The 97,369-nt window shown below is 72.0% G+C and carries 78 protein-coding genes and 1 pseudogene; 40 read left to right on the top strand and 39 right to left on the bottom strand.

The annotated features are described in order from the left end of the window. Positions 1-80: 80 nt before the first annotated feature. Both ACFWA7_RS13830 and ACFWA7_RS13825 read right to left on the bottom strand, forming a co-directional pair. Positions 81-1,316, bottom strand: coding sequence for a zf-HC2 domain-containing protein (locus ACFWA7_RS13830; RefSeq protein WP_385542901.1), 1,236 nt, complete (start codon positions 1,314-1,316; stop codon positions 81-83). Beyond that, positions 1,313-1,891 (bottom strand): sigma-70 family RNA polymerase sigma factor, encoded by a 579-nt coding sequence (locus ACFWA7_RS13825; protein ID WP_385822963.1) that lies wholly within the window; start codon positions 1,889-1,891, stop codon positions 1,313-1,315. Before ACFWA7_RS13825 ends, ACFWA7_RS13830 begins: the two co-directional genes overlap by 4 nt. 239 nt (positions 1,892-2,130) lie before the next feature. Between ACFWA7_RS13825 and ACFWA7_RS13820 the strand changes: the two genes are divergently transcribed. After that, positions 2,131-2,505 (top strand): STAS domain-containing protein, encoded by a 375-nt coding sequence (locus ACFWA7_RS13820; RefSeq protein WP_385542907.1) that lies wholly within the window; start codon positions 2,131-2,133, stop codon positions 2,503-2,505. 191 nt (positions 2,506-2,696) lie between these two features. Here the strand turns inward: ACFWA7_RS13820 and ACFWA7_RS13815 are convergent, their stop codons facing one another. Next, positions 2,697-4,205 carry a class I adenylate-forming enzyme family protein gene (locus ACFWA7_RS13815; RefSeq protein WP_385543006.1) on the bottom strand — a complete coding sequence of 503 codons (1,509 nt, stop codon included), beginning with the start codon at positions 4,203-4,205 and terminating at the stop codon, positions 2,697-2,699. Positions 4,206-4,362: 157 nt separating this feature from the next. On the opposite strand from ACFWA7_RS13815, the gene ACFWA7_RS13810 reads away from it, so the two are divergent. The 4 genes from ACFWA7_RS13810 (at position 4,363) to ACFWA7_RS13795 (ending at position 8,499) form a co-directional block, all read left to right on the top strand. Continuing rightward, on the top strand, positions 4,363-5,556 hold the full coding sequence (locus ACFWA7_RS13810; protein ID WP_385822960.1) for an amidohydrolase family protein: 1,194 nt from the start codon (positions 4,363-4,365) through the stop codon (positions 5,554-5,556). Continuing rightward, the gene (locus ACFWA7_RS13805; protein ID WP_385542913.1) at positions 5,556-6,689 is read left to right on the top strand and encodes an acyl-CoA dehydrogenase family protein; all 1,134 of its coding nucleotides are present in this window, start codon (positions 5,556-5,558) and stop codon (positions 6,687-6,689) included. The genes ACFWA7_RS13810 and ACFWA7_RS13805 overlap by 1 nt, the downstream gene beginning before the upstream one ends. Then, positions 6,689-7,561, top strand: a complete 873-nt coding sequence (locus ACFWA7_RS13800; RefSeq protein WP_385822958.1) for an acyl-CoA dehydrogenase family protein — start codon at positions 6,689-6,691, stop codon at positions 7,559-7,561. The genes ACFWA7_RS13805 and ACFWA7_RS13800 overlap by 1 nt, the downstream gene beginning before the upstream one ends. A 446-nt stretch (positions 7,562-8,007) precedes the next feature. Further along, positions 8,008-8,499 carry an ATP-binding protein gene (locus tag ACFWA7_RS13795; protein ID WP_385822956.1) on the top strand — a complete coding sequence of 164 codons (492 nt, stop codon included), beginning with the start codon at positions 8,008-8,010 and terminating at the stop codon, positions 8,497-8,499. Between the two features lie 297 nt (positions 8,500-8,796). On the opposite strand, the gene ACFWA7_RS13790 is transcribed toward ACFWA7_RS13795, so the two are convergent. Continuing rightward, the gene (locus ACFWA7_RS13790; RefSeq protein WP_385542926.1) at positions 8,797-9,735 is read right to left on the bottom strand and encodes a cyclase family protein; all 939 of its coding nucleotides are present in this window, start codon (positions 9,733-9,735) and stop codon (positions 8,797-8,799) included. Between the two features lie 86 nt (positions 9,736-9,821). On the opposite strand from ACFWA7_RS13790, the gene ACFWA7_RS13785 reads away from it, so the two are divergent. From ACFWA7_RS13785 to ACFWA7_RS13770, 4 genes are all read left to right on the top strand, one after another. Beyond that, complete coding sequence (locus ACFWA7_RS13785; RefSeq protein ID WP_385542929.1) at positions 9,822-10,736, top strand: SDR family oxidoreductase; 915 nt, start codon at positions 9,822-9,824, stop codon at positions 10,734-10,736. A 670-nt stretch (positions 10,737-11,406) separates the two neighbouring features. Beyond that, positions 11,407-12,549 (top strand): acyl-CoA dehydrogenase family protein, encoded by a 1,143-nt coding sequence (locus tag ACFWA7_RS13780; protein ID WP_385822954.1) that lies wholly within the window; start codon positions 11,407-11,409, stop codon positions 12,547-12,549. Further along, positions 12,546-13,595 (top strand): Zn-dependent alcohol dehydrogenase, encoded by a 1,050-nt coding sequence (locus ACFWA7_RS13775; RefSeq protein WP_385542935.1) that lies wholly within the window; start codon positions 12,546-12,548, stop codon positions 13,593-13,595. Before ACFWA7_RS13780 ends, ACFWA7_RS13775 begins: the two co-directional genes overlap by 4 nt. A gap of 77 nt (positions 13,596-13,672) precedes the next feature. Further along, positions 13,673-14,920: an MFS transporter gene (locus ACFWA7_RS13770; RefSeq protein ID WP_385822952.1), complete on the top strand. Its 1,248-nt coding sequence runs from the start codon at positions 13,673-13,675 to the stop codon at positions 14,918-14,920. Here ACFWA7_RS13770 and ACFWA7_RS13765 read toward each other — a convergent pair. From ACFWA7_RS13765 to ACFWA7_RS13755, 3 genes are read right to left on the bottom strand one after another with little or no spacing between them, the layout of a single operon-like run. Then, entirely contained in the window at positions 14,840-15,856 is a 1,017-nt protein-coding gene (locus ACFWA7_RS13765) for a GlxA family transcriptional regulator (protein ID WP_385822950.1), read from the bottom strand. The two genes, ACFWA7_RS13770 and ACFWA7_RS13765, sit on opposite strands and share 81 nt — an antisense overlap. 53 nt (positions 15,857-15,909) lie before the next feature. Continuing rightward, positions 15,910-16,329, bottom strand: coding sequence for a hypothetical protein (locus ACFWA7_RS13760; RefSeq protein ID WP_385542944.1), 420 nt, complete (start codon positions 16,327-16,329; stop codon positions 15,910-15,912). A 26-nt stretch (positions 16,330-16,355) separates the two neighbouring features. After that, positions 16,356-20,282: a tetratricopeptide repeat protein gene (locus ACFWA7_RS13755; protein ID WP_385822948.1), complete on the bottom strand. Its 3,927-nt coding sequence runs from the start codon at positions 20,280-20,282 to the stop codon at positions 16,356-16,358. A gap of 284 nt (positions 20,283-20,566) precedes the next feature. Between ACFWA7_RS13755 and ACFWA7_RS13750 the strand changes: the two genes are divergently transcribed. Both ACFWA7_RS13750 and ACFWA7_RS13745 read left to right on the top strand, forming a co-directional pair. Next, positions 20,567-21,907, top strand: a complete 1,341-nt coding sequence (locus ACFWA7_RS13750; RefSeq protein WP_385542950.1) for an MFS transporter — start codon at positions 20,567-20,569, stop codon at positions 21,905-21,907. Positions 21,908-21,934: 27 nt separating this feature from the next. Beyond that, positions 21,935-22,618, top strand: coding sequence for a hypothetical protein (locus ACFWA7_RS13745; RefSeq protein WP_385822946.1), 684 nt, complete (start codon positions 21,935-21,937; stop codon positions 22,616-22,618). 21 nt (positions 22,619-22,639) lie between these two features. Here the strand turns inward: ACFWA7_RS13745 and ACFWA7_RS13740 are convergent, their stop codons facing one another. The 4 genes from ACFWA7_RS13740 to ACFWA7_RS13725 form a co-directional block, all read right to left on the bottom strand. Continuing rightward, complete coding sequence (locus ACFWA7_RS13740) at positions 22,640-23,236, bottom strand: flavin reductase family protein (protein WP_385543009.1); 597 nt, start codon at positions 23,234-23,236, stop codon at positions 22,640-22,642. 190 nt (positions 23,237-23,426) lie between these two features. After that, positions 23,427-24,248, bottom strand: coding sequence for an enoyl-CoA hydratase/isomerase family protein (locus tag ACFWA7_RS13735; protein ID WP_385542956.1), 822 nt, complete (start codon positions 24,246-24,248; stop codon positions 23,427-23,429). Next, positions 24,245-26,470: an acetate--CoA ligase family protein gene (locus tag ACFWA7_RS13730; protein ID WP_385542959.1), complete on the bottom strand. Its 2,226-nt coding sequence runs from the start codon at positions 26,468-26,470 to the stop codon at positions 24,245-24,247. The genes ACFWA7_RS13735 and ACFWA7_RS13730 overlap by 4 nt, the downstream gene beginning before the upstream one ends. A gap of 262 nt (positions 26,471-26,732) precedes the next feature. After that, positions 26,733-27,872 carry a flavin-containing monooxygenase gene (locus ACFWA7_RS13725; protein ID WP_385542962.1) on the bottom strand — a complete coding sequence of 380 codons (1,140 nt, stop codon included), beginning with the start codon at positions 27,870-27,872 and terminating at the stop codon, positions 26,733-26,735. Between the two features lie 224 nt (positions 27,873-28,096). On the opposite strand from ACFWA7_RS13725, the gene ACFWA7_RS13720 reads away from it, so the two are divergent. Together ACFWA7_RS13720 and ACFWA7_RS13715 are read left to right on the top strand one after the other, a co-directional pair. Continuing rightward, positions 28,097-28,546, top strand: coding sequence for a DoxX family protein (locus ACFWA7_RS13720; RefSeq protein WP_385542965.1), 450 nt, complete (start codon positions 28,097-28,099; stop codon positions 28,544-28,546). Continuing rightward, positions 28,546-29,001: a Zn-ribbon domain-containing OB-fold protein gene (locus tag ACFWA7_RS13715; RefSeq protein ID WP_385542968.1), complete on the top strand. Its 456-nt coding sequence runs from the start codon at positions 28,546-28,548 to the stop codon at positions 28,999-29,001. The genes ACFWA7_RS13720 and ACFWA7_RS13715 overlap by 1 nt, the downstream gene beginning before the upstream one ends. A gap of 259 nt (positions 29,002-29,260) precedes the next feature. On the opposite strand, the gene ACFWA7_RS13710 is transcribed toward ACFWA7_RS13715, so the two are convergent. Then, the gene (locus tag ACFWA7_RS13710; RefSeq protein WP_385822943.1) at positions 29,261-29,911 is read right to left on the bottom strand and encodes a pyridoxal 5'-phosphate synthase; all 651 of its coding nucleotides are present in this window, start codon (positions 29,909-29,911) and stop codon (positions 29,261-29,263) included. 44 nt (positions 29,912-29,955) lie between these two features. Further along, on the bottom strand, positions 29,956-30,519 hold the full coding sequence (locus ACFWA7_RS13705) for a GNAT family N-acetyltransferase (RefSeq protein WP_385822941.1): 564 nt from the start codon (positions 30,517-30,519) through the stop codon (positions 29,956-29,958). Positions 30,520-30,984: 465 nt separating this feature from the next. Here ACFWA7_RS13705 and ACFWA7_RS13700 point away from each other — a divergent pair, with 465 nt between their 5' ends. Beyond that, on the top strand, positions 30,985-31,323 hold the full coding sequence (locus ACFWA7_RS13700) for a ricin-type beta-trefoil lectin domain protein (RefSeq protein ID WP_385822939.1): 339 nt from the start codon (positions 30,985-30,987) through the stop codon (positions 31,321-31,323). A 42-nt stretch (positions 31,324-31,365) separates the two neighbouring features. Here ACFWA7_RS13700 and ACFWA7_RS13695 read toward each other — a convergent pair whose 3' ends face one another. The 5 genes from ACFWA7_RS13695 to ACFWA7_RS13675 form a co-directional block, all read right to left on the bottom strand. Further along, the gene (locus tag ACFWA7_RS13695) at positions 31,366-32,550 is read right to left on the bottom strand and encodes an acetyl-CoA acetyltransferase (protein WP_385542980.1); all 1,185 of its coding nucleotides are present in this window, start codon (positions 32,548-32,550) and stop codon (positions 31,366-31,368) included. Positions 32,551-32,686: 136 nt separating this feature from the next. Beyond that, positions 32,687-33,523, bottom strand: a complete 837-nt coding sequence (locus ACFWA7_RS13690; protein ID WP_385822937.1) for a protein kinase — start codon at positions 33,521-33,523, stop codon at positions 32,687-32,689. Positions 33,524-33,593: 70 nt separating this feature from the next. Beyond that, positions 33,594-33,725, bottom strand: a complete 132-nt coding sequence (locus ACFWA7_RS13685; protein ID WP_385822934.1) for a hypothetical protein — start codon at positions 33,723-33,725, stop codon at positions 33,594-33,596. Positions 33,726-34,173: 448 nt separating this feature from the next. Next, positions 34,174-34,644 (bottom strand): NUDIX domain-containing protein, encoded by a 471-nt coding sequence (locus ACFWA7_RS13680; protein WP_385822932.1) that lies wholly within the window; start codon positions 34,642-34,644, stop codon positions 34,174-34,176. Between the two features lie 4 nt (positions 34,645-34,648). After that, positions 34,649-35,389 (bottom strand): XRE family transcriptional regulator, encoded by a 741-nt coding sequence (locus ACFWA7_RS13675; protein WP_385822930.1) that lies wholly within the window; start codon positions 35,387-35,389, stop codon positions 34,649-34,651. A gap of 332 nt (positions 35,390-35,721) precedes the next feature. Between ACFWA7_RS13675 and ACFWA7_RS13670 the strand changes: the two genes are divergently transcribed. The 3 genes from ACFWA7_RS13670 (at position 35,722) to ACFWA7_RS13660 (ending at position 37,838) form a co-directional block, all read left to right on the top strand. Then, entirely contained in the window at positions 35,722-35,967 is a 246-nt protein-coding gene (locus tag ACFWA7_RS13670; protein ID WP_385822928.1) for a hypothetical protein, read from the top strand. A gap of 105 nt (positions 35,968-36,072) precedes the next feature. Next, the gene (locus tag ACFWA7_RS13665; RefSeq protein ID WP_385822926.1) at positions 36,073-37,275 is read left to right on the top strand and encodes an acyl-CoA dehydrogenase family protein; all 1,203 of its coding nucleotides are present in this window, start codon (positions 36,073-36,075) and stop codon (positions 37,273-37,275) included. An 83-nt stretch (positions 37,276-37,358) separates the two neighbouring features. After that, complete coding sequence (locus ACFWA7_RS13660) at positions 37,359-37,838, top strand: nitroreductase family deazaflavin-dependent oxidoreductase (RefSeq protein WP_385822967.1); 480 nt, start codon at positions 37,359-37,361, stop codon at positions 37,836-37,838. A gap of 162 nt (positions 37,839-38,000) precedes the next feature. Here the strand turns inward: ACFWA7_RS13660 and ACFWA7_RS13655 are convergent, their stop codons facing one another. Continuing rightward, a complete protein-coding gene (locus ACFWA7_RS13655) occupies positions 38,001-38,648 on the bottom strand; it encodes a TetR family transcriptional regulator (RefSeq protein WP_101388803.1) in 648 nt (215 codons plus the stop codon). Between the two features lie 429 nt (positions 38,649-39,077). Here ACFWA7_RS13655 and ACFWA7_RS13650 point away from each other — a divergent pair, with 429 nt between their 5' ends. The 3 genes from ACFWA7_RS13650 (at position 39,078) to ACFWA7_RS13640 (ending at position 44,058) form a co-directional block, all read left to right on the top strand. After that, positions 39,078-39,854, top strand: coding sequence for a VOC family protein (locus ACFWA7_RS13650; protein ID WP_385548757.1), 777 nt, complete (start codon positions 39,078-39,080; stop codon positions 39,852-39,854). 181 nt (positions 39,855-40,035) lie between these two features. Then, a complete protein-coding gene (locus ACFWA7_RS13645) occupies positions 40,036-42,375 on the top strand; it encodes a serine/threonine-protein kinase (protein ID WP_385548755.1) in 2,340 nt (779 codons plus the stop codon). A gap of 1,164 nt (positions 42,376-43,539) precedes the next feature. Further along, entirely contained in the window at positions 43,540-44,058 is a 519-nt protein-coding gene (locus tag ACFWA7_RS13640; protein WP_385822924.1) for a hypothetical protein, read from the top strand. Between the two features lie 12 nt (positions 44,059-44,070). Here ACFWA7_RS13640 and ACFWA7_RS13635 read toward each other — a convergent pair whose 3' ends face one another. Next, positions 44,071-44,643, bottom strand: a complete 573-nt coding sequence (locus ACFWA7_RS13635) for an NADPH-dependent FMN reductase (protein ID WP_385548749.1) — start codon at positions 44,641-44,643, stop codon at positions 44,071-44,073. A gap of 172 nt (positions 44,644-44,815) precedes the next feature. Between ACFWA7_RS13635 and ACFWA7_RS13630 the strand changes: the two genes are divergently transcribed. After that, the gene (locus ACFWA7_RS13630; RefSeq protein ID WP_385548746.1) at positions 44,816-45,481 is read left to right on the top strand and encodes a TetR/AcrR family transcriptional regulator; all 666 of its coding nucleotides are present in this window, start codon (positions 44,816-44,818) and stop codon (positions 45,479-45,481) included. A 252-nt stretch (positions 45,482-45,733) separates the two neighbouring features. Here ACFWA7_RS13630 and ACFWA7_RS13625 read toward each other — a convergent pair whose 3' ends face one another. Genes ACFWA7_RS13625 through ACFWA7_RS13615 form a run of 3 tightly spaced genes read right to left on the bottom strand, consistent with a single transcriptional unit; the run spans position 45,734 to position 48,088 of the window. Then, positions 45,734-46,504 carry an enoyl-CoA hydratase/isomerase family protein gene (locus ACFWA7_RS13625; protein WP_385822922.1) on the bottom strand — a complete coding sequence of 257 codons (771 nt, stop codon included), beginning with the start codon at positions 46,502-46,504 and terminating at the stop codon, positions 45,734-45,736. Next, positions 46,501-46,944, bottom strand: a complete 444-nt coding sequence (locus tag ACFWA7_RS13620) for a Zn-ribbon domain-containing OB-fold protein (protein WP_385548741.1) — start codon at positions 46,942-46,944, stop codon at positions 46,501-46,503. Before ACFWA7_RS13620 ends, ACFWA7_RS13625 begins: the two co-directional genes overlap by 4 nt. A 1-nt stretch (position 46,945) precedes the next feature. After that, positions 46,946-48,088 carry a lipid-transfer protein gene (locus ACFWA7_RS13615; protein WP_385548762.1) on the bottom strand — a complete coding sequence of 381 codons (1,143 nt, stop codon included), beginning with the start codon at positions 48,086-48,088 and terminating at the stop codon, positions 46,946-46,948. A gap of 132 nt (positions 48,089-48,220) precedes the next feature. On the opposite strand from ACFWA7_RS13615, the gene ACFWA7_RS13610 reads away from it, so the two are divergent. Then, complete coding sequence (locus ACFWA7_RS13610; protein WP_385822920.1) at positions 48,221-49,822, top strand: FadD3 family acyl-CoA ligase; 1,602 nt, start codon at positions 48,221-48,223, stop codon at positions 49,820-49,822. A gap of 249 nt (positions 49,823-50,071) precedes the next feature. Here the strand turns inward: ACFWA7_RS13610 and ACFWA7_RS13605 are convergent, their stop codons facing one another. Genes ACFWA7_RS13605 through ACFWA7_RS13595 form a run of 3 tightly spaced genes read right to left on the bottom strand, consistent with a single transcriptional unit; the run spans position 50,072 to position 52,531 of the window. Then, the gene (locus ACFWA7_RS13605; RefSeq protein ID WP_385548735.1) at positions 50,072-50,857 is read right to left on the bottom strand and encodes an ABC transporter permease; all 786 of its coding nucleotides are present in this window, start codon (positions 50,855-50,857) and stop codon (positions 50,072-50,074) included. After that, positions 50,854-51,816, bottom strand: coding sequence for an ATP-binding cassette domain-containing protein (locus ACFWA7_RS13600; RefSeq protein ID WP_385822918.1), 963 nt, complete (start codon positions 51,814-51,816; stop codon positions 50,854-50,856). Before ACFWA7_RS13600 ends, ACFWA7_RS13605 begins: the two co-directional genes overlap by 4 nt. A gap of 46 nt (positions 51,817-51,862) precedes the next feature. Further along, the gene (locus ACFWA7_RS13595; RefSeq protein WP_385822916.1) at positions 51,863-52,531 is read right to left on the bottom strand and encodes a DUF4097 family beta strand repeat-containing protein; all 669 of its coding nucleotides are present in this window, start codon (positions 52,529-52,531) and stop codon (positions 51,863-51,865) included. A 222-nt stretch (positions 52,532-52,753) separates the two neighbouring features. Here ACFWA7_RS13595 and ACFWA7_RS13590 point away from each other — a divergent pair, with 222 nt between their 5' ends. After that, a complete protein-coding gene (locus ACFWA7_RS13590; RefSeq protein ID WP_385548726.1) occupies positions 52,754-53,479 on the top strand; it encodes a helix-turn-helix domain-containing protein in 726 nt (241 codons plus the stop codon). Positions 53,480-53,861: 382 nt separating this feature from the next. Here ACFWA7_RS13590 and ACFWA7_RS13585 read toward each other — a convergent pair whose 3' ends face one another. Together ACFWA7_RS13585 and ACFWA7_RS13580 are read right to left on the bottom strand one after the other, a co-directional pair. Next, the gene (locus ACFWA7_RS13585) at positions 53,862-54,188 is read right to left on the bottom strand and encodes a hypothetical protein (RefSeq protein WP_385547052.1); all 327 of its coding nucleotides are present in this window, start codon (positions 54,186-54,188) and stop codon (positions 53,862-53,864) included. 305 nt (positions 54,189-54,493) lie between these two features. Beyond that, positions 54,494-57,460, bottom strand: a complete 2,967-nt coding sequence (locus ACFWA7_RS13580) for a BTAD domain-containing putative transcriptional regulator (protein WP_385547055.1) — start codon at positions 57,458-57,460, stop codon at positions 54,494-54,496. Between the two features lie 378 nt (positions 57,461-57,838). Between ACFWA7_RS13580 and ACFWA7_RS13575 the strand changes: the two genes are divergently transcribed. Next, entirely contained in the window at positions 57,839-59,056 is a 1,218-nt protein-coding gene (locus ACFWA7_RS13575; RefSeq protein ID WP_385822965.1) for an amidohydrolase family protein, read from the top strand. Positions 59,057-59,412: 356 nt separating this feature from the next. Here ACFWA7_RS13575 and ACFWA7_RS13570 read toward each other — a convergent pair. Further along, positions 59,413-60,755, bottom strand: a pseudogene (locus ACFWA7_RS13570) (tetratricopeptide repeat protein). Between the two features lie 141 nt (positions 60,756-60,896). On the opposite strand from ACFWA7_RS13570, the gene ACFWA7_RS13565 reads away from it, so the two are divergent. Further along, positions 60,897-61,448 carry a hypothetical protein gene (locus ACFWA7_RS13565; RefSeq protein ID WP_385822913.1) on the top strand — a complete coding sequence of 184 codons (552 nt, stop codon included), beginning with the start codon at positions 60,897-60,899 and terminating at the stop codon, positions 61,446-61,448. 91 nt (positions 61,449-61,539) lie between these two features. Next, positions 61,540-62,112 (top strand): hypothetical protein, encoded by a 573-nt coding sequence (locus ACFWA7_RS13560; RefSeq protein WP_385822911.1) that lies wholly within the window; start codon positions 61,540-61,542, stop codon positions 62,110-62,112. 3 nt (positions 62,113-62,115) lie between these two features. Here ACFWA7_RS13560 and ACFWA7_RS13555 read toward each other — a convergent pair whose 3' ends face one another. Next, entirely contained in the window at positions 62,116-62,520 is a 405-nt protein-coding gene (locus tag ACFWA7_RS13555) for a hypothetical protein (RefSeq protein ID WP_385822909.1), read from the bottom strand. A 307-nt stretch (positions 62,521-62,827) separates the two neighbouring features. On the opposite strand from ACFWA7_RS13555, the gene ACFWA7_RS13550 reads away from it, so the two are divergent. The 6 genes from ACFWA7_RS13550 to ACFWA7_RS13525 all read left to right on the top strand — a co-directional run bounded on the left by ACFWA7_RS13550 (position 62,828) and on the right by ACFWA7_RS13525 (position 70,279). Further along, the gene (locus tag ACFWA7_RS13550; RefSeq protein WP_385822907.1) at positions 62,828-63,418 is read left to right on the top strand and encodes a hypothetical protein; all 591 of its coding nucleotides are present in this window, start codon (positions 62,828-62,830) and stop codon (positions 63,416-63,418) included. Positions 63,419-63,694: 276 nt separating this feature from the next. Beyond that, positions 63,695-64,600 carry an LLM class F420-dependent oxidoreductase gene (locus ACFWA7_RS13545; protein WP_385547089.1) on the top strand — a complete coding sequence of 302 codons (906 nt, stop codon included), beginning with the start codon at positions 63,695-63,697 and terminating at the stop codon, positions 64,598-64,600. A gap of 11 nt (positions 64,601-64,611) precedes the next feature. Next, a complete protein-coding gene (locus ACFWA7_RS13540) occupies positions 64,612-65,397 on the top strand; it encodes an SDR family NAD(P)-dependent oxidoreductase (protein WP_385547062.1) in 786 nt (261 codons plus the stop codon). 125 nt (positions 65,398-65,522) lie between these two features. Beyond that, the gene (locus ACFWA7_RS13535) at positions 65,523-66,650 is read left to right on the top strand and encodes an LLM class flavin-dependent oxidoreductase (protein WP_385547065.1); all 1,128 of its coding nucleotides are present in this window, start codon (positions 65,523-65,525) and stop codon (positions 66,648-66,650) included. Between the two features lie 429 nt (positions 66,651-67,079). Then, positions 67,080-68,822, top strand: coding sequence for an amidohydrolase family protein (locus tag ACFWA7_RS13530; protein ID WP_385547068.1), 1,743 nt, complete (start codon positions 67,080-67,082; stop codon positions 68,820-68,822). A 2-nt stretch (positions 68,823-68,824) separates the two neighbouring features. Next, positions 68,825-70,279 (top strand): aldehyde dehydrogenase family protein, encoded by a 1,455-nt coding sequence (locus ACFWA7_RS13525; protein WP_385547092.1) that lies wholly within the window; start codon positions 68,825-68,827, stop codon positions 70,277-70,279. Between the two features lie 227 nt (positions 70,280-70,506). Here the strand turns inward: ACFWA7_RS13525 and ACFWA7_RS13520 are convergent, their stop codons facing one another. Then, positions 70,507-72,069 (bottom strand): CehA/McbA family metallohydrolase, encoded by a 1,563-nt coding sequence (locus tag ACFWA7_RS13520; RefSeq protein ID WP_385822905.1) that lies wholly within the window; start codon positions 72,067-72,069, stop codon positions 70,507-70,509. A 191-nt stretch (positions 72,070-72,260) separates the two neighbouring features. Between ACFWA7_RS13520 and ACFWA7_RS13515 the strand changes: the two genes are divergently transcribed. Next, complete coding sequence (locus ACFWA7_RS13515; protein ID WP_385822903.1) at positions 72,261-73,091, top strand: LLM class F420-dependent oxidoreductase; 831 nt, start codon at positions 72,261-72,263, stop codon at positions 73,089-73,091. Positions 73,092-73,152: 61 nt separating this feature from the next. On the opposite strand, the gene ACFWA7_RS13510 is transcribed toward ACFWA7_RS13515, so the two are convergent. Continuing rightward, complete coding sequence (locus ACFWA7_RS13510) at positions 73,153-73,584, bottom strand: CocE/NonD family hydrolase C-terminal non-catalytic domain-containing protein (RefSeq protein WP_385547077.1); 432 nt, start codon at positions 73,582-73,584, stop codon at positions 73,153-73,155. On the opposite strand from ACFWA7_RS13510, the gene ACFWA7_RS13505 reads away from it, so the two are divergent. The 3 genes from ACFWA7_RS13505 (at position 73,548) to ACFWA7_RS13495 (ending at position 80,925) form a co-directional block, all read left to right on the top strand. Continuing rightward, positions 73,548-76,157: a bifunctional FO biosynthesis protein CofGH gene (locus ACFWA7_RS13505; protein ID WP_385822901.1), complete on the top strand. Its 2,610-nt coding sequence runs from the start codon at positions 73,548-73,550 to the stop codon at positions 76,155-76,157. The genes ACFWA7_RS13510 and ACFWA7_RS13505 overlap by 37 nt on opposite strands. Before the next feature lie 37 nt (positions 76,158-76,194). Further along, the gene (locus ACFWA7_RS13500) at positions 76,195-79,611 is read left to right on the top strand and encodes a tetratricopeptide repeat protein (protein WP_385547083.1); all 3,417 of its coding nucleotides are present in this window, start codon (positions 76,195-76,197) and stop codon (positions 79,609-79,611) included. A 186-nt stretch (positions 79,612-79,797) separates the two neighbouring features. Further along, complete coding sequence (locus tag ACFWA7_RS13495) at positions 79,798-80,925, top strand: ADP-ribosylglycohydrolase family protein (protein WP_385549327.1); 1,128 nt, start codon at positions 79,798-79,800, stop codon at positions 80,923-80,925. Positions 80,926-80,940: 15 nt separating this feature from the next. On the opposite strand, the gene ACFWA7_RS13490 is transcribed toward ACFWA7_RS13495, so the two are convergent. Then, the gene (locus tag ACFWA7_RS13490; protein ID WP_385822899.1) at positions 80,941-82,521 is read right to left on the bottom strand and encodes a sodium:solute symporter family protein; all 1,581 of its coding nucleotides are present in this window, start codon (positions 82,519-82,521) and stop codon (positions 80,941-80,943) included. Between the two features lie 359 nt (positions 82,522-82,880). Continuing rightward, a complete protein-coding gene (locus tag ACFWA7_RS13485) occupies positions 82,881-83,663 on the bottom strand; it encodes an SDR family oxidoreductase (protein ID WP_385822897.1) in 783 nt (260 codons plus the stop codon). An 81-nt stretch (positions 83,664-83,744) separates the two neighbouring features. On the opposite strand from ACFWA7_RS13485, the gene ACFWA7_RS13480 reads away from it, so the two are divergent. After that, positions 83,745-84,593, top strand: coding sequence for a hypothetical protein (locus tag ACFWA7_RS13480; RefSeq protein ID WP_385822895.1), 849 nt, complete (start codon positions 83,745-83,747; stop codon positions 84,591-84,593). Between the two features lie 97 nt (positions 84,594-84,690). Here ACFWA7_RS13480 and ACFWA7_RS13475 read toward each other — a convergent pair whose 3' ends face one another. The 3 genes from ACFWA7_RS13475 to ACFWA7_RS13465 form a co-directional block, all read right to left on the bottom strand. Then, complete coding sequence (locus ACFWA7_RS13475; protein ID WP_385549338.1) at positions 84,691-84,900, bottom strand: DUF397 domain-containing protein; 210 nt, start codon at positions 84,898-84,900, stop codon at positions 84,691-84,693. A gap of 203 nt (positions 84,901-85,103) precedes the next feature. After that, positions 85,104-85,961: a helix-turn-helix domain-containing protein gene (locus ACFWA7_RS13470; RefSeq protein ID WP_371653266.1), complete on the bottom strand. Its 858-nt coding sequence runs from the start codon at positions 85,959-85,961 to the stop codon at positions 85,104-85,106. Positions 85,962-86,311: 350 nt separating this feature from the next. Next, positions 86,312-87,064 (bottom strand): GPP34 family phosphoprotein, encoded by a 753-nt coding sequence (locus tag ACFWA7_RS13465; protein WP_385549341.1) that lies wholly within the window; start codon positions 87,062-87,064, stop codon positions 86,312-86,314. A gap of 438 nt (positions 87,065-87,502) precedes the next feature. Here ACFWA7_RS13465 and ACFWA7_RS13460 point away from each other — a divergent pair, with 438 nt between their 5' ends. Next, entirely contained in the window at positions 87,503-89,965 is a 2,463-nt protein-coding gene (locus ACFWA7_RS13460) for a D-alanyl-D-alanine carboxypeptidase (protein ID WP_385822893.1), read from the top strand. A gap of 526 nt (positions 89,966-90,491) precedes the next feature. Continuing rightward, the gene (locus ACFWA7_RS13455; RefSeq protein WP_385549346.1) at positions 90,492-92,240 is read left to right on the top strand and encodes an MFS transporter; all 1,749 of its coding nucleotides are present in this window, start codon (positions 90,492-90,494) and stop codon (positions 92,238-92,240) included. 613 nt (positions 92,241-92,853) lie between these two features. Here the strand turns inward: ACFWA7_RS13455 and ACFWA7_RS13450 are convergent. Beyond that, positions 92,854-94,770 carry an amidohydrolase gene (locus tag ACFWA7_RS13450; RefSeq protein WP_385822891.1) on the bottom strand — a complete coding sequence of 639 codons (1,917 nt, stop codon included), beginning with the start codon at positions 94,768-94,770 and terminating at the stop codon, positions 92,854-92,856. 137 nt (positions 94,771-94,907) lie between these two features. Between ACFWA7_RS13450 and ACFWA7_RS13445 the strand changes: the two genes are divergently transcribed. Then, complete coding sequence (locus ACFWA7_RS13445) at positions 94,908-95,882, top strand: LacI family DNA-binding transcriptional regulator (protein ID WP_385540169.1); 975 nt, start codon at positions 94,908-94,910, stop codon at positions 95,880-95,882. Here ACFWA7_RS13445 and ACFWA7_RS13440 read toward each other — a convergent pair. Beyond that, a partial coding sequence (locus tag ACFWA7_RS13440; RefSeq protein WP_385822889.1) for a carboxylesterase/lipase family protein occupies positions 95,845-97,369 on the bottom strand: 1,525 nt, incomplete at its 5' end. The genes ACFWA7_RS13445 and ACFWA7_RS13440 overlap by 38 nt on opposite strands.

Here is a 97,369-nt window from a genome sequence, read left to right as displayed (position 1 = left end):
GTCCGGGGGCGTAGCCCCCGGGAGACCTCCTCCGCCCCCCACCCGCCCCCGGAGGGTTTAGGTGAAGGGGCGGGGTGGGGCTACAACCTGCTCAGCGACGCCGTCGCCAGCAGCACGTCCCGGATCGCCTCGCGGTCGCCCAGGTGGCCCGCCGCCGCGTCCTCGGGCGGGACGTGGCCTGCCGCCAGGCGGCAGAACTCGACGCCGTCCAGGGCGATGTGGGCCACCTCGTGGTCGGGGGAGCCGACCGCCGCCGGGGAGTCGAGCGCGATGTGCCAGTCACCGCCGCCCGAGCCCTCGATCTCCAGGCGCAGGGAGCGCCCGGGCGAGCCCGCCGTGACGAGCTGGCGCGGCGGCGGCGCCAGACCCGCGCGCCGGCGCGCGGCCAGCGTGTCCGGGAGGATCCGTGCCGCCAGGTCGATCATCCGGTGCAGATGCGCCCCGGACGGCGGGTCGTACGGGTAGTCCACCGCCTCCGCGATGTCCCCCGCGTGGATCCAGCACTCGAAGGCCCGGTCGAGGAGCGCGTCCTGGAGCGGGAGGGCGAAGCCGCCGTAGGGGACGGCCAGTTCGGCCGCGCCCCGGCCCGCGAACGACACCGTACGGATCAGCGTGTGCGTCTGCTCGCGCCACGGCTCCCGGACCGCCCGCGTCAGCGGAAAGCGCGTCGAGGTCCAGAAGGCCTCGGTGCGGGCCGTCGGACCCGAAGGGAGGCCCGCGCCCGACGGGTCGTCCAGGCCCAGCGCCGCCGCCACGAGGCCGTCCACGGCCATCAGATGGCCGATCACGCCCGCCACCGTCGTCTTGCGGTTCACCTGCCGCTCCCGCTCGAACCACTTCAGCCGCACCGGCGCGTGCCACTCCGCGTCGCCGAAGTCGTTGAGCAGTGCGTCGAGCCGGGCGGCCTCCGCGTCGTACGCGGACGCCCAGTCCGGTACCGGGATGCGTGCCGGGCGCAGGCCCAGACAGTTCTCCAGGACCCGGGACCGCAGCAGCGGGTCCAGATCGAGGCTGCGGTCGGTGTGCAGCAGCCCCACCGCGTCCCGCAGCCGCAGCGCCTCGTCCGCGCAGGGCGCGCATTCGGTGAGGTGTGCCTCCACGGCCTCGGTCTCCTCCGCCGAGCACGCGGTCAGCGCCCACGCCCCGAGCAGCGATTTCAATATGGCGTGCGAGCGGACGACCGGCTCCGGCGGCGGGGGCGGCGGGAGGGACGGCAGCCGTTCCATGTCGTCCGCGGCCCGGCGCGGTGGCGGTATGCGCGGCGTGCCGTTCTCGTCGTCGGGAAGCGGCGGACCTTGCTCGGCGGGCCCGGTCACAGCGCACGTCCGTAACCGGGCGGCGAGGACCCCTCAGGCGGGCGGGTGTTCGCCGTGGACAGCAGCTGGAGCCCGAGCCGCAGCCGGCGCCGGGCCTCGTCCTCGCTGATGGAGAGGTCGGCGGCGGCCTGCCGGTAGTCGCGGCGCTGGTGGTACGCCAGGTCCAGGGCCTGGCGCAGCGGCGCGGGCATCGACGTCACGATGTAGTCGGCGCGGGCGGCCGCGCTGGCCCGCCGCACCTTCGCCTCCAGCTCCTCGGTGGAGCCGCCGCGCTCCGCGTACTGCGCCGCCTCGGCCTGGCGCAGCCGCAGCACGGCCTGGCGCTGGGTGAGTTTGGCGACCCAGGAGCGCATGGAGCCCTGCTTGGGGTCGTACGCGTCCGGGTTCTCCCACACGTAGCCGAACACCTCGCGGGTGATCTGGTCGGCGGCGGAGTCCTCGCCGAGCACGCGGTGGGCCAGGCTGTGCACGAGCGAGGCGAACCGGTCGTACAGCTCGCCGAGCGCGGCCGCCTCGCCGCGCGCCAGGCGCTGCTGCATCTTGCGGTCCCAGCGAGGTGGTGCGTCCTTCGCCATGCGGCTCCCCAACCGTCTACGCGTGTACCGTTGTGCGTTCTTTGTATCTTTTGTCCGCGCCCCTGTGTACTCGTGTCTCCTCGAATGTAGTGCGCCCGACCGAGAACGAGCGCTCCTTTACGGCAAGTGCGCCCCCGAACCGGCAGGTCGTGATAGTGGCGAAGTGGTTTCGCGCGATCCGGTCCGGGAAGGCGCGCCGGTACGGGCGGGGGCCGACGGCACAGAGAGGTACCGGACGCGTGACGCTGATCGTGAACGAGGCCGAGCAGGGCGGATGGGCCGTGGTGTGCGTCCGCGGGGAACTGGACCTGGTGACGGCGCCGCAGGTCAGGCGCGTGGTCCACGAGGCGGTCGCGGCGGGCCGGCACGATCTGGTGCTCGATCTGTCCGGGGTGCTGTTCTGCGACTCCAGCGGTGTGGGCGTCCTGATCGCCACCCGCCGTCTGATCCGCTCCTGCCGGGGCAGGCTCCGGCTGATCCTCCCGGCCCGGGGCGCGGCCGAGGGCTCGCATGTGAACCGGGTGCTGGCGGCCCTGGGGGTACGCCGTCTCTTCGACGTGTACGGGGACGTGACGACAGCGGCCCGAGAGGAAGAGGAACCACTCTCTGCCTAGCCGGGACGTCCGGGGCCACTTGAGGGGCGCGGGGAACTGTGCGACCGGCCACCCATGGTCCGCAGACAAAGGCGGGTTTCAGGGGCGCGGGGAACTGCGCGACCAGCCCCCACCGACCCGCAGACAATCACGCACGCCTTTGGGGGTGCGGGGAACTGCGCGCTCAGCCACACACGGCCCGCACCCGAAACTCAGCCCCCACCACCCCCGAACATCTCCCGCAACCTGTACTTCAGTACCTTCCGCAGCGTCTCGTTGCGCGGCAGCGCCTCCACCACCTCCAGTTGCTCGGGCAGCTTGTGCACGGACAGTCCGGCGCCCCGCAAATACGCGACGACCGCGTCCAGGGTCAACACCTCGGCCCCCGGCGGCTGTTCGACCACAGCGCAGACCCGTTCCCCCCGTTCCACGTCCGGCAGCCCGATCACCGCCACGTCCCCGACGGCCGGATGCGCGGCGAGCAGATCCTCGACCTCCTTCGCCGAGATGTTCTCGCCCTTGCGGATGATCACGTCCTTGAGCCGCCCGGTGAGCACCAGATGCCCGCTCTCCTTCACGAACCCCAGATCGCCCGTGCGCAGGAACCCGTCCGCGTCGAAGGCCTCGGCGGTCTGCGCGGGGTCCACATACCCCTGGCACACGGCCTCCCCGCGCAGCCGCACCTCGCCGTCGACGATCCGTATCTCCATGCCCTCGGGCGGCCGCCCCTCCGTCGTGGCCAGGTTCTCCTCCGTGTCGTCCGGTGAGCCCATCGTGATCATCGGGACCTCGGTCATGCCGTAGCCGTGGGTGAGTTGCACCCCCATCTCCCGTACGACGGAGCGGTAGACCTCCGGCGGCTTGGGCGCCCCGCCGCCCGCGAGCAGCCGCAGCGAGGGGATGACCTCGGCGCCCGGCCGCTTGCGCTGCTCGGCCAGGAACATCGAGTAGAACGCGGTCGACCCGCCGGCCACCGTCACGCCGTGCTTGCGGTACGCCTCCAGCGCGTCCGGCAGCGCGAACTGCTCGAACATCACCGCGGGGAAGCCGTACAGGAGCAGCATCACGGTGTAGTCGGGCCCGGCGATGTGGGCGTACGGGAACGCCATCGAGCCCACGTCGTCCGCCGACAGGTGCAGCGCGTGCGCCAGGCACGAGCCGCCCGCGATCAGCGAGCGGTCGGTGTGCAGCACGCCCTTGGGGTCGGAGGTGGTGCCCGAGGTCCAGTAGATCCAGCGGACGGTGGTGCCGTCGGCGGGCGGGGGCGGCAGGACGGCCGGGTCGCCGTCCGGGAGCGTCCCGTACGCCTCGAAGACGCCCCGTGCGCCGAGCCGGGCCGCCATCGCGGTGTGGTCGAACCCGCGCCAGAGTCCGGGCACCGCGAAGAACTCCGCGCCCGACTCCCGTAGCGCGAAACCCACTTCGCGGTCGCGGTAGAAGGGGATGACGGGCGACTGGACGGCCCCGAGCCGGGCGAGGGCGAAGGAGAGGAGCGCGGTCTCGATCCGGGTGGGCAGCTGCCAGGCGACCACCGTGCCGGGCCGTACGCCCAGGTCGTAGAGGCCCGCTGCCACCCGCTCGGCGCGGTCGCGCAGCTCGCCGAAGCTCAGGGCGCGGTCGTCCTGGAGCAGGACGGGTCGGTGGGGGGTGAGGGCGGCGCGGCGGGCGACCAGTTCCCAGAGGGTGCGCGAGGCGCCCAGTGCGTGTGCGGTGTCGTTCACTCCGACGTCGTTCACTTCGACCCCCAGTGACCGCGTAACTGACGAGTAGTCAGATCGTGGCCAGAGCGTAGGGCGCACCGCCTTGTCGGTCCAGGGGTGCGGGGCTAGCCTGATTTCTGACGGGTCATCAGATGAGTAAGCCGGGTGGAGGCCACGCATGACCGAACTGCCGCGCATCGTCAGCGTCGACGACCATGTGATCGAACCGGCCCACCTCTTCGAGACCTGGCTCCCGGCCAGGTACCGCGAGCGCGGTCCGCGCCCGCTGACCGCCGGGATCGGTGAACTGGCCTACGTGGGCGGCAAGTACCGGATCACCATGGACCCGGAAGGACCGCCGACCGACTGGTGGATCTACGAGGACCTGAAGTTCCCGTACAAGCGCAACATCGCCGCCGTCGGCTTCGACCGCGACGACATGACGCTGGAGGGCATCACTCGCAAGGAGATGCGGCGGGGCTGCTGGGATCCGAAGGCGCGGCTCGCCGACATGGATCTCAATCACGTCGAGGCGTCGCTGTGCTTCCCGACCTTCCCCCGGTTCTGCGGGCAGACGTTCGCCGAGGCGCGGGACAAGCAGGTCGCGCTGGCCTGTGTGCGGGCGTACAACGACTGGATGGTGGAGGAGTGGTGCGGGGACAGTGGGGGGCGGCTGATCCCGCTCTGTCTGATCCCGCTGTGGGACATCGATCTGGCCGTGGCGGAGATCCGGCGCAACGCGGCACGCGGGGTGCGGGCGGTGACGTTCTCCGAGATCCCCACCCACCTGGGCCTGCCGTCGATCCACTCCGGCTACTGGGACCCGTTCTTCGCGGTCTGCGAGGAGACCGGGACGGTGGTGAACATGCACATCGGGAGCAGCAGCCAGATGCCCGCCGCATCCCCGGACGCCCCGCCCGCCGTCCAGGCCTCGCTCAGCTTCAACAACGCGATGGCGTCGATGATGGACTTCCTCTTCTCCGGCGTCCTGGTGAAGTTCCCCCGCCTCACACTGGCTTACTCCGAGGGCCAGATGGGCTGGATCCCGTACGCCCTGGAGCGCGCCGACGACGTGTGGGAGGAGCACCGTGCCTGGGGCGGGGTCCGCGACCTGATCCCCGAGCCGCCCTCCACGTACTACTACCGGCAGATCTTCTGCTGCTTCTTCCGCGACAAGCACGGCGTCGCCTCCCTGGACGTGGTGGGACGGGACAACGCGACCTTCGAGACGGACTACCCGCACGTCGACTCGACCTTCCCGCACACCAAGGAGGTCGCCCTCGACCACGTCAAGGGCCTCGACGACGAGACGGTGTACAAGCTGATGCGGGGCAATGCGATCCGCATGCTGGGATTGGACCTCGACCGCTGATGGACCTCTCGTACACGCCCGAGGAGGAGGAGTTCCGGGCACGGCTCAGGGAGTGGCTCGCGGCCGTGCTGCCGGGGCTGCCGCCGAAGCCGGACCCGCTGGACTGGCCGGGGCGGCGCGCGTACGACACCGGCTGGCAGCGGATGCTGTACGACGCCGGGTACGCGCGCGTGCACTGGGGGGCGTCCGCCACCCTGCGGCTGATCTTCCTGGAGGAGACCGAGCGCGCCGGGGCGCCCTATGTCGGCGCGAACTTCGTGGGGCTGCTGCACGCGGGCCCCACCATCGCGGCCGAGGGAACCGAGGAGCAGCGCGCGCGGTGGCTGGAGCCGGTGCTGCGCGGGGACGAGGTGTGGTGCCAGGGGTTCAGTGAGCCCGACGCGGGCTCGGACCTGGCGGCGCTGCGGACCCGGGCGGTGCGCGACGGGGACGCGTACGTGGTGAGCGGCTCCAAGATCTGGACCTCGCACGCGGAGGTCGCCGACTGGTGCGAACTGCTGGCGCGCACCGATCCCGACGCACCCAAGCACCGGGGCATCAGCTGGCTGGCGATGCCGATGGACGCGCCCGGCATCACGGTACGGCCGCTGCGGACCCTCGCCGGGTCGGACGAGTTCGCCCAGCTCTTCCTCGACGAGGTGCGGATCCCGGTCGACCACCGCGTCGGCGCCGAGAACGACGGCTGGCGCGTGACCATGGTGACGTTGTCGTACGAGCGGGGCACGGCCTTCGTCGGCGAGGTGGTCGCCTGCCGCCGCGTCCTGGTGGGGATCGCCCGCGCGGCCCACCGGAACGGCACCTGGGACGATGCGGTGATTCGCCGTCAACTGGGGTGTCTGCACGCCGAGTTCACCGCGCTCTGGCGACTGATCCAGTGGAACGTGAGCGAGTCCGGGCATACCGGCGGTGTCCCCGGGGTCGGCGGTTCGGTCTTCAAGCTCCGCTACTCGCACGCCCGCCAGGAGCTGTACGACGCCGCCGCCGCCGTCCTCGGCCCCGACGCACTCGACCTCGGCCGCGAGTGGACCCTGGGCCGGCTGTCCTCGCTCTCGTACACCATCGCCGCCGGCACCTCGCAGATCCAGCAGAACATCGTCGCCGAGCGGATCCTCGGCCTGCCGAAGGGCCGCTGATGGACCTGCAACTCACGGACGACCAACGGGCGTTGCGGGCGGGCGTACGGGACCTGCTCGCCCGGCGCTTCGACGCCACGGCGCTGCGGGCGGCCGTCGACGGGGGAGGGCTCGACCGGGGTCTGTGGCGGGCGCTCGGCGAGGCCGGGTTCTTCGCGCTGCGGCTGCCGGAGGAGGCGGGCGGGGTGGGGCTCGGGCTGCCCGAGGCGGCGCTGCTCTTCGAGGAGGCCGGGCGGGCGCTGCTCCCCGGCCCGCTGATCGCCACGCATCTGGCGGCGGGCCTGGTCCAGGGGGCGGCCGAGGGCCGGACGGTGGTGACCGCGCCCGACGGGGGCCTGGTGGAGTGGCTGGAGGAGGCCGACGTCGTACGGGGAGACGTCACCGGCGCCGAGCTGATCCGCTCGGCCGACCCGCTCACCCCCCTGCACCGTCTCCCGGACGGCGGGGACGAGGGGCCGCCGGAACGGGCGCTGCTGACCGCCGCCGAGCAGCTGGGCAGTGCGGGGCGCACCACCGCGCTGGCCGTCCAACACGCCCGCGAGCGCGAGCAGTTCGGGCAGCCCATCGGCGCGTTCCAGGCGGTCAAACACCTGTGCGCGCAGATGCTGGTCCGCACCGAGGTGGCCCGCGCCGCCGTGTACGCGGCGGCCGTGACCGGGGACCCGGTGGAGATCGCGGGCGCCAAGCTGCTGGCCGACGAGGCGGCGGTGCGGTGCGCCCGGGACTGCCTCCAGGTGTACGGCGGGATGGGCTTCACCTGGGAGGCGGAGGTCCATCTGCATCTGAAGCGGGCGTGGCTGCGGCGCGAGCGGTGGCTGCCGACGGTCCTGGCGCAGGAGCTCCAGGCGGCGGCGCTGGAGGAGGCGATGTGAGAGGGCTCCGCGGGGCGGGGGTCTGGCTGGGCGGTCTTGTGGAAGTCCCGTTCGGTGCCGCGTGCCCCAAAGGGGCGCGGGGAACCGCGCGACCAGCCTCAGACGGCCCGCAGTCGAATACCTGTCCTTCCAGCGGAGCGCTGAGGCGTCACCGAGCGTCGATACCGGGTTGTGTCCTTCGCCGGACTCGTCACGCGCCGGAGTCGGGGCCGCCCTCGGGTACGCTCCGTGGGGTGCGATCCCCCAGGTATCCGGCGCGCCCCTGTTCGACCCCCCGCAATGTGCGTCGCACAGTATGCACCACGCGTACTCCTTCGCGCTGGAATATGCCTGAAGCGCTTGTTGCGGTGACTGTACGTCAACCATGCTGTCTCGTAAGGAAATCACGTTCCGTGAGCTTGTCGAGGCGCGAGGCGATGTGTCCGCCGGTTCGGATGGTGTGAGCGGTGCAGGTGCTTCAGGTTCAGTTGGAGGTCGGAGCCGACCCCGCCGAGGTGGGGCGCGCTCGCAGATGGGCTCGCTCGCGGCTGGCCGGGTCCGGGATACGGCTGGACGAGCCGCTCGCCGAGACGTTGATCCTGATCATCTCGGAGCTCGTCACCAACGCGGTGGTGCACACCGGCTGCCCCGCCGTGCTGCGGATGCTGTTCGGCCCCGTCGGCGGACCGGCCGACGGCGGTACGGTCCGGGTCGAGGTGGCCGACACCAGTGCGTGCGCCCCGAAGCCGCGCCACGCGGACGGCGACGACACCAACGGCCGGGGCCTTGAGCTGGTCGACGGCCTCGCCGACCGCTGGGGCTGGCAGGCGGAGGGCGTGGGCAAGTCGATCTGGTGCGAGGTGGACCGGTGCTGCGACGGGGGCGCGCCGGAGCGTACGGGCGGGGCGTTCGAGCCGGGCGCGTATGAGCCGTCGTGCGCTGTCACAAATCGGGCGTAAGCGGCATAGCTTTCACTAGGTGTTGACGCGCCGTGTCGGCCTGATCACCCTTGGATGAGCGATTCGTCGCGAGGGGACGCCGAGGGCGCGGACTGGCTCTTGGTCCGTCCTGGGCCGGTCCTGGTTCTCCTCGGCGAGTGCGGGTCGCGGCTCGGCGTGGGCTCAGGGCAAGGCTCCTTCAGGGCATGGGGAGCAGGGCGAGCACGCCGCAGCCGGGTGGCGGCCGCCGTGCCGTGCTCGGGGTGCGCATGACGCGCCGCCACCCGTGAACGCGCGCCACCCCCGTATGCCCCGCCGCTACAGCACGGCGACCGGCGCGACCGGCGTCCCCGTGGCGCCCACGAACGGCTCGGGCATCGCCGACAGCCAGAACGCGTACCGCCGCTCTTGCGCACAGGCTGTGGACAACTCTTCGAGATTCCAGTTCTGGCCCTGCAGCATCCCCATCTCGACCAGGTCGAGCGCGTGCACCGGCAGCCACAGGTTCTCGACCTCCGGCGGGAAGATCTCGAAGGTGAGGGTGTCGTTGGCGACCGCCGCGACATCGCGCGCGTGGAACCACTCGGGCGTACGGAGGGAGAGGCCCGGCGAGGGGAACCCGTACCCGTGCTTGTCGCCGCCGAGGCAGAGCTGGATCTGCCCGGTGCGTACGAGCACGATGTCGCCCGCGCGTACGGTGACGCGGCCCAGCTCCTCCGCCGCCGCCAGGTCCTCGGGGGTGACCGCGTGCCCGCCGGGCAGCCGGTCCACGCCGTGGACGCGGGCCACATCGAGCAGGACGCCGCGCGAGACGAGGTGGCGGGGCTTGTCGATCCCGCTGAACTCCGCGCCGCCGTGGGCGGTGATGGTGGCGGCCGGGCGGCCGTTGTAGATGCGGCCGGAGTGCGAGACATGGGTGAGGGCGTCCCAGTGGGTGGCGGCCTGGAGCCCGAACGTCACGGCGTCGTCGCTGGTGGCGACGGTGCCGGGGCCGAAGATCTCCTGGTTGATCTGCACCATGGTGTGCAGCGGGTTGACCCGGCCGGGGATCAGCCCGGTCTGGACGCCGTTCTGCTCCAGGGGGAGCGCGAGAGGGATGCGACGGCCGGTGCGGACGGTGGCGGCGGCGGTGCGTACGACGTCGTCGGTGATGAGGTTGAGCGTGCCGATCTCGTCGTCCGGGCCCCAACGCCCCCAGTTGTTCACGCGTTTGGCGATGTCGTGGAACTCGGGAGGCAGTGCGGAGGCTGCTGGCATGTGGGCCCTCCCTGGGTCTTGTCTTCCGGTGGCTGCCGGGCTCTAGAATCTAACGGTCCGTCAGAAATCGCGGGAAGGGGCCGGGCGTGGGGAACTTCTTGGCAGGCAAAGTGGTCGCCGTGACCGGCGCGGGGCGCGGCATCGGCCGCGCGGTGGCGCTCGCGGCGGCGGCCCAGGGCGCGAAGGTCGTCGTCAACGACTACGGCGTCTCGATCGAGGGCGCCTCGCCCAGCAGCGAGATCGCGGACGCGGTGGTCAAGGAGATCGAGGCGGCGGGCGGCGAGGCGGTCGCCGTCGCCGACGACATCTCGACCATGGAGGGCGGCCAGCGCATCGTCGACACCGCGCTCACCCGGTGGGGCCGGGTGGACGGGGTGGTGTGCGTGGCGGGGATCCTGCGCGAGCGCATGCTCTTCAACATGACGGAGGAGGAGTGGGACCCGGTGGTGGCCACCCACCTCAAAGGCACGTTCACCGTGTTCCGGGCGGCGTCGGCGGTGATGCGGAAGCAGGGCACGGGCACCCTGATCGGCTTCACCAGCGGCAACCACCAGGGGAGCGTGGCGCAGGCGAACTACAGCGCCGCGAAGGGCGGGGTGATCTCGCTGGTCCGCAGCGCGGCGCTGGGCCTGCACAAGTACGGCGTCACGGCCAACGCCGTCGCCCCCGTCGCCCGCACCCGGATGTCCGCCAACGTCCCCCTGGAGCTCAAGGAGATCGGCGAGCCGGAGGATGTGGCGGCGTTCGTGGTCTATCTGCTCAGCGACGCGGCCCGGTCGGCCGGGATCACCGGTCAGGTGTACACGGTCGCCGGCCCCAAGATCGCGGTCTGGGCGCAGCCGCGGGAGCTTCGGGCCGGGTACGTCGCGGAGGGCGCGTGGACGCCGGAGCGGATCGCGGAGTTCCTGCCGGGGGGTGTGGGGGTGGATCCCATGCCGTTGCTGGAGCGGGTGGGGGAGATGGAGCGGGCGGCGAGCGCGGACGCACGCCCGAACGCGTGAGGATGCCCCACCTCGCCCCTTTCCCTGCCCCTCCGGGGCGGGTGGGGGCAGAGGCCCGCTTCCCGGGCCCTGCACCCCCGGACCCCGCTTCGGGGCCTGCGCCCCCGGACCCCGCTTCGGGGCCTGCGCCCCCGGACCCCGAGCGGGGCCTGCGCCCGGACCCCGCTTCGGGGCTGCGCCCCGGCCCCCTTCGTCCGCAGGCCGTCCGTGGCTGGTCGCGCCCACGCGGCGGAGCCGCGTCGCAGCCCCGCGCCCCTGAAGGGCGGGAGCTTCGCTCCCTGCCCCCCGCCTCTCAAACGCCGGAGGGGCTGAAGGTGCCCGCGCCCCCTTCTGCCTCAAGGGGCGCGGGGAACTGCGCGAGCAACCACAGCCGACCTGCAGACGAACCCCGGGCCATAAAGGGGCGCGGGGAACTGCGCGAGCAACCACAGCCGGCCCGCAGACGAACCCCGGGCCATAAAGGGGCGCGGGGAACTGCGCGAGCAACCACAGCCGGCCCGCAGACGAACCCCGGGCCATAAAGGGGCGCGGGGAACTGCGCGACCAGCCCCCACCGGCCCGCAGACGAACACCCGGCCAAGAAGGGGGCGGAGTCCCGGCCGCCCGCCGGAGGGCTTTCGGGAAGGGGCGGGGTGGGGGAAAACCCACCACGACACCAGGAGGCACCCACATGGACTTCCGTTTCTCCCCCCAAGACGACACCTTCCGGCGCGACGCCCGCGCCTGGCTCGACGCGAACCCGCCCGACAAAGCCCCCCGCCCATGGGAGCGAACCCTCGGCGACGCCGGATGGATCGGGCTCGGGTGGGGCGAGACACCGTACGGGAACCGCAACGGCACCCTCACCCAACAGGTCATCTGGGCCGAGGAATACGCCCGTACCAAGAACACCCCACCCCGCCTCGGCCACATAGGCGAAAACCTCCTCGCCCCCACCCTCCTCACCCACGGCACCCCCGCCCAGAAGGCCCGCTTCCTGCCCGGCATCGCCCGCGGCGAGGCGATCTGGTGCCAGGGCTACAGCGAACCCGGGGCCGGCTCCGACCTCGCCGCCGTCCGAACCACCGCCACCCGCGAACCCACCGGCGCGTACCGCCTCACCGGTCAGAAGGTCTGGACCTCGCACGCCCATGAAGCCGACTGGTGCTTCGTGCTCGCCCGTACCGAATCCGGCTCGCACCGCCACCACGGCCTCTCCCTCCTCCTCGTCCCGATGGACCAGCCGGGCGGCAGGGTCGAGGTCCGGCCGATCCGGCAGCTGACGGGGACGAGCGAGTTCAACGAGGTCTTCTTCGAGGGCGCCCGCGCCGACCCGGACCATCTCGTCGGCGGCGAGGGCAACGGCTGGCGCGTCGCCATGGACCTGCTCGCCGCCGAACGCGGAGTCTCCACTCTGGCCCAACAGATCGGGTTCGAGGAGGAGTTGGAGCGCGTCATCCGGCACGCGGGAGCAGGCACCCTCGACCCCCTCCTCCGCGACCGGATCGTCCGCCAGTGGGCCGAGCTCCGCACGATGCGCTGGAACGCGCTGCGTACCCTCGGCGGCGACGGCCCCGCCGCCCCCAGCGTCGCCAAACTCCTCTGGGGCGGCTGGCACCAGCGTCTCGGTGAGCTCGCCATGGCCGTACGGGGCGCGGCCGGCGCGGTCGGGCCGTACGACTGGAGCGAGGAGCGGCCGTACGAACTCGACGCGCTCCAGCGGCTGTTCCTCTTCTCGCGGGCCGACACCATCTACGGCGGCTCCGACGAGATCCAGCGCACCATCATCGCCGAGCGCGTGCTCGGCCTGCCGAGGGAGGCCAGGGGCCAGTGAGAGGTGTTCTGTTCGACGGTACGCACGCACAGGTGGTCGACGACCTGGAGGTACGCGATCCGGGGCCCGGCGAGGTCCGGGTGGCGATCGCCGCCGCCGGGCTCTGCCACTCCGACCTCTCCGTCATCGACGGGACGATCCCCTTCCCCGTACCCGTGGTGCTCGGCCACGAGGGCGCGGGTGTCGTCGAGGCGGTCGGGGCGGGCGTCACCCATGTCGCCCCCGGCGACCATGTGGCGCTCTCCACCCTCGCCAACTGCGGTGCCTGCGCGGACTGCGACCGGGGGCGGCCCACCATGTGCCGCAAGGCGATCGGACGGCCCGGGCGGCCGTTCTCGCGCGGCGGCGCGCCCGTCCACCAGTTCGCCTCCAACTCCGCCTTCGCCGAACGTACGGTGGTCAAGGCCGTCCAGGCCGTGCGGATTCCCCCCGACCTGCCACTCGCCTCCGCCGCTCTCATCGGGTGTGCCGTCCTCACCGGCGTGGGCGCCGTACTGAACCGGGCCCGCGTCGACCGCGGCGACACCGTCGTCGTCATCGGCACCGGCGGCATCGGTCTCAACGTCCTGCAGGGCGCCCGGATCGCGGGTGCGCGGACCGTCGTCGCCGTCGACACCAACCCGGCGAAGGAGGCCGCCGCCCGGCAGTTCGGCGCCACCCACTTCCTGACGTCGGTGGACGGCGTACGGGAGGTCCTGGCGACCGGCGCCGACCACGTCTTCGAGTGCGTGGGCCACGTCGGGCTCGTCCGGCAGGCCGTCGACCTGCTCGACCGGCACGGCCAGGCGATCCTGCTCGGCATGCCCGCGCCGACCGCGGAGGCGGCGTTCGCGCCCGCCGCGATGTTCCTGGACAAGTCCATCCTCGGCTGCCGGTACGGGAGTTCACGGCCCCAGCACGACATCCCCCGGTACGCCGAGCTGTACCGCACCGGCGTCCTGCTCCTCGACGAGCTGGTGACGGAGACGTACCCCATCGAGGACTTCGCCAAGGCCGTCGACGACGCACGGCAGGGGAGGGTGGCTCGCGGGGTGCTGACCTTCTGAGGGCGGGGCGGCGGCAAGTGCCCCCGCCCCGGTAAGCGGTTGAAGCCGGCCCCGGACCGCGGGCTATCTTCAGCCCCATGAGCTATCGCGACCTCGCCACGCGCCCCATCCTGACCTGGGCACTTGTCGCCGTCGGGGCGCGTGCTCCGGTCGCGATGGCGCCGCTGGCCGTCGTTTTCATGGTCCGCGACCGGCCCGGCGGGTACACCCTCGGCGCTGTCCTCGCCGCCGTCTACGTACTCGGCGAGATCGTCGGCGCGCCCCTGCTCGGCACGCGGCTGCGCGCCGAGCGGGCGCGGCCGCACCTGGCGGCGGGGCTCGCGGGCGGGGCGGTCGGGTTCGCCGTGCTCGGCCTCGCCCACGACGCCCACCCGGTGGTGCTCGGCGCCGCCGCGTTCGTCGCCGGGGCCGCGCCCGCCGCGACCTCCGGGGGACTGCGCGCGATGCTCGCCGCGATGGTGCCCGAGCGGGCCGTCGCGCAGGCGGTCAGCGGCGAGTCGATGCTGATATTCGGCATCTGGTCGGTGACCCCGGCCGTCACCACCTGGCTTGCGCTGAGCGTCCGCCCGTACCTTCCGATGCTGCTCGCGGCCGGGCTGATGGCCGCCGCCGTCGCCGGGCTGTGGGCGCTGCCGCCGGGCTGGCAGGCCGACACCGCCGACCGGGGCGGCGAGCCGATGCGCCGGGTGCTGTGGCGGGCCTGGCCGGTGTACGTGACCGGCGCGGCCGGCATCTCCCTGCTGGCCCTCGCCGAACTCGTCCTGCCCGCCCTCCTGGAGCAGCGCGGTATCGCGCTCGGCTGGGCGGGCCCGCTGCTCGCCGGGTTCTCGGCCGGGTCGGCGGCCGGCGCCTTCGTGTACGGGCTGCGCTCGTGGCCCGGCGCCCTGCGCGCGCAGAGCCTGGTGCTGCTGCTCGCGGTCTCGGGGTGCGTGGCGCTCGTCGCGCTGCTGCCGGGCGCGGTCTGGCTCGCCGTGCTCCTGGTGCTCGCGGGCGTCCTGCAGGCCGGGGCGATGCTCACCCGCAACCTGCTGCTGCGCGAGGTGCTGCCGCCGAGTGCGCTGACCGCCGGGTACTCGGTGATGTACGCGGCCGTGGGTGCCGGTTACGCGGTCACCGGCACCCTCTCCGGAGTCCTGCTGCGCTCGGTGGCCCCGTCGACGGCGATCCTGGCCGGGGTGGGCCTCACGCTGCTGCTGACGGTGATCGGGGTGCTGCGCGAGCCCGCCCGCGACCCGGCGGCGGGCTCAGCCGCTCGCGGCGTCGCTTCCGGCGGCGCGGAAAGTACGCCGGTAGACGGTGGGCGGGACCCCGAGCGCAGCCTGTAGGTGCTGGCGCAGCGAGGTCGCCGTACCGAATCCGGCGTCGCGGGCGATCCGGTCCACGGACAGGTCGGTCGTCTCCAGCAGGTGCCGGGCGCGCTCGACCCGCTGCTGGGTGAGCCACTGCCCGGGGCTCAGCCCCGTCTCCTCGCGGAACCGGCGCGTGAACGTCCGTACGGACATCGCCTCCTGCTCCGCCATGTCCCGCAACTGGATCGGCTCGTCGAGGCGCCCGAGCGCCCAGGCACGGGCGGCGGTGGTCGTCGCCACCTGCGGCTGCGGCAGCGGGCGTTCGATGTACTGGGCCTGCCCGCCGTCCCGGTGCGGCGGCACCACGGTCCGCCGCGCCACCTCGTTGGCGACCGCCGCCCCGTGGTCGCGCCGCACCAGGTGCAGGCAGAGATCGATCCCGGCGGCGACCCCGGCCGAGGTCAGCACGTCCCCGTCGTCGACGAACAGCACGTCCGGGTCGACGTCGACGGACGGGAAGAGCCGCTGGAAGTGCTCGGCGTGCCACCAGTGGGTGGTGGCGGGCCGCCCGTCGAGGTACCCGGCGGCGGCCAGGACGTAGCTGCCGGTGCAGATGGAGACCATGCGCGTACCTGGCCGTACGTACGCGAACGCCCGCGCCAGCTCGTCCGTGAGCACACCCTCCTCGTACACCGGCCCCAGCTCGTGCGAGGCGGGCACGACCACGGTGTCCGCGAGGGCCAGCGCCTCGGGCCCGTTCTCCACGAGCACGGCGAAGTCGGCGTCGGTCTGCACGGGTCCGGGCGCCCGGACCGAGCAGGTGACGACGGAATACAGCGCCTCCCGCCCCTCGCCCCGACTCCGCGCCCGCCCGAAGATCCGCTGCGGAATCCCGAGCTCGAAGGGGAGCAGGCCGTCGAGGGCCAGGACGACTATGCGGTGGGGTTGGGGTTGGGGTTGGGGCGGGGCCATGGGCCGAGTGTAGGTGGCCCGATCCATTCGAACCACACCATCGGGCCATCTCGCTACTGCGGCTGCTGTCCCGTCTCCTCCGTCTCCTCCTGCTCCTCCTGCCGGGCCGCCGCGTCGAGGATCTCGTCCACGGTGACGACGATGATCCGGTCCCGCTCGGCGGGCCCGAGCGCCGGCGGCAGCGCGTCCTCCCGGATCAGCCGGTCCTGCACGTGCCGCACGATCACCTCGCGCCGGGGCGCGGTCGCCCTGCTCCTCAGATCGTTGTAGACGGTCCAGGCCAGGGTCCCGATGCTCACGATGAGCGCGCCGAGCGAGTTGAGGTCGGTGTACTGGCCGGGCCGGGTCGCGGCCCCGCGTGCGTACAGCGCGGCCTCCACGTCGTCGGGGAGCCCCGGATAGGTCTGCGCGGCGAGCCGCCGGGCGGCGGCACGGGCGCCGAGTTCGACGGGGTCGGTGATCGGGTCGGCCATGTGCGGGAGCCCTCCTGGGGTGGGGGTCAGTCGGTGGTGGGTGTGGGTGGGGGCGTGAGGACGTACTGGCGTACGGCGGTGGGGAGGGGGTTGCCGGTGACGGACTGCCAGGTCTGCTCCAGGGCGGGCATGCCCAGCGCTTCGGTCATCAGCCGCAGGCGCCAAGGGCCCTGCCCGGTCTCGGGGTGCGGGACCTCCTCGAACTGCGACACACATCTGACGGTCCACTCCAGGGCCGCGTCCGGCCGGTTCAGCTCTGCGGCCAGGAGCCCGAGCTGCCCGTATGTCACGGCCATGCCCGGCCGGTCGTCGAGGTCTTCCTTGATGGCGAGGGACTTGCGGAACCACTCCTCGGCCTCGGCCAGCCGCTTCCGGTGCTGGGCGGTGATCCCCAGTGCGTGGTAGCTGCTGGCCATGCCGGGACGGTTGCCGAGGTCTTCCTTGATGGTGAGGGACTTGCGGTACCACTCCTCGGCCTCCTCCAGCCGGCCTCTCAAGTGATGGACAGCGCCGAGCTGCTGATATCCGACGGCGATGGCCGTCCGGTCGCCGAGGGCCTCTTCGATGGCGAGGGACTTGTGGTACCACTCCTCGGCTTCCGTGAGCCGTCCTTGCAGTTGGTTGACGACGCCGAGCTGGTGGTAACTGCCCGCCATACCGGGCTGGTTGACCAGGTCCTCTTCGATGGCGAGGGACTTGTGGTACCACTCCTCGGCTTCCGTGAGCCGTCCTTGCAGTTGGCTGACGACGCCGAGCTGGTGGTAACTGCTGGCCATTCCAGGCCGGTTGCCCAGGTTCTCCTCGATGGTGAGGGACTTGTGGTAGAGCTCCTCGGTCTCGGCCAGGTGCCCGCGGTGCTGGGCGACCATGCCCAGTGCGTGGTAGCTGCGGGCCATACCGGCCTGGTTGCCGAGCTCCTCCTTGATGGTGAGGGACTTGTGGTACCACTCCTCGGCCTGCGTCATCCGGCCCCGCAACTGACTGACGATGCCGAGCTGGTGGTAACTGCCGGCCATGCCGGTCCGGTTGCCGAGGCCCTCTTCGATGGCGAGCGACTTGTGGTACCACTCCTCGGCCTCCTCCAGTCGGCCGCGGTGCTGGGCGACCATGCCGATCTGGTGGTAGCCGGTGGCGATGTTCTTGCGCTGCGCGGGACTGTCGGGGCCGGCCAGCAGGGCCTGGAGATGTGAGCGGTAGGTGCTTTCGGCCAGGTCGAGCCGGCCGGCCACCAGTTCCCGGTTGGCCTGTGACCCGGTGGCGTACGCCCAGAGGGCTCCGGCCGGAGTGCCCAGGTCGGGCGCGGTGCCCCCCGGCCCCTCCGCGGCCAGCCTCATACGGGCGGTCCAGCCGCGGGCCTCCTCGCCCAGGCCCCGCATGTCCCAGTAGCTGTCCAGAAGTTGGGCGATGAGCTGTGCGTGCTCCCACATGCACTGGTCGAGGGCGGAGCCGAGCATGCTCCCCAGCATCCGGCGGTGGGCGGCGATCAGAACCATGGCGAGCTGGGCGTGTTCACCGGCCAGCTGCTCACTGAGCCAGAAGCTGAAGGCGACGTGCGCGTCCAAGAGGGCTCGGACGGAAGCAGTGCGCTGCTCGCCGTACGCGTCGGCCGCCTGGGACTTCCAATGGGTGGCCAGATAGGCCGGCAACGCCGGATGGATGCGGTACATCCCGGACCACAGCGGTGTCAGCAGGCCCAGGGCCGACGCCCGGCCGAGCAGCCGCCCCCACTCCTCGACGGTGCGGCCGCTGAACGGCTCGGGCACCCCGTTCATGACCGAGAAGCCCCCGAGCACATTCGCGTCCGCCACCCCGTGCAGCAAACTCAACACGGTCATCGCACGCTGATCCTCCGGCGCCAGATGATCGAAGGAGTACGCGATACTCGCGGCCAGCGAAGTGGTCCGGCCGCCATGGCCGTTCCCCGGCAGCGCCTTCACGCCCCGCAGCCCGTCGAGCAGATCGGCCGCGCTCGTGGTGTCCAGATGCGGCAGCACCAGCCGCATGCTCAGCGGATGCCCGTCCAGCCACTGCATCACCTCGCCGAACGCGCGCGACTCGCGGGTCTTGCGCGTGTGCGGGTACGGGGCGAGCAGCTGCTCGGCGTACTGGGTGGCCTCCTCGGTGTCCAGGCCGTCGACCCGGATGCGACGGATTCCCTCGCCCAGCCAGTCCTCGTCGGAGCGGCTGGTGATGACGACCGAGGCGCGGCTGTCACGGGCCAGGCGGGACAGGAACGCACGCATCTCGCCCTGCTCGCGCTCCGGCAGCGGCGGCGTCGCCTGCCCCGGGTCCGGCATGGCCCGTACGGATTCGAAGTTGTCCCACAGCAGCAGGACGCGCCGGGTCCTCAGGGCCCGCTCGACCGCCTCCTGGCGCTGCGCGGCGTCCAGCAGGACGAACTGGGTGTCGAACTTCTCCCCGAAGACGCGGCGCCCGATCGCGTTGACGACGCCGTCGAGGCCGAACGAGGCCACGCCGGGCTCGAAGGAGTGCCAGATCACCCACTCCGGCCGGTCGACCGCGCCCGTGTCGCGGCACCAGCGGCCGAACGCCTTGGCCAGCTCCGTCTTGCCGGTCCCGCCGGGGCCGTGCAGGACCACGACGCGCTGCAGTCGGGCGGCGACGTCCAGCCGGTAGAACAGCGCGTCGCGGCCGATGAACTCGCCCTCCGGGGCGAGCTCCTGGCCCGGTCCGGCCTCCTGGACGCCCTCGGGGCGGCGACGGATCGCGTCGAGGATTCCGTCGAGCGACTCCTCCGACTCGCGCTCGGTGCGCAGCCCGGGGAAGCGCACCTCGCTGCGGGTGTAGAAGACCGGCACCATCCAGTCGTCCAGCGGCAGCATCCCCTTGAGGGAGGGCCGTTCGTCGTTCAGGGCGAGCCGCCGGCGCCCCGCCGCGACCGCCTCGGCCATGCGGTCGCCGGCGAACAGCCGCTCGTAGAAGGCGGCCATGAACTCGGACGCGGCCACCGCGTACACGCTGTACGCCATCGCCACCACCGAGGCCACGCCCTCCTGCATCAGCCGGGTGGCCACCGCCGCCTCGACCTGGGAGCCGACGACCGCCGACTGGCAGGCGTTGAGGACCACCACCGGCACCTGCGCCCCGGCGAGAACCTGCGCCACCCGGCCCGCGGGCACCAGATCGCTGCCGCCGCCGGTCTTCTCGAACGCCAGCATCCCCTGGGGGCCCGACTGCTGGAACATCATCGGGCCCCAGCCGCCGGAGGCCGGTGGGCGGCCGAAGACGCCGTGGCCGTCGAAGTGCACCACCTGGAACGGCTCGCCGTCCTCGCGCGCCCGCGTCAGCACCTCCTCCAGTCGCTTCAGGGTCGGCGGCCGCAGCACCACGAGGTCCACGCTCCCGCGCACCGCCTCCAGGCGGCGCAGCAGCGGCCGGGCGATCATCTGGTAGCCGACGTCCGCCTCGCCGTCCGGCCGGGAGATCACCATCAGCACCCGCAGACGCGAGCCCGGAACGGTGAACACGTGCCGTGTGTCGGCGGTTTGGAGGCTGCGGGAGACCGCCACCTGGTCGAGTGCGATCGGGACCGGGCGCGCCGGGTCGGCCATCAGCTCCCAGGGCAGGCCCAGCCGCTCAGCCGATCCCGACCGCAGCACGATCTCCAGCTGCCCGCCCCGCGTCCGCGCCTCGGTGTACGCCTGCTTCGCCTCGGCCGTGGCGAAGAGCGCCGAGAAGATCCGGGCGCCCCACTCCGGCAACTGCGCGGCCACGCGCGGCCCGCGCTGCTCGTACACGCCGAACGGCATCCGCAGATACTGCTCCAGATACCACCGCAGGTCCGCCATCTCCTGCTCGTCCAGCGGCCACACCAGTTCGACCGGCTCCCCGGCCGGTCTGGGGGAGTGCTCCGCGGCGGGCCAGGACGACACCTGCACCCGGCCGTCGTCCCGCAAGTCCACCAGCAGCCGTTCGGTAAGCGGCTCGGCCATGGCCCACCCCCCATGATCACCACGAGTGGGTCCCCGGCCACTCAGTGTGAGTGTGAGGATAGACAATCCGGCCTCGTCGCGTGGCCGAACCCGGTGGCCGGATCCCTGACCGTTACCTGGCCGGATCCCTCACCGGATCCCTCACCGGATCCCTCACCGGATCCCTCACCGGATCCCTCACTGGATCTCTCGCCGGATCCCTCGCCGACCTCGTGGCCCGATCCCTGCGAACCATGGCTATCCAGCCACTCGTACGGGGAGAACCGCCCCGCCAAGCTGTCGGCATGTCCCAGACAACCGATGCCGCCGCCCCGGGCGGGCAGCAGGCCGCCCCCTTCCCGCGGCCCCGGCCCGCCCGCCGCTTCCACCGCGCCTGGTTCGTCGCCGCCGTCGCCTTCGTGACGATCATCGGCGCGGCCGCCTTCCGGTCGCTGCCGGGGCTGCTCATCGATCCGCTGCACGACGAGTTCGGCTGGTCGCGCGGCACGATCGGGGCGGCGGTCTCGGTGAACCTCGCGCTGTACGGGCTCACCGCGCCCTTCGCCGCCGCGCTGATGGACCGGTACGGCATCCGCCGGGTCGTGGCCGTCGCGCTGACGGTGATCGCGTCCGGGGCCGGACTCACCGTCTTCATGGACTCCGCCTGGCAGCTGATGCTCTGCTGGGGCCTGCTCGTGGGGCTCGGCAGCGGCTCGATGGCGCTGGCGTTCGCCGCGACCGTCACCAACCGGTGGTTCACGGTCCGGCGCGGCCTGGTCACCGGCATCCTCACCGCCGCGTCCGCCTCCGGGCAGCTGATCTTCCTGCCGGTCCTGTCGTGGCTGGTGGAGCACCACGGGTGGCGCCCGGCGTCCGTCACCGTCGCGCTCGCCGCCCTCGCGGTGGTGCCCTTCGTGTGGCTGCTGCTGCGCGACCACCCGGCGGACGTGGGGCTCGCGCCGTACGGCTCGGACACGTATGTCGAGAAGCCCGCGCCCGTCCCCGGCGCCGCCGCCCGCGCGCTGAAGGTACTGGTCTCGGCCGTCCGCACCGGACCGTTCTGGCTGCTGGCGGGCACCTTCGCGATCTGCGGCGCGTCCACCAACGGCCTCATCCAGACGCACTTCGTGCCCGCCGCGCACGACCACGGCATGCCCGTCACGGCCGCCGCCGGACTGCTCGCCGTCATCGGCGTCTTCGATGTGGCCGGCACGATCTTCTCCGGCTGGCTCACCGACCGCTTCGAGTCCCGGCGCCTGCTCGCCACGTACTACGCGCTGCGCGGCATCTCGCTCCTCTTCCTGCCGATGCTGCTCGCGCCCTCCATCCATCCGCCGATGCTGTTCTTCATCGTCTTCTACGGCCTGGACTGGGTCGCCACCGTCCCGCCGACGCTCGCGCTCTGCCGGGAGCACTACGGCGAGGACAGCGCCATCGTCTTCGGCTGGGTGCTCGCCTCCCACCAGGTGGGCGCGGCCCTCGTCGCCTTCCTCGGCGGCCTGGCGCGCGACACCTTCGGCTCGTACGACATGGTCTGGTACGGCTCGGGCGCGCTGTGCGCCGTGGCGGCGCTGATGGCCCTGGTGATCCGGCGCCCCGGCACCGGCGCCCGGACCGCGCCTTTGGCGGAACCCGCGGCGGCGTGATCCCCTCTTCCTTCGGAAGGGGGCCGAATGAAGCCGAGGAACGTGCCGGGCGCGGTGGCGGTGGCGGGGCTGCTGTGTGCCGTACTGGCGGGGTGCGGGACCGAGAAGGCGGGGAGCGCGGCCGAGGGGCGGGCCGCGTCGCCGTCGTCGAGCGCCGCCGCCGGGCAGCCGTGCCCGCCCGACGAGACGACGGAGCGGGGGTCCGGGGCGCCGGACGAGACGACGGACGAGACCACGGATGAGACGTCCGGTCCGTCCACCGACGAGACCACCGACGACGGCGACGGGACCCCCGAGCCGCCGACAGACGAGGACACCGGGGCTTCGCAACCGCCCACCGATGAGACGACCGACGAGACCACCGACGACGACGCGGGTGACCCCGGGCCGCCCACCGAGGGCACCGACCCGCCCTGTCTGCCCGCCGGGTGGTTCGACATGACCCAGGAGTTCACCGACTACTACGGCAAGCACCTCACCAAGGCCGACGACGGGATGTGGCCCTTCCTGGTGGCCGCCCGGCTGAGGCAGGAGGGCGACTCGGTCAGGGCGATCGTGACAGTGAACTTCATCCCGTCCGGCGGTGACGACTGGGAAGGCCGCCGGATCGCGGCGGTGTTCGCCCTGTGGCGCCACGAGGCGTACGGGGACAAGGGGAAGCTGCGGATCGAGACCCGCAGCGGCGGCGAGGTCTTCGAGCAGGCCTGGTGAACGCGGGGCCGCCCGTCGCCGTCAGGCGCTGAACCGCCCGAACCGCCCCCGGTGGAACAGCAGCGGCTCCCCCTCCGCCGTGCCGCCGAGCGCCTCCACCCGGCCCACCACGATCAGGTGGTCCCCGCCCGTGTGGACGTTCTGGATGCGGCAGTCCACCCAGGCCGGTACGCCGTCGAGGCGGGGGGAGCCGGTCACGGGGGCCGCGTCGTAGGGCACTCCCGCGAACTTGTCGGCGCCGCTCACCGCGAACGCCCGGCACAGCGGCCCCTGTCCGGCCCCCAGGATGTTCACGCAGAACGTGCCCGCGCGGGCGATGCGCGGCCAGGTCGTCGACGTACGGCCCACCATGAAGACGACCAGCGGCGGGTCGAGGGAGAGGGAGGCGAAGGACTGGCAGGCGAAGCCGGTAGGGCCGGCCTCGTCCTGAGCCGTGACGACCGTGACGCCGGTGGCGAAGTGGCCGAGGACGCCGCGGAACTCGGCGGGGTCGACGGGCAGCCGCTCGTCGTCCCGTACGGCCCGTAAGTCGGGCCTGGGCAGCGCCTCGACGGGCTCGGCGGGGGCCGTGGCCACCGCGCCGACGGACCGCAGGTATCGGACGACGGTCGCCGCCATCCCTTCGTGTCCCATCATGTTCCCCATTGAAACTGACGGATCGTCAGATCGGAACCCTCAAGGACCCTGCAAACGGCCCGTCGAACCGGCCCGTCGAACCGGCCCGTCGAACCGGCCCGTCGAACCGGCCCGTCGAACCCGCCCGTCGAACCCGCCCCGAACCAGACCTGCGAGCCGGCCCTGCGACCCCTCACAAACCCCGGTACTTGGGCGTCCTGCGCTCCACGAAGCTCGCCACGCCCTCCTGGGCGTCCCGCGTCGCCATGTTGATCTCCTGGGCCGCCGCCTCCGCCGCGAACGCGGTCGTACGGTCGGTGTCCAGGGACGCGTTCACCAGCTGCTTGGCGAGGGCGAGCGAGCGGGTCGGGCCCGCCGCGAGGCGCTCCGCCCACTCCCGTGCCACGGCGGGCAGTTCGCCGTCCGGCACCACCCGGTTGACCAGCCCCAGGCGCTCGGCGTCCGCCGCCGCCACCGCGTCCCCGAAGAACATCAGCTCCTTGGCGCGCTGCGGCCCCACAAGCCGGGGCAGCAGATACGCGCCCCCGCCGTCCGGGACGAGCCCGCGCCGTACGAACACCTCGATGAACCGGGCCGACTCGGCGGCGAGCACCAGGTCGCAGGCGAACGCCAGATGCGCGCCGATGCCCGCCGCCGTGCCGTTGACGGCGGCGATCACCGGCTTCTCGCAGTCCAGCACGGCCGCGACGAGCCGCTGGGCGCCGAGGCGGATGGTGCGGGCCACGTCACCGGCGACCCGCTCACCGGCCACCGCGCCGCCCCTGAGGTCGGCGCCCGCGCAGAACCCCTTCCCGGTCGCGGTGATCACGACGGCCCGGACGGCCGGGTCGGCGCTCGCCCCGTCGAGGAGCGCGATGATCCGCTCCCGCTGCTCCCAGGTCACCGCGTTCATGGCCTCGGGCCGGTCGAGCGTGATCCACGAGACCCCGCTGTCAGTGGTGTGGCGTACCGTCTCCGCAAGGGGACGGAGTCCCCCCGAAGCAGCAGGGCTCATGAGCACACCACCAGCGCGTCCAGCGCCACCGCGCCCTGACCGCGCTCCAGCACCATCAGCGGGTTGATGTCCAGCTCCGCGAGCTCGCCGCCGAGTTCGAGGGCCATCCGCTGCACCCGCAGCACCACCTCCACCAGCGCGTCCACATCGACCGGCGGCCCGCCCCGTACACCCGCCAGGAGCGCCCGGCCGCGCAGCTCGCCGAGCATGTCGCGGGCCTGCTCCTCGCCGAACGGCGGTACGCGCACGGCCGCGTCGCCCAGGACCTCCACCAGGACCCCGCCCAGGCCGACGGTCACGGTCGGCCCGAACAGGGCGTCGTGGGTGACGCCGACGACCATCTCCACACCCCGCGCGACCATCTGGCAGACGAGCACGCCGTCCAGCTCGACGCCCTCGTACCGGGCGATGTCGGTGAGCTCGCGGTAGGCGTCCCGCACCTGGCTCGCCGAGGTCAACCCGACCTTGACCAGGCCGAGTTCGGTCTTGTGAGCGAGCCGGGTGCCCGATGCCTTCATCACCACCGGGTAGCCGACCTGGCCCGCCGCCCGCACGGCCGCGGCGGCGCTGGTCACCAGCTGCTCGCGCGGCACCCGGATCCCGTACGCCCGCAGCAGCTGCTTCGCCGCGTGCTCGCTCAGCTGCTGGCCCGGCCGCATCAGCGCCTGGGCCTTGCGGAACGACGGCGAGGGAACGCGCGGCGCCTCGTCGAAGGGTGAGCGGTAGGAGGAGGTGAACCGGTGGTGGGCCAGGTAGGCGCGGACGGCGCCTATGCAGTTGGAGAAGGTACGGAAGGTGGCGACCCGGGAGGAGCCGAGCAGCGTCTCGCGGTAGGCGGCCTCGGTGCCGACCGGCGACCCCCACACCACGCACACCAGCTTGCCGGTGTGCTCCGCCGCCTCCACCAGGTCCCGCGCCAGCTGGTCGCTCATGGGAGGGAACGGCCCGGTGATCGGGCAGATCAGGACGCCGACGGCGGGGTCGTCGAGGATCGCGTCGATGATCTTCCGTCCGCGCCAGTCGCCCACCGGGTGGCCGCCGTTGTCCACGGGGTTGGCCACATTCAGATACGGCGGGATCCACTCGTGCAGCTCGGCCTGCTTGGCGTCGGAGAGCGTGGGCAGGGTGAGTCCCGCCGCCGTCGCCAGGTCCGCGAAGTGGGCGCCGGTGCCGCCCGAGATCGAGTAGACGACGACCCCGTCGGCCACCGGCGGGCGGGCCCGCGCCAGCAGGGCCGAGGTGTCCTGGAGCTCGTCGAGCCCGTTGACGCGGATCACCCCGTACTGCCGCATCGCCGCGTCGACCACCTGGTCCGCGCCGGTCAGCTTGCCGGTGTGGGAGGCGGCGGTGCGCGCTCCGGTCTCGGTGCGGCCGACCTTGACCGCCACCACGGGCACCCGCGCCCGCGCCGCCCGGTCGGCGGCGAGCAGGAAGGAGCGCCCGTCCTTGAGCCCCTCCAGATAGCAGGCGATGGCCCCGACCTCGGGGCGCTCGGCGAAGTACGAGATGAAGTCGGCGGTCTCCAGGTCGGCCTCGTTGCCGGTGGGCGCCCAGTGGGAGAGGCGGATGCCCAGCTCCTGGAGGGCGAACAGGGGGCGGCCCTGGTGGCCGGACTGGGTGATCAGGGCGATCGCGGGCCCCTCCAGGTCGTCCCGGAAGCGCTCGAAGGCGTTGAGGTTGGTGTTGGGGCCGAGCAGCCGCACCCCCGAGCGCTGTACGGCGGCGGCGAGCCGCTCCTGGGCGGCGGCGCCGTCCTCGCCGGTCTCGGCGAAGCCGGCGGCGAAGGCGACCGCGAACTTCACCTTTCCCTCGGCCAGTTCGTCGATGAGGGGGAGCGGGTCACCGACAAGCAGCACCGCCAGGTCCACCTGCTCGGGCAGGTCCGCGACGGACGCGCAGCAGGGCAGGCCGAAGACGGAGTCCCGGGTGGGGTGCACGGGGTGGACGCGGGCGCCCACCCGCTCGGCCCAGGCGATCAGCTGGCGGGTGATCCCCGTGTTGGGGCGCCCCTCGGCGTCGGAGGCGCCGACGACGGCCAGCGACTCGGGCCGGAAGAACCGGTCGAGGTCGGGTACGGGCGCGTACAGTGGCCGGCCGCTGACGTCCAGATCGCCCTCGGCTGCGGCGGTGCCGTGGACGGCGCCGGGCCGGGGCTGCTCGCCGCAGGCGACCACCCGTGCGCGGAAGTCGGTCGTGAGGGTGCCGTGAGTCGATCCAAGCATCGTTCCGCCCGCTCCTGGTCGATGGCCAACATGGCTGTTGCGCAACTGGCTGGTAACTGACGCATAGTCAGATTACAGACCTGACGACCAGTCAGGAACCGTCGTGCGGGCAAAGGCTCACCGAAGGCTCCGGGACATGCGGAGGTCCGGCCGAGTACGTTTCCCGTACCCGCCCGGGGGGCGCCTACCCGTCACCATTGCGCCAACTACGGCGTGCGCGGGTGGTGGTGGAGGGGCGTATCAGTGACGGGGCCCATCGGCCTCAGTGGCGCGCGACCGCCTTGGCGATCTTCCCGGCGTCGATGGCCAGCTCGCGGAACATGCCGCTGATGGGGTTGGTGAACCCGGTGAAATAGAGGCCGGGGGCGGTGGGCGCGGTGTGGCCGCCGTGGACGGTGGGGCGGCCCCGGCTGTCGAGCACGCCCAGCTCCCCGACCAGGCCCTCCAGGGCCCGCCGGTAGCCCGTGGCCGCGATGACGGCCTCGGGCGAGATACGGGTGCCGTCGGCCAGGACGACCTTCGCGCCCTCGAACGAGTCGAGTGCCGCGACCGGCTCCACCCGCCCCGACTGCACGGCCGCGATCAGACCCACGTCCTGTACGGGGATGGCGCCTTCGCGTACGCGCGCGTAGAGGCCGGTCTCCGGCCTGGGCAGCCCCTTGTCGGAGAGGTCGGGCACGCTGAGGCGGGCCACGGCCCCGGCCGCCCGGTCCACCAGCGGCACCGGCAGCCGCCGCACCAGGATGCCGGAGGCCTGGGCGGGCCAGCCGGCGGTCGAGCGGCGCAGGATGTGCGGCGCGGTGCGCACGGCGAGCCGCACCCGTCCGGCCCCGCCCTCGACCAGGTCGACGGCGATCTCCGCGCCGGTGTTCCCACTGCCGACCACGAGGACGTCCTTGCCCGCGTACGGGGCCGGGTTCCGGTACTGCCCGGCGTGCAGCAGGGTGCCGGTGTACGCGTCGGCGCCGGGCCACTCGGGAAGGTACGGGGTGTGGTTGTACCCGGTCGCCACCACGACCGCCCGCCCGGTCAGCCGCCGCCCGCCGGTCGCGTGCAGCAGCCAGCTGTCCCCCTCGGCGCGCTCGACCCGCGAGACCTCGACGCCGGTGACGATCTCCAGCTCGTGGACCTGTGCGTACTTCTCCAGATACCGCACGACGTCGGCCCGGGCGACCCAGCGACCGAACGAACGGGGCATCCTGAGCCCCGGCAGCGCGGACAGGCGCCGGGTGGTGTGCAGCCGCAGCCGGTCGTAGTGGTGGCGCCAGGAGTCCCCGACGGCATCGGCCTTCTCCAGTACGACGGCCCGTACGCCCCGGCCGCGCAGCGCGGCAGCGACGGCGAGCCCGCCGGGGCCGGCGCCGATGACGTAGACAGGGCGGGTGGGGTCGTTGGTGGCCATGGGAACCGAGCGTAACGACGCAGCCACTTGATGGGTCTCGGTCAAGACCTGAATCGGTTACGAATCGATTACGCTCCGGAGTTTGCCGGGGTGGGTGGTGCCGGGCCTCTTGCGTGGGACGACACGGTCCGCTGAACTGACGTACCGTCAGAATCGGTTGGGCCGATCGGCCGATCGGTTGGACCGGTTGGACCTGTTGGATCTGTCGATGAGGGGGCCTGCGGATGGACTCGGTCTGGCTCAGCGGCGCCGAGTGGGTCGCCGTCCTGCGGATCGGCCTGGGCCTGTGGTGGCTGGAGAGCTGGCGCCACAAGGACAAGAAGGCCTGGTTCGAGCGCGGCACCGGCATCGCCTGGGCGGCGGACGTGGCCGCGAAGCACCGCTGGGAGGCGGTCCGCAGCGGCTTCGCGGTCGTGGTGAAGCCCCGGCCCCGGACGATGGCGTACGTGGTGGTGTACGCGGAACTGGCCCTGGGCCTGGGCCTGGTGGCGGGCCTGCTCACGCCGGTTGCGCTGATGGGCGGCCTGGTCCTGAACCTGCTCTACCTGATCCTCATGATCCACGACTGGGCCGAGCAGGGGCAGAACGCGATGATGGCCCTGGTCTCGCTGGTCGCGCTCTTCGCGATGTCGTGGCAGACGTGGTCGCTTGATCATGCGATCGGGTGGTTCTGATGACGCGTCCTGATGCGGCGAGGCCGGCTGCCGGGGCCCTTGGCGCAGCCGCGCCTCCCGATGCCGCGACCCCTGAGATCGATGCCTTCACGCGCGCGTACTGGGACGCGGCCGCCGAGGGCCGCCTCCTGATCCGCCGCTGCGGGGCGTGCGGGCGGGCACATCACTATCCGCGCGAGTTCTGCCCGTACTGCTGGAGCGAGGACGTGACCTGGGAGCAGGCGAGTGGCCGGGCCTCGCTCTACACCTGGTCGGTGGTCCACCGCAACGACCTGCCCCCGTTCGGCGCCCGGGTCCCGTACACGGCGGCGGTGGTGGACCTGGCGGAGGGCCCGCGCATGATGACGGAGGTGGTGGGGTGCGGGGAGGAGCGGCTGCGGATCGGGTTGGAACTGGTGGTGGATTTCAGGGGCGGGGAGGTGGCGGTGCCGGTGTTCCGGGCGGCGACCTCGTAGGGGCGCGGGGGTGGTGGCGGGACCGGCGTTCCGGGGTGCTTGTTCAGGGGGGGGGGGGGGAGTGGCAGGACCGGCGTTCCGGGGTGCTTGTTCAGGGGGCGCGGGGCTGTGACATTCGCGGCTCCACCGTGTGGGCGCGATCAGCCCCCACCGGCCCGCAGGTAAACATGGGGCCAGGGGGGGCGCGGGGCTGTGACATTCGCGGCTCCGCCGTGTGGGCGCGATCAGACCCCACCGGCCCGCAGCCGAACGACGACCCCTACGGCCACAGCAACTCCCGCACCCACACCGCCCCCTCGCGGCGGTACCGCAACCGAACATGCCGCCGCCGCGCGTCCCCCTGAAAGAACTCGACCTCCACGGGGTCAAGGACGTACAGCGTCCAGGTGGGCACGGGGGCATCCGGCGAGGCCGCAGCCCGCGCCCAGGCGCTCTCCGACGCGACCGCGAGCTCCGGGACGGACCCCAGCACCTCGCTCTGGTGCCCGACGAGGGCGGCGGCAAGCGCCCCGGTCGACCGGGCATGCAGATCGGCCTGGGCGGCCTCAACGCCCGCCGGGGCCACCGAACCGCGTACCCGTACCTGACGCCCCACGGCGGGCCAGTAGAACCCGAGCGCGGCCGACGGACAGGCGGCGAGCTGGCGCCCCTTCGCGCTGGTGGAGTGCGACCCGAAGCGCCACCCACCCGCATCGGCCCCGTGCAGCATCAACGTACGAACGTCGGGCCGCCCTTCACCGTCCACAGTCGCGAGCGTCATCGTGTGCGGCTCGGCCTGTCCCGCGCGCCCCGCGTGCATCAGCCACTCCTGGAAGAGTGGTACGGGCTCGTCGGGCGCGGCCTCCGGGTCGAAGTGCGGCAGCTCGACGTCCCAGACGCGCAGGGTGAGCAGATACTCCTGGAATTCCATGCGCAGATTGTCGCCCGGCACCCGGCACCCGGCACCCGGCGCGCTCACGCCCTCCGCGCGAGCCACTCCTCACGCGTCAGGGCGTACTCGACGTCCCCGTGCTCATCGCCCTCGACGGAGTAGGGCCACTCCTCGAAGTACGTGCGTACGTATGTGAGCCCGCACGTCTCCATGACGTGCCGGGACCGGTCGTTCACGTACATCGTGTTGCCGGTGATGCGCGCGTAACCCAGCTCCCCGAACCCCTTCTCGATGAGCGCGAGCGCGCCCTCGCGCGCGTACCCCTTCCCCCAGGCCGCCCTCCGCAGCCGGTACCCGAGGTCCGCGTGGTCCGGCGGGGCGTTGAGCCCGGGGCGCAGACAGTGCCACCCGATGAACTCGCCGGTGTCGCGCAGATGCGTCGCCCAGAAGCCCTTGTCCCCCGGCAGCATCCGCGCGAACGACTCGGCCCGGATCTCGTCCCGGGTCATGGGGCGGCCCCCGGTGAGGTACCGCATGACCTCCGGGTCGCTGTCGAGCTCGACGACGAGGTCGAGGTCGGCGTCGGTGTCGGTGAAGGGGCGGAGGGTGAGGCGGTCGGTGGTCAGGAAGGGGGGTGGTGTGGGCATGGGGGTGATTGTCGGGGGGTGGGGGCGCGAGGGCTACTGGATTAACGGCTCTTCCCCGCTCGAAGCGAACCACGAACGAATGGTGGCATCCCGCGCCAAAAGGCCTTTCTTGGAAGTCAATCTCGGGGTGCGAAGAGAGATGGAAGTGGAACGTTCTATTCCAGCTCAAATGTTGATCAACTCATTTCATATTCCAAACTCTCTCCCCTACGGTTCAGGCCATGCCCGGGGAATCCGGTCACGCCAGTCCTTACTGGGTTCGACTGTCTAGGTGAATGGTAAACATTTATGCGTAAGTTTTCGAAAATTCGCGCTGCGATGGTCATGGCGTCGGTGCCGGTGATCCTGGCGGCCGTCTCCACCCCCGCCTCGGCCTAGGAAGACATTGTCTGGCGCAACAAGGCAACGGGTGGTTGTCTCAGGGTCTATAACGACACCGGTATCGACACCGACGCCGGGGCCTGGGTGCACTGCTTCGACCCGCACAAGGCCCTGAGCCCCAAGTGGGACGACTCGCAGAGCAATCTCGAAAACGCGGACGGCGCCTACAAGATCACGACCAGAAACACGTTCTTCTATGGCCGCTGCCTCGCCAGCTGGTACGCCGGTTCCAACGGTAAGGGCAGGGTCTATATCGAGCCCTGTTCCAGCCCGGCAAATTACTACCAGCAGTGGTACGAGAAGTGGACGGGCGACGGCATGCGGCTCGTAAACCGGCAGGCCGGCCTGTGCCTCGACAGTAATGGCGATGGCGAGGTCTACACCCTCCAGTGCAATGGCGGAAATTACCAGGTCTGGCAGTAATTCCCCTCTGGGAACTGGAAATCCGCCCTGGGGCGTGAGGGCTCACTCACGCCCCAGGATCAGCGTTCCCGACGAGCAGAACCAGCCGCCCGTGCCCGAGGCGACGGCGAGCCCGGGGAGGCTGCCGCCGGGTCTGCGCACCTGGCCCGGGCCCGCCTCGCCGCGCAGCTGCCGTACGGCCTCGACGATGAGGAACAGCCCTCGCATGCCGGGATGGCAGGCGGAGAGGCCGCCGCCGTCGGTGTTGACGGGCAGCGCTCCGTCCCTCAGTAGTCGCCCCTTCCCGACGAAGGCGCCCCCTTCCCCCTTCGCGCAGAACCCAAGATCTTCGAGAGTCACGAGGGTCATGTACGTGAAGGCGTCGTAGATCTCCGCGAGGTCGATGTCACAGGGGCGCACTCCGGCCCGCTCGAAGGCGATGCGGCCCGAGACGGCGGCCGGGGAGACGGTGAAGTCGTCCCACTCGGACATCGTGGTGTGGGAGACGGCCATGCCCGAACCCAGCACCCAGACGGGGTCCTTGGCGGTGTCGGGCACGTACTCCTCCGCCGCGAGCAGCACCGCGCAGCCGCCGTCCGAGCGGATGCAGCAGTGCAGCTTGGTGAACGGGTCGGCGATCACCGGCCCGGACAGGACGTCGTCGACGGTGATGGGGTCGCGGAACATCGCGTCGGGGTTGGTCGCGGCGTTGGCGCGCGCCTGCACGGCGATCTCGGCGAGCTGCTCGACGGTGGTGCCGTACTGGTGCATATGGCGGCGTGCGGCCATCGCGTACTTCGAAATGAGGGTGTGGCCGTAAGGAACTTCGAATTGCAGGGGTCCACGCCCGCCGAACGATAGATTCGATGTCCTTCGCCCGGCTTTGATGTCGGCGCGGGCGGTCGAGCCGTAGACGAGGAGTACGGCGTCGGCGTGCCCGGCGGCGATCGCGTCCACGGCGTGGGCGGCCATGACCTCCCAGGTGGCGCCGCCGACGCCGGTCGAGTCGACCCAGGCCGGCTTCAGCCCCAGGTACTCGGCGACTTCGACCGGCGCGAGCGTACCGAGCCCTGCCGAGCCGAACCCGTCGACGACGCTCCGGTCGAGCCCGGAGTCCGCGAGTGCCCTGCGGGCGGCTTGGGCGTGCAGGGCGTACGGGGTCGCGTCGTCGACGCGGCCGGTGTCGGAGAGGGCTGCGCCGACGATGGCGACGCGGCGGGGGTGGGAGCGCGTGTGGGCTGCTGCCATGAATCTGACGGTACATCAGTTTTGAATCCCCACCCCGCCCCTTCCCGAAAGTCCTCGCCGGACGGCTTGGTTGGTGGGGGCGGGATTTGCCTGCGGATGGGTGGGGCTGGTCGCGCCCACGCGGCGGCCGTGGCTCCTACGCTGCCGCCAGGTCCAGGTTCTCGCAGACTTCCTGAATCGTGGGTCGGTCGGCCGGATAGCGGCGCATCATCTCCTTCACCACCGTGCCCAAGGTGCCCGGTAGGTTGATCAGCCGATGGGGCTTGTCCACGATGGCTTGCCGCTGGTCCTTCCGATCGGCGTCGTCCGGGTAGGGGACGTGCCTGCGGCCGGTGGCGGAGATGAACAACGAAGCGCCCAGTGCGTATACGTCCGCCTCTTTCGTGGGCACAGCCGTGCCGCTCGCCAAGACACTCTGTGAGATCTCCGGGGCCTCGTAGTGGACCAGGCAGCCTCGGTACTCGAAGTCGTAGATCTCGGGGATCTCACCACCCTGCGCCAGCCCCAGGTCGATGAGAGCGGTCCTGGCAGGTCCGATGACGAGATGGTTAGGCTGCACGTCGCCATGCACCCAGCCACGTTCGTGCAGGTTGGCCAATGCGGCGGCACACGACAGCGCCTCGCCGATGCTGGGGGCCGCCGGCCCGTTCGCCTGCCGGTGGGGCTCCCACAGGGCATAGAGGGACTGGCCCTCTTGCCATGGCTGAGCGCTCCATGTGCCCTTCTCCCATTCCCCGAACAGAACCTCTTCGGGGTCAATCAGTTGCCGAAGAATGGTGGCTTCACGGGCAGGCGCCAACGCCGTCCATGAGTGTGTCTGGCTGGGGTAGCCCAGTTTGACCGCGGCGCGACCGGTGGGCGTCCGCACATCCCACACCGTGGAGCCACGCCGGTTGGTAACGAGCGTCTGGGACAGGGGCGTTACGGCACCCTGGACATGATCAGGAATCTCGAATGGCCCGTTGCCGGTCATCGACCAGTCCTCTCAATGGCAGGGGCCGACCCCCCGGGCAGAGATCGGCCCCTCAGATCAGGGGAGACTACTAGCGGCTGTGGTAGTCGCGCCCGTCGTCCGAGTCGCCCGTCGGCGGGTTGGGATCGCCGCCGTCGCCGCCGTCGTCGCCGTTGCCGCCACAGAAGGTGGCCTTGCGCTTCAGTGCTTCCCTGAGTGTCACTTTCGTGTCTCCTCATGGTGTCCGGCTGGGGGCTGCCCCCAACCGTCGTGCACTTGCTGACCCGCTCGGTGCGGGCGTCGTGCCCGCCCCTGCCGGAGCCCCTGGGCAAACGGGTGGGTCGGACTCGGCAGGGGCGGAGTCCGGGGCTGGGTCAGGGTGGGGGCGCTGCACATCCGGGCCCCGGTCGGCGCCACCGTCCGTGACTGATGGCACGCCGGGGCCCAGAACACCCCCACGACTTGTCCAGGCACAGGGGAAGGCCCGGATGTTCCTACGAGACGCAGGGGAGCCTTGGGACTACTTCTGAGACGGGGAGCCGCAACCGCGCATCGGCTTGTGCAGCTCAACTGACCGGCAGGCTTCCGCGCAGTTCCCCGTGCCCCCGGGGGGGATGAACCATACGAAGGACTCACTCCGTCCCGCAGGCCAAGTAGGGAACCTTGGTGGCTCAGCCGAGATACGGCCGATCCTGGTGCTCCAGGTAGTGCGTGAGCCGTAGCCGCTGCGTGTGGTGCATGGGCAGCATGTCGAAGTCACCGGGGGAGACGTAGCGCAACTCCGTCGACTCGTCCGACATGGCGAGTTTCCCCCCGACCACGCGGGCCGTGAAGACGACAGCGAACTGCCGGCGGACCTCTCCGTCGCTGTACGCGATGATGTGCCGTGGGTCCGTGTACGTGCCGACCAACCCCGTAATCTCCACGTCCAGGCCCGTCTCTTCCCTGACCTCCCGGACAGCCGTACCGGGCAGCGACTCCCCCAGGTCCATGGCTCCACCGGGAAGCGCCCACAAGTCGTTGTCCCGGCGCCGCTGGAGGAGGACGCGCCCCCGGTCGTCCGTGACGACGGCCGAGGCAGCAACGACCAGGCTGTTGGGCTGCGGTGCGTTCGGGTCGTCGTAGTACTCGGTCCGTGCCATGCGGTCACCCTTCCACGGGTCGGGCCATCTTCCATACGGCGTTGAAGCTCTCCGCGTAGGTGTCGAACATGCCTCGGCTGCTGTTGCGCCGGAGATGCCACACGGGCGCACCATAGGCGTTCACGCCCCATACGTGGGCGTTGACCAGCACCTGGTCGTCAGCGCGGTACACGCTGTTGTAGAGCGTAGTCGCGTGGGTCCGCAGCTCGATGCCGGGTACCTCCAGCAAGGGCCGGTAGTGAATGAGTGCCAGACGGCAGCGGCTCTCGATGCCGTGGCCGAATTTCTCTTCGTGGCCGCGCTGTTGAACGTTTGTACTGTCGGCGTCGCCCAGGGCGATCCGCACTGAGCACCCTTCGGCTGCACGCTCTCCGAGCAAGTCGGTCAGTCGGGGGTAGGCCTCGTGAAGGAACACGGCGGCGTACACCAACACGTCGATCTGCTCCCGTGCTGCCGCAAGGAGATCCACGTACACGGACACCGGCAAGTCCGCCCGCTGGTCGTACAGTGCCACGAGTTCCGGGCTGACGGCTCGTGCGGAACGTGCCTGCCTCAGCGAGGGCCAAAGAGCGTGCACGTCTTCCCCCAGCGTCTCGGCGGCTTTGAGCGCCGTTGCCCGCCGTGGTGTTCGGCCGAGACTGACCCACCGTTCGACGGATTTGGGATCGACTCCCGCAGCCTGGGCCAAGCTTCCGTGCGTCCATCCTCCAGACGCCATGACAGCCCGTAGGTGCTCATTCGACATGGCCGGTCGCTCCCCCAACTCGTGGACACTGCCAGGGACGTTCTACCCGGACCGGGACGTCCCGAAGTGGGAAACGTACGAGGTTCCTCCGTCCTGGCGACCGGCGAGAGGATCACCACACCAAGACGCGAGGGGACGACGAATATGGCCGCTGGCACACACATCAAGGACGAGTACAGCACGTACCCACCCGCCAAGAGCCGGTGCTCCGAATGCGGTGAGAAGTTCAGGCCGCTGGTGCCCGCGCGCCGCTTCCAGCGTGCGGGTGATGGGCCAGCTGTCTTGCTGTACAGGCACTTTGAGTGCGGCGATGAGGCGGCGCAGTGATCCCCATGGACGTGTACAAGCGTGCGTGGGCGGAAGCTGATCACGTGGCCGATCTGTTGCGGGCCGCTCTTGTGCGTGTGGGTGTGCCCGAGGCGGAAGCGGCGCGAGTTCGGGGGCTGGTGACGGGATCGGGGTGCGCGTACGTCGAGCTTGGCGCACTGCGCATGGGCTCTGCGGTGAAGCTGTGCGAGGCGCTGCCGCTCGCACGACACAGCGCGACACCCGTACTACCCGCCGACGCATTCGGCTGACCAGCTTTGGGACTTCGGGAAGGGGTGAGGCAGGGCAAACTGATGTACCGTCAGATTGGCCGCGTCGCGCCCCCGCGCCCCCGCCCCCCGGGAGGAAAGCCGCTCATGGACGCCGACTTCACCCCAGAGCAGCACGAGATCCGCCGCACCCTGCACACCCTGCTCACCAGGCGCTGCGGCCCCGACGAGGTCAAGGCCGCCGTACGGACCGCCGAGGGGTACGACCAGCCCCTGTGGCGGCAGCTCGCCAAGGAGCTGGGGCTTCCGGGGCTCGCGCTCCCCGAGGCGTACGGCGGGGTCGGCTGCGGGCCCGCCGAGCTCGCCCTCGCCTGCGAGGAGACCGGACGCGCCCTCCTGCCGTCCCCGCTCCTCGCCACCGCCGCCCTCGCCGCACCTCTCCTCCTCGCCCTCGGGACCGAGCCGCAGAAGCACGCGTACCTCCCGCGACTGGCGCGCGGCGAGCTCACCGCGACCCTCGCCGTCGCGGGCACCGCCCTCGCCCTGGCGCTCGGTCTGACCGGTGACAACGCCGACGGCGCCTGGGCGGGCGGCGGGCGCGCCGGGGGCGTCCAGGCCCGGCAGGCCGACGGCGAGTGGCGGCTGTACGGCGAGGCCGCCCAGGTCCTCGACGGCCACCGCGCCGACCTCCTCCTCGTCGCCGCCCACACCGGCGGCTTCACCCGCAGCCGCGTCCGGCTCTTCCTCGTGCGAGGAGACGCCGACGGGCTGCACCGGGCCCGGCAGACCACCCTCGACGAGACCCGCAGTCAGGGGAAAGTTCAACTCAGGGAGGTGGTCGGTGAGTTGATGGCGGACGCCGAACCCGTCCCCGCCCTCGCCGCCACCGGCCGCACGGCCGCCGCCGCCCTCGCCGCCGAAGCCGTCGGCGCCGCCGCGCACGTGCTGGAGCGGACCGTCGCGTACGTGAAGGAGCGCGAGCAGTTCGGGCGGCCCATCGGGTCCTTCCAGGCCGTGAAGCACCGCCTCGCGGACCGTTACGTACAGGTGCAGGCCGCCCGCTCCGCCGCCTACTACGCGGCCTGGGACCCGGACGCCGGCGGGCTCGCTCTCGCGCAGGCCCTGGAGGCGCTGCGGAGCGCCGCCGCCGAGGCGATCCAGCTGCACGGCGGCATCGGGTTCACCTGGGAGCACGAGGCCCACCTGTACTTCAAGCGGGCCTCGTCGGACGAGCTGCTCTTCGGCCCCGTACCGCTGCTGCGGGCCCGTGCCGCCGACCGGGCGGGGCTGTTCGGACCGCCCCGTATGCCGGAGACTGCCGCCACGCGCGCGCAGCCGGTCGTACGGTGACCGGCAAGCCGACCGGCAAACGGACCGGCAAACGGACCGGTAAGCCGACCCGCACCCCGCGCGGCGTCCGCCTCGTCCAGAAGGTGTCCTCCACGCGCGCGTTCGCGAAGGTGGCTCCCCATGTCGTCCCCGCCCTGGACCGGGCCGTGCACCGGCTCACCCGGGGCAGGGTGCTGCCGAGCGCGCGGATGCTGCCCGGGGTCGTGCTCACCGCGCGCGGTGCGAAGTCGGGGCTCGCGCGCCGGACCCCGCTCGCCTGTATGCCGGAGGACGCCGGTACGTGGCTGCTCGTCGGGTCCAACTTCGGCCGCCCCGGCCACCCCGCCTGGACCGGCAATCTGCTGGCGCATCCGGACGCCGAGATCAGCTGGAAGGGGCGGGACCTGCCGGTCCGGGCGCGGCTGCTCGCGGAGGAGGAGCGGGCCGTGGCCTGGCGGGCGGCGCTGGCGTTCTGGCCGCCGTACGCCGCGTACCAGGCCCGCGTCGAGCGCGAGATACGGCTCTTCCGGCTGGAGCGGAGGGAGGCCGGGCACGGGAACGCCGGCGGCGGTTCACCTCGATGAACCGCCGCCGGCGTGACAGGACTTGAGGGCGCGTGCCCCGGCAATCGCCGCGTCGGCGCGAGGGCGCCCGCCCCGGCACGTACACCGGAAACGGCCACCGGCACTTCGGCGGATCCGTCTGCTTCTTCTATGTCTTGCGCCTCGTCTGCTCGTCCACTTCGTCTACTTCGTCGGCTTCTTGCCGGTAATGCCCAGATGTACGAGCAGTGCCAGGTTCGGCTTCAGCTCGGCCTGTTTGACGCCCCAGGTCTGGAAGCCCTTCTGGTGCGAGGCGACCGCCGCGAGCATCGCGACGATAGAGCCCGCCATCGCCGCCGGGCTCACGTCCTTGTCGACCTTGCCCTTCGACTGGAGCTCCTTCACCGCGTCCGTAAGGGAGTTGTTCACGGAGTTGAGGATCTTCATGCGGATCTTGTAGAACCGCTTGTCGCCCTCGGCCGCGCCCAGGTCCACCACACGGAGGATCGCGTCGTTCTTGCGCCAGAAGTCGAGGAATCCCTCGACCAGTTCCTCCGCTGTCTGCCAGCCGGCCTTGCCGACCCAGGAGCGGCCTTCGACGAGCGCGGTCAACGCCGCGCCCTCCTTGGCCATTTCCTCCGCGATCTCCAGGACGGCGCCCTCGACGTCCGGGAAGTACTGGTAGAAGGTCGCGGGTGAAGTGCCTGCCTTCCGGGCCACGTCGATGACTTTTACGTCCCGGTACGGCGAGGAGCTGAGCATCTCGCTGAGGCAGTCGAGCAGCTTCTGCCGCGTCGCCTGGCCGCGTCGGCCGGCCACGCGGCCGTCGACGGTGCGTACTTGTCCTGTCATGCCGTCAGCTTACCGAGGGGTGATCGGAGCGCGATTCGGCCGACTGCAAATGGGGGCCGGGGGTTGACGGCGGCGGGGCGCGGGCGGGGAGCGGGGCCCTCCCGCGTCCCGGTGCCGCGCGGCGGCCGGGCGCCCCGCCACCGGACCCGGCGCGGACCCGGCCCGGACCCGGCGCGGACCCGGCCCGGACCCGGCGCGGACCCGGCGCGGACCGGATGTCGAGCGCCCGTCCGCCACTCGAATGGTGTTATCAACAGCCTGTGGACACACTCTGTGGACAACCCGTGCGGGAAAAGGGCGCGGGCGCCTACAGTGGAGGCAAAGCGGATCATTTGTTCTATTTATGGCGCTGCGGGGAGCGGCCGGGGCCGTTAGCTTCACCGCGTAGCGGCACCCCGGGCGGGGCCACTCCAGGAAGGAACCAGGCGCATGGGCGGATTTCCGGAAGGCGCGCCGTGCTGGGCCGACGCGACGCTGTCCGACCTCGCGGCGGGCAAGCGGTTCTACGGCGCACTGATGGGCTGGACCTTCGACGACGACGCCGAGGAGCGGTACGGGTACTACACCAACGCCTTCAGCGGGGGAAAGCGCGTCGCCGCCCTCGTCCCCAAGAGGGACGGCCGGATGCCGACCGCCTGGGGCGTCTACTTCGCGACCCCCGACGCCGCGGGCCTCGCCGTGCGGATCAGGGCGGCGGGCGGCCAGCTGGTGAGGGACCCGATGGAGGTTCCTCCGTACGGGACGATGGCGGTCGCCGCCGACCCCGGCGGCGCGGTCTTCGGCCTCTGGCAGGCCGCTCAGCACACGGGGTTCGAGAAGAGCGGCGAGCCGGGCTCCTTCTGCTGGACCGAGGTGTACACCCGGGACGCGGCCCAGGCCGACCGCTTCTACGAGGCGGTCTTCGGCTTCGAGGGCCGGGACCTGGACGGCACGGACGACGACTTCCGCACTTGGTCACCCGCGGGCTCCGAGCCCGGCCCCGACACGGCCTTCGGCGGCCGCAGCCTCCTGGGGGACACCTTCCCGGCCGAGATGCCCGACCACTTCCTGGTGTACTTCGCGGTGGGGGACTGCGACGCCACGGCCGCGGCCTGCGCCAACCTGGGCGGCCGGGTCACCACCGTGCCGTTCGACATGGCCCACGGACGGATGGCCGTCCTCGCCGACGACCAGGGGGCGAGCTTCGCCATCCTCCAGAAGGACTGACCCGCCCCTCCAGGCGGAACGGGCGGGGGATGTCCGGATCGGGATGAGACATCCCGATCCGTGCTTGGGTTGGCCACCGGGCGCCTCCGGCAGGAAGAATCGGGGTGCCGCGTGAGACGCTGCACGGGGCCTTGTTGCGACGCGTTGATACTTAAGGCCCGTACGGGGAGGTGGCAGGCAAGTGGAGCAGCTGACGCAGCACGACCCGAGGCGGATCGGCCCCTTTGAGGTGCTGGGACGGCTCGGTGCCGGCGGCATGGGGCTGGTCTATCTGGCGCGCTCGGCGTCCGGCCGCCGCGTGGCGATCAAGACGGTGCGTACAGAACTCGCCGAGGACCAGCTGTTCCGGGTGCGCTTCACCCGCGAGGTGGAGGCGGCCCGGGCCGTCAGCGGCTTCTACACGGCGGCCGTGGTCGACGCCGACCCGCGCGCGGCAGTGCCGTGGCTGGCCACCGCGTACGTACCGGCGCCCTCGCTAGAGGAAATAGTGAACGAGTGCGGGCCGCTCCCGGCCCAGGCGGTGCGCTGGCTCGCGGCCGGCATCGCCGAGGCGCTGCAGTCCATCCACGGGGCGGGCCTGGTCCACCGCGACCTCAAGCCGTCCAACGTCCTGGTGGTCGAGGACGGCCCCCGGGTGATCGACTTCGGTATCGCGTCCGGCGTCTCCAACACGCGCCTGACCATGACGAACGTGGCCGTGGGCACGCCCGCGTACATGTCGCCCGAGCAGGCGAAGGACTCGCGCAGCGTGACCGGCGCCAGCGATGTGTTCTCGCTCGGCTCGACGCTGGTCTTCGCGGCGACCGGCCACGCCCCCTTCCATGGCGCCAACCCGGTCGAGACCGTCTTCATGCTGCTGCGCGAGGGCCCGGACGTGACCGGACTGCCGGACGAGCTGCGGCCGCTCATCGAGTCCTGCATGAAGATGGAGGCCGGGCTGCGGCCCTCGCCCGAGGACCTCCAGTCGCAGCTCGCCCCGCACCTCTTCGGCGGCTCCGACGACAGCGGCACCGCGTCGGCATGGCTGCCCGACCGCTCGGTGGCGATGATCGAGCAGCGCCGGGGCGGCGGCCGGGCCAAGCCGGTCGCGCAGCCCGTGGACCCCTCGCCGCCGCCGCGCCCGCCCTACCAGCCGCCGTACCAGCCCTCGCTGCCCGAGGCCGTGCCGGACGGGCCCGTGCGGCTGGCCGGGGCGAAGGTGCCGATCGGCCCCGGGCCCCGGGTCATGGACGGGGCGCAGGCGGTTTCCGAGGCCAGCCCCGCCACGGGGTGGGTCAGAGTCCCGGCCGGCGGCCCCCTGGGCAGACCGGACCGGCCCCCGGCGAACGGGGCTCCGGCCGCCGCCGCGCCGCCCGTCCCGGCCCCGGCCCGCTCGCCCGAGCCGCCCGGCCGCTGGCGGCCCTGGCGTTTCCGCATGTCGAACGACGTGTGGGGCACCCCTGCGGTGGCGGGCGATCTGCTCTACGTCACCTCCTTCGAGGTGCACGCGCTGGACGTGGGCAGCGGCCGGCGCCAGTTCAAGACGCGGGACGTGGCGTGGGCGATGGCCGTGGAGGCGGGCCGGATCCACGCCTCCGACGGTCCGACGCTGTACGCGCTGGACGCGACGGACGGCCGCGAGCTGTGGCGCCTGCCGACCGACGCCTGGGTCTACGCCCTCAAGGCGGACCGGGGCACGATCGTCACCGCGACCCGGGGCGGCGGGGTGCAGGCCTGGGAGGCAGCGAACGGCGAGAAGCTGTGGGAGATCACCGGCGCCCAGAGCGACTTCGAGACCCCCGAGGCCGGCCCCGTGATCCACGAGGGCACGGTGTACGTGTGGCAGGACGCGCGGTTGCGCGCCCTCGACGCGCGTACGGGCGTCGAGCGCTGGTCGTACCCGGTGGGCGACGCGGCGTCGTGCGGCGGAGTCCCGGTCCGCCTCGCCCCGGCACCGGACGGCTACGTCTACGTCTCGGCGGGCACGCGCGTCCTCTCGATCGACATCGCCAGCGGCCACGTCCGCTGGCACTTCGAGGCCCCGGCGGTCTTCCTCTGCCCGCCGGCCTTCGCGCCGGGCCCGGCGGTCGCGGGCGGCGGGGTGTACCTGGCGGACTACCTCGGCACGGTGTACGCGCTGGACGCGGCCACCGGCAAGGACCGCTGGCGCATCGCGACCGAGTCCCGCCAGTCCATCGAGCCGGTGCTGGTGGCGGACGGCAACATCCACGTGGGCAGCGGCAACGCGCTGTACACCCTGGACGCGGTCACCTCCACCCCCAAGTGGCGCTTCGCGGCGGGCGCGGAGGTCGTGGGCGCACCGGTGGTGGCCGACGGCCGCATCCACTTCGGCTCGGCCGACCACTGCCTCTACACCCTGGACGCGGCGGGGGGCCAACTCCGCTGGAAGCTCGCCACGGGCGGGGAAATCACGGGCTCGCCGGTGGCGCGGAACGGGGTGGTGTACGCGTGCAGCAAGGATCGCTGCGTGTACGCGCTGGATGCGGTGAAGGGGACGGCGACGTCGGGGGCGCATAGGTGATTCGGCTTCGCCCCGGGTTCCGTGTCGGTCTGCGGGGCGGTGGGGTGGGGGCGGGGTTTGTCTGCGGGGTTCGGTGGGGGTGGTCGCGCAGTTCCCCGCGGGTTCCTTCGGGGGTGCGGGGTTCGTCCGCGGGTTCGGTGGGGGCTGGTCGCGCAGTTCCTCGCGCCCCTTTTGGGCCCGGTGTTTGTCTGCGGGTGGGCTGTGGTTGGTCGCGCAGTTCCTCGCGCCCCTGAAGGCAGGCAGAACGGGGCCCGGCCACATTTCAGTTCCCCGCGCCCCCTGAAAGCAGAACGGGGCCCGGCCACATTTCAGTTCCCCGCGCCCCCTGAAAGCAGAACGGGGCCCGGCCATATTTCAGCCCCCGCGCCCCCTGAAAGCCGAACGGGGCCCGGCCATATTTCAGCCCCTCGGGCGTGCGTGGAACGGGGCCCGCGTATGCAGGCCTCCGGCTTTGAGGAGCGGGGGCGGGGAGCGAAGCTCCGCCCCTTCAGGGGCGCGGGGCTGTGACATGTGCGGCTCCGCCGCGTGGGCGCGACCAGCCACCCACAGCCCGCAGACGGACAAGGGGTCCGGCGCGCAGACCCCGTGAGCGGGGTGCAGGGGCCGCAGGCCCCGCAACGGGGTTCGGGGGCGTAGCCCCCGGGAGACCGCCTCAGCCCGCCACCCGGCCGCCCGCCCAGGGCTTCAGGGAACGGGCGGGGTGGGGGGAAAACCACCCCGGGACGGCCGTCGCACCCGGCACGGAAGGGGCTGGAACGGCGGCCGTCGTTCACGAGCGCGGGATGACACGGGTCCGGGCACAAGCGCGCCGGACGGAGAGCCACCCCGGCTCTCGCTCAAGACGCTACCCCCCACCCCGCCCCCCTGCCAGCGGGGCTGTGGGAGTACGACGTGGACGCCGAGGAGATCGTGTGGCAGTCCTTGCGGCGCCGTACGCCGCCCCGCACACCGATGCGGCCCGACCCGAGCCATTTGTCCGGGCCGAGACGGGCCATGCGCGCGGTTTCCGCCCGGAATCACCCAAGAGCCGGACCCCGCGGACCGAAGGACTCCGCGCCGAACCCCGCCCCGGGCAGGCCGAAACCCCGCCCGCCCCTCCTGTTACGGTGTCGGCGGTCTTCGGCAGGCTTCATTACGGGGGTAGGGCACGTGTTCCGTCGACGGATGAGGTTCACGGCCGTACTGGCCGGAGTGGTGCTGGCACTGACCGGGTTCTCCGGGCACGGCCACGGCCACGGAAAGAGCAGTGGCGGTGGAGGCGGCTGCTCCAACTCCCACAAGAGCAACGGCGGTTCGGGGTACCGCCACGACGACGACTACGACAGCACCGGAGGGTCCGGCTCAAGCTCCGGCTCCGGGTCGTACACCCCGAGCCCGACGCCGTCCCCCTCGGCCACCGCCACGGGGACCGTCGTCACCTGCGTCTCGCCCGCCAAGGCCAAGCGCCCGGCGGTCACTTCCGCGACCGTACGGGTCACCGGCGACCCGCTGGCGAGCGGCAGCCACCGCTACCGCCTGGAGGTCGCCTTCCTCGGCGCGGCCGACGAGACGGTCGACACGGGCTCCGCCTTCGTCACCCTCGGTGCGGGGGCGGCGGAGAGCGTGAAGGTGCCGATGGCGCTGCCGTCGCGGATCGCGAAGGTCAAGGACTGCCGCGTGGTGCGGGTCATGGAGTGGAGCTGACGCCCGCCGGCGTCACCCCCGGTTCTTCTCCGCCTTGCCCTTGAGCGCGGTCAGCAGGTCGCGCAGCAGGGACACGGTCATGTCGTCGACCAGGTTGGCGTTCTCGTCGAACCGCTCGTGCGCACGGAAGACCTGGACCTCCGGCTTGATCACGACGTCGCTCTCGGTCCAGACGAACACCTGACGCAGCGCCAACTGCGCCCGGACGGTGCCGAAGTTGGTCGGCGCCGCGCCCATGATCGCGATCGGCTTGTGCCGCAGCGGCAGGCCCTCCTGCTTGGTCCAGTCGGTGCTGACCCAGTCGATGGCGTTCTTCAGCGTGCCCGGGATCGAGTAGTTGAACTCGGGCGTCGCGATCAGTACGCCGTCGGCCTCGCTGATGCGGCGGCGCAGGTCGGCGACGACCGCCGGGCGGTTCTCGGGGGTGTCCAGGTCCAGGTCGTACGGAGGGATGTCGCGCAGGCCCTCGTAGATCTCGATGTCCAGGCCGCCGGGCTGGAACTTCTGGGCGGCCCGCAGCAGGGCGCTGTTGTGCGAGTCGGCGCGCAGGCTGCCCGAGATGCCGAGGATCTTGAAGTCGCTCATTGGTTTCCCTCCCAAGTGTGCGCCCCGAGGCGGGTGTTGCCCCTGCGGCGATGCGATGACACTAAACCGTTCAGTTCAGTCATGCAACTACACCGTGTGGTTTAGTCTTCTGCACGGTTCAGTCAGGGCATACTGAGGCGGACAGGTGGAGGCGGCGACGGAGGCGAGAGTGATGAGCGAGGACGTGGACGCGTACGGAATTCCGGTGATCCCGGAGGCCGTGAGCGTCTCCCAGGTGAAGCGGCGGGCCATAGAGGAGGCGGCCCTGGCCGAGTTCCTGGCCGGGGGGTACAGCGCGGTGTCGGTCGATGCGATCGCCTCGCGCGCGGGGGTGTCCAAGCCGACGGTGTACAAGCACTTCGGCAGCAAGGAGCGGCTGTTCCTCGCGGTCATCGGCTCGGTGCTGAACGGGGCGTACGAGGAGCTGGAGCCGCACGGCACCGCGCTCACCCGGGCCGTCGACCTGCGCTCGGCGCTGATCGAGGTGCAGCTCGAATGGACGCTGATCCAGCTCGACGAGCGGATCGTGCGGCTGCGGCGGCTGGTGATCGGGGAGGTCGACCGCTTCCCGCAGCTGGGGCGGCTGTGGTTCCGGCGCAGCTACGCGGCGATGAACGCGCCGCTGGTCGAGGCGTTCACCGAGCTCACGCGGCGCGGCGAGCTGGCCGTGCCGGATCCCGAGCTGGCGGTGAAGCAGCTGGTCGGCGCGACGATCGCGATCCCGCAACTGGCGAAGACCTTCGACCCCGAGTACGCCCCGTCCCACGACGACGTGGAGGCGCTGGTGGTGGCGGGGGTGGATGTGTTCCTGGCGCGGTACGGGGTGGGGAGCGGGTAGCGCCTCCGGCGGGGGCTCCGCTCGAACAGGGGGATCCCCATCGCGGCGGACCCCCATCGCGGCGGAGCCGCACGATGTCACAGCCCCGCGCCCCTTGAATGCCGCTGCGCGGCATCCCCTGGGCGCCCCGAAGGGGCGCATCCAGGGGCGCGGGGAACTGCGCGAGCAACTCACCACGGTCCGCAGAGGAACGCCGGGCGAAAAAGGGGTGCGGGGAACTGCGCGAGCAGCCCCCACTCACCCGCAGACGGATCACCTCACCCTGAACCCTCCACCCCTCCCCCCGAACAACTCCGCCTGCCGTTCCGGCGGAAGGTTCCCCAGCGCGATCAGCTGCGGGGCCTGGGCGAACGACTGGGCGAGAGTGGGGGCTCGGGTCGTCCAGAGGGCGCGGACCGTGCCCTGGATCGCCTCCGTGGGGTAGGAGGACAGGACTTCCGCGCAGCGCAGCGCCGCCGCCACCTCATCGCCTGCCGCCGTCACCTCGCTGACCAGGCCCGTCTCGTACCCCCTGCGCGCCGAGAGCCGTTCCGCCGTGCCCATCAGGGCGAGCCGGGCCGCCTCCCCGGGGGGCATGCGGGTGGCCAGGTAGGCGGACTCGTACGCGCTGACCATTCCGTACGTCGTGTGCGGGTCGAAGAACGTGGCGTCCTCGGCGGCGATCACGAACTCCGCCTCGCCCAGCAGATAGAACGCCCCGCCGCACGCCATCCCGCGCACCGCCGCGATCACCGGCTTCCACAGGTCGTTCGCCTTCGGGCCGATCGTGAGGAGGGGGTCGTCGACCGAGTACGGGGACGACGGCTGCGGCACCCGCGCCGCGCGGTCGATGCCCGTGCAGAACGCCTTCTCGCCCGCCCCGGTCAGCACGATCGCCCGTACGGTGTCGTCGTAGCGGAACCCGCGCCAGGCGGCGGACAGTTCGGCCGCCGTGTCGAGGTCGATCGCGTTGTGTTTGTGCGGGCGGTTCAGCGTGACGACCGCCACGCCCGTCTTCTCGTCCCGTACGACCTCCAGCGTCATGCGCGTTCCAGGAGCCAGCGGGGGACGGTCATGCCGTCTGCCTCGGTGGACATCCGCGTGAACGCGACCTGTACTCGCGCCCCGATCCGTAGCCGCTGCGGCGCCACCGAGTCCAGCGGCGCGTCCGGCTCGGCGACCACATTGCCGACCAGGCGGATCAGCGGGTCCTCGACGAGTTCGACGACCACCGCGTTGTAGGGGGCCTGGGCCGCGTACTCGGGCAGGAGCGGGGGGTGGGGGAACACATACGACCAGATGCGGCCGCGCCCGGACATCCGGCGCCACTCGCTGTCGAAGGAGTGGCAGTGCGGGCAGCACGGCCGGGGCGGGAACCGCAGCCGTCCGCAGTCGGGGGCGGCGCAGGCCTGGACGCGCAGTTCGCCTCGGGCGGCGTACTCCCAGAACGGGGCGCCGTCGTCGTCGGTCACCGGTGCCGGCATCTCAACTCCTCAGCAGAATCGCGGACGTGGGCACGCCCTCGCCCGCCGTGACCAGGCAGGTCGCGGCGTCGGGAACCTGCGCCGTGGAGGTGCCGCGCAGTTGCTTCACACCCTCGTTGATGAGGTTGAAGCCGTGTACGTACGCCTCGCTCAGGCCGCCGCCGCCCGTGTTGAGCGGCAGCCGGCCGCCGATCTCCAGTGCGCCGCCCTCGGTGAAGGCGGCGCCCTCGCCCCGGCCGCAGAAGCCGTAGCCCTCCAGGGAGAGCGGCACGAGCGGGGTGAACGCGTCGTAGATCTGGGCGACGTCGATGTCCTGGGGGCCGAAGTCGGCCTGTTTCCACAGGTGGCGGGCGGCGGTCCAGGCGGGGCCGGTCAGCGGGTCGTCGTTCCAGTAGTTGACCATGCCGTGGTGCTGGGCCGGCAGGCCCTGGGCGGCGGAGTGCACGTACACCGGCCGGTGGCGGCAGTCGCGGGCGCGCTCGGCGGAGACGATCACGCACGCGAGCGCGCCGTCCGTCTCCAGGCAGTTGTCGAAGAGGCAGAGCGGCTCGCTGATCCAGCGCGAGGTCATATACATGTCGCGGGTCAGCGGCCGCTCGTACATGATCGCGGCCGGGTTCTGGTTGGCGCGGTTGCGGCAGGCGAGGGCGACGTTGAAGAGGTGGTCGCGGGTGGCGCCGTACTCGTGCATATAGCGCCGCGCCAGCATGCCGATCTCGTCGGCGGGCCGCAGCAGCCCGAAGGGGCGCGTCCACTGGGCGGGGGTGGGCAGTTGGACCGCCGTGTTCGTCCACGGGCGGGGTCCGCTGCCGCGCTTGCGGGAGCGCCAGGCGACCCCCACGTTCGCCTGGCCGGTGGCGACGGCGGCGGCGAGATGGGCGACGGTGGCGCACGAACCTCCGCCGCCGAAGCCGACCTTGCCGAAGAAGGTGACGTCGCCGGCGCCGATGGACTTGGCGACCTCCACCTCGTCGGTCTCCTCCATCGTGTACGAGGCGAAGCCGTCCACCTCGGAGGGGGAGATCCCGGCGTCGTCGAGCGCGGCGAGGATGGCCCGGCAGGCCAACTTCTTCTCGGAGTCGCCGAGCCGGCGGGCGAACTCCGTCTGGCCTATGCCCGCGATTGCCGTCGCGTCCTTGAGCATCGACACCCGCCACCTCCGCGATCGCCGTGCGCCATTGCCGCTGAATTGCTGCTGACAGCGAGGAAGGGTACAGCTAATCTGACGGGTAGTCAGCTACCGTGTCGACCGCTGTTGCGGGTGGGAGGGTTTGCCATGCGGGGAGACCTGGAGTGGGGCTCCGTCCCCGAGCTCGTACGGGCCGCGGCCGAGCGGTACGGGCAGCGCGAGGCCGTCGCCGAGGGCCGCGCCCGCGTCTCGTACGCGGAGCTGGGCGAGCGGGTCGAACGGGCGGCGGCGGCCTGTATGGCGGCCGGGGTCGAGAGCGGCGACCGGGTCGCGGTGTGGGCGCCCAACACCCTGGACTGGATCGTCTCCGCGCTCGGCGCGGTCACGGCCGGGGCGGTGCTCGTCCCGCTGAACACGCGGTTCAAGGGGGCGGAGGCGACGTACGTACTCCAACGCAGCCGGGCGAAGCTGCTGTTCATCACGGGAACGTTCCTGGGCACGTCGTACGTTGCCACCTTGCGGCGTGCCGCCGCCGAGGGCGAGGGCGCGGGGCCCCTGCCCGGACTGCCCCATCTGGAACAGGTGGTGGTCCTGGCGGAGGACGCGCCGGACGACTTCTGGACCTGGAAGGACTTCCTGGCGGGAGGGGAAGGCGTTCCGGCGGCGGACGTGCGAGGGCGGGCGGACTCGGTGGCTCCCTCCGCCCCCTCGGACATCGTCTTCACCTCCGGCACGACGGGCCGACCCAAGGGTGCGGTGATCACGCACGCGCAGACGCTGCGGGCCTACGACATCTGGAGCGAGCTGGCGGGCCTGCGCGAGGGCGACCGCTATCTGATCGTGAACCCGTTCTTCCACACCTTCGGGTACAAGGCGGGGATCATCGCCTGTCTGATGCGGGGCGCGACGATGGTGCCGCAGCCGGTGTTCGACGTCGAGACGGTCCTGGCGAACATCGCCGCCGAGCGCATCTCCGTACTGCCGGGCCCGCCCACGCTCCACCAGTCCCTCCTCGACCACCCGGCGCGCACCGCCCACGACCTGACCGCGCTGCGGCTCGTGGTGACCGGCGCGGCGGTCGTCCCGCTGCGGCTCGTCGAGCGGCTGCGGACGGAGCTGGGGATCGGGACGGTGCTCACCGCGTACGGGCTGTCCGAGGCGAGCGGCATCGTCACGATGTGCCGCCGCGGCGACCCGGCGGAGGTGATCGCGTCCACGTCCGGGCGGGCGATACCCGGTACGGAGGTACGGGTCCTGGCGGCGCCGGGCGAGCCGGGGGAGGTGCTGGTGCGCGGGTTCAACGTGATGCGCGGGTACTTCGAGGACGAGGCGGGGACGGCGCGGGCGATCACGGGGGACGGGTGGCTGCGTACGGGGGACGTGGGGGTCCTGGACGCGGCGGGCAACCTGCGGATCACCGACCGGATCAAGGACATGTTCATCGTCGGGGGGTTCAACGCGTACCCCGCCGAGATCGAGCAGGTGCTCGGTCTGCATCCCGAGGTCGCGGACGTGGCGGTGGTGGGGGTCCCGGACGGGCGGCTGGGGGAGGTGGGGCGGGCGTTCGTGGTGCGGCGCGCCGGGGCCGCCCTGACGGCGGACGAGCTGATCGCGTGGGCGCGGCGGGAGATGGCGAACTTCAAGGTGCCGCGGGAGGTGTGGTTCTTGGGGGAGTTGCCGCGGAATGCGGGGGGGAAGGTGGTGAAGGGGGTGCTTCGGGAGTTTTCCCCCACCCCACCCGTTGCCTGAACCCTCCGGGGGTGGGTGGGTGGTTGAGGTGGTTTCCCGGGGGCTGCGCCCCCGGACCCCGTGGCGGCGCCTGCGGCCCCCGCGCCCCGCTTCGGGGCTGCGCCCCGGGCCCCTCTTCGTCTGCGGGTCGGCTGTGGCTGGTCGCGCAGTTCCCCGCGCCCCTGAAGGGCGGGGCCTGTGGCCCCTGCGCCCTCGCTTCGGGGCTGCGCCCCGGGCCCCCGACGTGACCGTTTCTGCATGCCCTCGCCGTTACTTCGCCTCGCCGTTGAACTTCGCCGTCGACCAGAAGTAGCCCAGCACCGCGAGGCCCACGCACCAGGCGACCGCCAGCCAGCCGTTGTTGCCGATCCCGGTGCCGAGCAGGAGGCCGCGCAGGGTTTCGATGGCGGGGGTGAACGGCTGGTACTCGGCGATCGGCCGGAACCAGCCCGGCATCGTGTCGGCCGGGATGAAGGCGCTGGAGATGAGGGGCAGGAGGATCAGCGGCTGCGCGCTGTTGGCGGCGGCCTCGGCGTTCGGGCTGGCCATGCCCATGCCGACGGCGATCCAGGTGAGCGCCAGGGCGAAGAGCACGAGCAGTCCGAACGCGGCCAGCCACTCCAGGGCCGTGGCGTTCGTGGACCGGAAGCCGATGGCCACGGCGACGGCGCCGACGAGGACCACGCTGGCGATGCACTGCAGCACGCTGCCGACGACGTGCCCGATGAGGACGGAACCGCGGTGGATCGCCAGCGTACGGAAGCGGGCGATGATGCCCTCGTTCATGTCGGTGGCGACGGACACCGCCGCCCCGATCACGGTGCCGCCGATGGTCATCATCAGGATGCCCGGGACGATGTAGGCGATGTAGTCGGAGCGGTCGGTGCCGCCGATGCCCGTGCTCATCACGTCTCCGAAGATGTAGACGAAGAGCAGCAGGAGCATGACCGGGGTGAGCAGCAGGTTCAGGGTGAGGGACGGGTAGCGGCGCGCGTGCAGCAGGTTGCGGCGCAGCATCGTCTTCGAGTCGCGGACGGCGAGGGACAGGGAGCTCATCGGACGGTCTCCTTGGGCTGGTTGGGGACCTTGGCGCTGCCGGTCAGGGCGAAGAACACGTCGTCGAGGTCGGGGGTGTGCACGGTCAGCTCGTCCGCCTCGATGGCGGCCGAGTGCAGCCGGTCGAGGAGGGAGCGCAGTTCGCGCTGGCTGCCGTCGCCGGGGATCTGGAGTGACAGCGCCTCGTCGTCCCGGGTGACCTCGCCGAGAGCGGAGGCGGCGCTTCCGTACGCGGACGGGTCGGTGAAGCGGAGCCGGACATGCCCGCCGGGGATCAGCCGCTTCAGCTCCTCGGCCGTCCCCTCGGCGGCGATCTCGCCGTCGTGCAGTACCGCGATGCGGTCGGCGAGCTCGTCGGCCTCGTCCAGGTACTGGGTGGTGAGGAAGACGGTGACGCCGTCGGAGACCAGTTCGCGGATGATCCCCCACATGTTGTGCCGGGAGCGGGGGTCGAGGCCGGTGGTCGGCTCGTCGAGGAAGATGATCCGCGGGTCGCCGACCAGCGTCATGGCGATGTCCAGACGCCGCTTCATACCGCCGGAGTAGGTGGAGGCGGGCTTCTTCGCCGCCTCCACCAGGTCGAAGCGCTCCAGCAACTCGGCGGCGACCCGGCGGCCCTCCCGCTTGGACAGATGGTGCAGGTCCGCCATCAGGAGCATGTTCTCCTCGCCGGTGATCAGGCCGTCCACGGCGGAGAACTGGCCGGTGACGCCGATCGCGCGGCGCACCGCCTGGGGGTCGGCGGCCGGGTCGTGGCCGCCGATGCGGATGTCGCCGGTGCCGGGGCCGGCGGAGATGAGGGTGGAGAGGATCTTCACGGCGGTGGTCTTGCCGGCGCCGTTCGGGCCGAGCAGGGAGAAGACCGTTCCTTCGGGGACGGCGAGGTCGACGCCGTCGAGCACGACCTTGTCGCCGTAGGACTTGCGCAGCCCGTTCGCCGCGATGGCCAAGCTGGTCACGATGGGGCTCCTTCAGAGACTGCGAGCGGTTGGAGGCTGCGAGCGGTCAGAGGCTGCGGGCGGCGATGTCGCCGTAGGCGGTGGTCGCGTGGATGTTCAGGCCGGCGGCGCCGCCGGTGTTCCGAAGCGCGTTCTGGATCCGGCCGTACGCGGTGCCGGCGTCCAGGGAGGCGGAGACTCCGCGGGCGGCGCCGACCGTGATGTCGCCCTGCTGGGTGCTCAGGGTGACCGTGCCGCTCACGGCCTCGGCGATGTGGATGCTGCCCCGCTGGGTGTTGATTTCCGCCGGACCGCCCAGGCGGCCGACCGAGACGTCGCCGTCGAGGACGGCGAGGCGGGCGCTCGCGGCCTCGTCGAGCTTGAGCGAGCCGCTCGCGCCCTCGATGACGACGTCGCCGAGCCGTCCGACGCCCCGGAACTCGGCGGCGGCGGCCTTCGCTTCGATACGGGAGCCGGTGGGCAGCTGGACCGTCACCTCGACGGATCCGGAGCTGCCGAGGAGCCGGTTCTTCGCCGGTGCGGCCTCGATCCGCAGGACGCCGTCGCCGTACCCGACCGTGATCTGCTCCGCCGCCTTCACGTCGCGGCCGTTCGAGGCGTTCGCGGGCAGGACCTCGACCGTGGCGTCGGCCCGGTCGGCGGCGATGAACCGGATGCGTCCCGCGGGGATGTCGAGGACGGCGGCGATCGGGGCGGTGGTGTGGAACTTCTGCATTGTTCTTTCCTTCGGTTCGTCGTTTCCGATGAGCGAAAAGCTACGTTGCGTTCATGAATCAGGCAACAAGCTCGTTGCGAAGAATTGTCATCAATGCAGGTCAGAGCTATAAAATCGTTGCAATGGTCTCGGCTCTAATGCAACAACGGCCGTGCCGCACGTTGCAATGAATTGGGAGTGAACGCTATGCTCGCGCCATCAAGGACCACGAAGGAGACCGCGATGCCGGGAGGCAGGCTCACCCAGCAGGAACGCCAGCAGATCGCGCTGGGACTGGCCGACGGGCTCGCCTACGCGGAGATCGCCAGACGGCTCGACCGCCCCACCTCGACGGTCACGCGTGAGGTGATGCGCAACGGCGGCCCCGCCGCCTACCGCGCCGACCTGGCCCACCGCGCCACCGAACGCCGCGCCCACCGGCGTACGCAATCCGTGCCCCGGGACCCGGAGGCGCCGGCGCAGGCCTACGGGCGCGATGCCGAGGCGGTGCGCGAGTACGAGGAGGCGCTCACCACCGTCATGATGGCTTCGGGCCTGCCCAAGATGATGTCCCGGGTGATGGCCTGCCTCACCCTCACCGACGCGGGCAGCCTCACCGCGTCCGAACTGGTCCAGCGCCTCCAGGTCAGCCCGGCGTCCGTCTCCAAAGCGGTCGCGTTCCTCGACAGCCAGGGCATGGTCCGCCGGGAACGCGACGAACGCCGCCGCGAGCGCTACGTCATCGACGACGACATCTGGTACCAGTCGATGATGGCCAGCGTCCGGTCCAACGCCCAGATCGTCGAGATCGCACGGCAGGGCGTGGGCGTCCTCGGGCCCGAGACCCCGGCCGCCGTCCGCCTGGAGAACATCGCCCGCTTCCTGGACTTCGTCGGCGAGAGCCTCATACGCGCCGCGGAGCAGGCCCGGGAGGTCCTCCACACGAAGGCCCAAACGCCCTCGCCTTGAGCGGACCCCGTCCTCCGAAACGGCAAACACCAAACACCAAACACCAAACGCCAAACGCCAAAAACCAAGCGCCCCGCGGCACGTCCGGCCGCGGGGCGCTTGGTTTCCCCCGTACTTCCCCCGTTCCCCCGTTCCCCCGTAACTTCCCCCGTGCGCCCCCGTGCGCCCCCGTACTTCCCCCGTGCCCCCCCGTCGGGGACGCGCACCCCCAAGTGCGCGCCCCCGACGTTCCCCCGTGCCCCCGTGCCCCCGTGCCCCCGTTCCCCCGTTCCCCCGTGGCCCGGTGGTTCCCCCGTACTTCCCCCGTGGTCCCCCGTAAGTCGCCGGCCGCGACAACCCCCCCTCCGCGTCGCCGCGGCCGGCCCCCGCCCAGCAGTGGTACTCAGGCTTCTTCGGAACCCGCGTGGTTCTCCTGGGGCTTGAGGACGTCCCTGCCGATCAGGCCCGCGTGGTTCTCCATGGGCTTGATCGGGCCGCCCGTGCCGATCACCCCGGCGTGGTTCTCCAGCGGCTTCACCACGTCGCCGCCGATCAGGCCCGCGTGGTTCTCAAGGGGCTTGATCTTGGCGTCGCCACCGAGCGAGGCCGCCAGGCCCGCGTGGTTCTCCATCGGGCGGATCGTGCCCGTACCCGTTCCGGAGGCCGGGCTCCCCGCGTGGTTCTCCTGCGTCGTGATGTCGCCGATCTCGGGCTTGTTTCCGTCACTCATCGTGTTCAGCTCCCCTGAGTTTGCTGCATGTCGTGCTGTGAACGGTGCCCGCCCGGCGGCTCCCCCGAGGGTCGCCGGACGGGCACTTCAAGGGCCGTCCACGTTAGCGGGGAGGCCCACCGTCGACCCGCCTGCCCCCCGACACGGCGGATCGTTGAGTAAGAGAGTGCCGAGGGGCGATAAACGATGGCTAAACGGCGTCGGCAACAGCTTGGACAGCCACCTCGGTACCTACGGTTCCACGCCCGGGAAAAGCCCCCACGAACACCCCTGTGAACAGGGGAAATTCGCCCTGCGCCGCCTCGCTACGCCGCCGCCATCGGGCTCAGCAACTGCCGTACGTCCTTGGCCTCCGCCGCGCCCGTCGACTCGTAGATGGCCAGCGCCTCGCGCCAGCACGCGCGGGCCCGGTCGGCCTGGCCCAGCTGGTCCAGGGCGCGGCCCAGCGTGGTGAGGACGTTGCCGCGCATCCACTCGCCGCCGATGCAGCGCAGCGCCAGCGCCTGCTCCGCGTGCTGGGCCGCCCGGGCCGGGCGCCGCGCCGCGAAGTGGGCCTCGGCGATACGGAAGTGGGTGGTGCCCTCCCACAGGCGCTGGCGGTTGTCCTGGAAGACCTGGAGGGCCTGGCCCAGTTGGGAGAGGGCATCGTCCAGGCGGCCGGCCCGCGTCAGGGCGATGCCCAGTGCGAAGCGGCCGTTGGCGACCCGCAGGGCCAGGCCCATCTCGCTGAAGATGTCGAGCCCGCGCTGGGCGAGTTCGACGGCGCTGGACGTACGGCCCATGTTCACGTGGATCCGCGCCAGATTGCACAGCGCGCTCGCCTCGCCCGGCCGGTTGCCGTCGGCCCGGTAGTTGTCTATCGCCTCCTGGAGGAAGCGTTCGCCGTCGGCGTGGCGGTTCTGGTAGAACGCGATGATCCCGCGGTCGTTGGGCGCGGCCCCGGCCGGCATCGGGTCGCCGGCCTCGTTGGCGAGCAGCGAGGAGAGCCGCGCCTCCTCGTCGGCCTGCTCGAAGCGGCCGGAGACGAGCAGCACGGTGGAGAGCGCGAGCCGGGCCCGCGCCTCGGCGCTCGCGTCGCCCCTGTCGTGCCCGGCGTCGCGGACGGCGACCGCGGTGGTCTCGTACTGCCGCGAGTTGGCCCCCGACTCGGCGAGGTCCTTCGCCGCCCACAGCAGGTCCACCGCGCGCCGCAGCAGCGCGGGGTCGCCCGCGCACTGGTGGACGCACGACAGCAGGCAGTTGGCTTCCGCGTACAGCCAGTCCACCGCCGCGTGCCCGTCGGCGAACGGCAGCCCCGGGTACTGGGTCGGCGCCAGGTGCTCCACCAGCCGGTCGCCGGGCCGCTCGATCGCGTACACCCGGGCGGCCGTGGCCAGATAGAAGTCGAGCAGCCGCGACATGGCCGGGGCCCGCTCGGACGGCGGGTCCTCGTCGCGCTCGGCGCATGCACGCGCGTAGAGCCGTACGAGGTCGTGGTAGCGGTAGCGGCCGGGGGCCGCCGACTCCACCAGGCTGGTGTCGACGAGGGATTCGAGCAGGTCCTCGGTCTCCTGGAGCGGCAGGTCGAGTACGGCGGCGGCGGCGGCCAGTGAGATGTCCGAGCCGTCGGGCAGGCCGAGCAGCCGGAAGGCGCGGGCCTGGGCGGGCTCCAGCTGGCCGTAGCCGAGTTCGAAGGTGGCCTTGACCGCGAGGTCGCCCGCCTGCAGCTCGTCCAGGCGGCGCCGCTCGTCGGCGAGCTTGGCGGCGAGGACCGAGACGGTCCAGGTGCGGCGGGAGGCGAGCCGGGAGGCGGCGATACGGATCGCGAGCGGCAGGAAGCCGCAGGCGGCCACCACGTCGAGCGCCGACTGGCGCTCCGCGCTCACCCGCTCCTGGCCCACGATCTTGGTGAAGAGCTGGAGGGCCTCCTCCGGCGACATCACGTCCAGGTCGACCAGATACGCCCCGGCCAGGTCCAGCATCCGGATGCGGCTGGTGACCAGCGCGGCGCAGCCCGCCGTGCCGGGCAGCAGGGGGCGCACCTGTGCGGCGTCGCGCGCGTTGTCGAGCAGGACGAGGACGCGGCGGCCGTCGAGCGTGGAGCGGAACAGGGCCGCGCGCTCCTCCAGCGAGTCGGGGATGGACGCGTCGGGGGTGCCGAGCGCCCGCAGGAACGCGCCGAGCACCGCCTCCGGCTCGCAGGCGCGCGGCCCGGTGCCCTGGAGGTCCACGTACAGCTGGCCGTCGGGGAAGTGCGGGCGGGCCGTGTGGGCGACGTGCACGGCGAGCGTCGTCTTGCCCACGCCGCCGATCCCGGCGAGCGCCGAGACGGCCATCACGGTGGTGTCGGCGGTGGCGAGCCGCGCCGACAGCTCCTGGACGAAGGAGGCACGCCCGGTGAAGTCGGGTACGGAGGCGGGGAGTTGGGCCGCCCGGACGGGCGCCGGGGCTGCGGGAGCCTCGGCGGGCCGGGCCAGGTCCTCGTCGGCCCGCAGGATCCGCTGCTGGAGCCGGGAGAGCTCGGGGCGCGGGTCGACGCCGAGCTCGTCGGCGAGCAGCCTGCGCGTGTCCGCGTACACCGCGAGGGCCTCGGCCTGGCGCCCGCTGCGGTAGAGCGCGAGCATCAACAGCTCACGCAGCCGCTCGCGCAGCGGGTACGCGGCGGTGAGCGCGGTCAGTTCGGAGACGGCCTCGGCGTGGCACCCGGCGTCCAGCTCCATGTCGAGCCGCGCCTCGGTGAGCTGCAGGCGCCACTCGACGAGCCGGGTCCGCTCGGTGTCCGCGTGCGGGCCGGGGATCCCGGCGAGCGGCTCGCCGGCCCAGAGCGCGAGCGTGGTCCTGAGCAGCTCGCGCGCCCTGGCCTGGTCGCCGGCGGCCCGCGCCTTCTCGGCCTCGGCGGCCAGCTCCTGGGCGGTGGCGAGGTCGAGGACGCCGGAGGCGAGCCGGATGGCGTACCCGCCGGCGTCGCTCACCAGGACTCCCGGCCCCAGGGCCTTGCGCAGCCGCGAGGCGTACGTCCGTACCGCGGCCAGGGCCTGGGAGGGCGGCTCGTCGCCCCAGATGGCGTCGATCAGCTCGGCGGCGGTGGCCGTGCGGCCGTCGCGCAGCAGCAGCGCGGCGAGCAGGGCGCGCTGCTGCGGCGAGCCGGACGGCAGGGCGTCGGGCCCGCGCCACGCGCGTACGGGTCCGAGCACGCCGAAGCGCAGGCCGGTGGTGTCCGCGGCCTGGCCGGCGTCCGCTGCCAGGACCGGAGCCCGCTGCTCCGGAATGCGCGGCTCGCCGTTTCGGTCCATAGCGACCCCCTGTGCCCCCGTAGCGCTGGTAATGCCCGTGCCAGTCTGCCCTGTCCATGGCGTGCGCGTCAGCTACGGGTGACGCTCCGCACAGGGCCTCTGCACACTTTCGTTACAGGTCGCCGGTGCGTGTCCACGACCCTGTCCGGGGGACGGGCAGGCGTCGAGGGGCGGGGAGCGAGGGGCGAATGGCCGACGAGTGACGGATGAGTGGCCGAGGTGTGACCGGTATGCGGGTGGCGGGGCGGCGGTATCCGCCGGGGCCATGGCCGTCTTCGAGCAACGAGGAGACCGAAGCGCACCTGTAAAGCTAGCTGACGGATCGTCAGATCAGGTCTACGGTGAAGAGCTATGGAGACCATGAAGACTGTGGAGACCGTGGAGAGCTTCCCGAAGATCATCTCGGTGGACGACCACACGGTGGAGCCGCCGCACGTCTGGCAGGACCGGCTCCCGTCGAAGTACCGGGGTTCGGGCCCGCGCGTAGTCCGTGCCCCCCTCAAGGAGATGACCTTCCTCGGCGGCAAGTTCGCGCCGGTCATGGGCGCGCCGGGGGACGAGGGGCCGGTCGGCGACTGGTGGGTGTACGAGGACCTGCACCGCCCCCTGACGAGGCTGGACACGGCGGTCGGTTACTCCCGGGACGAGATCCGCCTGGAAGTGATCACGTACGAGCAGATGCGGCCGGGCTCGTACAGCGTCCCGGAGCGGCTCGCGGACATGGACGTCAACCACGTCCAGTCGGCGCTCTGCTTCCCCACCTTCCCCCGCTTCTGCGGCCAGACGTTCACGGAGGCGTCCGACCGCGAGCTGGCGCTGCTGTCGGTACGGGCGTACAACGACTGGATGGTGGAGGAATGGTGCGGCCCGCAGGCCGGGGGCCGCCTGATCCCCCTGACCCTGATCCCCTTGTGGGACGCGGAACTGGCGGCGGCGGAGGTACGGCGGAACGCGGCGCGGGGCGTCCGTGCGGTGGCGTTCTCCGAGATACCCCCGCACCTCGGCCTCCCCTCCATCCACACCGACTACTGGGACCCGTTCCTGGCGGCGTGCGACGAGACGGGCACGGTGATAGCGATGCACATCGGCTCGTCGTCCCGTATGCCCTCGACATCGGCGGACGCGCCCCCGGCCGTCGGCTCCACGATCACCTTCGCCAACTGCTGCTTCTCGATGGTCGACTGGCTGATGAGCGGCAAGTTCGAACGCTTCCCGCGGCTGAGCGTGATGTACGCGGAGGGCCAGATCGGCTGGATCCCCTACATCCTGGAGCGCGCGGACGTGGTGTGGGAGGAGAACCGCGCCTGGGGAGGAGTCGCGGACAAGGTCCACCGCCCCCCGTCCGAACTCTTCGCCGAGCACGTCTACGGCTGCTTCTTCGACGACGCGTTCGGCCTCCGGAACCTGGGGGCGATCGGAGTGGGCAACGTCCTGTACGAGACGGACTACCCGCACTCGGACTCCACGTGGCCGAAGTCGAAGGAGGTGGGGGAGGCGCAGATGGCGCATCTTCGGGGGGATGTGGTGGAGCGGATTGTTCGGGGCAATGCGATTGAGTTGTTGTCGCTGGGGGCGGATGGATTGTGGCTGGGGTGATTCCCCCCCACCCCGCCCCTTCCCGTCCGCACGGATGCGCGGCTGGACGTTGACAAGTCGGTGTTCTTCACGAGCGACCGCGTGGCCGTCAAGGGTACTATGCGGGTCGCATTCGGCTTTCCTGTTGAAGCGGCGCACGTTCGGATTCAGAACGCCGCCAAGTGACCAGGCGGGCACTCCCCTTCCCGCGCCTTCCAGATCGGCAGTGAGGCAAGAAACTCGCATGGCTCATTGGGCCGTTTTGGCGGAGGTGACTTAGCGTGGCAATTCCCGAACGGAAACCCAAGCCCCAGATTCAGGCAGCGTGAACAGCGCCCCGCCGTACTTCCTTAACAGGGGGTACGGCGGGGCTTTTGCTATGCCGGGACCAGCTCGGGCCGAACGGTCTCGCGTGCACGCTCGTACAGGGCCTGGGCGTCGCGGTTCCTGGCATGGGGGCGAATGAGGTTGAACATGTCCGTCATCCGCTTGTCAATACGCCCCGAGTTGACTAGGGGGTAATCGTCCAGCGCGAGCCCCCACGTCTGGCATGCGGCTTCGAGGTGCCCCACGGCTAGTTGCCGCTCGGCGAGGATCGCCCGTTCCTTGACGCGTGTACGCCGATAGATGCTGTACCGAAGCCGGTCCGATTCCTGCATGGCGGCAACAGCGCCGTGCACGTCCCCCATTTCGAAACGCACTTGGCTGGTGTGGTAGTTGAGCGATGCGGGATCGTATGAGCCGAACACCTTCCCGCGTGACTCTGCCTTGTCCATGGAAACTTCGGCTTCCTGCAAGTACATGAGCGCGGACCGTCGGTCTCCGATCTGTGCGGCTGCATGTGCTGCTGGCCGGTGAGGAAAGCGCGCATCCGTGGACCAGCCTGCGGGGAGGAAGCCGCCGCAGCATCCGCGAGCCGCATAGCCATCGGCCCTTGATTCAGGTCTACCGCTTGCACGCTCATGCCCCGGAGCGTGGTGCAGTACGTCAGGTGATCTTCCGAGGCTCCCGCAAGCTCTAGCGCTTTCAGGTAGTAGCGCTGTGCGAGCCCGTGCAACCCCTCGTCAACGGCCATGTACCCGGTGAGGTAGCACAGATCGGAAGCCGCAGACATCATCGCTTTGCGTACGTCCTCGGGACCGTCCGTCCGTAGGAACGGGGCAACCGTGTTCACCAGGAAGGTTGCGGCAAGCGGGCGGGCTGTCCGGCCCCCAAACTGGTCATCCATCGACGAGAGCTGTTCTGTCATGGCCGAGACCGTGTGCACGTCGGACATCCCGATGCGGGTCCGGGTGCCTTTCTGCGCGGCTTCCATGCGGCCCACAACGTCCGGCCAGCCGGGAACGGTGAGCGCGACAGAGAAAAGCCCTGCACTTAGAACGCTTCGGCGTGACGGGTCCATGTCTTGCCTCCCGAGGTCGATCAGCCCTTCCACGGTAGTCGGGTGGCTGTCGGACTCTTCCGGGGGCGCTGGAAATTCCGCCTCGGCGTGCGTGATAGGCCGGTGCAGTCTCCGGGCGAGCGCTTCGAGAATCAGCGGTCGGACAGATTCCTTTGGCAGGTGGCCGCTCAACCACTGGTGCACTGAGGGCTGTTGGTACTTCAGGGGGGTTCCGCGTTCGGTCCCGATGCGGTTGACCTCTTGGGCGAACTGCCGCAGGGTCCATCCGCTCTCGCGGTACAGCCGCTCAAGTCCGGCGTTCGGCTGTCGTGTCGTCACTGGCCCCAACTCCCGTGCTCTGACCGCTTAACGCTCTTAACTCCTGCCCTCTTCCCAACGGTACCGCTGTGCGTGGTCGGACGGTTACCTAGTGCGAGCACCGACCGCCGCAAGGGATCGCACCGTAAGGAGGGCTCGGACGTGGAGACGCACGCACGAACGGCCACGGGGAGCCCCGAGCAGTCCGGCACGGCGACACCGGCGGGTTACTGGTGCGAAGTGCTCGCGGAAGGAGAGGTGTACGGGACGCGCGAAAGGGTCCCGTATGTGCTCGGCACCTATCCGGCCCCTTCCGTCCGGCTCGCGCTGCGGTGGTTACAGGGACAGGCGCGGCGCATCGCGGACCGGCTCGACCCTGACCCGGACCGCTTCGCGTGGGTCGAATCGTGGATGCGTGTGGACCCTGTGCCCGTCCCCGACTGCCCCGCCGAACTGCGCTTCTGGGCCGACGACCCGACGGAGCACCAGGAAGCATGCGACCAACTCTCTGAAGGCGCGCCCCTGTCCGTGGTCATCCCTGACAACGGGTGCCGCTACACGCTGACCGTCTGGCCCGTGACCGTGACCGTGCCCCCGCCCGAGTCCAGCACCGCACTGCCCGCCGATGACGGACAGCCCACAAGCCCCCGCCCTGGTCGCACGAGCCACAGGAAGCCCCGCCGCAAGACGGGGTGGCTCGTCCCTTTTTTGTGACCAGGGCGGGCCTACTCGGCACCGCGCGACGACCGGGGCGGAGCCGAGCAGTCCGAGCCCAACCGCGAAACACGACCGAAGGAGAACAGCCGTGAACACCCTTCCCCACGCCGAGCGCACCGCAGAGCGCGCACGGGAGATCCTGACGGCCGTTGAAGCCGATCCGGAGTTCTCCGCGTTCAAGGCCGCGAGCCTGCGCTACGACGAAGACTGGACGTGCTTTTCCGGCGGTCCGGTCATCAGCGAGTACGACCAGGCCAGCGACGCGGCCCTGCTGTTCACCGAGGGACTGCGGGCGCTCTGCCTCAAGGCCGCAGTGTTCGAGGCGACCGGCGACGAGCGCGCGGCAGAAATCCCCGTCGCCGTGCCCGTGGACGAGATGACGCACGCCGTGATCGCTCAGCCGCAGATCCTCGCCCGGATCACGGCCAGGGTCGGCGCGCAGATCATCCACCAGACCGACCAGGAGCACACCGACTGGACGCGGGACGACTACACCCACCAGGCGTACCGCGCCGCGTGGGGCGAGCCGCCCGCCCGGTACTGGATCACGCACCAGGAGGTGACTCGCCGGCTCGGCATCCTGCGGGCGAAATACGAGGCGGCGGGCTTCCGCCGGATGGGCCTCGCGCACAGCATCACGTTCGAACCAGTCCCCGCGTAGCGGCTAGCTGAGTGCCTGCCGCATGACCGCGAGCGGGTCCAGCTCCGGGAAGTGCTGCCGGACCTGCTGCTGTGCTTGGGAGATCAGGTCATCGAGCAGGACCGGGGCCGCGCCGTACAGCACGTCATGCAGGTACGGCACCACTGCGGAAGGGTCGGGCGGTAGTTGCAGCTCGACAGTCAGCGGGGCGTTCTCGCTCTTGTAGCGCCTCGCAGCCAGCCCGACCTTTTCGGGGTGGACACAGACCGGCGTCCCGTCGCTCAAGTACCGGTGCCCGTCAGCCTTGTTGAAAGGGCATTCCGGGGTGGGGCGCTCGAACACGTCGAACTCTCCGACAGCGTGGACGCGGGACGGACAGACACCGCACGCGCGGTGGTGTACGTCGCCGTTCACGAAAGGCTCGGGCATGACCGGAGCCTAGCTCTCACCAGCACCACAGACGCCCGTTTCGGACCGCACCACCCCCGCCCGGGGGATGAGCGCCGAGGACGGGTTGCCAGACCCGTTGCCGGGCCGCCGGGCGTGTTCAGCAACGGATGAGGGACCAACCCACGGTGCGCACCGTGCAAGGTTCCGCCCGCCCCGTCCGTGTGTTGCCCCCGTGGCACATGGGCGGGGCGCCCCTCTCCGTCCTCGCGCAGAAAGTTCAGCCGTGCCCGCTCTAGTCCCCTACGTCGCCGCCTACGCCAACGAGCTTGGCCCCCGTGAGACAGACATGTGTCTGGAAGTGCCGCGCAACGGCGTTCCGCATCTCGCCTACGTCGAGTCCCGGCCTGACGATCGCGACGCGCACGGCAACCTGTGGGCCCGCATCACCAGGCCGAGCGTAAGTGAGCGCGGGCCCGTCATCTTCGACTCAATGGACCCGCTGCGACAGCGCGAATGCATGGAAGGGCTGCTGTGCCAGGTATGTGCGAAACCGGCCGAGACCGACGCGGGCGCGCTGTTCATCGAGTGGAAGCGCCCCGGGGAGCAATCGCAGCCGCTCAACCGGATCACCACCGACGCACCTCCCGTGTGCCGGACGTGTCTACCGCTGTCGCTGCGGCACTGCCCCTTCCTGCGGCGCGAGGAGACCGTGCGGGTGCTGCTCGCCCGTAAGTCGGTGCCGAGCGGCGTATCCGGAACGCTGTACCGCGTGAGCGATGATCTGACGCGGTGGATTCCGTCCGATCGGGACGCGTATTCCAGCTTCAGCAAGCCACGGTACCCGGGGATGCTCGCCCAACGGCTGTACCGCAAGCTACGGGGCGTCACGGTCCTGGACCCCGCCGACCTTCCGCCCGCGCTGGTGCCGACGCTGTGACGCTGCCGACTTCGGGGCGACCCTCGCGTCACCCTGGCGCTCGCCCTCGCTGCGATCCCGCACGTAGGTGCCTCGCTGCGGCACGGTGTAGACGTATCCGAGTTCCCGCAGGTGCCGCACTGCACGGATGCCAAGGATGCCCCGCGTCCCCGGCCTTGTCTGACGGCACGTCAGATAGCAAGCTGGACGCGGCGGTCGCGTGACGGGCCGTCAGGTGTACGTACGGTCCGCCCACGTCAAGGAGGCCCGGTGCCAGCGCACGCGCTCGTGTACGGGATGCAGCTCCCCATCCAGTCCCAGAGCACCCTCTACGCCGAACCCTGGGAAGCCGGCGCGACCCCGGGCGACCTCGCCGAGATCGCGCGGGTCGCCGACCGCTCCGGCTTCCACTACCTCGCCACCTGCGACCACGTCGCCATCCCGCGCCGGCTCGCGGGTGCGATGGGCACCACGTGGTACGACCCCGTCGCCACCCTCGCCTACCTCGCGGCGATCACCACCCGCACCCTGCTCCTCAGCCACGTCGCCGTCGTCGGGCTGCGCCACCCCCTCCTCACAGCCAAGCAGTACGCGACCCTCGACCACCTCAGCGGCGGCCGGCTGGTCCTGGGCGTGGGGGCCGGGCACGTACAGGAGGAGTTCGAGGTCCTCGGGGCCGACTTCGAGCGCCGGGGCGCCGTGCTCGACGAGACCGTCGACGCGCTGCGGGCGGCGCTCGGGCCGGAGGAGTTCCCGGAGTTCCACGGGGAGAGGTTCAGCTTCGGCGGGCTCGGTCAGCGGCCACGCCCCGCCCAGGAGCGCGTGCCCATCTGGGTCGGCGGGTCCTCGCCCGCCGCCGTCCGGCGCGCCGCCCTGCGCGGCGACGGATGGCTGCCGCAGGGCGACCCCCGCGACAAACTGCCGCACCAGATCGCCCGGATCAGGGAGCTGCGGGAGCGCGCGGGCATCGAGGGGCCGTTCTGTGTCGGCGCCATCGCGGAACCGCTGTACGTGGGTGAGGCACGCTGGGACCTCGGGCGCCGCACCCTCAGTGGCAAGCCCGACGCCCTCGCCGACTCCCTGCGTGAGTACGCCGCGCTCGGCGTCCACCAGGTCCAGCTGCGCTTCCGCTCCCGTGGGCGCGCCGAACTCATCGACCAGATCGCGGCGTTCGCCGCCGACGTGGCCCCCCACCTCACCTAGGGAGTACGGACATGGGCAAGCTGGACGGGCGGGTCGTCCTCGTCACGGGCGCGGCGCGCGGGCAGGGCGAGCAGGAGGCGCGGCTCTTCGCGGCCGAGGGCGCCAAGGTGGTCCTCGCGGATGTGCTGGACGACCAGGGCGAGGCCGTGGCCGAGGAGCTGGGCGTGGAGTCGGCCCGGTTCGTCCACCTCGACGTCAGCCGGGAGGAGGAGTGGGTCGCCGCCGTCGCCTTCGCCAAACAGGCCTTCGGGCACCTGGACGGCCTCGTCAACAACGCGGGCATCCTCCGCTTCAACGAGCTCGTCGCCACCCCCCTGGAGGAGTTCCAGCAGATCATCCAGGTCAACCAGGTGGGCGCCTTCCTCGGCATCAAGTACGCGGCGCCCGAGATCGAGGCGGCCGGCGGCGGCACCATCGTCAACACCGCCTCGTACACCGCGCTCACCGGCATGGCGTACGTCGGCGCGTACGCCGCCACCAAGCACGCCATCCTCGGCCTCACCCGGGTCGCGGCGGTGGAGCTCGCGGCGAAGGGGATCCGGGTGAACGCGGTGTGCCCCGGGGCCGTGGACACCCCGATGACCAACCCGGCGGCCCTCGACCCCACGGCCGACCCCGAGGAGGCCAAGGAGGCGGTGGCCGAGCTCTACAAGCGGCTGGTGCCGCTGGGGCGGATCGGCCGGCCGGAGGAGGTCGCGGCGCTCGCGCTCTTCCTGACCAGCGAGGACTCCGCGTACATCACGGGCCAGCCGTTCGTGATCGACGGGGGCTGGCTGGCCGGGGTGAGCCTGTTCTGACGTCGTGTCAGGTATTGACGGGGCGGAGGCCCGGTGGAACAGTCGCAGCATCGACCTATCTGACGGTGCGTCAGATTAAATCGGGTCCAGGAATTGGCGACGACGAACAGGGACGGTGAACCTCCTTGGAATTCGGGCTGTTTGTACAGGGATACGTGCCCGTGGCACGCTCGTCGGTCGACCCCCAGGCGGAGCACAAGGCGCTCATGGAGGAGACCGAATACGTCATCCAGGCGGACAAGTCCGGCTTCAAGTACGCCTGGGCCTCCGAGCACCACTTCCTGGAGGAGTACTCGCACCTGTCGGCCAACGAGGTCTTCCTCGGCTATCTCGCCCACGCCACCGAGCGCATCCACCTCGGCTCGGGCATCTTCAACCCGCTCGCCCCGGTCAACCACCCGGTCAAGGTCGCGGAGAAGGTCGCGATGCTCGACCACCTCAGCGAGGGGCGTTTCGAGTTCGGCTCAGGGCGGGGCGCCGGTTCCCACGAGATCCTGGGGTTCATGCCGGGCATCACCGACATGAACCACACCAAGGAGATCTGGGAGGAGACCATCGCGGAGTTCCCCAAGATGTGGCTCCAGGACGAGTACGTGGGGTTCCAGGGCAAGCACTGGTCGCTGCCGCCGCGCAAGATCTTCCCCAAGCCGTACGGGAAGTCGCACCCGGCGATGTGGTACGCGGCCGGGTCCCCGTCGTCGTACGCCATGGCCGCCAAGAAGGGCCTGGGCGTCCTCGGCTTCTCCGTCCAGAAGGTCTCGGACATGGAGTGGGTCCTGGAGCAGTACAAGACGGCGATACGGGAGGCGGAGCCGATCTCCGACTTCGTCAACGACAACGTGATGGTGACGTCGACGGCGATCTGCGCCGAGACACACGACAAGGCGGTGGCCATTGCCGCGGCGGGCGGGCTGAACCGGCTCCAGTCGCTGGTGTTCCGCTACCACGACACCTTCCCGCGGCCCGACGGTGTGCCGGAGTGGCCCGAGCTGCTGCCCGAGTACACGACCGAGATCATCGAACTCCTCATCTCCGAGGAGCTGATGATCTGCGGCGATCCTGACGAGGTCACGCGCCAGTGCAAGCGGTGGGAGCAGGCGGGGGCGGATCAGCTGTCGTTCGGGCTGCCGATCGGGGTGCCCTACGAGGACACGATGAACACGATCCGGCTGATCGGGGAGCATGTGATTCCGAAGATCGATACGGATCCGGTGCACCGTACTACCCGATTCCGCGGGTCGGCGGGAGTCTGACTCGGGGCCGAGCCCCGAACCCCCTTTTGTCTGCGGGTGCGTGGGGGCTGGTCGCGCTGTTCCCCGCGCCCCTCGGTAGTACGCCGCAGCCGGAGAACATAGTTCAGCCACAGGCTTTCAGGGGCGCGGGGAACTGCGCGACCAGCCCCCACCGGCCCGCAGAGGAATGGTGACCCGGGGCGGAGCCCCGTAGCGGGGTGCAGGGGCCGCAGGCCCCGCGAGCGGGTGCAGGGGCACAGCCCCGCCCGGGGTCCGGGGGCGGAGCCCTCGGGAAACCCTCCTCCACCCCCACAAAACGCGGGGCCCGCGTCTTCCCGGACCGCTCGCCCCGTCCACCCCGGCCGGAGGCCACCCCGGCGGCGGCCCGCCGTGCGTGACCCCCGGCCGGGGCACACCCACGCTCCGGAGGAGCCGGAAGAGAGGGACAGCATGCTCGACCACCTGATCCGGCGCGCGACCGTCGTCGACGGAACCGGCGCCCCCGCCTACACCGCCGACGTGGCCGTACACGAAGGCCGTATCGCGGAGATCGCCGAGCCCGACACCCTCGCCCCGCAGACCGCCCGTACCAGCGAGGACGCCCACGGCCTCGTCCTCGCCCCCGGCTTCGTCGACCCCCACACCCACTACGACGCCCAGCTGTTCTGGGACCCGTACGCCACGCCCTCCATGAACCACGGCGTCACCACCGTCGCCGGCGGCAACTGCGGCTTCACCCTCGCCCCCCTCCACCCCGACCGCCCGGAGGACGCCGACTACACCCGGCGGATGATGGCCCGGGTGGAGGGCATGGCGCTGAAGGCGCTGGAGGACGGGGTCGACTGGGGCTGGTCGACGTTCGGGGAGTACCTCGACGCGCTCGACGGGCGCATCGCCGTCAACGCCGGTTTCATGGTGGGGCATTGCGCGTTGCGCCGGTACGTCATGGGGCCCGACGCCGTCGGCGGGCAGCCCACCGCCGAGCAGCTCGACGCCATGCTGCGCCTCCTCCACGACGCCATGGACGCGGGGGCCTGGGGTCTTTCCACCACCCAGTCGTCCACCCACTCCGACGGCGACGGCCACCCCGTGGCCTCCCGGCACGCCCGCCCCGCCGAGCTCCTGGCCCTCTCCAAGGCGGTCGGGCAGCACGAGGGCACCCAGATCGAGGCGATCGTGGCCGGGTGCCTGGACCAGTTCTCGGACGATGAGATCGATCTCTTCGTGGAGATGTCCGGCGCCGCCGGGCGGCCCCTCAACTGGAACGTCCTCACCATCGACGCGGCCGTCCCCGAGCGCGTCCCGCGCCAGCTCGCCGCGAGCGAGCGCGCCCGCCGGGCCGGCGGCCGGATCGTCGCGCTGACCATGCCGATCCTCACCCCGATGAACATGTCGCTCGGCACCTTCTGCGCCCTCAACCTCATCCCGGGGTGGGGGGACATACTCAACCTGCCCGTCCCCGAGCGCATCGCGAGGCTGCGCGACCCCGCCGTACGCGCCGAGATGCTGCGCCGCGCCAAGAGCAAGGAGGCCGGGGTCTTCCGGCGGCTCGCCGACTTCGGCCGGTACGTCATCGGGGACACGTACTCCGGGGCCAACGCCGGGCTCACCGGTCGCGTGGTGCGCGACATCGCCGCCGAGCGCGGCCAGGACCCCTTCCACTGCCTGGTCGAGATCTGCGCCAACGACCGGCTGCGGACCGTCCTGTGGCCCATGCCGACCGACAACGACCCGGCCAGCTGGGCCCTGCGGCAGCAGACCTGGCAGCACGAGGACGTGCTGCTCGGCGGGTCCGACGCGGGCGCCCATCTGGACCGGATGTGCGGCGCCCCGTACACCACGCGCTTCCTCGGGGACTGTCTGCGCGGGCGCAAGCTGGTCCCCCTTGAGCAGGCGGTGAAGATGCTCAGCGACGACCCGGCGCGGCTGTTCGGGCTGCGGGAGCGGGGGCGCATCGAGGAGGGGTACCACGCCGACCTCGTCCTCTTCGACCCCGAGCGCATCGAGGCCGGCCCGGCCACCCTCGTCCACGACCTGCCCGGCGACAGCCCGCGCCTGGACTCCAAGGCGATCGGTGTCGTCTCGGTCCGCGTCAACGGCGTCGAGACGATCCGCGACGACGTGGTGACGGGCGCGGTGCCGGGCACGGTCCTGCGATCCGGCCGCGACACGAGGACGGTGTCCGTCAAGTGAGCCTGTATGAGCCCAAGTTGTTCATCGGCGGTGAGTGGGCCGAGCCTGACGGCGGCCAGTACGAGATCCTCGACCCCGCCACCGAGGACGTCGTCGGGCTCGCCCCCGAGGCGAGCCGCGCGCAGGTGTACGCGGCGGCCGCCGCCGCCCGGGAGGCCTTCGACGGCTGGTCCCGCACCGCCCCCGAGGAGCGCGCCGCGATCCTCGACCGGGCGGCGGACGTCATCCAGCGCGAGTTCACCCCGTACGCCGAACTCGCCCGCGCCGAGACCGGCGCCACCACCGCCACCGCGCGCGGGATGCAGGTCGCGGTGGGCGCGGCCCGCTTCCGGCGGTACGCGAAGGGCGCCCTGGAGCCCGTCGAGAGCGCCGTTCCGCCGCAGATCAACGAGGCCGGGCCGATGGGGCGGGCGGGCGTCTTCGGGGCCGTCGCCGTCCGGCAGCCCGTCGGGGTGGTCACCTGTATCACCTCGTACAACAACCCCTGGGCCAACCCGGCCGGCAAGGTCGCGCCCGCGCTCGCCATGGGCAACACGGTGGTCGTCAAACCCGCCCCCCAGGACCCCCTGTCCGTCTTCCGCATGGCCGAGGCGCTGGCGGAGGCGGGGGTGCCGGGAGGGGTGGTGAACGTGGTCACCGGCTCGGCCCCGGCCGTCGGGGAGGCGGCCGTGGACTCCCCGGACGTCGACATGGTCAGCTTCACCGGCTCCACCGCCGTCGGGCAGCGCATCGCGGAGGTGTGCGGCCGGGGCATGAAACGCCAGCTCATGGAGCTCGGCGGCAAGGGCGCGGCCATCGTCTTCGAGGACGCGGACCTGGGGTCGGCGGTGATGGGCATCGGCACCACGTTCTCGTTCTACAGCGGCCAGATCTGCACCGCCCCGACCCGGGTCCTGGTCCACCGCTCCGTACACGACCGGCTGGTGGAGCAACTCGCCGTCTACATCGGACACTTGAGAGTCGGCGACCCGGCGGCGGCGGGCACGGTGGTGGGGCCGGTGATCTCGGCCGCGCACCGCGACCGCGTCGAGTCGTACGTGGAGCTCGGCCGCAAGGAGGGCGCGCGGGTCGTCGCGGGCGGCGAACGGCCGTCCCTGGAGCGGGGTTTCTACGTCGCCCCCACCCTCCTCGCCGACTGCACCAACGACATGCGGGTGGTCCGCGAGGAGATCTTCGGGCCGGTCGTGGCCGTGGTCCCCTTCGATGACGAGGAGGAGGCCGTGGCCCTCGCCAACGACAGCGACTACGGCCTCCTCGACTACGTCTGGTCCGGCGACGTGGCCCGCGCGTTCCGCGTCGCGCGGCGGTTGCGTGCGGGTGGGGTCGGCGTGAACACGGTCGGTCGGAACATGGAAGCCCCGTTCGGCGGGTTCAAGCACAGCGGGGTGGGCCGTGACGTCGGCTCGTACGCCCTGCACGCGTACAGCGAGCTGCAGGCGATCGTCTGGCCGGGCTAGGTTGTGGCCCGGTGTTTGTCTGCGGGTTGGGTGGGGGCTGGCCGCGCAGTTCCCCGCGCCCCTTGTAGGCCCGGCGTTCGTCTGCGGGTCGTGCGTGGTTGCTCGCGCAGTTCCCCGCGCCCCTGAAAGCCTGTGGCTGAGCTACGTTCTCCGGCTGCGGCGGACTACTTAAGGGGCGCGGGGAACTGCGCGACCAGCCCCCACCCACCCGCAGACGACGAACGCTCCTACTCGCCCAGGAACACCGGATTCGTGAACGCCGCCAACGGCCCCGGCAGCCCCGGCACCAGCGGCGCACGGCGGACCTCGGCCCGTACGTACGTCGCGTACGAGGCAGTCGTCCGCCACTCCACCGCCCCGGCCCCCGACGCGGGCAGCGCAGCGGAGAACAGCGTCCCCTGGTCCGTCACGAACGCCGCCGTGCACCCCGGCGCGCCGGTGACGTCCAGCCGCACCGTGACCGGCTCCTCCGGAGCCGCCCGCAACCGCCCGCCGATGCCCGCGTGCCCGCCCCGCCCGCCCGACACCGTGAAGGCGAGGGAGACGGCCGAGGACTCCGCCACATAGGAGTGGCCCGCCTTCAGGCCCGCCTGGATCGCCTCCCGGGACAGGTCGTCGGCGAGGACGACCGTCTGGGGGCCGCCGATGCGGTCGGGGTCGCGGTGGGCGTCGCTGTTGCCCATCGCGGGAACCCAGCGGCCACCCGAACGCCCTGCCACCGCCAGCGTGTTGTCCCACTCCTGGAGCGAGACCTCGTCGTCCGGCGTGTACGGGCCGTTCCACACCTCCACCGCGTCCGCCTCGCCGAACCCGAACTTCCAGTTGCAGCCGACACAGGTGGCGTGCGGATGCGCCGGGACGACCAGGCCCCCGGCGCGGCGGATCTCGCGGGCGAAGTGGCCGAAGCGGTTGTCGCGGGCGCGGTAGCGCCAGTCGACGAAGGTGCCCGGGTCGACGCCGAGCGCCAGCACGTGCCCGTTGCGGGTGGTGATCTCCTCGCCGGTGAGGATCAGCAGGTCGTCGCCCCACAGGCCCTCCCAGGCCGGGTGCGAGGCGTGGGTGTTGTGGTCGGAGGTGTTGATGAAGTCCAGGCCCGCCGCCCGGGCGAGCGCAGCGATCTCGGCCGGGGTGCGCCTGCCGTCCGAGTACCAGGAGTGGAGGTGGCAGTCACCCCGGTACCAGGCCCGGCCCCGCCCCTTGGCCCGGGTCGGCGGGTACACCGGCGCCGGCGTGCTGCCCCGCTCGCCGGACTTCAGGGTGATCGTCACCGTGTACGGCAGGCCTCCGGGCGCGACCGTGTACGGGCCGAGCGCGATGTGCCAGGTCCCGGCGCGCACCGGGCCGGGGAGGTAGCCGGGGGTCGCCGCGTCCGCGCGGATGAAGAACTCGGTGCGGGCGCCGCCCGACCAGCCCCGGAAGCCCCGGCCGCCCAGCTCGGTGCCGCGCTCGTCGAAGACGCCGATGTCCAGGGCGTTGTTCTGGGTGCCCGCCGGGACCGTCGCCTTCTCGTACGCGTACGACACCGCGATCTCGCGCACCCCGCGCGGGACCTCCACCGGCAGATAGACGAAGTCGGGCGCGCCGGGCGGCAGGGTGCCGGTGACGACCCGGGTCCGCTCGGCGGGGGCGCCGCCGCTGTCGCTGCCGGGGGCCGCGTTCGCGAAGCTCACGGTTCCCAACGTAAGCGCGGTGGCGGCTCCCGTCACGAACAGTCCGCGCCGTCCGATGGTCCGGTCGGCCCTGCTGTCCGCGCTGCTGTCGTCCTGGGCTCTGTCCTCGGATCCGGTCATGGCCTGTGCTCCCAGCGGGATGGAAGGGGTGCCTGTCGGTTCGTGTGCGTGTCCGCTCACAGTCGTACGCGCGCGTGAACTCCGGGGCAAGGGGCGGCGGTTGAGCGGTGGCCGGTCCGTGGCCGGTCCGTGGCGGTGGTGGCCCGGACGGCTCCCTTGCACCTGCGGGAGCGGGGGGCTAAGAAGTGGGCATGCGTATCGCCACCACGATCTTCCTCACCGACGAGACGATCACCCCCGTCCGGCTCGCCCGCGAGCTGGAGGAGCGCGGATTCGCCGGGCTGTATCTGCCGGAGCACACGCACATCCCCGTAGAACGGCTCTCGCCGTACCCGCCGGGCGGCGAGCTGCCGCGCCAGTACGGCCGCACCCTGGACCCGTTCGTCGCGCTCGGGCAGGCGGCCGCCGTCACCGAGTCGCTGGGCCTGGGCACCGGCATCACGCTGGTCGCCCAGCACGACCCGGTCGACCTGGCCAAGCAGGCGGCCACCCTGGACCACCTCTCGGGCGGCCGCTTCACGCTCGGCGTCGGCTACGGCTGGAACCGCGAGGAGGCCGCCGACCACGGTGTGGAGTGGTCCACGCGCCGTGAGCTGGTGCGGGACCGCATGGCGCTGATGCGGGCGCTGTGGGCCGAGAAGCCCACCGCGTACGAGGGCGCCTTCGGCTCGGTGCGGGCCAGCGAGGCGCATCCCAAGCCGGTGCGGAACGGGGCGCCGCGCGTCCTGGTCGGCGGCGCGGCCGGGCCCAAGCTGTTCGCGGCGGTCGCGGAGTACGCGGACGGCTGGCTGCCGATCGGCGGCGGCGGGCTCACCGACTCCCTGCCGCTGCTGCGCCGGGCGTGGGAGGAGGCGGGCCGCGCCCCGGACGAGCTGCGGATCGTTCCGTACGCGGTGCTCCCCTCGCCCGGAAAGATCGCCCACTACACGGACCTGGGCATCGAGGAGATCGTCCTCCAGCTGCCGTCCGGCGATGAGACGGCCGTACTGAAGGTGCTGGACGAGTTCGCGCCGTACGTGTAGGTCCCGTACGTGTGAGGGCGTGGGAGCCGGGACCCGGGCGTGGGCCCGGCCCCCACGGCCGTCAGCCGATCGGCAGGTCCGGGTACGAAGGGTCCTCGTCGTCCGCCGCGATGTCGATGGTGGCGCGCGGCTGGTCGGCGTCGCCGTAGAACGGGTCGCGGGCGTCGGCCACGAGCGGCAGCCGGTGCCCGGCCGGCACGTCGTAGCCGGTGGCCCGGAGCGGGACCTCGGCCCGCACCCGCTGCCCGGGCTCCTCGCCGAGGTGGGTGAAGGGCGCGTGCGTGACGATGTGCGCCGCGCCGTCGGGGGAGACCTCGAAGAGGTGGGTGATCAGCGTCGAGTGGCGGGCGCTCGCCGGGTACGCGAGGCACTCGGGGAGCTTGGCCGGAAATGTGCGCGAACGAGAAGATCCTGGGCGCCACGCCGCCGCCCGGGGACCGCTCGTATGCTCGGGGGATGACTTCCAGCGCGCAGCGACCGCAGGCAGACGCACCGACCGCCAACGCGATGCGGCGCGCGCTGAAACGTGCCCGGGACGGTGTCGCGCTGGACACCACCGAGGCGGCCGTGCTGCTCCGGGCACGCGGTGAGGACCTGGCCGACCTGGCGGCCTCGGCCGCGCGGGTGCGGGACGCGGGCCTCGACGCCGCGGGCCGCCCGGGGGTCATCACGTACTCCAAGAGCGTCTTCATCCCGCTCACCCGGCTGTGCCGGGACAAGTGCCACTACTGCACCTTCGTCACCGTCCCCGGCAAGCTGCGCCGGGCCGGGCACGGAATGTTCATGTCCCCCGACGAGGTCCTCGACATCGCCCGCCGGGGAGCCGAACTCGGCTGCAAGGAAGCCCTGATCACCCTCGGCGACAAGCCGGAGGACCGCTGGCCCGAGGCCCGCGAGTGGCTGGACGCGCACGGCTACGACGACACCATCGCCTACGTACGGGCCATCTCCATCCGCATCCTGGAGGAGACCGGCCTGCTGCCGCACCTCAACCCGGGGGTGATGTCGTGGACCGACTTCCAGCGCCTGAAGCCCGTGGCCCCGTCGATGGGCATGATGCTGGAGACCACCGCCACCCGCCTCTGGTCCGAGCCGGGCGGCCCGCACCACGGCTCGCCGGACAAGGAACCGGCCGTCCGGCTGCGGGTTCTGGAGGACGCGGGCCGCTCGTCCGTGCCGTTCACCAGCGGGCTGCTCATCGGGATCGGCGAGACGTACGAGGAGCGCGCCGAGTCGCTGTTCGCGCTGCGCCGCGTGGCGCGGTCGTACCACGGCATCCAGGAACTCATCATCCAGAACTTCCGTGCCAAGCCGGACACCGCGATGCGCGGCATGCCCGACGCGGAGCTGGACGAGCTGGTCGCCACCGTCGCGGTGGCGCGGCACATCATGGGCCCCTCCGCCTGCCTCCAGGCACCGCCGAACCTCGTCGACAGCGAGTACGGACGGCTGATCGGCGCGGGCATCGACGACTGGGGCGGGGTCTCGCCGCTGACCATCGACCATGTGAACCCCGAGCGGCCCTGGCCGCAGATCGAGCAGCTCGCATCGGAGTCGGCCGCCGCCGGCTTCGAGCTGCGCGAACGCCTCTGCGTCTACCCCGAGTTCGTCCAGCGCGGCGAGCCCTGGCTGGACCCCCGGCTGCTGCCGCACGTGCGGGCGCTCGCGGACCCGGAGACCGGCCTGGCGCGTGCCGACGCGGTGGTCGAGGGCCACCCGTGGCAGGAGCCCGAGGAGGCCTTCGCCGCCACCGGCCGCACCGATCTGCACCGCACCATCGACACCGACGGCCGCACCTCCGACCGCCGCGACGACTTCGACGAGGTGTACGGCGACTGGGAGGCGCTGCGCGAGGCGGCCGCCCCCGGCATGGTGCCCTCCCGCATCGACACCGACGTACGGGCGGCCCTCGCCACGGCCGCCGACGACCCCACCAGGCTCACCGACGACGAGGCGCTGGCGCTGCTGCACGCGGACGGCCCGGCCCTGGACGCGCTCTGCCGCATCGCGGACGAGCTGCGCCGGGACGTGGTGGGCGACGACGTCACGTACATCGTCACGCGGAACATCAACTTCACCAACGTCTGCTACACCGGCTGCCGCTTCTGCGCCTTCGCCCAGCGCCGCACCGACGCCGACGCGTACACCCTCTCCCTCTCCCAGGTGGCCGACCGGGCCGAACAGGCCTGGGACGTGGGCGCGGTCGAGGTCTGTATGCAGGGCGGGATCCACCCGGATCTGCCGGGCACCGCGTACTTCGACATCGCGCGGGCCGTCAAGGAGCGCGTGCCCGGCATGCATGTGCACGCCTTCTCGCCGATGGAGGTCGTCAACGGCGCCACCCGCACTGGCCTTTCGATACGGGAATGGCTCACCGCCGCCAAGGAGGCGGGCCTCGACTCGATCCCCGGGACGGCCGCCGAGATCCTGGACGACGAGGTCCGCTGGGTCCTCACCAAGGGCAAACTGCCCACCGCCACCTGGATCGAGGTCGTCAGGACCGCCCACGAACTGGGCATCCGCTCCTCCTCGACCATGATGTACGGCCACGTCGACCAGCCCCGCCACTGGCTCGGCCACTTCCGTACGCTCTCCCAAGTCCAGCAGGCCGCACTGGAATCTGGGCGGCAGGGCTTCACCGAGTTCGTGACGCTGCCCTTCATCCACACCAACGCGCCGGTCTACCTGGCCGGGATCGCCCGCCCCGGCCCCACCACCCGCGACAACCGCGCGGTGATGGCGATGGCCCGCCTCCTGCTGCACCCGCACATCACCAACATCCAGACCAGTTGGGTGAAGCTGGGCACCGAGGGCGCCGCCGAGATGCTGCGCTCGGGCGCCAACGACCTGGGCGGCACGCTCATGGAGGAGACCATCTCCCGGATGGCGGGGTCGAGTTACGGCTCGTACCGCTCCATCAAGGACCTGGTCGCCATCGCGGAGGCGGCGGGCCGCCCGGCCCGACCGCGCACCACGCTGTACGGCGAGGTGCCGCAGGAGCGGCAGGACGCGGCCCTCGCCTCCGACGGCCACCTGCCCGAGCTGCTCCCCGTGTTGGGGGACTGAGGGGCCCGGGTGGGCCAGGGGATCGCATACTGATCCCATGGCAGCGGGCAAACCGTCGATGCAGGAGCTCATCCGGCGGCGCAGACGGGCCGGGTTCGTCGGGCGGCGGGGCGAACTCGCCCTGTTCCGGGAGAACTTCGACACCCCGGTCGACGACGAACGGCACCGGTTCGTCTTCCACGTCCACGGCGCCGCCGGGGTCGGCAAGACGTCACTCGTACGCGAGCTGGAGCACACCGCGCGCGAGCGCGGCGCGGCGACGGCCTACGCGGACGAGGCCGTCAACAGCGTCCCCGAGACGCTCGCCGCGATCTGCGCGCACTTCGCCCGCCAGGGCCACCCGCTCAAGGCCCTGGAGCGCCTCCTCGCCACCTACCGCCAGCGGCGGTACGAGGCGGAGTCCACCACCGCGCCCGCCGACCCGGCGGCGCCCGCCCCCACGCCCGGCTCCACCGCGCTCGCCCAGGCGTCCCTGGTCGGCCTCGGCCTGGTGCCCGGCGTGGGCGTGCTCGCGAACGGCGTGGACGCCCAGCAGCTCGCCCTGGGCGCGGACCGGATGCGGGCGGCCCTGAGCGCCAGGTTCGGCAAACAGGAGGACGTCCAGCTCGTCCTCGACCCGCTGAAGGTCCTCACCCCGGTCCTGGTGGCGGAGCTGGTGCGGCTCGCCGACGACGTGCCGTGGACCGTGCTCTTCTTCGACACGTACGAGCGCACCTCGCCCTTCCTCGACACCTGGCTGCGCGACCTGCTCACCACCGAGCGGTACGGGGCGCTGCCCGCCCAGGTCGTGGTCGTCCTCGCGGGCCAGCGCCGCCTCGACCCCGGCTGCTGGGCGGACTACGCCGACCTGGTGGCGGAACTGCCCCTGGACCTGTTCACCGAGACCGAGGCCCGCCAACTGCTCGCCGCCAAGGGCGTGGTGGACGAGGAGGTCGTCCGCGACGTCCTGCGGCTCTCCGGCCGGCTGCCCGTCCTGGTGTCCACGCTCGCGGAGAACCCCGGCGACGCGCGCGCCCCCGGCGCCACCGCCGTGGACCGCTTCCTGAAGTGGGAGAGCGACCCGGTGCGGCGGGGGGCCGCGCTCGCCTGCGCGCTGCCCCGGCACATCGACGAGGACGTGTTCCGGGCGGCGGTCGACGAGGACGCGGCGGGCCTGTACGGCTGGCTGTGGTCGCTGCCGTTCGTGAGCGAACACGGCGGGCGCGCCCAGTACCACGGCGTCGTCCGCGCCGCCATGCTCGGCGTCCAGCGCACCGGCTCGCCGCAGCGCTGGAGCGCCTGCCACCAGCGGCTCGCCGAGGCGATCGGGGCGCGCCGCGAAGCCGCCGCCGAGGAGGTCCCGGCGCGTCGCCTGTGGAGAGGCGAGCGGTGGCGCGAGCTGCGCCTGGAGGAGTCCTACCACCTGCTGTGCGCCCGGCCGGGGGCCGCGCTGGCCCAGGTGCTGCGCGACGGCGTGGACGCCTGTGAGGCCGGGCCCGCCGTCGCCCGCCGCTGGGCCACGACACTGGCCGAGGCGGGCGAGGACGCCGACGAGGAGCCGCTGCGCCGCTGGGGCGCGGACTGCCTGACCGCGCTCGCCGACGAACAGGCGGGCGTGGAAAGGGTGCTGGCCCTGCTGCTGTCCCGGGGCGGGCTGAGCGCCGAGGGCCGGGCGGGCGCCCATGTCGTACGGGCCCGGGAGCTGCGCCACGAGGGCAAGCACGCGCAGGCGCTGGCCGAGCTGGACCAGGCGATCGTGCTCAATCCGGGGAGGGCGCGGGCGTACTACAGCCGGAGCGTGGTGCGCAGCGCGCTCGACGGCCCCGCGGCGGCGCTCGCCGACCTCGACCGGGCCTGCGAACTGGCCCCGGACGACGCGTACTACATCGGCTACCGGGGCGACATGTACCGCCGGTGCGGCCGCTTCGAGGAGGCGCTGGCGGATCTGGACCGTGCGATCCTCCTCGACCCGGGCGACGCCTGGGCCCCCGCCAGCCGCGGCCAGACCCGCCACCAGATGGGCCTCCTGGAGGGCGCCCTGGCGGACCTGGACCGGGCCCTGGAGCTGAACCAGGACTACGCGTGGGCGCTGGTCCGCCGCGCCCAGGTGCGCCGCGGCCTCGCGGACACGGCGGGCGCCCTGGCGGACCTGGAGCGCGCCGAGCGGCTGTCGGCGGACCCGGCGTGGGTGGTCGGCGAGCGCGGCGACCTGCTGCGCTCGGCGGGCCGCCACGAGGAGGCGGTGGCGGAGTACGGCCGCGCCTTCGCCCTGGACGGCGGGTACGCGTGGGCGCTGGGCAGCCGCGCCCAGTCCCTGGAGGCGCTGGGCCGCCACGAGGAGGCGCTCGCGGACTACGGCAGGGCGCTTGCCCTGGAGCCCACGTACACCTGGGCCCTGATCATGCGGGCCCGCCTGCGCTCCGAACTGGCCGACCCCGAGGGCGCGCTGGAGGACCTGGACAGGGCGCTGGCCGCGACTCCGGACGATGTGTACGCGCTGACGTGGCGGGGCCGGGTGCGGCGCAGGCTGTGGCGGGTGGAGGGGGCGCGGGCGGACCTGGACCGCGCGGTGCTCCTCCACGGCGCCAGCCCGTCCCCCCTCGTCGAACGGGCCTTCCTGATGGCGGACCTGGGGGAGGCCGAGGCCGAACTCGCCGACCTGGAACGGGCGGTGGCCCTGTCCGGGGCGGAGGACGGGGGCGTACGGGCGGTACGGGGGGAGGCGTACCGGCGGGCCGGGCTCTTCGAAGAAGCGCTGGCGGACTACGCGGCGGCGGCCGAGGAGGACCCCCGGGACGCGGTGCCGGTGGCGGGCCGGGGGCACGTGCTGCGGGCGCTGGGGCGGCACGAGGAGGCGTACGCGTGCCTGACGCGGGCGGTCGCGCTCGACCCCGGCCAGGGCGCGCTGCACGTGGCGGTGGCGGCGGCGCTGCTGTCGCTTTCGCGCGAGGGGGAGGCGCTGGAGGCACTCGACCGGGCGCTGGAACTGGACCCGGAGATCGGCTGGGCGTACGGGCGCCGGGCGAGGGTGTGCCTGGCGGGGGGCGGCGCGGCACTCCCGTTCCTGGACCACTGCTTGCGGCTACTGGACGGCGGCCGGGTCTTGTCCGGTGCCGCCCTTTCGGCCTCGCACCGGGCGCGGGGGAACTTCGGCCCGGCGGCGGAGGTGGCGTCCGCGCTGCCGGGCGAGGAGGGCGCCTTCCACCGCGCGATGGCGGCGAGCCGCCGGGGCTGTTCGTCCAACGCCTGGCAGGGCCAAGGCCTGGTGGCGTCGTGCGCCCGGGGGGACTGGTCCCGGGCGGACGAGCTGCTGTCGGCTCGGCGCGACTTGTCGTGGGAGGAGGCGGCGGCGGAGGCGGAGGGGTTGGAGGAGCTGGGGTTGTGCGGCGCGGGGTCGGGGGAGGCGCTGTCGCTCCGGAGGGGGCGGGCGTGGACGCGCCTGGAGGGATGCCCCCCACCCCGCCCCTCCCCGTAATCCCCCGCCGGGCGACCGGGGACAGGCTGAGCCGGCTTCCCCGGGGGCTGTGCCCCCGGCCCCCCGTCGCGGGGCCCCCAGTAGGCCGCCCCCCGCCCCGGGGGACAAAAACCGTTCAAAGGGCGACGCACCCCATACCCCGCGCGGTCTTATTCGCCCGCACCCAATCAATTACAGTGCTGCGCCATGAGCGCAGCAGCCACCGGACCCACCACGTCCATATGGGGCCGCACCGAGCAGCAGGACTTCCGCAGCCGAGTCCGCGGCAGTCTCCTCGGCGGCGCGATCGGTGACGCGCTCGGCGCACCCGTCAGCCCCCTCACCCTCGAAGCGATCCGCACCCGGTACGGGCCGGAGGGCGTCAGCGGCCCGTACGACGGCGAGGCGGCCGGCGCCCGTATCACCGCCGCGACCCAGCTCACCCTCTTCACCGTCGACGGCCTCATCCGCGCCCAGGTCCGCCGCGACACCGGCGCCTGGCACCCGCCGACCGACGTCCACCGCGCGTACCTCCGCTGGGGCGCCACCCAGCGCGACTGGGGGCCGGACGAGCGGCGCAAGGACAACGGGTGGCTCGCCAGGGAGGAGTGGCTGTACAGCAGACGCGACCCGGCCCGCGCGTGTCTGCTCGGGCTCGCGGACGAGGTCATGGGCACCCTCGACCGGCCCAAGAACCCCGACGCGCGCGACCCCGCCGCCCTCACCCGCTCCGGCCCCTTCGGCCTGCTCGTCGGCTGGGAGCCGCAGCTCGTGCTCCAGCTCGCCGTGGAGTGCGCGGCCCAGACACACGGCGACCCCGCCGCGTACCTCTCGGCCGGCGCCTTCGCCGTGATCGTGCACGGTCTCGCCCGGGGCGAGTCGCTGGACGCGGCCGTCCAGCGCACCCTCGCCCTGCTCGCCCTGCGCCCCGGCCACGAGCCCGTCACGGACGCCCTCCGGCACGCCCTCGGCGCCGTACGCCAGGGCATGCCCAGCCCCGGCCTCGTCGCCTCGCTCGGCGAGGGGCACCTCGCCCAGGAGGCGCTCGCCATCGCCGTGTACTGCGCCCTGGTCGGCGAGGACATCCGCCACGGCCTGCTGCTCGCCGTCAACCACGACGGCCCCTCCGGCGCCACCGGCACCCTCTGCGGCACGCTCCTGGGCGCCCTGCACGGCGAAACCGCCCTCCCGCCCGGCTGGCTCGCCGAGCTGGAGGGCCGTTCCACGGTCCTGGAACTGGCCGACGACTTCGCCATGGAAATGACCCAGGGCCCGGCCCTGCACGGCCCAGCGGTCAACACCCCCGGCTGGCTGGCCCGTTACCCCCGGTCCTAGCCCGGCGGAGCCCCGTCAGAGTTCCCTCACCTTCGGCTCGCCCGGCTGCGCCGGAACCGCCGCCGCCGTCGCCGTCGCCGTCGCCGTCGCCGAACCCGGGCCGTCGTCATCGGAGTTGATCCGCGCCAGCAGCGCGTCCCGCTCCGGTGTGTCCTCCGGCTTGATCAGGCCGATCACGATGTAGAGGACGAGTGAGACCGCCAGCGGCACCGACACCTGGTACTGGAGCGCCACACCCGTACGGTCCGAGCCGTCCAGGTTGTAGTTGACGAGGAAGAACGCCACCAGACCCGCCGCCCAGCTGGTGAGCGCCGCCGTCGGCCCGGACTTGCGGAACGTACGCAGCGTGCCCAGCATGAACGGGATCGCGATCGGCCCCATCAGACCGGCCACCCACTTGATGACCACCGTGATGATGTCCTTGAACGCGGGGGAGTTGATCTGTGTGGCGAGGGCCATCGACAGCGCCAGGAAGGAAACCGTGGACAGCCGCGCGGCGAGCAGCCCGCCTCGTGGGCTCCAGGAACGGGCGGCCTTCGAAAGAACCGGCGCGATGTCCCGGGTGAAGACGGCCGAGATGGCGTTGGCGTCCGAGGAGCACATCGCCATCGTGTGGGAGAAGAAGCCGACGATGACCAGGCCGAGCAGACCGTGTGGCAGCAGGCTCTCGGTCATCAGGGCGTACGAGTCGGAGGCGTCCGGCTTCTTGGCGTGCACCAGGAGCGGCGCGCACCACATCGGGAAGAACAGGACCAGGGGCCAGACCAGCCACAGCGCGGCGGAGAGCCGGGCCGAGCGGGTCGCGGAGCGGGCCGAGTCGGTGGCCATGTAGCGCTGGGCCTGATTCCACATCCCGCCGGAATACTCGAACGTCTTGATGAACAGGTAGGCGAGGAGGAACGTCACCGTGTACGGGCCCGCCGTCGGGTGGGTGTGTGCGTCCGGGAGCTTGTCCCAGACGGTCCACAGGGTGCTGAAGCCGCTGAGCTTCGACATCACGGCGATCAGCATCGCGACGCCCGCGCAGAGCTGGATGACGAACTGGCCGAGCTCCGTGAGGGCGTCGGCCCACAGGCCGCCGACCGTGCAGTAGATGCCGGTGATGACGCCCGTGATGAGGATGCCCTGATTGATGGACATGCCCGTGAAGACGGAGAGCAGGGTCGCGATGGCCGCCCACTTGGCGCCGACGTCGACGATCTTCAGGAGCATTCCGGACCAGGCGAGAGCCTGCTGGGTCGGGATGTTGTAGCGGTTCTTGAGGTATTCGAGCGGCGAGGCGACGTGCAGCCTGGAACGCAGCCGGTTGAGCCGGGGTGCGAACAGGGAGGACCCGATGGCGATGCCGACGGCGATGGGGAAGGACCAGGTCACGTAGGAGGTGACTCCATAGGTGTACGCGATCCCCGCATACCCCGTGAACATCACCGCGCTGTACCCGGACATGTGGTGCGAGATGCCCGAGAGCCACCACGGCATCTTGCCGCCGGCCGTGAAGAAGTCGGCGACGTCGTCGACCCGCTTGTGGGACCAGACGCCGATCGCGACCATCACGCCGAAGTAGCCGATGAGTACGGCCCAGTCGAGACTGTTCATTGCCCCCTCCGAGGGGTCCGCCTTGTGAACATCGAGGTGTCTGCCGGTGCTCTTCGTCAGCGCGTCCGGCTCAGCGGGCCCCGTGCGGGAGCGGGGACTTCCGGGGATTGAACCGTCTGTCCGGAGGGTGGGTCAAGGCCTGTGGCGGTCATAGATGTGAACGAGGGTCATAAAGTGGAACGATTTTGCCTTCGCTTTACAGAACGGAGTGTTGTCGCACCCGTGACCCGGACCACACCATGAACGAGCAGTTCGTCAGACGCGTACAGCCGTGTACATACGTGAACGGCCGCCCGGGATGCGGGTCCCGTGCGGCCGAGAGGGTGAGGTGGGTCCGGACGGTTGGCGCGACAGCCCGGCTAGCGCATGATCTCCCCGGCGTTCACCAGCAGCGACTGGCCGGTGATCGCCTTCGCCCGGTCCGAGGCCAGGAAGGCCACGGCCTCCGCCACGTCCGCGTCGGTCGCCAGCTCCGGCAGCGCCATGCGCCCGGTCAGGCGCCCGAGCACCTCGGCCTCGGGGACCTGCTCGGTGTGCGCGGTGAACTGGACGTACGCCTGTACCGGCGGGCCCCACATCCACCCCGGCAGGACCGTGTTCACCCGGATCCGGTGCGGCCCGAACTCCCGGGCCATGGAGTACATCGCCGAAGTCAGCGCCCCCTTCGACGCCGCGTACGCCGCCTGGCGCACCTGGGACGGCGCGGCGATGGCCGACTGTGTGCCGATGACGACCACCGAGCCGCCGCGCTCCTTGAGCGCGGGCAGGCACGCCCGGGTCATCCGCAGCGTGCCGAGCAGATTGACGTCGAGCACGCCCTGCCAGGTGGCGAGGTCGGCGTCCTCGATGCCGCCGAAGTAGCTGTCCCAGGCGGCGACATGGACCACCGCGTCGATCCGCCCGAACCGCTCCACCGCCAGCGCGGCCAGCGCCTCGCACGCCTCCTCGGCGGTGATGTCGGTCGGCCGGTGCGCGGTGTGCGCACCCTCGGGGTCGATCTCGTGGGCCGCCTTGAGGAGGTTCTCCTCGGTGCGCGCCCCGAGGACCGCGTTGCCCCCGTCCCGTACGACGGTCGCGGCCACCTGGTGCCCGAGCCCGGAGCCGACGCCGGACACGACGACCGTCTTCCCGTTCAGCAGCATCTGGGCGCCTCCCGGCTCTGGCAGTTCTTCTGACGGGGCGTCAGAGTAGGGCGGTCGGCGGCAGGAGGGAAGGGGAGCGTCGTGAGCGAGGAGACGAGGAGCGGGACGTACGCGGAGCTGGCGGCCCTCGGGCCGTACGGGGTGCACCCCGGCCACGCCCTGATCACCATGGTGGAGCCGCACCCGGGCCATGAGTACGCGTACAACCGCTGGTACGAGGACGACCACTACTACGCCGGGGCCATGGCCATGCCCTGGATGTTCGCCGGGCGGCGCTGGGTGGCCACCCACGGGCTCCAGGAGCTGCGCTACCCGGAGAAGTCCGCGATCGCCCAGCCGGTGACCGCCGGGTGCTACCTCTCCACGTACTGGATCACCGAGGGCCGCTACGACGACCACATGAAGTGGACCGTCGGCATCAACCGGCGGCTCAACCGGGACGGCCGCGTCTACCAGGACCGTACGCACGTCTTCACCGCCTTCCAGGACCACGAGGCGACCGTCTACCGCGACGGGGCGGCGGGCCCGCGCGACTACCACGCGCTCGACCACCCGTACGCGGGCCTGGTGCTCCAGGTGATCGACGCCGAAGGGCCCGATCAGCGGAGGGAGTTGGTGGAGTGGCTGCGGTCGCGGCATCTGCCGCGCCGGCTCGCGGGCGGGCCGGCCGCGCTGGTGACGGTCTTCCGGCCGACCCCGCTGCCCGGCGACCGGATGACGTACGTCAAGCAGGTCGAGGGGGTCGACACCCGCCTCACGCTGCTGTGGTTCCTGGAGCGGGACCCGGCCGAGGTGTGGGAGGAGCACTTCGCGGGCCTGGACGCGGCGGTGGCCGAATCGGGGCTCGGCCGGGTCGAGTTGATGGCGCCGTTCATTCCGACGGTGCCGGGCACGGACCGCTATGTGGACCAGCTGCGCCGGACGCGGTGAGCGGGCGGGCCCGGACAGCGACCAGCCCCCTCGGCCAGGACGGCGGACCAGTCGAGAGGGCCTTGCTCACTTTGCGGTGGAGCGGTTCCGGTGAAGGTCAGACTCCACGCGGCGCGGTGCGGTTGACGTCCTGGATGAATGCCGACCATGTCTGGGGGGCGAAGTCGAGCATTCCGTCGAGCGGGTTCTTGGAGTCGCGGACCGACACGGTCGAGCGATCGGCCGCCTTGACTTCCACACAGTCGCCGTTCACGGCGGAGTATGAGGACTTGGTCCACTCCGTCAGTGCATGCTGCTGAACGCGCATAATGACTCCGATGGTTGATCCGGTTGCCCGGGTGATGTACCGACCGCTGAGGGCCGGCGGCTCTGCGTGCGACGCTACGCCGCAACATCACGGATGGCAGGGGCCGTTCACCCGTCCGGATGGCATATTCCATCGGGTCCTTCTCAGGCGAGGCCGCACAGGTGTAGGGTGCGCGCCCCACAGCGTTCCCTCGTGTCACTCGCTCACAACGTGTAGCCATCGACCACACGGTGGATGAACTCCCGTGACTGCTCGGCGCTGAGCGCCTTGGCCCTCAGATGCTCGTACATCACGGTGTAGCTCTGCACGTCGTTGGCCTTCTCCAGATAGAGGTCGCTGGTCACGCCCTCCAGATAGACCACGCTCGCGTCCATGGCGTCGTGGAACTCCAGGATCGCGAACTTGCCGTACATGCCCGGGTGCGCCCCCGCGTCGTACGGCAGCACCTGGAGCGTCACGTGCGGCTGCTCGCTCAGCTGCGCCAGGTGCAGCAGCTGGTCGCGCATGATCTGCTCGTTGCCGACCACGCGGCGCAGCAGCGCCTCGTCGATCACCGCCCAGAAGCGCAGTGGATTGGTCGGGTCGGTGAGCCGGTCCTGGCGTTTGAGCCGGATCTGGATCCGTTTGTCGATGTCGCTGGAGGTGGCCTCGGGCCACATGCCCTCGATCACCGCCTGCGCGTACTCACGCGTCTGCAGCAGTCCGGGCACGATCAGCGACTCGTAGACGCGCAGGCTCGCCGCGTCCGTCTCCAGGCCGATGTAGACGCTGTACGGGATGTCGCCGAAGGCGTGCCACCAGCCCTGCTGCCGGGAGTCCTTGGCCATCTGCATCAGCGAGTCGACGATGCGGTGGTCCTCGACCTCGTACACCCCGCACAGGTCGCGCACATCGCGCTGGCTGATGGAGCGGCGGCCGTTCTCCAGGCGGCTGATCTTCGACTGGGAGACCAGCAGGCGCTCGGCGACCTCCTCGGCCGTCATGCCCTTGAGCTCGCGGAGTCGACGGAGCTCCTGGCCCAGTCGGCGTCGTCTGACGGTGGGATTGACGTTGGACGCCACGGGAACTGCACCTCCGGCTGCGGCACTTCTGCTGTTCTTCTTCTGCTCTTCCGCTCTGCAGACTGCCACCAATGTTCCTGGCCGCGCTGGGAAATGGCCACACGCGGTGGCGTACCGGCTACCGGGGGTACGAACGCCGGGCCTCGCAAAACGCCCGGAAGACGCGAAGCGCGCGGGACCGGCGATGGCCGGCCCCGCGCGCCCATGATGCGGCTCCCGAACCGGGTCGTGAGGGGGACGTCGGTGCGGCGGGTGGTGCGGGGTGGTGCCGTGGTGCTCGGTGGTGCGGGCGTGCGTGGTGCCTGTGGCCGTGCGTGTGCTGGTGCGTGTGGTGGTGCCGGAGCGGGCCGCTAGTGGGCCACGGCGCGGGCCATGCTGCCGCGGTGCGGCTGCATCGGGACGCCGGGCGCCGTCGCGGTCGCACGCGTGCCCGCCGCGGCGCCGCCGCCGGTGGCGTTGGCGGTGCGGCGCGGCTGTGCGCCCACTCCGTTCTGGACGTCCATGACGGCGTGCGCCACCAGTCCGCCCATCGGGTCGTGCCTGATCAGGTCCCGGAGCCGGGAGCGCGATGAACGCCCCTCGTTGCCCGGGTACAGGTGCTTGCCGAGTCCGACCGCGTGGGCCAGTGCGGCGAGCGCCGCGGTCCGCGGGTCCGGCGGTACGCCGGTGCGGATCGCACTGTCCAGCCGGGCCCTGATGTCCCGGCTGATCGCCGTCTCCGTCGCTTGGTAGCGAGTCGTCGGCAATACACCGCACATCTGGCCCGCCACGGCATGCACCATGCCGCACCGCTCCAGATGAGCGAGGTAAATCTGGCGGAGCCCCAGTCGGGGCCCACCGATCCAGTGGACGGCCCGGACCGGGCTGCCGCGCCTGCGCAGCAGCTCCAGTGCGGAGTCCAGTGTCGGATCTCCTGTCGGCCGTGCCATCACCACGGCGATACGATCCCCGTCTGGGGCTATCCGTCCTGCCAGAGCCAGCTCCACTAGCTGGGCTCCGGCGAGGCCGAGGTCGAGCGACTGCGGCTGCGCTGTGGTACCCGTTGCCGGGTCCAGAGCGAGCAGCAGAAGCTCCTCCGGAATTGTTCTGCGGCTCCTGCCCATCCATGCCTCCCCGCGTGGATGAATGACAGGGTGACCCCTCTCACATTCATCTGTCGAGAGCGCCTGGGTGGTAAGTACGGGAACCAGTAGGTATGTCGTTCTCGTCTAGCACGGGGGTCAACCCCGCACACAGGACACTGGTAGATGGTTCGGACAGGTTCGGACGGCGCCCCGGGGCGCCTTGAGGAGGCATCGGTGGCGGGCGAGTCCCCCGACAGGTCGAAGCAGCAGCAGTCGTCGGGGGAGACGACTCCGAGCGAACGCGATCCCCGTGTGGCGGTGTTCGGACCGGATGACGGCCCCCGGGCCGCGTCCGGTTCCGGGCAGGAGCGCAACGGTTCCGCCAAGGGATCCGCGAACGGCGCTGCGAACGGCGCTGCGAACGGATCTGTGGCTGGTTCGGCGAAGGGTTCGGCGAAGGGTTCGGTGAACGGGTCCGTGAACGGCTCTGCCGACGGCTCCGGTGCCGACCGGGCCGCGGACGGCGGCTCCGCCCCCGTGGACCAGCCGACCGCGGTCTTCCGCGCCCCGCGCCAGGAGGACCACGAGTCCCGCGACACCCGCCTGCGGGCGGCCGTGGCGGCGTGGGTGGCCACGGACGGTGACGCGGATACGGCCGAGGACGCCGGGTCCGGTTCCGGTGCAGGCGCCGGTGCCGGTGCCGGTGCCGCGAAGGCGGACACCCAGGCCCCGGCCGCCGAGAAGCCGGGCGACACGGGCGCGGACGCGGAGGGCCCGGACGAGGAGCCCGCCGCCGAGGCCACGCCCGTACGGGAGAGTGTGCCCGCGCCGACGGCGGCGCCCGAGGCGGACGACGCCTCCGACGACGCATCCCAGGCCGACGAGCCCGCGGCCCAGGAGCCCGGCGGCAAGGCCGCTCCCGCGTCCGACGACGCGTCGACGCCCGAGCCGGCCGCCGAGGCGGGCGACGAGCCCACCCCGGCCCGTAAGGCCGACGCCGAGCCGGAAGCCGAGCCCGCCGCCGTGCAGGACGGCAAGCCGGACGCGAAGCCCGAGGCCAAGCCGGACGCGAAGCCCGAGACGAAGCCGGACGCGAAGCCCGAGGCCAAGCCGGAAGCGAAGCCCGAGACGAAGCCGGACGCGAAGCCCGAGGCCAAGCCGGAAGCGAAGCCCGAGGCCAAGCCGGACGCCGACGCGAAGCCGGAAGGCGACGCCAAGCCCGAGCCCGCCGCCGAGGCCGAGGCCGACGCCGACACCGGCGTCGACAAGCCCGCCCCCGAGGGCCGGGCCGCCTCCTGGGGTGCCAAGCTCGGCGCCGGGAGCACGGGCAAGCCCGAGGCCGACAAGGCCGCCGGTGTCGACCAGGCCACTGCCGTCTTCAAGGCCGTCAAGCCGCCCGTGGTGGATCAGCCCACCACCGCGATCCGACGGCCGAGCACGGCCGAGCCGACGTCCGAGCGGGCCAGCACGTTCGTACCGCTGCGCTCCGACGACGTACGCCCGGCCGCCCCGGACGCCGAGAAGCCCAAGGCCGAGGCTCCAAAGGCCGTCGCGCCTGCCGCGCCCGTCGCGCCGAAGCCCCCCGCCTCGCCCCGCATCTCCGTGCCGGACGCCGACGCCGCCGAGCGGACCCGGCAGCAGCCGCTGCCGCCGAAGCCGCCGCTCGACCTGCTCGCGGAGCTCACCAACACCCCGCCCCCGCCGCAGACCCCGGTCCGCACCGCGGTGCGGCGGTTCAAGATCTGGACCCCGCTGGTCATCCTGCTGCTGGTCGTGTTTGCGGTCGTACAGTTCGTACGCCCGCTCCCGGACCCCCTGCTGAAGATGACGTCGGCGCCGGAGTACACCTTCGACGGCGCCGCGCCGCAGCTGCCGTGGCCCAGCGAGGGCCAGGGCCTGATCACCGTGTCGGGCCTCGGCACGGTGGGGCGGTTCGGCGAGGAGAAGCCGGTCCCGATCGCCAGCGTGACCAAGTCGATGACCGCGTACATCATCATGCGCGACCACCCGATGAAGGTGGGCTCCAAGGGCGCCTCCATCCCCGTCGACGGGCTCGCGGAGAAGGAGGGCGGCTACAACAAGGCCGGTAAGGACGAGTCGACCGTCGACACCATCAAGGCGGGCCAGAACCTCAGCCAGAAGGACGCGCTCAGCGCGGTCATGATCCCGTCCGCGAACAACGTGGCGCGCCTCCTCGCGCGCTGGGACGCGGGCTCCGAGGCGGCGTTCGTCAAGAAGATGAACGACACCGCCAAGCAGCTCGGGATGACCAACACCACGTACACCGACCCGTCCGGTCTGAACGCCACCACCGTCTCGACCGCCGTCGACCAGGTGAAGCTGGCCACCGAGCTGGTGAAGGATCCGGCGCTCGTCGACATCACCCGGCAGCCGTACTGGATCGACTCGACCGGCCACAAGTGGCCCAACTACAACAAGCTGGTGCCGTACTTCGGCGCGATCGGCATCAAGACCGGCTCGACCTCCAAGGCCGGCGGCAACCTGCTGTTCGCCGCGGTGAAGGAGGTCGGAGGCACCAAGCAGACGATCGTGGGCGCGGTCTTCGGCCAGCACAAGGCCGTGTCGATCCTGGACCTGGTCAACAAGGTCAGCAAGGACGTCCTGATCGCCACCCGCAAGTCGCTCACCTCGGCGACCGTCATCAAGAAGGGCGACGTCGTCGGGCACCTGGACGACGGCCTCGGCGGCACCACCCCGGTCGTCGCCACCAAGGACCTGACCATCGCGGGATGGTCCGGTCTGAAGGCGGCGATCTCGCTCACTCCCAGTGGCGCCGAGCTCCCGCACTCCGCGAAGGCGGGCACCGTGGTCGGCAAGCTGACCGTGGGCTCCGGCCCCGGCCAGGTCTCCGCCCCGGTCGCTCTCCAGAAGGCTCTCGCCGAGCCGGGCCTCGGGTCGAAGCTGACCCGTTTGGGCTGATCGCGGGCCGATGAGCACGAGGGCGCCCCGGTCTCCGGTGGCGCCATCGTGCTAGCTTCGGTCAACTGGAGGACGCGGGGTGGCGTCCCTATGAGCGATGGGCGAGAGACGTCCTGAGACTGTGTGAGGCGGGAGAGCCGCAGTGACCACCGCTGAGCCGACGCCCACCCGCGCCGACGGCAGCAGCCCTTCTCGGCAGGGCGGACGAATACAGGATGAGAACAGGGACCCGGTGAGGGAAGAGAACCTGACCGGGCCCCTCGACGCGGCCCCGGTCCTGGACGAGGAACCGCTCCTGGCCGAGGAGCCGTCCCTGGACGAGGAACCGGTCCGGACCGAGGAACCGCTCCGGACCGAGGAACCGCTCCGGACCGAGGAACCGCTCCGGACCGAGGAACCGCTCCGGACCGAGGAATCGGGCCCGGCTGATGACCCGGTCAAGACCGAGGACCCGGTCAAGACCGAGGTCTCGGTCAAGACCGAGGTCTCGGTCAAGACCGAGGACCCGGTCAAGGCTGAGGACCGGGTGTCGGCCGACGACCGGACCCTGTTGTCCCGGGTGCGGGCCTTCACGGTCCGGCACCCCGTGTGCGCCGTCACGGCCGTCGCCGCCGTCGGCCACATCCTCTGGTTCTTCTTCTTCGCCAACAGCGGCGGCGACCTCGCCGCTCAGGACGCCTGGGCCGAGTTCGTCGGCCGCCACCCCGCCTCCGCGTACAACCTGGCGTGGTACGGCGGGATGCACCCCGTCTCGTACAGCGTCGTCTCGCCGTATCTGATGTCGATGCTCGGCGTCCGTTCGACGATGATGATCGCCGGGACCGTGTCGGCCGGGCTGACCACGCTGATCCTGGTGCGGGTGCGGGCCGTCCGCAATCCGCTGCCGTGCGCGTTCGCGGCCCTCTTCGCCTTCCTGTGCAACGCCATGTCCGGCCGGGTGACCTTCGGGCTCGGCACGATGTTCGCGCTCGGCGCGGTCGCGGCGGTCTTCTGCTGGCCGCACCGCTGGCGCACCGAGCGGTGGGCCAAGGGCGCGGTCGCCGCGCCGCTGGCCGGGCTCGCCACGGCGAGCAGCCCGGTCGCGGGCCTCTTCCTCGGGGTGATCGCGGCCGCGCTGTTCCTGAACGGACGCCGCCCGGGCGCGTACGCGCTCGGCCTGCCGCCGGTCGCCATCGTCGCGCTCTCGTCCCTGCTGTTCCCCTTCTCCGGCACCCAGCCGATGTCCATCGGCTCCGTGTCGCTGCCGTTCATCTTCGCGGTGATCGTCCTCTTCGCGGTGCCGAAGGAGTGGCGGACGGTCCGCACGGGGGCCGCGGTGTACGGGGTGGGCGTGCTGCTCACCTGGATCATCGACTCGCAGATCGGGTCCAATGTGACCCGGCTCGCGATGCTCTTCGCGGGCGTGGTCTTCCTGGCCGCCCTGCCGTACGTGGTGCCGCGCTCGCGCAAGTGGTACGCGCTGGTCATCGCCTTCGCGGGGATGAACTTCTGGATCGGCTTCAAGGCCGTCGACGACATCGTCAGCACCCTCCCGGCCGCGTCCTGGGCCCGCGAGCTCGCGCCGCTCGTGGACCAGCTCCAGGAGGTCGGCGCCGAGCGCGGGCGCGTCGAGGTCGTGCCGGCGTCCAGCCACCGCGAGGCCTCGGCGGTCGCGCCGTACGTCAACCTCGCCCGGGGCTGGAACCGCCAGGCCGACATGGAGCGCAACCCGATCTTCTACGACGACACGCTGAACTCGTCGAGCTACCGGGGCTGGCTGGGCCGCTGGGCCGTCCACTACGTGGTGCTGCCCATGGGCCCGCCGGACTCCAACGGCGCCGAGCAGGAGGCCAAGCTGATCCAGAAGGGCCAGCCGTACCTCAAGGAAGTGTGGAGCAACGCCAACTGGCGGCTGTTCGCGGTCGACGACCCGACCCCGCTCGCCGACCCGCCCGCGACGGTGCTGCGCGCGGAGGAGGGCCAGTGGACGCTGAACGTGAGCGCGCCCGGACGTGTCCTCGTCCGCATCCCCTACTCGCCGTGGCTGAAGCTGGTCGACGAGAAGGGGAAGGGTGTGGAGCCGCCGCAGGAGACGCCGGAGTCCAAGAGCCGTTCCCATGGCACGCCCAAGACGTTCACCAACCCCAACGGTTGCCTGTGGAAGGCGCCGGAGGATGCGGCGGGGGACGAGTGGACGGAGCTTCTTGCGCCGAAGGCGGGTACGTACCGCTTGGCGGCCCCGTACAGCCTCCGCCGGGGGACGGCCTGCCCGACGGAACTCCGCCCGGAGGAGTAGCCCCACCCCGCCCAACCCTCCGGGGGTGGGTGGGGGGTGAGGCGGGTTCCCGCGGGCTACGCCCCCGGCCCCCCTGCGCGGGCTGCGCCCCCGGCCCCCCTGCGCGGGCTGCGCCCCCGGCCCCCGCTTACGGGGGCTGTGCCCCGGTGTCCCCGCTGGGGCTGCGCCCCCGCCCCTGCTTCGGGGCTTCGCCCCGGACCGCGTTCGTCTGCGGGTCGTCGGTGGCTGGTCGTGCAGTTCCCCGCGCCCCTGAAGGGGCGGGTCCTGCGGCCCCTGCCCCTCTCCTCAAGCGCCGGAGGGGCTGAAATGTGGCCGGGCCCCGTTCTGCCTTCAGGGGCGCGGGGAACTGCGCGACCAGCCCCCACCGGGCCCGCAGTCAAACACCGGGCCGAATAGGGGCGCGGGGAACTGCGCGAGCAACCACAGCCGGGCCGCACCCGACCACCGACCAGGCCTTCAGGGGCGCGGGGAACTGCGCGACCAGCCCCCACCGGGCCCGCAGCCAAACACCGGGCCCAATAGGGGCGCGGGGAACTGCGCGACCAGCCCCCACCCCACCCCACCCCACCCCCCCCACCCCCCGCAGACAAACACGCACCCCGCCCCCGCGTGCTCACGCGTGCCCGCACCCGCACGACCCGTGCCGGTCGCCATGCACCCCGGCCAGGGACCTGGCGTGGCGCTGAGGCGTCGAGGGGGCCGTGCCCTCGTGCACCACCCGGCCCCCCACCAGCGTCATCCGCACCCCCGCCCCCGACACCTCGGAGATCCGCACCCGCGTCACATCACGGTCCAGCACCACCAAGTCCGCCGCCATGCCCGGCAGCAGGCGGCCGCTCACCCGGTCCATGCGCAGCTGGTGCGCCGTCCCCGCCGTGTGCATGCGCAGGGATGACGCGAGGGTCAGGCCCTCCAGCTCGGGATAGAGCGCGCCCTCTCCTGCCTCCGAGCCCTCGCGGTCGACCGCCGTGCGGATCTGGTTCCAGGTCTGGAGCGGGTCCACCGGCCAGTCGGAGCCGCCCGACAGAGCCGCCCCGTGGCGCTCCAGGCTGCGCGCGGGGTACATCAGCCGGTGCCGCTCGGGACCGATGTACGGCAGCAGCGCCTCCATCGTCCAGATGTCCCGCATCGCCCACTGGAGCTGCATGCAGGCGACCACCCCGAGCGGTGCGAACCGGCGGTGGTCGGTGGGGTGGACGAGCTGGAGGTGGGCCACGGTGTGCCGGTTGCCGCGGCGGCCGTTCGCTCGTACCGCCGTCTCGTACCCGTCGAGCGCCGTCCGTACCGCCCGGTCCCCGATCGCGTGCGCGTGCAGCTGCCAGTCCGCCCGGTCGAAGGCCGTCGCCAGGCGGCCGTAGTCGGCGGCTGAGACGTACAGGTCGCCTCGGTGGCCGGTAGGCCGCCCCTCCGCGTCCAGGTACGGGGCCAGCAGCGCCGCCGTCTGCGACGGGTATTCGATCACTCCGTCCAGGAACACCTTCGCCGTGCCGAACCGCAGCCCGGGCACCTGCCCGTACCGCGCCCGCAGGTCCCGTACGTAGCGCAGCGCCCCCGCCGGGTCCTTCGCCAGGTCCGGGCCGATCAGGAGCGCGGGCACGATCCGCTGCGGCAGCCGGCCGGCGGCGGCGAGCGCGGCGTACGTGTCGAGCTGGTGCGTGCCCACCGACGCGTCCATGAACGTGGTGATGCCCGATGCCGCCGCCTGCGCGAGCGCCTTGGCGCAGGCGTCGAGGAGCTGCGCCTGGGTGGGCGGCGGGATCACCCTCGTCAGGAGGTCCTGTGCGGTGTCCTTGAGGAGGCCGCCCGGTGTGCCGTCCGGGTCGTGCACGATCTGGCCGCCGGACGGGTCGGGGGTCGCGGCGGTGATCCCGGCGAGGTCGAGCGCGCGCTGGTTGGCCCACGCGTTGTGCCCGTCGTTGCCGATGAGCGCGATGGGGCGGCGGGTCGGGAGCGCGTCGAGCATGCGGTGGTGCGGGACGGTCCCGGCGGGGAGCAGCCCGACCGGGTTCCAGTCCTCGACCACCAGCCAGCCGTCGGGCTCGTGGGCCGTGTCGGAGGAGAGGAATCCCCGGAGTGTCTCCTGGAGTTGGGCGACCGTCAGGGTCGCTCCCTCCAGTGTGGGGTGGAGGGAGCGCTCCCCCGCGCCGAGCGGGTGGGCGTGGCCGTCGTGGATGCCGCTCATGACCGTCGCCCCGCGTGCGTCCACCACCTCGGTGTCCCGCCCGACGAACCGCCGCAGTGCCGCGTCGCTGCCGGTCGCGAGTATCTTTCCGTCCCGCCCGACCGCGACGGCCTCCTGGACGCGGGCGTGCGCCTCGCCGGTGAGGACCCGCGCGTGGTGCACCACCATCGCGGCCGAGCGCCGCTTGGAGGAAGCGGAGGAAGCGGAGGAAGCGGAGGAAGCGGAGGAAGCGGAGGACGCGGAGGACGCGGCCGACGCGGTGCCGGGCGCCGTCAGGGACACGGCGGCCGCCGCGCCCAGGCCGGTCGCGAGGAGCCGGCGTCGGGAGGGTGCAGAGCTGGGGTTCACAGGGGCTCCTGGGGTGTCGAGTGTGGCTCGTCCGCCACCGCACCCTTCGCGATTAATCCCTTAACCACCAGCGCCCCGCCGCAGCCGATCTGCCCCGCGAACTCCCGCTCCGGCGACGGATTCCGTACGCTGAGCCCGTGCCCCGAGTGACCCTCACCGATGTGGCCCGCGCGGCCGAGGTGTCCGCGGCGACCGTCTCCAACGCCCTGAACGGCACCGGCCGCATGGCCGAGTCGACCCGTGCCCGTGTGCGGGCGACCGCCGCCGCGCTCGGCTACGGGGAGCCCCCGCCCCGTACCCTCGGCCTCGCCGTCACCACGTACGGCACGCTCTCCTGGGACTTCGCCGGCATCCCGTTCTACGCGCGGGCGATCAGCGCCGCCACGGCCGCCGCCCACCGGCGCGGATACGCCCTGATCGCCCTCCCGGCCGCGCCCGCCGAGACGCTGTGGCGGACCGTGCCGGTCGCCGGGGTGGTGCTCCTGGACAGCCCGGCCGACGACCCCGTCGTCCGCATCCTGCGCTCCCGGGGCCTGCCGCTGGTCTTCGACGGCCGCCCGGCCCGGCTCGGCGTACGCGAGGCGTGGGTGGACAACGACCACCGGGCCACCACGCACGAGGTCCTGGACCACCTCGCGGCGCGCGGCGCACGGCGGATCGCCCTGGTCGCGGGCCCGGGCGAGGAGCACTACACACGCAGCTGCCGGGCGGCGTACGAGGAGTGGTGCGCGGCGCGCGGCAGCGGGCCAAGGGTCGTGCCGCTGGACTTCGGCGACCGCGAAGGGCGCACCCTGGACGCCCTGCTGGACGGGCCCGGCCGGCCGGACGCGGTGCACGGCCTCTACGACCCGTGCGGCCACCGCGTCCTGGCCTCGGCGGCGCGCTGCGGGCTGCGGGTGCCGGACGACCTCCTGGTGGTGTGCGCCAGCGAGGACCCGGCGTACGAGACGACCGCCCCGCCCGTCTCCACGGTGACCCTCGCCCCGCACCGCACGGCCAGGGCCGCGGTGGCCGCGCTCGTGGATCTGGTCGAGGGCGGCCTCGGCGGGACGGGCCTGACGGTTCCGGCGCGGCTCACGCCGAGGGAGTCGTCGCTGCGGCCCGTCGACTGAGCCGTGGCATCCACCCGCTGTCGTCCCAGAACCGCAGCTGCCGTGCCTTGGTGGGGTGCGCCGTGCGGGGGCCGCCCGGCTCGCCCAGGATCAGGGTGCTGGGGCGGTCCGGGGAGAAGGCCGGCCACGGCGGGGTGCCGGGGGCGGTCGGGGTGCCGGTGTGCGCGAACGACGCCACCAGGTCCATGAAGGCGCCGCTGACCTCGGCCTCGGCGGGGCCGTCGCCGCACGCGCCCACGTTCTCGGCGATTCCGAAGGTGCCGAAGAGGAACGGGGAGGTGTGCTCGTGCGGGGTGCCGAACCACGGCGGGCGGGCCGGGTGCGCGAACTCCATGAGGTATCCGGGCGCCGTGCCCGTACGGGCGTGCCGCTCGGCCAGGCGCACGTTCAGGTACCGGAAGAGGCCGTCGCTCCAGACGTCGGTCCACAGGGACACCGGGTCCAGCGGCAGCCCGTCGGCCACGGCCGCCGCCCGGTACGCGTCCACGCACCCGTCCACCAGCGAGTCCGGCACCCGCGCCGCGCCCTTGAGCAGCACCCCGCGCACCGCGTCCGGCAGCGAGGCGTCGTCGGCGGGCGCCGGGGTGGGGATCGGGGAGCCGGGGCCGGTGTAGAAGGAGCCCTCGGTACGGGTGTGGATCGACAGGACCGGCAGCGCGGGGGTGGCCAGTTCGTGGTCGAAGCCGCGCATCCAGCGTCCGTCGACGACCGGGCCCCGGTACTCGCGTCCGCTGCCCACGCTCCGCCCGCCCGGGGCGCCGCTGAAGACCGCGCTCCAGGCGTCCCGGACGGCCCCGGCGGGCGCGGCGCGCAGTCCCCGTACGGTCGTGCCGAGCCGGGCCGCCACCTCCTCGTACGCCCGGCGTGCGTCCGGGACGGTCAGGGAGGTGGCGGGCTGCCAGACGTGGCAGGCGCTGATCGGGACGATCCTGCGTACCAGCCCGCGCAGTTCGGGGCGCAGGGCGAGCTGCCAGGCGGAGGCGCCGCCCGCCGAGGTGCCGCTGAGGGTGATGTTGTGCGGGTCGCCGCCGAACGCGGCGGCGTTGTCGCGTACCCAGCGCAGCAGCGCGGCCTGGTCCTGGAGGCCCCAGTTGGCGCAGTCGCCGGTCATCTCGTCGGTCAGCTCCTCGTGGTAGCCGAAACCGAAGGGCCCCAGGCGGTAGTTGAAGGTGATCACGACGAGGTCGCCGCGGACCGCGAGGCGGGTTCCGTCGTACGTCGGCAGGCTGCCCGCGCCGACCTGCCAGCCGCCGCCGTGGATGTAGACGAGGACCGGGCGCCGCCCGTGCAGGGCGGGCGTCCAGATGTTGGCGTAGAGGCCGTCCTCGCTGCTGGCGGGGTCGATGGTCTGGAGGAACGCGGGGGCGAAACGGGTGGCGTCGCGCACCTCCCGCCAGGGCCGCGGCGGGCGCGGCGAGGCGAACCGGAGCCCGCCCAGCGGGGGGTGGGCGTAGGGCACGCCCCGGAAGGCCAGCGCGCCACCGGTG

It is taken from the genome of Streptomyces sp. NPDC059994 (genome assembly GCF_042737755.1).
In the GTDB taxonomy this organism is placed as follows: Bacteria; Actinomycetota; Actinomycetes; order Streptomycetales; family Streptomycetaceae; genus Streptomyces.
The sequence above is the reverse complement of the archived record's forward strand: the minus strand, read 5'-3'. Positions and strand labels throughout refer to the sequence as shown.

Excerpts from the sequence above, each read along its gene's own strand:
- ACFWA7_RS13800 (WP_385822958.1), top strand. The coding sequence starts at position 6,689 with ATGGACCTGCAACTCACGGACGACCAACGGGCGTTGCGGGCGGGCGTA.
- ACFWA7_RS13545 (WP_385547089.1), top strand. The coding sequence starts at position 63,695 with ATGCAGCTCCCCATCCAGTCCCAGAGCACCCTCTACGCCGAACCCTGG.
- ACFWA7_RS13515 (WP_385822903.1), top strand. The coding sequence starts at position 72,261 with ATGCGTATCGCCACCACGATCTTCCTCACCGACGAGACGATCACCCCC.
- ACFWA7_RS13730 (WP_385542959.1), bottom strand. The coding sequence starts at position 26,470 with ATGCTTGGATCGACTCACGGCACCCTCACGACCGACTTCCGCGCACGG.
- ACFWA7_RS13715 (WP_385542968.1), top strand. The coding sequence starts at position 28,546 with ATGACGCGTCCTGATGCGGCGAGGCCGGCTGCCGGGGCCCTTGGCGCA.
- ACFWA7_RS13670 (WP_385822928.1), top strand. The coding sequence starts at position 35,722 with ATGGACGTGTACAAGCGTGCGTGGGCGGAAGCTGATCACGTGGCCGAT.
- ACFWA7_RS13500 (WP_385547083.1), top strand. The coding sequence starts at position 76,195 with ATGGCAGCGGGCAAACCGTCGATGCAGGAGCTCATCCGGCGGCGCAGA.
- ACFWA7_RS13705 (WP_385822941.1), bottom strand. The coding sequence starts at position 30,519 with ATGCCCACACCACCCCCCTTCCTGACCACCGACCGCCTCACCCTCCGC.
- ACFWA7_RS13760 (WP_385542944.1), bottom strand. The coding sequence starts at position 16,329 with ATGGCCGACCCGATCACCGACCCCGTCGAACTCGGCGCCCGTGCCGCC.
- ACFWA7_RS13765 (WP_385822950.1), bottom strand. The coding sequence starts at position 15,856 with ATGGCCCCGCCCCAACCCCAACCCCAACCCCACCGCATAGTCGTCCTG.
- ACFWA7_RS13650 (WP_385548757.1), top strand. The coding sequence starts at position 39,078 with ATGGGCGGATTTCCGGAAGGCGCGCCGTGCTGGGCCGACGCGACGCTG.
- ACFWA7_RS13825 (WP_385822963.1), bottom strand. The coding sequence starts at position 1,891 with ATGGCGAAGGACGCACCACCTCGCTGGGACCGCAAGATGCAGCAGCGC.
- ACFWA7_RS13505 (WP_385822901.1), top strand. The coding sequence starts at position 73,548 with ATGACTTCCAGCGCGCAGCGACCGCAGGCAGACGCACCGACCGCCAAC.
- ACFWA7_RS13755 (WP_385822948.1), bottom strand. The coding sequence starts at position 20,282 with ATGGCCGAGCCGCTTACCGAACGGCTGCTGGTGGACTTGCGGGACGAC.
- ACFWA7_RS13490 (WP_385822899.1), bottom strand. The coding sequence starts at position 82,521 with ATGAACAGTCTCGACTGGGCCGTACTCATCGGCTACTTCGGCGTGATG.
- ACFWA7_RS13595 (WP_385822916.1), bottom strand. The coding sequence starts at position 52,531 with ATGCAGAAGTTCCACACCACCGCCCCGATCGCCGCCGTCCTCGACATC.
- ACFWA7_RS13475 (WP_385549338.1), bottom strand. The coding sequence starts at position 84,900 with ATGCGCGTTCAGCAGCATGCACTGACGGAGTGGACCAAGTCCTCATAC.
- ACFWA7_RS13745 (WP_385822946.1), top strand. The coding sequence starts at position 21,935 with ATGAAGCCGAGGAACGTGCCGGGCGCGGTGGCGGTGGCGGGGCTGCTG.
- ACFWA7_RS13725 (WP_385542962.1), bottom strand. The coding sequence starts at position 27,872 with ATGGCCACCAACGACCCCACCCGCCCTGTCTACGTCATCGGCGCCGGC.
- ACFWA7_RS13580 (WP_385547055.1), bottom strand. The coding sequence starts at position 57,460 with ATGGACCGAAACGGCGAGCCGCGCATTCCGGAGCAGCGGGCTCCGGTC.
- ACFWA7_RS13695 (WP_385542980.1), bottom strand. The coding sequence starts at position 32,550 with ATGGCAGCAGCCCACACGCGCTCCCACCCCCGCCGCGTCGCCATCGTC.
- ACFWA7_RS13630 (WP_385548746.1), top strand. The coding sequence starts at position 44,816 with ATGAGCGAGGACGTGGACGCGTACGGAATTCCGGTGATCCCGGAGGCC.
- ACFWA7_RS13810 (WP_385822960.1), top strand. The coding sequence starts at position 4,363 with ATGACCGAACTGCCGCGCATCGTCAGCGTCGACGACCATGTGATCGAA.
- ACFWA7_RS13485 (WP_385822897.1), bottom strand. The coding sequence starts at position 83,663 with ATGCTGCTGAACGGGAAGACGGTCGTCGTGTCCGGCGTCGGCTCCGGG.
- ACFWA7_RS13625 (WP_385822922.1), bottom strand. The coding sequence starts at position 46,504 with ATGACGCTGGAGGTCGTACGGGACGAGAAGACGGGCGTGGCGGTCGTC.
- ACFWA7_RS13720 (WP_385542965.1), top strand. The coding sequence starts at position 28,097 with ATGGACTCGGTCTGGCTCAGCGGCGCCGAGTGGGTCGCCGTCCTGCGG.
- ACFWA7_RS13605 (WP_385548735.1), bottom strand. The coding sequence starts at position 50,857 with ATGAGCTCCCTGTCCCTCGCCGTCCGCGACTCGAAGACGATGCTGCGC.
- ACFWA7_RS13780 (WP_385822954.1), top strand. The coding sequence starts at position 11,407 with ATGGACTTCCGTTTCTCCCCCCAAGACGACACCTTCCGGCGCGACGCC.
- ACFWA7_RS13530 (WP_385547068.1), top strand. The coding sequence starts at position 67,080 with ATGCTCGACCACCTGATCCGGCGCGCGACCGTCGTCGACGGAACCGGC.
- ACFWA7_RS13550 (WP_385822907.1), top strand. The coding sequence starts at position 62,828 with ATGTGTCTGGAAGTGCCGCGCAACGGCGTTCCGCATCTCGCCTACGTC.
- ACFWA7_RS13635 (WP_385548749.1), bottom strand. The coding sequence starts at position 44,643 with ATGAGCGACTTCAAGATCCTCGGCATCTCGGGCAGCCTGCGCGCCGAC.
- ACFWA7_RS13655 (WP_101388803.1), bottom strand. The coding sequence starts at position 38,648 with ATGACAGGACAAGTACGCACCGTCGACGGCCGCGTGGCCGGCCGACGC.
- ACFWA7_RS13740 (WP_385543009.1), bottom strand. The coding sequence starts at position 23,236 with ATGGCGGCGACCGTCGTCCGATACCTGCGGTCCGTCGGCGCGGTGGCC.
- ACFWA7_RS13735 (WP_385542956.1), bottom strand. The coding sequence starts at position 24,248 with ATGAGCCCTGCTGCTTCGGGGGGACTCCGTCCCCTTGCGGAGACGGTA.
- ACFWA7_RS13710 (WP_385822943.1), bottom strand. The coding sequence starts at position 29,911 with ATGGAATTCCAGGAGTATCTGCTCACCCTGCGCGTCTGGGACGTCGAG.
- ACFWA7_RS13590 (WP_385548726.1), top strand. The coding sequence starts at position 52,754 with ATGCCGGGAGGCAGGCTCACCCAGCAGGAACGCCAGCAGATCGCGCTG.
- ACFWA7_RS13665 (WP_385822926.1), top strand. The coding sequence starts at position 36,073 with ATGGACGCCGACTTCACCCCAGAGCAGCACGAGATCCGCCGCACCCTG.
- ACFWA7_RS13690 (WP_385822937.1), bottom strand. The coding sequence starts at position 33,523 with ATGACCGGCAACGGGCCATTCGAGATTCCTGATCATGTCCAGGGTGCC.
- ACFWA7_RS13750 (WP_385542950.1), top strand. The coding sequence starts at position 20,567 with ATGTCCCAGACAACCGATGCCGCCGCCCCGGGCGGGCAGCAGGCCGCC.
- ACFWA7_RS13615 (WP_385548762.1), bottom strand. The coding sequence starts at position 48,088 with ATGCTCAAGGACGCGACGGCAATCGCGGGCATAGGCCAGACGGAGTTC.
- ACFWA7_RS13805 (WP_385542913.1), top strand. The coding sequence starts at position 5,556 with ATGGACCTCTCGTACACGCCCGAGGAGGAGGAGTTCCGGGCACGGCTC.
- ACFWA7_RS13540 (WP_385547062.1), top strand. The coding sequence starts at position 64,612 with ATGGGCAAGCTGGACGGGCGGGTCGTCCTCGTCACGGGCGCGGCGCGC.
- ACFWA7_RS13465 (WP_385549341.1), bottom strand. The coding sequence starts at position 87,064 with ATGGGCAGGAGCCGCAGAACAATTCCGGAGGAGCTTCTGCTGCTCGCT.
- ACFWA7_RS13770 (WP_385822952.1), top strand. The coding sequence starts at position 13,673 with ATGAGCTATCGCGACCTCGCCACGCGCCCCATCCTGACCTGGGCACTT.
- ACFWA7_RS13610 (WP_385822920.1), top strand. The coding sequence starts at position 48,221 with ATGCGGGGAGACCTGGAGTGGGGCTCCGTCCCCGAGCTCGTACGGGCC.
- ACFWA7_RS13585 (WP_385547052.1), bottom strand. The coding sequence starts at position 54,188 with ATGAGTGACGGAAACAAGCCCGAGATCGGCGACATCACGACGCAGGAG.
- ACFWA7_RS13520 (WP_385822905.1), bottom strand. The coding sequence starts at position 72,069 with ATGACCGGATCCGAGGACAGAGCCCAGGACGACAGCAGCGCGGACAGC.
- ACFWA7_RS13675 (WP_385822930.1), bottom strand. The coding sequence starts at position 35,389 with ATGTCGAATGAGCACCTACGGGCTGTCATGGCGTCTGGAGGATGGACG.
- ACFWA7_RS13620 (WP_385548741.1), bottom strand. The coding sequence starts at position 46,944 with ATGCCGGCACCGGTGACCGACGACGACGGCGCCCCGTTCTGGGAGTAC.
- ACFWA7_RS13680 (WP_385822932.1), bottom strand. The coding sequence starts at position 34,644 with ATGGCACGGACCGAGTACTACGACGACCCGAACGCACCGCAGCCCAAC.
- ACFWA7_RS13495 (WP_385549327.1), top strand. The coding sequence starts at position 79,798 with ATGAGCGCAGCAGCCACCGGACCCACCACGTCCATATGGGGCCGCACC.
- ACFWA7_RS13555 (WP_385822909.1), bottom strand. The coding sequence starts at position 62,520 with ATGCCCGAGCCTTTCGTGAACGGCGACGTACACCACCGCGCGTGCGGT.
- ACFWA7_RS13640 (WP_385822924.1), top strand. The coding sequence starts at position 43,540 with ATGAGGTTCACGGCCGTACTGGCCGGAGTGGTGCTGGCACTGACCGGG.
- ACFWA7_RS13790 (WP_385542926.1), bottom strand. The coding sequence starts at position 9,735 with ATGCCAGCAGCCTCCGCACTGCCTCCCGAGTTCCACGACATCGCCAAA.